General features: G+C 45.4%; 95 protein-coding genes, 6 pseudogenes and 1 riboswitch (1 of these 102 only partly in view). Of the genes and pseudogenes, 28 read left to right on the top strand and 73 right to left on the bottom strand.

Annotated elements, in window-relative coordinates:
* From alr to EYS13_RS15950, 6 genes are all read right to left on the bottom strand, one after another.
* Window positions 1-345: the 5' portion of an alanine racemase gene (gene alr / locus EYS13_RS15975; RefSeq protein WP_227764676.1), read on the bottom strand. It extends 771 nt beyond the left edge of the window; the window shows 345 of its 1116 coding nt (coding positions 1-345); its start codon is at window positions 343-345; its stop codon lies beyond the left edge, outside the window.
* A gap of 320 nt (window positions 346-665) precedes the next feature.
* Window positions 666-2270 (bottom strand): NAD(P)H-hydrate dehydratase, encoded by a 1605-nt coding sequence (locus EYS13_RS15970; protein WP_227764674.1) that lies wholly within the window; start codon window positions 2268-2270, stop codon window positions 666-668.
* Between the two features lie 12 nt (window positions 2271-2282).
* A complete protein-coding gene (locus tag EYS13_RS15965; RefSeq protein WP_227764673.1) occupies window positions 2283-2651 on the bottom strand; it encodes a holo-ACP synthase in 369 nt (122 codons plus the stop codon).
* Window positions 2652-2822: 171 nt separating this feature from the next.
* Window positions 2823-3701, bottom strand: coding sequence for a phosphate ABC transporter substrate-binding protein (locus EYS13_RS15960; RefSeq protein ID WP_227764671.1), 879 nt, complete (start codon window positions 3699-3701; stop codon window positions 2823-2825).
* Window positions 3702-4307: 606 nt separating this feature from the next.
* Entirely contained in the window at window positions 4308-5039 is a 732-nt protein-coding gene (locus EYS13_RS15955; protein WP_227764669.1) for a response regulator transcription factor, read from the bottom strand.
* A gap of 256 nt (window positions 5040-5295) precedes the next feature.
* On the bottom strand, window positions 5296-6288 hold the full coding sequence (locus EYS13_RS15950; RefSeq protein ID WP_227764667.1) for an NADH:flavin oxidoreductase: 993 nt from the start codon (window positions 6286-6288) through the stop codon (window positions 5296-5298).
* Window positions 6289-6658: 370 nt separating this feature from the next.
* Here EYS13_RS15950 and EYS13_RS15945 point away from each other — a divergent pair, with 370 nt between their 5' ends.
* Entirely contained in the window at window positions 6659-8374 is a 1716-nt protein-coding gene (locus EYS13_RS15945; protein ID WP_227764665.1) for a methyl-accepting chemotaxis protein, read from the top strand.
* A 29-nt stretch (window positions 8375-8403) separates the two neighbouring features.
* On the opposite strand, the gene EYS13_RS15940 is transcribed toward EYS13_RS15945, so the two are convergent.
* A complete protein-coding gene (locus EYS13_RS15940) occupies window positions 8404-8730 on the bottom strand; it encodes a nitrous oxide-stimulated promoter family protein (protein WP_227764663.1) in 327 nt (108 codons plus the stop codon).
* Between the two features lie 113 nt (window positions 8731-8843).
* Between EYS13_RS15940 and EYS13_RS15935 the strand changes: the two genes are divergently transcribed.
* Window positions 8844-9395 carry a GerMN domain-containing protein gene (locus tag EYS13_RS15935; protein WP_227764661.1) on the top strand — a complete coding sequence of 184 codons (552 nt, stop codon included), beginning with the start codon at window positions 8844-8846 and terminating at the stop codon, window positions 9393-9395.
* A gap of 428 nt (window positions 9396-9823) precedes the next feature.
* Here EYS13_RS15935 and EYS13_RS15930 read toward each other — a convergent pair whose 3' ends face one another.
* A complete protein-coding gene (locus EYS13_RS15930) occupies window positions 9824-10978 on the bottom strand; it encodes an MFS transporter (protein WP_227764659.1) in 1155 nt (384 codons plus the stop codon).
* A 482-nt stretch (window positions 10979-11460) separates the two neighbouring features.
* A riboswitch (Fluoride riboswitch) is annotated at window positions 11461-11523 on the top strand.
* A gap of 37 nt (window positions 11524-11560) precedes the next feature.
* Here EYS13_RS15930 and crcB point away from each other — a divergent pair.
* Both crcB and EYS13_RS15920 read left to right on the top strand, forming a co-directional pair.
* Complete coding sequence (gene crcB, locus EYS13_RS15925; RefSeq protein WP_227764658.1) at window positions 11561-11980, top strand: fluoride efflux transporter CrcB; 420 nt, start codon at window positions 11561-11563, stop codon at window positions 11978-11980.
* Window positions 11967-12314: a DUF190 domain-containing protein gene (locus tag EYS13_RS15920; RefSeq protein ID WP_227764657.1), complete on the top strand. Its 348-nt coding sequence runs from the start codon at window positions 11967-11969 to the stop codon at window positions 12312-12314. The genes crcB and EYS13_RS15920 overlap by 14 nt, the downstream gene beginning before the upstream one ends.
* Window positions 12315-12405: 91 nt before the next feature.
* Here the strand turns inward: EYS13_RS15920 and EYS13_RS15915 are convergent, their stop codons facing one another.
* Complete coding sequence (locus EYS13_RS15915; RefSeq protein WP_423055287.1) at window positions 12406-15159, bottom strand: calcium-translocating P-type ATPase, SERCA-type; 2754 nt, start codon at window positions 15157-15159, stop codon at window positions 12406-12408.
* Between the two features lie 659 nt (window positions 15160-15818).
* On the opposite strand from EYS13_RS15915, the gene EYS13_RS15910 reads away from it, so the two are divergent.
* Complete coding sequence (locus tag EYS13_RS15910) at window positions 15819-16616, top strand: TerC family protein (protein ID WP_227764653.1); 798 nt, start codon at window positions 15819-15821, stop codon at window positions 16614-16616.
* A gap of 21 nt (window positions 16617-16637) precedes the next feature.
* Window positions 16638-17219, top strand: coding sequence for a beta-class carbonic anhydrase (locus tag EYS13_RS15905; protein ID WP_227764651.1), 582 nt, complete (start codon window positions 16638-16640; stop codon window positions 17217-17219).
* A 125-nt stretch (window positions 17220-17344) separates the two neighbouring features.
* On the opposite strand, the gene EYS13_RS15900 is transcribed toward EYS13_RS15905, so the two are convergent.
* Entirely contained in the window at window positions 17345-18523 is a 1179-nt protein-coding gene (locus EYS13_RS15900) for an MFS transporter (protein WP_227764649.1), read from the bottom strand.
* A gap of 271 nt (window positions 18524-18794) precedes the next feature.
* Between EYS13_RS15900 and EYS13_RS15895 the strand changes: the two genes are divergently transcribed.
* The 8 genes from EYS13_RS15895 to htpG all read left to right on the top strand — a co-directional run bounded on the left by EYS13_RS15895 (window position 18795) and on the right by htpG (window position 27198).
* Window positions 18795-20252, top strand: coding sequence for an FAD-binding oxidoreductase (locus EYS13_RS15895; protein WP_227764647.1), 1458 nt, complete (start codon window positions 18795-18797; stop codon window positions 20250-20252).
* A complete protein-coding gene (locus EYS13_RS15890; protein WP_227764645.1) occupies window positions 20215-21489 on the top strand; it encodes a (Fe-S)-binding protein in 1275 nt (424 codons plus the stop codon). Before EYS13_RS15895 ends, EYS13_RS15890 begins: the two co-directional genes overlap by 38 nt.
* A 408-nt stretch (window positions 21490-21897) precedes the next feature.
* Window positions 21898-22965: a 3-methyl-2-oxobutanoate dehydrogenase subunit VorB gene (locus EYS13_RS15885; RefSeq protein WP_227764643.1), complete on the top strand. Its 1068-nt coding sequence runs from the start codon at window positions 21898-21900 to the stop codon at window positions 22963-22965.
* Window positions 22949-23710 (top strand): thiamine pyrophosphate-dependent enzyme, encoded by a 762-nt coding sequence (locus tag EYS13_RS15880; RefSeq protein ID WP_227764641.1) that lies wholly within the window; start codon window positions 22949-22951, stop codon window positions 23708-23710. Before EYS13_RS15885 ends, EYS13_RS15880 begins: the two co-directional genes overlap by 17 nt.
* Window positions 23689-24225, top strand: coding sequence for a 2-oxoacid:ferredoxin oxidoreductase subunit gamma family protein (locus tag EYS13_RS15875; protein ID WP_227764640.1), 537 nt, complete (start codon window positions 23689-23691; stop codon window positions 24223-24225). The genes EYS13_RS15880 and EYS13_RS15875 overlap by 22 nt, the downstream gene beginning before the upstream one ends.
* Window positions 24226-24359: 134 nt before the next feature.
* Window positions 24360-24638, top strand: coding sequence for an autorepressor SdpR family transcription factor (locus EYS13_RS15870; RefSeq protein WP_227764637.1), 279 nt, complete (start codon window positions 24360-24362; stop codon window positions 24636-24638).
* A complete protein-coding gene (locus EYS13_RS15865; protein ID WP_227764635.1) occupies window positions 24631-25272 on the top strand; it encodes an SdpI family protein in 642 nt (213 codons plus the stop codon). The genes EYS13_RS15870 and EYS13_RS15865 overlap by 8 nt, the downstream gene beginning before the upstream one ends.
* A gap of 69 nt (window positions 25273-25341) precedes the next feature.
* Window positions 25342-27198, top strand: coding sequence for a molecular chaperone HtpG (gene htpG, locus EYS13_RS15860; RefSeq protein ID WP_227764633.1), 1857 nt, complete (start codon window positions 25342-25344; stop codon window positions 27196-27198).
* Between the two features lie 71 nt (window positions 27199-27269).
* Here the strand turns inward: htpG and EYS13_RS15855 are convergent, their stop codons facing one another.
* From EYS13_RS15855 to EYS13_RS15845, 3 genes are all read right to left on the bottom strand, one after another.
* Complete coding sequence (locus EYS13_RS15855; protein ID WP_227764632.1) at window positions 27270-27722, bottom strand: PaaI family thioesterase; 453 nt, start codon at window positions 27720-27722, stop codon at window positions 27270-27272.
* 121 nt (window positions 27723-27843) lie between these two features.
* Window positions 27844-28482 (bottom strand): lactate utilization protein, encoded by a 639-nt coding sequence (locus tag EYS13_RS15850; protein WP_227764630.1) that lies wholly within the window; start codon window positions 28480-28482, stop codon window positions 27844-27846.
* A gap of 118 nt (window positions 28483-28600) precedes the next feature.
* Window positions 28601-28750 (bottom strand): hypothetical protein, encoded by a 150-nt coding sequence (locus EYS13_RS15845; RefSeq protein ID WP_227764628.1) that lies wholly within the window; start codon window positions 28748-28750, stop codon window positions 28601-28603.
* 274 nt (window positions 28751-29024) lie between these two features.
* Here EYS13_RS15845 and EYS13_RS15840 point away from each other — a divergent pair, with 274 nt between their 5' ends.
* Window positions 29025-30152 carry a glycosyltransferase gene (locus EYS13_RS15840; RefSeq protein ID WP_227764625.1) on the top strand — a complete coding sequence of 376 codons (1128 nt, stop codon included), beginning with the start codon at window positions 29025-29027 and terminating at the stop codon, window positions 30150-30152.
* An 87-nt stretch (window positions 30153-30239) separates the two neighbouring features.
* Here the strand turns inward: EYS13_RS15840 and EYS13_RS15835 are convergent, their stop codons facing one another.
* Complete coding sequence (locus EYS13_RS15835; protein WP_227764623.1) at window positions 30240-30581, bottom strand: cupin domain-containing protein; 342 nt, start codon at window positions 30579-30581, stop codon at window positions 30240-30242.
* Between the two features lie 253 nt (window positions 30582-30834).
* A complete protein-coding gene (locus tag EYS13_RS15830) occupies window positions 30835-31542 on the bottom strand; it encodes an arginase (RefSeq protein ID WP_227764619.1) in 708 nt (235 codons plus the stop codon).
* Window positions 31543-31821: 279 nt separating this feature from the next.
* On the opposite strand from EYS13_RS15830, the gene ligD reads away from it, so the two are divergent.
* The gene (gene ligD / locus EYS13_RS15825) at window positions 31822-32748 is read left to right on the top strand and encodes a non-homologous end-joining DNA ligase (protein WP_227764617.1); all 927 of its coding nucleotides are present in this window, start codon (window positions 31822-31824) and stop codon (window positions 32746-32748) included.
* A gap of 58 nt (window positions 32749-32806) precedes the next feature.
* Here the strand turns inward: ligD and EYS13_RS15820 are convergent, their stop codons facing one another.
* The 11 genes from EYS13_RS15820 to EYS13_RS15770 all read right to left on the bottom strand — a co-directional run bounded on the left by EYS13_RS15820 (window position 32807) and on the right by EYS13_RS15770 (window position 46240).
* Window positions 32807-33892 (bottom strand): HAD family hydrolase, encoded by a 1086-nt coding sequence (locus EYS13_RS15820; RefSeq protein ID WP_227764615.1) that lies wholly within the window; start codon window positions 33890-33892, stop codon window positions 32807-32809.
* Between the two features lie 543 nt (window positions 33893-34435).
* Window positions 34436-35896: a tryptophanase gene (locus EYS13_RS15815; protein ID WP_227764613.1), complete on the bottom strand. Its 1461-nt coding sequence runs from the start codon at window positions 35894-35896 to the stop codon at window positions 34436-34438.
* A gap of 276 nt (window positions 35897-36172) precedes the next feature.
* Window positions 36173-37255 carry a glycerol dehydrogenase gene (locus tag EYS13_RS15810; RefSeq protein WP_423055364.1) on the bottom strand — a complete coding sequence of 361 codons (1083 nt, stop codon included), beginning with the start codon at window positions 37253-37255 and terminating at the stop codon, window positions 36173-36175.
* Window positions 37256-37486: 231 nt separating this feature from the next.
* The gene (locus EYS13_RS15805) at window positions 37487-39004 is read right to left on the bottom strand and encodes an ABC transporter ATP-binding protein (protein ID WP_227764610.1); all 1518 of its coding nucleotides are present in this window, start codon (window positions 39002-39004) and stop codon (window positions 37487-37489) included.
* Between the two features lie 21 nt (window positions 39005-39025).
* Window positions 39026-39946 carry an ABC transporter permease gene (locus tag EYS13_RS15800; RefSeq protein WP_227764607.1) on the bottom strand — a complete coding sequence of 307 codons (921 nt, stop codon included), beginning with the start codon at window positions 39944-39946 and terminating at the stop codon, window positions 39026-39028.
* A complete protein-coding gene (locus EYS13_RS15795; RefSeq protein WP_227764605.1) occupies window positions 39940-41034 on the bottom strand; it encodes an ABC transporter permease in 1095 nt (364 codons plus the stop codon). The genes EYS13_RS15800 and EYS13_RS15795 overlap by 7 nt, the downstream gene beginning before the upstream one ends.
* A gap of 122 nt (window positions 41035-41156) precedes the next feature.
* Window positions 41157-42188, bottom strand: coding sequence for a BMP family protein (locus tag EYS13_RS15790; protein WP_227764603.1), 1032 nt, complete (start codon window positions 42186-42188; stop codon window positions 41157-41159).
* Between the two features lie 420 nt (window positions 42189-42608).
* The gene (locus tag EYS13_RS15785; RefSeq protein ID WP_227764602.1) at window positions 42609-43370 is read right to left on the bottom strand and encodes a GntR family transcriptional regulator; all 762 of its coding nucleotides are present in this window, start codon (window positions 43368-43370) and stop codon (window positions 42609-42611) included.
* Between the two features lie 88 nt (window positions 43371-43458).
* A complete protein-coding gene (locus tag EYS13_RS15780; RefSeq protein WP_227764599.1) occupies window positions 43459-45207 on the bottom strand; it encodes an ATP-binding protein in 1749 nt (582 codons plus the stop codon).
* Entirely contained in the window at window positions 45191-45877 is a 687-nt protein-coding gene (locus EYS13_RS15775) for a response regulator transcription factor (RefSeq protein WP_227764597.1), read from the bottom strand. The genes EYS13_RS15780 and EYS13_RS15775 overlap by 17 nt, the downstream gene beginning before the upstream one ends.
* A gap of 117 nt (window positions 45878-45994) precedes the next feature.
* Complete coding sequence (locus EYS13_RS15770) at window positions 45995-46240, bottom strand: SHOCT domain-containing protein (RefSeq protein WP_227764595.1); 246 nt, start codon at window positions 46238-46240, stop codon at window positions 45995-45997.
* A 175-nt stretch (window positions 46241-46415) separates the two neighbouring features.
* Here EYS13_RS15770 and EYS13_RS16680 point away from each other — a divergent pair.
* Window positions 46416-47848, top strand: a pseudogene (locus EYS13_RS16680) (IS6 family transposase).
* Window positions 47849-48375: 527 nt separating this feature from the next.
* Here EYS13_RS16680 and EYS13_RS15755 read toward each other — a convergent pair.
* The gene (locus EYS13_RS15755; RefSeq protein WP_227764589.1) at window positions 48376-48711 is read right to left on the bottom strand and encodes a DUF2680 domain-containing protein; all 336 of its coding nucleotides are present in this window, start codon (window positions 48709-48711) and stop codon (window positions 48376-48378) included.
* Between the two features lie 729 nt (window positions 48712-49440).
* Here EYS13_RS15755 and EYS13_RS15750 point away from each other — a divergent pair.
* Window positions 49441-50022, top strand: a complete 582-nt coding sequence (locus EYS13_RS15750) for an HD domain-containing protein (protein ID WP_227764587.1) — start codon at window positions 49441-49443, stop codon at window positions 50020-50022.
* 72 nt (window positions 50023-50094) lie between these two features.
* Here EYS13_RS15750 and EYS13_RS15745 read toward each other — a convergent pair whose 3' ends face one another.
* The 3 genes and pseudogenes from EYS13_RS15745 to EYS13_RS16675 form a co-directional block, all read right to left on the bottom strand.
* On the bottom strand, window positions 50095-50586 hold the full coding sequence (locus EYS13_RS15745) for a CD3072 family TudS-related putative desulfidase (RefSeq protein ID WP_340641274.1): 492 nt from the start codon (window positions 50584-50586) through the stop codon (window positions 50095-50097).
* 77 nt (window positions 50587-50663) lie between these two features.
* Window positions 50664-51308, bottom strand: a complete 645-nt coding sequence (locus EYS13_RS15740) for a LysE family transporter (protein WP_227764582.1) — start codon at window positions 51306-51308, stop codon at window positions 50664-50666.
* 89 nt (window positions 51309-51397) lie between these two features.
* Window positions 51398-51517: pseudogene (locus EYS13_RS16675) on the bottom strand (IS1096 element passenger TnpR family protein); the annotation flags it as partial.
* Between the two features lie 533 nt (window positions 51518-52050).
* Between EYS13_RS16675 and EYS13_RS16670 the strand changes: the two are divergent.
* Both EYS13_RS16670 and EYS13_RS15725 read left to right on the top strand, forming a co-directional pair.
* Window positions 52051-52218 (top strand): type II toxin-antitoxin system HicA family toxin, encoded by a 168-nt coding sequence (locus EYS13_RS16670; protein ID WP_423055363.1) that lies wholly within the window; start codon window positions 52051-52053, stop codon window positions 52216-52218.
* A gap of 50 nt (window positions 52219-52268) precedes the next feature.
* The gene (locus EYS13_RS15725; RefSeq protein ID WP_227764580.1) at window positions 52269-52700 is read left to right on the top strand and encodes a type II toxin-antitoxin system HicB family antitoxin; all 432 of its coding nucleotides are present in this window, start codon (window positions 52269-52271) and stop codon (window positions 52698-52700) included.
* 230 nt (window positions 52701-52930) lie between these two features.
* Here EYS13_RS15725 and EYS13_RS15720 read toward each other — a convergent pair whose 3' ends face one another.
* From EYS13_RS15720 to EYS13_RS15680, 9 genes and pseudogenes are all read right to left on the bottom strand, one after another.
* Window positions 52931-55357 (bottom strand): restriction endonuclease-like protein, encoded by a 2427-nt coding sequence (locus tag EYS13_RS15720; protein ID WP_227764579.1) that lies wholly within the window; start codon window positions 55355-55357, stop codon window positions 52931-52933.
* Window positions 55329-57602: an MrcB family domain-containing protein gene (locus tag EYS13_RS15715; protein ID WP_227764577.1), complete on the bottom strand. Its 2274-nt coding sequence runs from the start codon at window positions 57600-57602 to the stop codon at window positions 55329-55331. The genes EYS13_RS15720 and EYS13_RS15715 overlap by 29 nt, the downstream gene beginning before the upstream one ends.
* A gap of 518 nt (window positions 57603-58120) precedes the next feature.
* Window positions 58121-59110 (bottom strand): annotated as a pseudogene (locus EYS13_RS15710) (transposase); the annotation flags it as partial.
* Window positions 59101-59631: a DUF6431 domain-containing protein gene (locus EYS13_RS15705; RefSeq protein WP_423055362.1), complete on the bottom strand. Its 531-nt coding sequence runs from the start codon at window positions 59629-59631 to the stop codon at window positions 59101-59103. The pseudogene EYS13_RS15710 and the gene EYS13_RS15705, both read right to left, overlap by 10 nt.
* Before the next feature lie 489 nt (window positions 59632-60120).
* Window positions 60121-60708 (bottom strand): annotated as a pseudogene (gene tnpC / locus EYS13_RS15700) (IS66 family transposase); the annotation flags it as partial.
* 253 nt (window positions 60709-60961) lie between these two features.
* The gene (locus tag EYS13_RS16665) at window positions 60962-61189 is read right to left on the bottom strand and encodes a DUF5348 domain-containing protein (protein ID WP_227761721.1); all 228 of its coding nucleotides are present in this window, start codon (window positions 61187-61189) and stop codon (window positions 60962-60964) included.
* A 153-nt stretch (window positions 61190-61342) separates the two neighbouring features.
* Window positions 61343-62143 carry an ExeA family protein gene (locus EYS13_RS15690; protein ID WP_227764570.1) on the bottom strand — a complete coding sequence of 267 codons (801 nt, stop codon included), beginning with the start codon at window positions 62141-62143 and terminating at the stop codon, window positions 61343-61345.
* Entirely contained in the window at window positions 62143-63426 is a 1284-nt protein-coding gene (locus tag EYS13_RS15685; protein ID WP_227764567.1) for a Mu transposase C-terminal domain-containing protein, read from the bottom strand. Before EYS13_RS15685 ends, EYS13_RS15690 begins: the two co-directional genes overlap by 1 nt.
* A gap of 230 nt (window positions 63427-63656) precedes the next feature.
* A complete protein-coding gene (locus EYS13_RS15680; RefSeq protein ID WP_227764565.1) occupies window positions 63657-64118 on the bottom strand; it encodes a DUF6431 domain-containing protein in 462 nt (153 codons plus the stop codon).
* Between the two features lie 259 nt (window positions 64119-64377).
* Between EYS13_RS15680 and EYS13_RS15675 the strand changes: the two genes are divergently transcribed.
* From EYS13_RS15675 to EYS13_RS15665, 3 genes are read left to right on the top strand one after another with little or no spacing between them, the layout of a single operon-like run.
* Window positions 64378-65610: a site-specific integrase gene (locus EYS13_RS15675; RefSeq protein WP_227764564.1), complete on the top strand. Its 1233-nt coding sequence runs from the start codon at window positions 64378-64380 to the stop codon at window positions 65608-65610.
* Complete coding sequence (locus EYS13_RS15670) at window positions 65607-66587, top strand: tyrosine-type recombinase/integrase (protein WP_227764561.1); 981 nt, start codon at window positions 65607-65609, stop codon at window positions 66585-66587. The genes EYS13_RS15675 and EYS13_RS15670 overlap by 4 nt, the downstream gene beginning before the upstream one ends.
* Entirely contained in the window at window positions 66577-67602 is a 1026-nt protein-coding gene (locus EYS13_RS15665) for a tyrosine-type recombinase/integrase (RefSeq protein ID WP_227764558.1), read from the top strand. The genes EYS13_RS15670 and EYS13_RS15665 overlap by 11 nt, the downstream gene beginning before the upstream one ends.
* Before the next feature lie 18 nt (window positions 67603-67620).
* On the opposite strand, the pseudogene tnpC (EYS13_RS15660) reads toward EYS13_RS15665, so the two are convergent.
* From tnpC (EYS13_RS15660) to EYS13_RS15630, 7 genes and pseudogenes are all read right to left on the bottom strand, one after another.
* A pseudogene (gene tnpC, locus EYS13_RS15660) lies at window positions 67621-68670 on the bottom strand (IS66 family transposase); the annotation flags it as partial.
* A 67-nt stretch (window positions 68671-68737) separates the two neighbouring features.
* Window positions 68738-69097 (bottom strand): IS66 family insertion sequence element accessory protein TnpB, encoded by a 360-nt coding sequence (gene tnpB, locus EYS13_RS15655; RefSeq protein WP_227764556.1) that lies wholly within the window; start codon window positions 69095-69097, stop codon window positions 68738-68740.
* Window positions 69094-69396, bottom strand: coding sequence for an IS66 family insertion sequence element accessory protein TnpA (tnpA, locus tag EYS13_RS15650; protein ID WP_227764554.1), 303 nt, complete (start codon window positions 69394-69396; stop codon window positions 69094-69096). Before tnpA ends, tnpB begins: the two co-directional genes overlap by 4 nt.
* Before the next feature lie 84 nt (window positions 69397-69480).
* Entirely contained in the window at window positions 69481-69831 is a 351-nt protein-coding gene (locus EYS13_RS15645; protein WP_227764552.1) for a HEPN domain-containing protein, read from the bottom strand.
* Complete coding sequence (locus EYS13_RS15640) at window positions 69824-70132, bottom strand: nucleotidyltransferase domain-containing protein (RefSeq protein WP_227764549.1); 309 nt, start codon at window positions 70130-70132, stop codon at window positions 69824-69826. The genes EYS13_RS15645 and EYS13_RS15640 overlap by 8 nt, the downstream gene beginning before the upstream one ends.
* A 325-nt stretch (window positions 70133-70457) precedes the next feature.
* A complete protein-coding gene (locus EYS13_RS15635) occupies window positions 70458-70733 on the bottom strand; it encodes a transposase (RefSeq protein WP_227764547.1) in 276 nt (91 codons plus the stop codon).
* A gap of 65 nt (window positions 70734-70798) precedes the next feature.
* Window positions 70799-71239, bottom strand: a pseudogene (locus EYS13_RS15630) (transposase); the annotation flags it as partial.
* 44 nt (window positions 71240-71283) lie between these two features.
* Here EYS13_RS15630 and EYS13_RS16660 point away from each other — a divergent pair.
* Window positions 71284-71487, top strand: a complete 204-nt coding sequence (locus EYS13_RS16660) for a DUF5348 domain-containing protein (protein WP_423055286.1) — start codon at window positions 71284-71286, stop codon at window positions 71485-71487.
* A gap of 139 nt (window positions 71488-71626) precedes the next feature.
* On the opposite strand, the gene EYS13_RS15620 is transcribed toward EYS13_RS16660, so the two are convergent.
* The 12 genes from EYS13_RS15620 to cdaA form a co-directional block, all read right to left on the bottom strand.
* Entirely contained in the window at window positions 71627-72352 is a 726-nt protein-coding gene (locus EYS13_RS15620; protein ID WP_227764544.1) for a hypothetical protein, read from the bottom strand.
* 11 nt (window positions 72353-72363) lie between these two features.
* Complete coding sequence (locus EYS13_RS15615; RefSeq protein ID WP_227764542.1) at window positions 72364-73296, bottom strand: ComEC/Rec2 family competence protein; 933 nt, start codon at window positions 73294-73296, stop codon at window positions 72364-72366.
* Between the two features lie 32 nt (window positions 73297-73328).
* Complete coding sequence (locus EYS13_RS15610; protein WP_227764540.1) at window positions 73329-76040, bottom strand: phospholipase D-like domain-containing anti-phage protein; 2712 nt, start codon at window positions 76038-76040, stop codon at window positions 73329-73331.
* Between the two features lie 14 nt (window positions 76041-76054).
* Window positions 76055-78997, bottom strand: a complete 2943-nt coding sequence (locus tag EYS13_RS15605) for an anti-phage-associated DUF1156 domain-containing protein (RefSeq protein ID WP_227764539.1) — start codon at window positions 78995-78997, stop codon at window positions 76055-76057.
* Window positions 78990-79559 (bottom strand): DUF3780 domain-containing protein, encoded by a 570-nt coding sequence (locus EYS13_RS15600; RefSeq protein WP_227764537.1) that lies wholly within the window; start codon window positions 79557-79559, stop codon window positions 78990-78992. The genes EYS13_RS15605 and EYS13_RS15600 overlap by 8 nt, the downstream gene beginning before the upstream one ends.
* A complete protein-coding gene (locus EYS13_RS15595; protein ID WP_227764536.1) occupies window positions 79560-82670 on the bottom strand; it encodes a DUF499 family protein in 3111 nt (1036 codons plus the stop codon). It lies immediately after the preceding gene.
* Between the two features lie 571 nt (window positions 82671-83241).
* Window positions 83242-85065, bottom strand: a complete 1824-nt coding sequence (gene glmS / locus EYS13_RS15590; protein WP_227764534.1) for a glutamine--fructose-6-phosphate transaminase (isomerizing) — start codon at window positions 85063-85065, stop codon at window positions 83242-83244.
* 50 nt (window positions 85066-85115) lie between these two features.
* Window positions 85116-85265 (bottom strand): hypothetical protein, encoded by a 150-nt coding sequence (locus EYS13_RS15585; protein WP_227764532.1) that lies wholly within the window; start codon window positions 85263-85265, stop codon window positions 85116-85118.
* Window positions 85266-85555: 290 nt separating this feature from the next.
* Window positions 85556-86887: a phosphoglucosamine mutase gene (gene glmM / locus EYS13_RS15580; protein ID WP_227764530.1), complete on the bottom strand. Its 1332-nt coding sequence runs from the start codon at window positions 86885-86887 to the stop codon at window positions 85556-85558.
* Window positions 86888-87143: 256 nt separating this feature from the next.
* Window positions 87144-88784, bottom strand: coding sequence for an NAD(P)/FAD-dependent oxidoreductase (locus EYS13_RS15575; RefSeq protein WP_227764528.1), 1641 nt, complete (start codon window positions 88782-88784; stop codon window positions 87144-87146).
* Between the two features lie 244 nt (window positions 88785-89028).
* Window positions 89029-89952, bottom strand: coding sequence for a CdaR family protein (locus tag EYS13_RS15570; protein ID WP_227764525.1), 924 nt, complete (start codon window positions 89950-89952; stop codon window positions 89029-89031).
* Window positions 89952-90782, bottom strand: coding sequence for a diadenylate cyclase CdaA (gene cdaA, locus EYS13_RS15565; protein ID WP_227764523.1), 831 nt, complete (start codon window positions 90780-90782; stop codon window positions 89952-89954). Before cdaA ends, EYS13_RS15570 begins: the two co-directional genes overlap by 1 nt.
* Window positions 90783-91038: 256 nt before the next feature.
* Here cdaA and EYS13_RS15560 point away from each other — a divergent pair, with 256 nt between their 5' ends.
* Together EYS13_RS15560 and EYS13_RS15555 are read left to right on the top strand one after the other, a co-directional pair.
* Entirely contained in the window at window positions 91039-91788 is a 750-nt protein-coding gene (locus EYS13_RS15560; RefSeq protein WP_227764521.1) for a DUF881 domain-containing protein, read from the top strand.
* Window positions 91781-92485 (top strand): DUF881 domain-containing protein, encoded by a 705-nt coding sequence (locus EYS13_RS15555; protein WP_227764519.1) that lies wholly within the window; start codon window positions 91781-91783, stop codon window positions 92483-92485. The genes EYS13_RS15560 and EYS13_RS15555 overlap by 8 nt, the downstream gene beginning before the upstream one ends.
* Window positions 92486-92518: 33 nt before the next feature.
* Here the strand turns inward: EYS13_RS15555 and EYS13_RS15550 are convergent, their stop codons facing one another.
* A complete protein-coding gene (locus EYS13_RS15550) occupies window positions 92519-94465 on the bottom strand; it encodes a hypothetical protein (RefSeq protein WP_227764516.1) in 1947 nt (648 codons plus the stop codon).
* Between the two features lie 216 nt (window positions 94466-94681).
* Here EYS13_RS15550 and EYS13_RS15545 point away from each other — a divergent pair, with 216 nt between their 5' ends.
* A complete protein-coding gene (locus EYS13_RS15545) occupies window positions 94682-96856 on the top strand; it encodes a YcdB/YcdC domain-containing protein (RefSeq protein ID WP_227764513.1) in 2175 nt (724 codons plus the stop codon).
* 74 nt (window positions 96857-96930) lie between these two features.
* On the opposite strand, the gene EYS13_RS15540 is transcribed toward EYS13_RS15545, so the two are convergent.
* From EYS13_RS15540 to EYS13_RS15475, 14 genes are all read right to left on the bottom strand, one after another.
* Entirely contained in the window at window positions 96931-97926 is a 996-nt protein-coding gene (locus EYS13_RS15540; RefSeq protein ID WP_227764510.1) for an arsenic resistance protein, read from the bottom strand.
* Window positions 97927-98081: 155 nt separating this feature from the next.
* Entirely contained in the window at window positions 98082-99260 is a 1179-nt protein-coding gene (locus tag EYS13_RS15535; protein WP_227764507.1) for a pyridoxal phosphate-dependent aminotransferase, read from the bottom strand.
* Between the two features lie 787 nt (window positions 99261-100047).
* Window positions 100048-101655, bottom strand: coding sequence for a citramalate synthase (gene cimA, locus EYS13_RS15530; protein ID WP_227764505.1), 1608 nt, complete (start codon window positions 101653-101655; stop codon window positions 100048-100050).
* A gap of 1 nt (window position 101656) precedes the next feature.
* Window positions 101657-102730, bottom strand: a complete 1074-nt coding sequence (gene leuB / locus EYS13_RS15525) for a 3-isopropylmalate dehydrogenase (protein ID WP_227764502.1) — start codon at window positions 102728-102730, stop codon at window positions 101657-101659.
* Window positions 102723-103223 (bottom strand): 3-isopropylmalate dehydratase small subunit, encoded by a 501-nt coding sequence (gene leuD / locus EYS13_RS15520; protein ID WP_227764500.1) that lies wholly within the window; start codon window positions 103221-103223, stop codon window positions 102723-102725. Before leuD ends, leuB begins: the two co-directional genes overlap by 8 nt.
* Window positions 103224-104486 (bottom strand): 3-isopropylmalate dehydratase large subunit, encoded by a 1263-nt coding sequence (gene leuC / locus EYS13_RS15515; protein ID WP_227764497.1) that lies wholly within the window; start codon window positions 104484-104486, stop codon window positions 103224-103226.
* A gap of 110 nt (window positions 104487-104596) precedes the next feature.
* Window positions 104597-106123 carry a 2-isopropylmalate synthase gene (locus EYS13_RS15510; RefSeq protein ID WP_227764495.1) on the bottom strand — a complete coding sequence of 509 codons (1527 nt, stop codon included), beginning with the start codon at window positions 106121-106123 and terminating at the stop codon, window positions 104597-104599.
* On the bottom strand, window positions 106116-107813 hold the full coding sequence (gene ilvB / locus EYS13_RS15505) for a biosynthetic-type acetolactate synthase large subunit (RefSeq protein WP_227764494.1): 1698 nt from the start codon (window positions 107811-107813) through the stop codon (window positions 106116-106118). Before ilvB (EYS13_RS15505) ends, EYS13_RS15510 begins: the two co-directional genes overlap by 8 nt.
* A gap of 29 nt (window positions 107814-107842) precedes the next feature.
* Window positions 107843-108352 carry an acetolactate synthase small subunit gene (gene ilvN / locus EYS13_RS15500; RefSeq protein WP_227764492.1) on the bottom strand — a complete coding sequence of 170 codons (510 nt, stop codon included), beginning with the start codon at window positions 108350-108352 and terminating at the stop codon, window positions 107843-107845.
* Window positions 108353-108358: 6 nt separating this feature from the next.
* The gene (ilvB, locus tag EYS13_RS15495) at window positions 108359-110110 is read right to left on the bottom strand and encodes a biosynthetic-type acetolactate synthase large subunit (protein ID WP_227764490.1); all 1752 of its coding nucleotides are present in this window, start codon (window positions 110108-110110) and stop codon (window positions 108359-108361) included.
* Window positions 110103-111764, bottom strand: a complete 1662-nt coding sequence (ilvD, locus tag EYS13_RS15490) for a dihydroxy-acid dehydratase (protein WP_227764486.1) — start codon at window positions 111762-111764, stop codon at window positions 110103-110105. The genes ilvB (EYS13_RS15495) and ilvD overlap by 8 nt, the downstream gene beginning before the upstream one ends.
* A gap of 14 nt (window positions 111765-111778) precedes the next feature.
* On the bottom strand, window positions 111779-112657 hold the full coding sequence (gene ilvE / locus EYS13_RS15485) for a branched-chain-amino-acid transaminase (protein WP_227764484.1): 879 nt from the start codon (window positions 112655-112657) through the stop codon (window positions 111779-111781).
* A 1032-nt stretch (window positions 112658-113689) separates the two neighbouring features.
* Entirely contained in the window at window positions 113690-114736 is a 1047-nt protein-coding gene (locus tag EYS13_RS15480) for an IS30 family transposase (RefSeq protein WP_227764481.1), read from the bottom strand.
* Between the two features lie 145 nt (window positions 114737-114881).
* Window positions 114882-115067, bottom strand: coding sequence for a sporulation peptidase YabG (locus EYS13_RS15475; protein WP_227764479.1), 186 nt, complete (start codon window positions 115065-115067; stop codon window positions 114882-114884).
* 131 nt (window positions 115068-115198) lie between these two features.
* On the opposite strand from EYS13_RS15475, the gene EYS13_RS16335 reads away from it, so the two are divergent.
* Window positions 115199-115327, top strand: coding sequence for a hypothetical protein (locus EYS13_RS16335; protein ID WP_265332392.1), 129 nt, complete (start codon window positions 115199-115201; stop codon window positions 115325-115327).
* Window positions 115328-115343: the final 16 nt, after the last annotated feature.

The following is a 115343-nucleotide window of genomic DNA, read 5'->3' as shown; positions in this document are numbered from 1 at the left end:
TTGCGCCGCCTCACTCAACCTTTGGGCCTGCCTGTACGTGAAAACAGTCTGGGTAATGGCGTGTTTAATAACTTCAGGGTAATCTTCTTCCGAGGTATAACCTAAAATCATGATCGGAGAGGCAATGCCGTGCTCTCTTAACTGCACTGCTTCAGCCAGCAGTGCCACTCCCAGATAATCTGCGCCGGTTTCCAGCGCTCTTTGCGCCACCTGGAAAGCACCATGACCATAGGCGTTGGCTTTAACTATAGCCATGATTTTGGTGGTTTTGGGAATAATTCTGCGTACTTCTCTAAGATTATGGGCAATGGCATTCAGGTCTACTTCTGCCCAGACCGGTCTCATTGTATTACCCCCAGTGACATGCATAAAATATGATTGTTGGCTATAAGCTAGCAGCTATCAGCCTTCAGTTTTGAACTACAGCTAACGGCCATCAGCTTTCAGCCTTCAGCTAAAAAATGATTAATGCATTAACATAATTCGTAAGATATTATTAGTTTAACATGTGTAAATTTTAGCTAATTTTACTGAACATATAAACAGGGCCTGGCCTAAATGCAAGTTTAAAGTAGCCGTATAGTCAACCATAAATTCTTTAAGCTAATAGCTAATAGCTATTAGCTAACGGCGAATGGCTGAAAGCTGAGGGCTGACAGCTGACCCTAGAATATCCTGATTAGCCTGCGGCGGGTTACAGGCCTCTTGATTTCCTTAAAATCTTCCAGCTCTTTCAGCACTTGGGGTAGATAGCCAAGCAGGTCTCCTGCGGTTAAAGCCATTTTACCGATGCTTTCCGCGCCCCGGTCTCCCGCCAACCCGTGGCAATAGACTGCACAGGCACTGGCCTCCAAGGGAGTAAGACCCTGAGCCAGTAAACTACCCACCATCCCAGCCAGAACATCTCCGCTGCCTGCAGTACCCATACCTGAGTTGCCGGTTACGTTTAAATAAATAGTCCCATCAGGGGCGGCTACTACCGTCTTAGCGCCTTTGAGCACAACTACCGCTTTCCACTTTTCTGCACACGACCTGGCCAGGTTTAACCGGTCAGCCTGTACTTCCTTAACACTTACCCCCAACAGCCTGGCCATTTCACCGGGGTGGGGGGTCAGAACCACAGGCGCTTGCAGAGCAGAAATAAACCCCGGTTCCTCGGCCAAAGCACTCAAACCGTCGGCATCAACTACCACCGGTTTGGTTAGTTTACTTAAAAAATTTTTCACCAGGCTGAAAGTATTAGGATTCCTGGAAATACCCGGCCCGATTACGACAGCATCCATTTTCTTGGCTAAACTTAGCAACCCTGGCAGCGCTTCCGGCGAAATGGTGTGGTCATCGGTCTCAGGCAAGGGTTTAGTCATAACCTCAGTGGTTTTTATTTCCATAATCTGATTAAGAGATCTGGGAACAGCGGCGGTAACCACACCTGCACCGGCACGCAGCGCTGCCTGGCTGGCTAAAGTTACGGCGCCGGTCATTCCTTCTGAACCACCGACTACCAGCACATGTCCAAAGGTCCCCTTATGACCGCCGGGGTCCCTGGCGGGCAACCAGTCAGCTGCCTGTTCGTGGTTAATGAGAAATTTGTTTACAGCTGCCTCATCGTACAGTTTACGGGGAAAGGAGATATCCCCCAGCCAGAGCTGACCCGTGTACTGGGCGCCAGGTTCCACGCATAAACCCACTTTTAGAAAACCAAAGGTGACGGTACAGGTTGCCCTAACGCAGGGTCCGTTGACCTGTCCCGTATCCGCTTCCAACCCGGAAGGGATGTCCACTGCCAGGATGGGCTTGCCGCTGGAGTTGAGCAGGTTGACTAAATCAGCGATAACCCCGCTAAGTGCACCTTTAAACCCTGTACCAAAAAGGGCGTCAACTACGAGGTCGCCATAAGTAAGGGCTATATCAACCCGTTGCAAATCTTTAGTAGTAAAAATAGTATGTATCTTTACCTGCATTTGTAACAATATTTCATAATTTATTTGAGCGTCACCCTGCAGTTCTTCAGGGCGACAGGTCATAAAAACCTTTACATCTGCGCCTGCGTTAACCAGATGCCTGGCTATCACGAACCCGTCTCCCCCGTTATTGCCTTTACCGGCAAAAATAAAAATCCGCTTGCCGGCCAATTCTCCCTGGAATAAATCAGCTATTGCTTCTACTGCCCGCATCCCTGCATTTTCCATTAAAACAATGCCTGGAATGCCATAGGATTCTATAGCTTGTCGGTCTAAAAGCTTCATTTCTTGCCCGGTAACAAGCTTCATAACTTCCCCTCCCTATTGTGCTAATACATATGCCACCGCATTTAATTTAGCATGAGAAAGACTAAGCATAAATTTAGAAATTCCAAGCGAAGCTGCCAATGCGGCTGCCCGCCCCGTCAGTTTCACCTCAGGGGCTCCGCTGGAATTTACTTCTATAATAATATCATGCCAGGTACAGCTGCCCAGCCCTACGCCCATAGCCTTCAATACCGCTTCCTTGGCAGCAAAACGGGCCGCCAAGGAGGGGTAGGGATTGGCTTTTTGCCGGCAATACTTTATTTCAGCCGGGGTAAATAACCGCTGCTCCAAAGCCGGCCTGCGTTCCAAAGCATTCCTGACCCTTTCAATTTCAATTATATCAACGCCAATGCCTAGAACCACTTTCCACCTCTGTTTATTAAAAACCTTTTTTCTATAGCATAACCTTACTTTTGGCAAAAGTACATATTTTTGACTTTTTGAGCGGGATTTTTTGTAAGCGACGAAAAAATAAGAGACTCTCTGCAATTAATTAGCAAAAAGTCTCTCTGGGAGAAACAGCGTAATTATATACTATTTTACAGAAATATATTCTTCAGCAACGATTTTCTGGCCTTCTTCACTTAATACCCAGTCAAGATATGCCTTCACAAGGCCTTGCGGGTCACTTTTGGTCAGATAGAGGAAAGGACGACTGATTTTAAAGCTTCCGCTCTTCACATTTTCGGCTGTCGCTTCTACCCCGTCAACTTTTACCGTTTTTACATCAGTGGCTCCAAGGACTGAACCTAAAGAAGCATAACCGATGGCATTGGGATCGCTGGCTACAGCGCTTTTAACCGCACCGGTAGAGTTCTGGATAGTTGCATTGGCAACTAATTTGGCCTCGACCAACACTATCTCCTCAAATGCCCCCCTGGTGCCGGATCCGTCTTCCCTGCTGATGACGTTAATAGGAGCATCTTTACCGCCAACATCTTTCCAGTTTGTAATCTCGCCTGCAAAAATCTTCTTAATATCTTCCATTTTCAGGTCAACAACTTCGTTGGCAGGGTTTACGATTACAGCAATTCCGTCTTTAGCGATAATGAATTCTTTCACGGTTCCTTTTTCGCTCTCCTTTAATTCCCTGGAAGAAGCTCCGATATCAGCAGTACCTTCCTGGGCAGCTTTTACTCCGGCGCTGGACCCACCGCCGGCCACGTTGATTTTCACGTCAGGGTTTGCTTCCATGAACGCTTGGCCTAATTCTTCAGAAAGTGGTTGTACAGAAGTGGAACCTGCGATATTAATGGAACCGCTTAAATTTTCAGTCTCTGCAGCTTGATTCTGATTCTCCCCTTCTTCTGGAACATTGTCGGCACTGTTGGCACAACCTGCCACTAAAGCCACCGCCAAGAGAACCAGTGCCAGCATAGCCAGCAGTTTCGATTTTTTACTTGTCTTGCACATTCTTTTATACTGCCTCCTTGCAAATGTTTTATTGTTTACAAGTCTGATTATATAAGCTTAATTTTAAGAACTGGTTGATATTTCATTACAGTGATGTTAAAAAAGCCATTGAAGCTAGAGCTTTTTGGCAAGTTGAGGAAAATTCTACCGGATTAAATCGATTGCTTCCTGGGGCACAAAGGTTAGCTCCGGGAATCATTAATAATAAATAATATAAACACAGCAACCGGTAAAAAAAACAAGCCCTGAAGGGCTAGTTAGAGGAGGTTCTAAGCAGCGGGTTCTCTCATTTTCTATGGTTTAGCAAGGTATGCTGATAGATGCTAACCCTTTTAGGTGGAGGCTGATATCAGTCTACCCGCATTGGCCCAAAACTTCCGGAACAGACCGCACAATAAACTTTACGATGATATAATCGTTATGAAAGGCAGTCGCTATTTAGGGACCATCCCGGCACAAAAATTATTGGATACCCTCACGGAAATCAAAGTGGAACTGGCTCGAATAACTATTCATGGTACTCCTAAGGATTTTATCGGTCATGTAGGTGAGACGATTTCGTGCTAGTTACTCACCCTAATGTAGTAGACCAACTTTGCCAGGAAATTATCTCTTATAAAAGGTCGCTGAAACTTGTTTAATAATTCTATTATTGAAACGATACCCCAAACCCCTGACAGTTTCAATATATTCCGGGTTGCCTGGGTCTGTTTCTATCTTCTGCCGCAGCCGGCAGATATGCACATCTACTGTTCTGGGATCAGCATAGCCATCATAACCCCAGATCTTGTTCAGCAAATAGCTGCGTTTTAAAACTTTGCCTTTGTTATTCACTAATACCTTGAACAGTTCAAATTCTTTAGGGTTTAAATCTAATACCACTCCATCTTTTAATACCTCATAATTAAGCGGCTTGATAATAAATGGGCCTATATGTATTTCTTCCTGTTCCAACATAGCTTTCTCCGCAGCAAGTCTCCGCAGGTTGGCCTTGATTCTGGCTACTAACTCCCGCGGACTGAAAGGCTTTGTAACATAATCATCTGCACCCAACTCTAAGCCAATTACCTTATCAAACTCTTCTGCTTTTGCACTTAAAAAAATAATGGGTATTTCCTGTAAATTGGGAACAGCCCTGATCCTGCGGCACACCTCAAAACCGTCAATCCCCGGCAACATGATATCTAAAACTATTAAATCCGGCTTTTCCTCCAATGCTTTATCAATCGCCGCAAAGCCATCAGTTGCAGCCATAGCTTCATAACCCGCCTGCTGAATGTTGAAGATCAGCAATTCCAAAATAGCCTGCTCATCATCCACTACCAGTATTTTGGCCATAGGTCTTCCTCCTTACTCATCATTACCCATTGCCAGTTTCCACATCCCTTTAACAGGACTTAATCACACCAACTAATAAAGTACAAACCCAGGTCTTGGTTCCTGGGTTTGTGATATATGTGGAGAGGAGGTCTTTATGTCCACATCTTTATCTTAAATGTTTAATGTTAAGAACTTGTAAAGCTTAAATTAAAAATAGCTTAAGTTTTCCAAATACAATTCAAAAGAGCGGCGGAGCTATCGCAACGCCGGCAATTTACCTTAAGCATTCCACGGCTTTTTTAGCCCATAAAGAGTCCTGCAGCAGCGCCCGTCCAACCCCAACCAGGTCTGCTTTGCCTTCGGCAATGATCTGGTTAGCTTTGGCGGCTGTCTTTATTCCTCCGGTGACAATCACGGGAATATCAACCACCTTTTTGACGGCTTCGCTTAGCGGCGTAAAGTAACCTTCCTCTGTGTTTCCAGGAACGTTATAGCCTAATACACCTCCGCTTACATCAATCACATCCACTCCGGCCCTGGCAAACTCCCGGGCCGCACTTTTGCTGTCTTCCAAGGTTGTTCCTCCTTCCAAATAATCGCAGCAGCCAAGGCGGAGAAATAACGGGAAATCTCTTCCTACCGCTTCTCTCACGGCAGCAATGACTTCCAGGTGAAGCTTAATTCGGTTGTCCAAAGAACCACCATAGGCATCCTCACGTTTGTTGGTAATAGGGGAAAAAAACTGGTTCAATAGGTAACTGTGGGCTGAATGAATTTCTACACCGTCAAAACCTGCCTCCTTAACCCGGGCTGCTGCCTTTTGGAAATCAGCGACTATCTTTTTGATTTCCGCTGCGTCTAACTCCCTTGGAATTGTCCCCTTTCTGGGGTTGGCAACAGGAGAAGGCCCAAGGGGCGTTGTTTTAATTACTTCCGCTGTGGTGCCGCTACCGGCATGGTTTATTTGCACGATTGCTTTACTGCCATTTTTCTGAATTGTTTTGGCCAGGGTACGAAGTCCGGGAATATCTTCATCTCTGGAAACGCTCAGCTGCCTTTCACTAGCCTTACCCTCAGGACTGATAAAAGAATGCTCAATGATGACCAGTCCGAGATAACCTCCGCGGCACTTTTCGTCATAGTAATGCAGCAGTTCCTGGCTCACCTCCCCGTTTTCCCCAGCTTTAGTCGTAGCCATGGGCGGCATTACCAGCCTGTTGGACAATTTCATACCTTTAATCTGTAATGGGCTTAATAAACCAGCCATAGTATCTCTCCTTGCTTATGTTTTTAATTTTTAACTCAACCTTTCGACACCAACTGTGATGTTAATCCTGTTTTCTCACTTTCCACCTCTTATTTTATCCTTACCTGTGGCAAAAGCAAATTTTCTGACTTTCTAAGCAGGATTTTTTGTGGTTCCTTTTTCGCTTTCCTTTAATTCCCTGGAAGAAGCTCCGATATCAGCGACCTTCCTGGGCAGCTTTTACTCCTGCGCTGGACCCACCGCCAAGAAACCTAGTACCGAATAATCAGAGGTTCTGTAAAAATTTTACCTAAAAATGGTAGGTAAAAAGGTTTTTGCTAAATTTTGTCAAACATATATATACAGAATTTTTCAAAAAGGAGGCTTTAAAATGTTCAAAAAACTTAAAGTATCAGCCAAACTCAACTTGTTAATCGGGCTGTCAATTCTTGGGCTAATTATTCTATGGTTTTCCTCCTACCATACAGCTATAACCATGAATGCGGAAACCAAAGAGATGATGGACATCAACTTCAACCAAGTTGAACTGCTGTTACAAGCCGATCGTGATTTGTACCAGGCCCGTGTTGCAGAAAAAACATTGCTTCTTAGTACCAGTATACAAGAACGCAAAAAGCAATTGGAACAAATCGAAGAAAATTTACAGCAATCCAAAGAGAGGATCAATAAATATGCCGGTCTGAAAACAGCTGCTGAGGAGCAAAAACTGGTTGGAGAACATTTTGCGCTGAGAGCAGACTGGGAAAAAAATTTACACGAGGTCTTGGTATTGGTTGAAAAAGGCACACCTGAAGATTTACAGACGGCCATACTACTTTCAAAACAAAGCGAGACAGCTTTTTCCCAGGCGAGAGAAAAAATTGACGCTTTGACAGAGATAGCAGAGAATAACACCGCCCAGGCTGTGCAAGAAAACTATCGTCATTACCAGCAAGGGCAAATCAGAAATGCCGTAGCCGGGCTAATTATCTCATTGCTGCTCCTCTTTATCAGCAGCCAGATTACAAGTACTCTCAAAAAACAGGTTAGGCAGCTGGTTGAGCACGTAACTACAGCCAGCAAAGGAAATTTAAATTTACAAATAGCTACGTGGTCGCAAGACGAATTAAGTCTCCTTGCTGAAAATTTCAACAGCATGCTGGGGAATCTAAGGGAAGCCTTCAGTCGTGTAATTAAAGGGGCTCAAGAGGTTACGATGGTAAGCCAAGACCTGCGAGTTATCACAAAAGAAGTGGGCGCCGGCGCGGAACAAGTGGCAACTGCTATCGAAGAAATGGCCAAAAACGGCATGAAGCAACGAGACTTAACTGTCGAAACAAGCGCTGCTGTGGAAGCTATGGCCAGGAACATTTCAGAAATATCCAAAGATATAACTGAATTAAATACTACAGCAGTATCCGTGAATCAGAGCACTCAGGAAGGAAAACAAGCTCTTGATGAAGTCCTGAAACAAATGCAATCCATCGTACAGTCTGCGCAACTGGCCGGAACCTCTATAACCCGCCTGGAAGAGAGTTCCAAAGGCATCAGTTCCATGATCGAATTAATAACCAGCATTGCCGAACAAACAAATCTTTTGGCATTAAATGCAGCTATAGAAGCGGCCAGGGCCGGAGACCAGGGCAAGGGTTTTGCCGTAGTAGCCGATGAAGTGAGAAAGCTGGCGGAGCAGTCGAGGGCCGCTGCCAGTGAAATTGCCGGACTGGTACATAAAGTGCAGGCTGAAACAAAAGAAGCAGTTAACTCCATTTTATCCGGTGAGCAAGAAACGGCAGCGGGGGCTAAACTGCTCCGGCATGCCGCCGGCAGTTTTAACCTAATCGAAGAAAGCATTAAACATTTAACAGCCAAGTTTGCTGGAATAGCCACTGCTATTAAACAGGTTGATGTCCTAGCAGAGCAGGCTGCAATAGCTACCGGGAATATTGCCTCGATCATAGAACAAGCTGCTGCCGGTTCCGAGGAAATCACCGCTTCCGCAGAGGAGCAAAGTGCGGCGGTGCAAACAATAATGTCTGCCACCGAAAAGCTTGAGCAAGCAGCCCAAAGCTTGCAAAAAGCTACTTCGTTTTTTAAGATTGCCTAGTACTGTACAAAAGCCGGTTTAGCCGGCTTTTATTTTCCCACTTTCCTGAAACCGTCAAGCAAATGCAGTACAGCTAAAACAGGATGTTTGAAAAGCATCCTGGGTCCAGAAAACCTCATAACAGCTTTAATCTCTTCCCTCATACCAGGCTTGTAACAATGAACAGGGCATTTTGCACAGGTAGGCTTCTTTTCCTGGTAGAGGCATTTTCCCAAGCGGAAACTAGCATACTTCAGCAGTCCGGTACAATGGGGGCATAGCCCGTTATTAGTTCCATGGTGTGCACTACAGTAGATTTGCATCATATATTCTATAGTTTTATTTTCTCTCAGCATTCTTGAGTGTTTTACCCGCATTGTGCAATCTTCCTTTTTCTTTATAAGATTTTGCTCTTATGCTAGAATATTAACAAACCGATTAAAGAAGGTCTGGGTTTACATCTAAAAATTTCAAAATGAGGAGAAGCAAAATGAGTAAAAGGCTTATAGTTATTGGGCTTATCTGTATTACGCTATTAATACTGGCAGGCTGCGCTAGCCTTAATTCCCCAAAAAAAGAATCCCAAGAGCCCCATGCTATTGATTCAAAACCCGGTGGGGAAACGATTTCCTTCACAGTTTTTTTCGGGGACGAGCAGGCAACATATTTAAAAGGCGAAGAACGAACAGTCCCTAAAAACGGTAAACCCGTAGCCGAGCTAATGATTACCGAGTTAATTCAAGGCCCCGAATCTCCCGGATTGACGGCCACTATCCCAAAAGAAACCAAGCTCTTGTCCCTGGAAATAGCCAACGGCATTGCTTACGTGGACTTCAGCCGGGAGATTAAAACCAAACATCCGGGCGGCAGCGCCGGTGAGACCATGACCATCTACTCCGTCGTCAATACCTTGACCCAGCTGCCGGAAATTGAAGCAGTACAGTTTCTGATCGAAGGCCAAAAACAAGAAGAAATCTGGGGTCATTTTTATACCCTGGAGCCGATCAAAGCCGACGAAACACTGATAGCCCCAAAACAGTAAAATAAGTTAGGTACAACGCAAGCTAAAGAAAACTGGCGCTTACGCCAAGCTTATAAGGGCGCCAGAATTTCTTGCATTGTGTTGCACAATGCGTAGAAATTCCAGTCCTTTAGGGCGCCAGAATTTCTTGCATTGTGTTGCACAATGCGTAGAAATTCCAGTCCTTTAGGGCGCCAGAATTTCTTGCATTGTGTTGCACAATGCGTAGAAATTCCAGTCCTTTAGGGCGCCAGAATTTCTTGCATTGTGTTGCACAATGCGTAGAAATTCCAGTCCTTTAGGGCGCCAGAATTTCTTGCATTGTGTTTGCACAATGCGTAGAAATTCCAGTCCTTTAGGAGACCGGCGGAAGCCCTAGTTGCACTTATGCAAATCCGAAAGTGATAAACTTTCTGAATTTCCAAGGATAACTCGGCTTGCGCTGTGCCTTACCGCGACCTGGCTTCTGGGTAAATGGGTGAAATCAGTAAGGCCAGGGCCGCGCAAAAACCTGTAAAGGAGCCAAAATAAAAAGGCGCAGAGCTTCCCCATCCAGACCACAGCCAACCGGCCAAGAAGGAGGCCGGCAGAAGGCCTAGTCCTACTAAAGCCGCATGAAGCCCAATTGCCGTCCCCCTAAGCTCCAGAGAAGCTATATCTCCAATTAAAGCTTTTTCTACTCCTTCCGTCAGCCCTGTATATAGTCCGTAAATTCCAAAGAGCAGCCAAACTGCGCTGCTGCTTTTTACCATGGCAAATCCCAGGTACACCAAACCATAGAAAATATATCCGCCCACTAAAAAAGATTTTCGGCCGATTTTATCTGAAAGTTTTCCCGCTGGAAAGGAAGTTAAGGCATACACCAGGTTATAAACAAGATATAATAAGATAACTTTGTCGGCGGTGAAACCCACTCCTTGGGCTTTTAAGAGCAAAAACTGGTTGGAGGAGTTTCCCAAAGCGAAAATAAATGTGATAAGCAGAAATATTTTTAGACGCTTATCCAGCGCTGACCACTTTAACGACAAATGATTGGACCTGAACCGTGCTTCTTTCTTTTCCCGTACAAAAAACAGGCACACAACTCCTAAAAAAGCAGGAATTAAGGATATAATGAATACCTTAAGGTAATCTCCATTGTAGCCGGTCAATAAAAAATAAGCTAAAGTGATTCCTATTACTGCACCTAAAGTATCTAACGCGCGGTGTAAACCAAAAGCAGTCCCACGACCTTTTTCCCCTGCGTTTTCTAAAATTAAAACATCCCGGGGCGCCGTTCTGATCCCTTTTCCAAAGCGGTCGATTATCCTGGCCCCCAGCACCCACAACCAAGATGTAGATAGGTACAGCACTATTCTGCTGAGCGAGGAAGAAGCGTAGCCAAAAATCGTAAACATTTTGGGTTTTTTTGTCTTGTCAGTGATATAACCTGCCCCTACCTTTAATAAGCTGGCCAAACTCTCGGCTATTCCTTCAATTACCCCCAGTACGGCAGGTCCGGCACCTAAGCGGTTGGTAAGGTATAAAGGCAGCAAAGGATAAACCATCTCGCTGCTAATGTCGGTAAACAGACTAACCAACCCCAGTAAAATAATGTTGAACACTTTTAACACTCCCCCATTTTCCCATTTAGTTCCTAGCAAAATTATACACCTTTGCATGACGGCAAGGCTGACAATTTTACACTATCTTAGGCTATCCCTGAAAATGTTAACCCTTGTATCCGCTGCTTTATAGACTATCGCCAAGAGCGCTATACTATTCAGAGTTTGACTTCCAGCGGCACGCGCTCACGCGGCGTCCGTGCCGCTCCAGCGCTTCGTGAGTCCATGCTGCTCGACGGACAGAGGTCTGGGGACACACCCCTATGCAAGATTAATATTTGTTCGGGGAATGTCCCCAATTAATACTCTTCACAGAGCGCTCTATAGCCCGTCAAAAGGAGCAGCTACGACACAATGGGTTACAATTTTCATTTTTCTGATAGTGCTGACGATAAGCATGAGGGCCTCTTGATAACACCTGATTCCAAGTGCTTGAAAAGCTAATTAAAAGTTGGGTATAATGTTATGTAGTAAAATCGATAAAAAGTAATGGCGATGGGGCTCGCCATAAACTGCTTTATGAAGCTGATGGCTCCTACCGGTTGGTAGGAGTATTCATATTTTTAGGGGTGGTGTTGTTAATTGAATTATGTAAACTTTATTTATATTGCTTTCGGAGGTGCTTTGGGAGCAATAAGCAGGTATATTTTGTCAACCTGGATTTATAATAAAAGCCAGCAAATTTTCCCTTATGGGACCCTTGCAGTCAATATCATTGGGTGTTTTTTTCTTGGCGTGTTTTACACACTGACACTTGAAAAATCAGTTATAGCCCCCCAAATCCGGATTATGGTTACTGTTGGCTTTTTGGGGGCTTTTACTACATTTTCAACATTTAGCCTGGAAACGCTTAATCTTGTAAAAGAAAACAATATCAGTATGGCACTCCTTTATATCGTAACAAGCGTTATATTGGGACTATTGGCAGTATGGCTCGGGACTGTTTCGGCCAATTTTTTTAATAAACTAGGAGAAAGGGGTGAGAATATTGCCCAAGATTAGTGGCCAAGCCCGAAGGTTAAGGATCTATATAGGTGAAAGCGATAAATACAAAGGTACTCCTTTATACCATGCCATAGTATTAAAAGCAAAAGAATTAGGTCTGGCCGGAGCAACAGTTTTCAGGGGTGTAGAGGGGTTTGGTGCAAATAGCAGAATACACAGCGCCAGAATACTCGATATTTCTTCCGATTTACCAATACTCATAGACATTGTTGATAGCATTGAATATATTAACTTGCTTTTGCCGTTTTTAGACGAAGTAGTAAAAGAGGGGCTTATTACTATAGAAGATGTGGAAATAATCAAATATACCAATAACAAAAACAAAAAATAACAATAAATTAAAATTTAACGAGGTTAGAAAAGTCAGAGAGCGCGGTCTAATCCACCTGCGCTCTCTCTTTGCCCAAGGGAAAACAGCTACCCTAAATATTCTTTTTTTGGTAATCGCTTGCGAACTGTCCAACAACCGGTTGAGCTTTTTTAAACAATTTGCTGATTTCCACAAAGATAAGCGGAATAATGCTTAAACTCAAGACAACTGCCCAGTCGCTCGGACGCAGCAGCGCTGTCTCGAACACTTTTCTTAAGAAAGGAACAAAAATCACAGCCAACTGCAGCGAAACCGACAGCAGAAATGCATAAACCAGACTGCGGTTGGTACCCATACCCAGGGTGAAGAGCGACTTATCCAAGCTCCTGGCGTTAAAGGAATGAACTAGCTGGGACAGGGCCAAAGTTAAGAACGCCATGGTATGAGCTTCTTCCAAGGTCCTTCCCCAGATAAGGGCCAGCCAGTAAGACGCCAGGGAAAGAAGCCCCAGCAAAGTACCCTGGATCAAGATAGCAATGCCCATCCCCCCGGCAAAAACTCCTTCTTTAGGACTTCGAGGAGGCCTCTTCATCACATCTTTTTCGGGCGGTTCCAAGCCAAGTGCCAGAGCCGGTGGTCCGTCAGTCACCAGGTTCAGCCACAAGATCTGGATAGGCGTCAAAGGACTGCCCAGCCCAAAGAGAATGGCTGAAAAGATGGCCACAATCTCACCTGTGTTGCAAGAAAGCAGATACTGAATTGATTTACGGATATTGCTGTAAATAGTTCTTCCTTCTTCAACAGCATTTACTATGGTAGCAAAATTATCATCGAGCAATACCATATCAGATGCTTCTTTAGCCACCTCTGTCCCGGTAATGCCCATCGCAGCCCCAATGTCTGCCCGTTTTAAAGCAGGAGCATCGTTCACCCCGTCACCGGTCATAGCCACTACATGATTGTTTGCCTTTAAGGCTGCCACGATCCGCAGTTTATGCTCCGGCGACACCCTGGCATAAACAGTTGTTTTGTTGACATGTTTTTTTAGTTCTTCGTCACTCATTTGCTCTAACTGGGCACCTGTAAGAATCCCATCCCCTGAACGCCAAATATCCAATTCTTTGGCAATGGCCACAGCTGTATCCTGATGGTCACCGGTAATCATCACTGTCCTGATGCCTGCCTGGCGGCTAACGGCTACAGCTTCCTTAGCTTCCTGACGCGGCGGGTCCTGAATGGCAAAGAATCCGACAAAAGCAAGGCTCTGCTCCACTGTTTCCGAGGTAGGATTAGCCGGTACATCTGCCCATTTGCGGATAGCCAGGGCTAATACCCGCTGGCCTTGGGAAGCAAGGGTGGAATTAACCTGTAAAATTTGCAAGCGGATCTTGTCGGTTAGAGCAACTATTCCTGTTGGGGTCACCAATTCGTTGCAGTGAGCCAGCAGCACGTCGGGAGCTCCCTTGGTAAAGGAATAGACAGTCCCCTTCATATTATGGAATGTGGTCATCATCTTCCGGGTTGAATCGAAGGGAATTTCCCCTAGTCGCGGGTATTTTTCCTCTGCTTCTTCTTTCTTAAGACCAGCTTTGGCAGCTGCAACCACTAAAGCCCCTTCTGTAGGGTCGCCAATTATCTGATAGCCCTTCTCAGTCTTTTCTATCCGGGCATCACTGCAAAGTGCCCCTCCCAGGAGCATCAATTCCATATTCTTATCTTTTAGGGGCTCTATCTGTTCCCCACTTTGGGCTAAAAACTCCCCTTGGGGGTGGTAACCTGTACCGGTAACCTGCACCAGATCGCCATTTACATAAACTTGAGTGACAGTCATTTCATTTTTAGTAAGAGTACCTGTTTTATCTGAACAAATGTAAGTTGCCACTCCAAGGGTTTCCACTGCAGGAAGCTTTCTGATAATTGCTTTTCTGCGGCTCATTCTGGTCACACCCAGGGCCAACACAATGGTCACTACCGAGGGTAAGCCTTCAGGAATTGCCGCTACTGCCAGCGCAATTGCTGTCATGAACATCTCAATTAAATTTTCTCCCCGGAACATCCCGGTTAAGAACACTACAGCCACAATTACACCTGCGGCAATGCCAAGGGTTTTACCAAGGGAAGCCAACTGCCGTTGCAGCGGGGTCGGATCAGGAGGGGTTTCTTGCAGCATTTGAGCAATGCGCCCCAATTCAGTATTCATACCTGTCTCGGTGACTATGGCCTTACCCCTGCCGCCGGTGATGGCTGTACCCATGAACACCATGTTCTTCCGGTCACCGATGGGAACTTCTTCCGCATCGATAGTATTCAGTTCCTTCTCTACAGGTACTGACTCACCTGTCAGGGCAGCCTCATTAACCCGTAAAGATGCCGCTTCAAAAAGCCTGGCGTCAGCAGGAACCGAATCTCCTGCCTCCAGAAGCACCACATCTCCGGGGACCAGGCTGTCTACTTCTACCTGGGTAACTTTTCCTTCCCTCAGCACCTTGACAAAGGTTTTGGTCATTGCCTTTAGAGCTTTCAACGCCTGTTCAGCTTTGTTTTCCTGAAAAACTCCCAAAGCGGCATTTAAAACAACTATGATCATGATAACAACAGTATCTTCCCATTCTCCCAGCGCTCCTGAGACAATTGCGGCTCCAATCAGGATCAGGACCAAAACTTCCTTCAACTGGCTTATAAACATGGAAACCAGACTGCGCGGCGGGGGCTCTTTTAAAGCATTGGGGCCATACTTACTTAAACGGCTCTTGACTTCTTCCTGCCCAAGCCCCTGCTCCAGGTCAGAACCCAGGTCCCTGGCAACTTGCCCAGCCTCTAAAGAGTGCCACTTTTTTTCTTGCAGCAATTCAATACCTCCTTGCATGAACATTTTTAGCCTAGGTTAAAGATGGTTTAAAACAAATTGACCTGCCACATCCCTCCCTTCCAGTTTGTGGCAAAATAAAAAGACCTACACCCATCTACTCCAATAGATGAAATGTAGGTCTCACTTTAAATGACTTTAACGCAAAACCGGGCAACTTTCGTTACCGAAGTGACGACTTTGCGACCTTAGCAGGCGGCTACTCCCCTACAAGCAATATTCAGCTGTCCTTAAGTTTAATACAAAATAAAAAGTTGAGCAAGTGGAATTATGGAGTTTTTTATGATAATTTACTGACCTCTTTTGCTTGACTGGGTGGCACTTCTGCTTTATAATTACTGCCAACAGAATAATATTCCTAAAGGGGAGTAGCAGATACAACAGAGTCGTCATTTCGGGATTTTATCCCCGGCTTTGTTGGCAACTTAAGTTGTTTGCAAGACCTTTGCCATACGGTAAAGGTCTTTTTATATATTTTTTGGCCTTTACCAGTCCCTTGGTAAAGGCCGATTTTGTTTTAAAAAATAATTTGCCATACCAAGGGAAGTATAATCAGAGAAAGGAGCTGAAAAACAAATTGATTTTGAATAGCTAAATATAACGGTCGGTCTTAATACCATCATCTATTTAGCGCCATCTTTCTAAAGGAGGTTTTTATAATGGATTTCGCAATGTTACTTGAATATGCCTGGGTTTTACTGGTTCTTGTAGGGTTAGAAGGAATTCTAGCAGCCGATAACGCCCTGGTTATGGCCATTATGGTTAAGCATCTCCCGGAAGAAAGAAGAAAAAAAGCCCTGTTTTATGGATTAGCGGGAGCTTTTGCATTTAGATTTGCTTCTTTGTTTATCATTTCTTTTCTGGTTGATGTCTGGCAGGTTCAGGCCATCGGAGCAGTATACCTGATCTTTTTAAGCGTAAATCATATAGTTAAAAAATACTTCAGACATAAAGAAAAGCAGGAAATTTTGGAGAACAACCAAGGTTCTGGTTTTTGGATGACTGTGTTAAAAGTAGAATTAGCGGATATTGCTTTTGCTGTGGATTCCATACTGGCCGCCGTAGCCTTGGCTATGACTTTGCCCGATACTCCTTTACCTGCTATAGGCGGCTTGGATGGCGGAAAGTTTCTGGTTATACTCGCCGGAGGATTTCTGGGACTGGTGATTATGCGTTTTGCAGCCACGTATTTTGTTAATTTGCTCCACCGTAAGCCAGGTTTAGAGACTGCTGCCTTCCTGATAGTGGGATGGGTTGGAATCAAGCTGGCAGTTTATACCCTTTCCCACCCTGAAGTAGCGATTTTAGCCACTAAATTTGCTAAATCTGCAGCTTGGAAAGTCACCTTCTGGATGGTATTATTACTAATAGCTGTTGGTGGATGGTTTTTATCGAAAGAAGAAAAGATTAAACCTGAAGCAGCAAGAAAACCAGCTAGCCCAAGAAAAAATAAATAACAAATGAATAGGAGAGTAACGATGAATATACTGGAAAAAATATTAGAAGCTAACAGGCATTTTGTAGAAAATCTGCCCAAAGAATTTGCCGGCTCTTCCCATGAGGCAATCAGCAAAATCCCCAGCCGCCAGTTAGCCATTTTTACCTGTATGGACACCCGGCTGGTGGAATTTTTGGAGCCTGCCATGGGCATTAAACGGGGGGAAGCCAAAGTAATCAAAAATGCAGGTAACTCTGTAACCGGCCCCTTTGAAGCCACTATCCGCAGCTTAGTAGTTGGCATTTTTGAACTGGGTGTAAAAGAAGTGATGGTTGTAGGCCATAAGGACTGCGGAATTGCCAACGCAACTGCCGAGGGACTGATAGAAAAAATGTTGCAACGGGGGATCTCGCCGGACGCAATCAAAATGATCGAGGACGAGCTGACAGCCTGGCTTGATCAATTTCACCATCCGGAGGACAATGTGCAAAAAGTAGTTGCCAAAATTAGAAGTAACCCCCTAATCCCCGACGACGTACCGATTCATGGTCTTATTTTTGATCCCCATTCAGGCAAACTGGAAGTTCTGGTCAACGGGTATCAAGAAACAAAACAACCGTAATTTGCAAAAAAACCTGCAATCAATTGACTGCAGGTTTTTTACTGATTTTTAGTTGAGGCACAGTTTTTAAGAAAGCTTTACTGCCTTTTGGATCTACTAAAACTCTTAATGTATAGAAGATATATTTAGTTGAGGTTATTTATTTTAAGCCGGTATTTGTTGGCCTCTGTAAGATAAAACAGCAGAAAAGGGATAATCACAATAAAGCTGCAGGAAAGGTACATATAAAATAATCCCACTTTTTTAGCTAAAACGCCCAGCAAAAAGGACCCCACAGCAATCCCAAGGTCAAAGGCGCTTAAGATGGTGCCGTTGGCTGCACCCCTGCGTAAAGGGGCAACGCTGTTAATTGCCATCGCCATAGCGGTAGGCTGCACGATGCCAAACCCTATCCCCATGGCTATGGCCGACAGGGCAAAAAGCAGAATTCCTCGGGCCAGGAAAAGCAGCACAAAGGATAGGGCAATAGCCGCAAAACCAAGGGGCATGATCTTTAATGGTCCCTTTTTATCAAAGGCATTGCCGGCATAGGGCCTGATAAATAAAAGCACCAGCGCATAGATGAGAAAATAAGAGCCGCTGTTCGCTATACCTATTTCTTTCCCCAGCAAGGTAATAAAGGAAATTATGCCCCCGTACACGACGGCAATAAAAAACATAATACCTGAAACAGAAAAAACTTTTGGTTCTACAAAACTTTCCAGGTTGATCCCTCTTCTTTCCCGTCCAGCGGTCGGTACCTGGTAAGAGATGCCAAGCATGCTGACCCAAGCCAAAACAGCAATGAGAAAGCTGCCGATAAACAAGGAGCTGAAACCGGCATGGTTTAGGATATAAAAACCCAGGCTGGGCCCCACGGCCATAGCCAATGTATTCGACAAGCCATAGTATCCAAGTCCCTCTCCCCTTCTGGCCGGGGGAACAACATCAGCGGCTATAGTCCCCGCACCTGTGGAAGCAAAACCCCAGGCGATGCCGTGGAGCACCCGGAGCAGAAACAGTAATACCAGGCTGTTTACAAAGTTATACGCTCCCATAGCCAGCGCAAAACTAATCAGGGCAAAAAACAGCACTTGTTTTCTGCCTACCGCATCCAGTAAAAAACCGGCCAGAGGACGGACCAAAACAGCCGTTAGGGATAATGCGCCGATAATCAGACCTATTTTGCTTTCATCCCCTTTCAAAACCTCAGCAATAAACACCGGTAAAGTGGGAAGCAAAAAGTAAAAACTGCCAAAAAGCAACAGGTTGGTAAGGCAGATTAGCATAAAGTTTTTTGTCCACAGTGGTTCTTTTCCGTTCATATATTTCCTCCCTGAATAAAGTGTATTTTTTACTTGTTACAAAAAAAATATTAACTTATATTAAGTTCGAGCTGTTTAAGCTAAAAACCTTTTAATCAGGACAACATGACAAAAAAATCGACTGGTATGCAGTATACACATGGTAAATTCTTTCCGCTCGCAGCGATCAGCGTTATAATTAAAATAATGCGTTAAACGTGAATTTATTCCTTCCGTTACTTGCATAGGGTCTCACCGAAAAACGTGACAAAAACTTAGCAAGGAGGATTCTATGGGAAATACACAGTTAGGCAAAGACCTGATTGCCATGCTCGGCAAAGATAAAGTGCTTACAGACGACCTGGATTTGATGTATTACTCCTATGACAGTTCGTTCCTGGCCCGTAACCGAAAATTCATGCCTGACGCCGTAGTGACGCCCCGTTCTACGGAAGAGGTTGCTCAAATCATGCGCTTCGCCTTTACAAATAACATTCCTGTCACTCCCCGGGGTGCAGGTACCGGGGAAACCTGCGGCGCTGTTCCGGCCAAGGGAGGAATCGTTTTAGACCTTTCCACCTGGAATACCATCGAAGAAATTGACATTGCTAATATGCAAGCAATAGTCCGCCCCGGAGTAATTCACGATGAACTAAACCAGGAGCTGGCTAAACACGGTCTCTTTTTCCCGCCTGATCCGGGAAGCACCCGCATGTGTACTCTGGGGGGCATGGTAGCCAACAACTCCAGCGGGCTAAGGGCAGTAAAATACGGCACCACCGAGCAGTACGTGCTGGGGCTGGAAGTTGTTTTGCCTGATGGACGGGTTATCACCACCGGAGGTATGAAAGCCAAAGCCATCAAAAATGTTTCCGGCATGAATCTCACCAAGCTTTTTGTGGGCAGCGAAGGTACCCTGGGAGTAATAACCAAGATCCGCTTGCGGGTCTGGCCCAAACCCAAAGCCAGGGGAATTCTGATGGCTGTTTTCTCCGATTTGGAACAAGCCCCTGCGGCAGTATTGGATGTTTACCAGGATGGAATTCTCCCCTCGGGTATTGAAATCCTGGATGAATCGGCCATTAAGGCCGTAAACATGTACAAGCCTGAAATCGCCTTGCCGGACGCTCAGGCTATACTTCTTTTTGAATTGGACGGCAATCCCGCCAGCGTGGAATATGAGGGCAACCGTTTAGTGGAAATCGTGGGGAAAAGGGCCTCCCATGTTGAATGGTCCACAGAACCTAAAAGAATGGCCCAGCTTTGGCAAGGCCGTAGCGTGGTTGCCACTGCCGCTGCCCGTGTGCGGGAAGACGGGAGCCGGATTTTTGCCGGAGAAGATATCAGCGTCCCCTTGTCCAGAGTTACTGAAGCCCTGAAAAAAATCAGGGCTGTGGCACAAAAGTACGGCATCGGAGTGGTCAATTACGGTCATATCGGTGACGGCAATGTCCATACCGCCCCTGTCATCGACCCGGAAAACCCGGCAGAAATTGCCCAGGCCAATAAACTGGTTGACGAAATTCACCGTCTGGCAGTGGACTTGGAAGGTTCAACCACCGGTGAACACGGGGTTGGCCTGGTCAGGGCGCCTTACGCCCGCTTGGAACACGGGGAAGCAGTGAATATAATGGCAGCTATCAAACGGGCACTGGACCCCAAAGGCATTATGAATCCCGGCAAACTTTTCCTGACAGAGGAGGAAGCAGACAATGTTTCACCAACTTCCGGTAGTTCGCGATCAGCTTAAAAAATGCGTGCGCTGCGGCCAGTGCCGCGCTGTCTGCCCTATCTTCAAGGAAATCGGTACCGAAACGGCAGCCCCCCGCGGCCATGTCTTTTTGGTGCAAAAGCTTAGGGATAAGGAACTGATACCTTCCTCCAAAGTGGCCGACAGGGCTAACCGCTGTCTCCTATGCGAATCCTGCAGCAGCGAGTGCCCCTCGGGCATCAAAGTCCATGAAATGGTGGCCGCGGCTCGGGATTACCTGGCTGACTACCAGTCCAAACCCCTTAAACGTTTTTTGCTGCGCTCCATCTGGGCCCATCCTGAACGCTTAAATTTGTTCCTGCGACTGGCCTACGGGTATCAGAAGTTCGGGTTGCAGTCCTTGGCCCAAAAAACGGGCCTGGTTAAACTGCTGGCAGGCGAATTGGCTCAGTCTGAAGCGCTTTTAGGCAACCTGCCGCCAAAAAGCGCTTTAAGTTTTCTTGGTCATCATATCCCCGCCCAGGGCACAAAAAAATTAAAGGTGGGCTATTTTTTAGGCTGCGCCACCAACCATTTCAGCCCAGAGGTTGCCCTAGCTGCTGTAAAAGTTTTGACCCGAAACGGCTGTGAGGTTATTATTCCTGAAGGGTTGAAATGCTGCGGCCTTCCGAATTATGCAAACGGCGATATGGATCTGGCTAAAACTCTGGCCCGAGAAAATATCGAAGCCTTTAGTCAGGCTCAAGTTGACTTCATCATCACAGATTGTGCCTCTTGCAGTTCGGTATTAAAAGGCCCTCTGTACAAAGAATGGCAGGACGCTGACATGATAGAAAAAGCGCAGGCTTTCCAGGCAAAGGTGCTGGATTTAAATATCTTTTTATTGGAAAAAATTACTCTTAATGGCAGCTTTGCCGTGCTTGCCCCTACAATCATAACCTATCACGATCCTTGTCACCTGGCTAAAGCTCAGAAGGTCTACGCTCAGCCACGGCAGCTTCTGAGCATGATCCCCGGCGTGGAAATACGTGAAATGAATAACCCCGACCAGTGCTGCGGGGGAGCAGGAACCTTCAGCTTTTTTAATTACGATTTATCTATGAAGATCCTGGACCGGAAAATGAAGTCCATTAAAGAAACTGGAGCCCAAATCATAGCCACCTCCTGCCCGGCCTGTACTATGCAGCTAAGACATGGGCTGAAAAGGCATCAGCTAAAGGGCAAAGTTATGCACCCGGTAGAACTCCTGGCCCAGGCTTACGAAAACCGTAGCTAATACCGAATTGGACCTTTTATCCTTTTATATGGATAAAAGGTCTTTTTTGTTTGGTATTAATTTGAAAGCCTGATATTATTGCATAAAAAAACTATGTAACTTAACTTGCAATATTTAACAGTTGTGCTATTATAATTATAACCTGGTTTTATTACCTAATTATATTACCAGATAATAATTATAAGCGGTGGTACACATGTTTTCAGTGAAAGTCGATAGTACGCGTTGCAAAGGTTGTCAGCTTTGTCTCCATTTTTGCAAACCCAAAGTATTTAGCCTCTCCAAAGAACCAAACCCTCTGGGGCATTACCCTGTCATTGCCGAAAGACAGGAAGCATGCAGCGGATGTAAGGCCTGTTACCTCATATGCCCTGACTGTGCTGTGACCGTTGCCCGGGAGGTGGGATAATGCAAAAAAAACTTTTACAGGGAAATGTTGCTCTGGCAGAAGCTGCTGTAAGGGCCGGCTGCAATTGCTATTTTGGCTACCCCATTACACCTCAGACTGAAATTATGGAGTACCTGGCCGGGCGGCTGCCGGAGGTTGGGGGCGTGTTTTTGCAGGCAGAAAGTGAAATTGCTGCAATCAATATGGTCTATGGAGCTGCCGGAGCAGGGGCCAGAGTGATGACCTCCTCTTCCGGGCCCGGAATCAGCCTTAAGGCGGAAGGCATTTCTTATCTCGCGGCAACGGAGCTGCCCTGCGTAATTGTTAATGTGATGCGGGCCGGTCCTGGTCTGGGAGGTATTCAGCCTTCGCAAGCAGACTATCTCCAGGCTACAAGAAGTGCCGGCCACGGCGGTTACCGCTGTCCGGTATTGGCTCCTTCCGGTGCCCAGGAGATGGCTGATCTTACATACCTGGCCTTCCAATTAGCAGATCAATACCGGACTCCTGTCTTCATCCTGGCTGACGCTTTGGTAGGCCAAACCAAAGAACTTGTAGAACTTCCGGAATTCATTAAGACTTTGCCGGCAAAACCGTGGGCTACTACCGGAAAAACCGGGAGAAAAAGAAATGTAATCAACTCCCTGTATTTAGACGATAACGAATTGGAAAATCATAATCTCCAATTGCTCCAAAAATATGAGCAGATCGCATTAAGCGAAACACGTTGGGAAGAACAATGGTGTACAGATGCCCAAATAATTGTAGTTGCTTTCGGTTTTTTAGCCAGAATTGCCAAGGAAGCCGTACTTCTGGCCAGGGAAATGGGCATAAAAGCCGGCCTGTTCAGGCCGGTCACCCTCTGGCCCTTTCCTGCTGCAGCCCTCCGCCAGGCAGTTACTTCTGATAGAAAAGTACTTGTAGTGGAAATGAACGGTGGGCAGATGCTGGAAGATGTTCAACTGGCTGTAAACAAACAAGTTCCGGTAGGATTCCTGGGCAAAGTCGGCGGTTTGCCACCGGAAGCCAGGGAAATTTTAGGCCGGATAGCCAAGATGGCAGGTGAAAAAATTGCACAGATTAGCTGAGAGACCAACGCTATTAGTTGACCGTGCCTTCCACTACTGTCCCGGTTGTACCCATGGCATCATTCACAGGCTGGTGGCAGAAGTGCTGGAAGAACTTCAACTGGCCGATAGAACCATTGGCATCGCTTCTGTGGGCTGTTCAGTTTTAGCTTATGAATACTTTGACTTGGATATGCAGCAAGCCGCCCATGGTCGGGCCCCGGCTGTGGCCACCGGGATTAAAAGATTTTTACCTGATTCGGTCGTTTTTACTTACCAAGGAGACGGCGACCTGGCTTCCATCGGCATGGCGGAAATTATTCATGCCGCCGCCAGGGGTGAAGCCATAACTGTGATTTTTGTCAACAACACTTTATACGGAATGACGGGAGGGCAGCTTGCCCCCACAACCTTGTTGGAACAAAAGTCTACTACCTCCCCCCAGGGGAGAAAGGCTGAACGGGAAGGTCATCCCATCAAGGTAATTGAACTGCTGTCCACTTTAGCAGGTCCGGGGTTTCTTGCCAGGACAGCAGTCCATACCCCTGCACAGGTGCTTAAGACCAGAAAAGCCATTAAAGAAGCATTCCTGGCCCAACTGGACAAATGTTTTGCCCTGGTAGAAATTCTTTCCACCTGTCCTACCAATTGGAAGCTCAGTCCCGTGGAATCCGTGGAATGGGTGGAAAAACAAATGCTGCCTGTTTATCCTTTAGTAAAACTGGAGCGGAGTGATGACGGAACATGGCTAAAAACTCAACTCTAATTTCAGGATTTGGGGGCCAAGGAGTTCTGCTCTTTGGTTCAATTTTGGCGGAAGCAGGAGCAGCTTTGGGAAAATGGGTCTCTTTCCTCCCGGCATACGGGCCGGAAGCCAGGGGAGGAACGGCATTTTGTACTACTATAATCAGCGACACACAAATTATCTCGCCTCTTATTGACAATACTGATAATCTGGTGGCATTAAATAATCCTGCTGCTGAACGGTTTCTACCAAAGTTAAAAGCAGGAGGCACGCTCCTGCTCAATTCATCCTTGGTTCCCAATCTACCACATACAGATGGGTACCATGTTTATAAATTGCCGGCCAGCCAGTTAGCCGAAGGCATTGGCAGCCCTCGTTGTCTTAATATGCTCTGCCTGGGGGCACTGCTAAAGGTAAAAAATTTGGCGCCCCTGTCGCTGGTTAAAAATGTTATACGGGATATGCTGGGTGAAGAAAGGAAAGATTTAATCGAGCTGAATTTTAAGGCTTTGGAATTAGGATACAACTACTTTTAGAAGCAAGTACAAGGACCTCTGCCTGCAATGCAGAGGTTTCTTGTTTAAAATGTATATTGCTTTCATAAGCTGTAGATGCTAAAATCAACTTAGATATTTAGAAATTTATTTAATTATCTAAAAGGAGGGAGTAGATGTCTTTACAGGATACTTTTAAAGCCCTGTCGGATAACACCCGCCGGGAAATTTTAAAGCTCTTGAGGGAAAAGGATATGACTGCAGGGGAAATTGCAGGGAAATTTAACATCACAAAGCCCAGCATTTCCCACCATCTCAACCTGCTCAAACAGGCGGGGCTGGTTATAGATGTACGCCAGGGGCAAAATATTTACTACTCGCTCAATACCAGCGTGGTTGAGGAAGTGTTGGGCTGGTTTTTACAGTTGACCAAGAGGAGGTTAGATAATGAATAACCTGAAAAAAGACTGGCTGTTATGGTTAGTGCTCGTAAGTTTGTTTGTGATTGGGTTCATCTTCTACCCGCAGCTCCCCGACCGAGTGCCTATGCACTGGAACGCTTCCGGGGAAGTGGACGGTTACGGTTCCAGGTTCGCGGGGGCCTTTGGCATGCCTTTACTAACCTTGGGTATTTATCTGCTCTTCGTGATCCTCCCCCAAGTTGATCCGCGAAGACAGAATTATGACAAGTTCGCAGCAGTCTATGAGCTCTTGAAATGGGCAATTATCCTTTTTCTTGCAGTCATGTACTTTGTGACCCTGACCGCCGGGCTTGGCTTTGCACCAAATGTGGGGCTAATCACAAAATTAGGCGTTGGCATACTGCTGGTGATTTTAGGCAACTACTTTGGGAAATTGCGTCATAACTATTTCGTGGGAATTAAAACCCCTTGGACATTGGCCAACGAGGAAGTATGGGTTAAAACTCATCGCTTTGCAGGTCCGTTATGGATGTTGGCCGGTTTAGTTTTCATTATTACAGCCTTTTTCGACCACCCTGCCACTTTTTGGGTTGCTATGGGAGGAATCTTTTTAGCCTCTATATTAAGTGTAGTTTATTCCTTTTGGTTGTTTCGCAGGTTGTCTTGAAAGCTTGTAAACCCAGGTGCTTTTATGATAAAAAAAATAGTGAAAATAAAAAAAGAGGGGAGTACGAACATGAACAGTAACAATCTGCAAGAAGAAACAAGGGAATTTCAAGCTGAAGTCAAACAAATGCTGGACATCGTGATCAACTCCCTTTATACTAACCGGGAAATATTTCTCAGGGAGTTGATTTCCAACGCCTCCGATGCCTTGGAAAAGCTCCGCTATTTAAAAATCACCAACAAAGAAATCTTAGACAGGGACTTACCGCTGGAAATATCCATTAATACTGACGATATTGCCCATACTCTGACCATCCAGGATACGGGCATCGGCATGACCAGGGAGGAATTGGTGGAGAATTTGGGCACAATTGCCCATTCAGGATCGAAGGCTTTCATTAAACAACTGACTGAAAACGATCGCAAAGACGTAGAACTCATCGGCCAATTTGGCGTAGGTTTTTATTCCGCGTTTATGGTGGCTGACAAGGTTACAGTTTACACCCGTTCTTGCCTGCCGGAAGCCCAAGGGTATATCTGGAGTTCGGAAGGGACCGGCAGTTACACCATCAAGGAGGCTCTGGATTTAAAACGGGGCACAAAAATCGTCCTGCACCTGAAAAATGATGCGCAAGAATTCGCCAAGCCGGAAACCATTAAAAGGATCATCAAGCAGTACTCGGGTTTTGTGCAGTTCCCCATTCTGGTCAACGGAGAAAAGGCAAATACAGTGCAACCCCTTTGGACCAAAAACAAAAATGAGGTTAGCGATGAAGAATACAACGAATTTTATAAATACATCGCCAACGTCTACGATGAGCCTTTATTCCGACTGCATTTCTCTGCAGATGCCCCCCTGTCCATCAATGCGCTCCTGTTTGTACCAAAGGAAAATCTAGAGCGCTTCGGTTTCGGCCAGCTCGACCCGGGGGTCAATCTTTACTGCAGAAAAGTGCTTATCCAGCAGCAGGCTGAAGGGATACTGCCCAAATGGCTACGGTTTGTGAAAGGCGTGGTGGATAGCGAGGAACTTCCGCTGAACATTTCCCGGGAAACCATGCAGGACAATATGCTGGTCAGCAAGCTCCGCCGGGTGCTTACCAGCCGCTTCCTGAAATTTTTAAATGAACAGAGCAGAACAGAGACGGAAAAGTACAATGACTTCTGGAAAAAATTCGGCATCTTTATCAAGGAAGGATTAGCCACCGACTTTGAGCATAAAGAAGAACTGCTAAAACTTCTGCGGTTTGAATCTTCCAAAACTGAGCCGGGGAAGTTGATCTCCCTCAAAGAGTATCTGGACAGAAAGACAACAGGCCAAAAGGCTATCTATTTCCTGAACGGTCCTAACAGGGAGGTAATTGAAGCGAGCCCTTACCTGGAAATTTTCCGGAAAAAAGATCTGGAAGTACTCTATACCTTTGATGCGGTGGATGATTACGTGCTTAACCAGCTGGGCGAATATGAAGGGAATAAATTTGTTTCCGCGGACCAGGAAAACCTGGAACTGCCGGATGATGGGGGGCACACTCCTGCCGCAGACGGTTTGGCGGAAGCAGATGTCAATGCTTTGGCAGACTGGTTGAAGCAGCAGTTGGGTGAAAAAGTAACAGATGTAAAAGCATCCAAACGGCTGACCGACAGCCCTGCTATTGTGCTGAATCCCGGATATATGACTAACAGCATGCAGCGCATGATGCAGTTAATCAACAAAGAACTGGACTACCCGGTGCCTAAGGTGCTGGAAATCAACACCACGCACCCCATAATCAAACGCCTTGACATTTTGCGTAAGAATAACGACCCCTTTGCCAAAGTGGCCGCTGAGCAAATCTATGACAACGCTTTAATTGCCGCCGGCTTAAATTTTGACCCCAAAGGCATGGTCAACAGGCTGAATCAGATCCTGGAGCGAGCTTTACAATAGTTTTGCCAATGCCAACCCCCCAGTGCAGGAAAACTGCCGGGGGGTTTTAACTTTGCACTACCCAGGAAATACTACGTAGTCTTCCGGTATACCGTGCCTTGAGCCAGGGCGACTAACTCACCTTTATCGTCTAAGACTTCCATCCGATAAAGGCCTGTTTTCTTAGTAAGGTTCTCTTCGCAAGCAGTGGCAGTTAAGATAGTTCCTACTGTAGTGGCTTTTAAAAAATTGATGTTTACATTCAGAGCCAACGCCAACGGGCCATGGGCATTGCTGGCGGCCGCAAAGGCAAAATCCGCCAAACTGAAGAGCGCTCCACCATGGGTTATGCCGGCACCGTTCAGCAACTCCGGTTTTACCTCCATAACCGCCCGGGCATAACCCGGTTTCATTTCCAGCAGTCTAATACCAAGATGCTTGGCCAGCGCATCCTTTTCCATTCGAGCTTTCACCTTATCCGCTTCGCCGTAGCTTTCACATTGACACTCTGCAACATTTCCAGCCTCCGCTTTAAACTCCTTCATCCTGGTACACCTCTTTACCGTTATCCCATTAATTTACTTCTTTATATAATGTATATCAAACCTTCTCGGCTTTTTAATTAATTGCCCTGGCTGGAACGGGAACCGCGGGGACAATAGTTTCTTAATAGCCTAAAATTTCCCCAACTACTACCACCGTTACATCGGTAAAGCTGGGCTTTCTTTTCATTACCGAGAATACGTTGCAGATCCTGGTTTTGCCCTGACAGTCGGCGCAAAGGCCGGTTACAGCGCAGGGATTTGGTAGATCCAACCGCTTGTTGTTTTTCGGAGAAGCTATTTCCCTAATGCGCTCATAAGCGGCATGCACATCTTTACAGATTTTATTGATACCGGCAATAATGATTACTTTTTTTGGTCCAAAAGTCATTGCCGCAACCCTGTTGCCTGTCCCGTCCATATTGACCAGAAAACCATCCAGTGTCAAAGCATTAGTGCTGCTCAAAAAAACATCGCTTAAAAGCTGCTGCCGGCGAATCTCCAATCTTTCTTCCGCTGACAGTCCCGGCGCATTATGGTTTAACAGCTTCGCACCTTTGCTCTCGATCTTTTGAGGCAACTCAAGTTCAGCCACGGTCATTGAACCACCAATTCCCACTTTGGCTCCTTCAGGAATCATATTCAGCACATGTTCTACGGCATCTTGGCGGTTAGAAAAATATACCGCATCAAAGTTATTTTTTTGCAGCGCCTCGACCACTTTTTGTCCGACAACATCGTTATGCCACTTATGTATACTCATTTATCTTCCTTCCCTTTTTGGATTTTTTATATGGACAAATTTCCCCTGATTAAATTATAACATGCTCACTATACAGCGAACAGGGAAAATAAAAAAGCGCCACACTGGCAAAACAAGCTCATCTGCCTCTTTTTTCCTGCACCGCTTCACAAAGTTCAATAAGATGGTGTACAACAATCTCCAATGCTGCTTTGAGATCGATCGTCTCTGTTTCCAGGCTTTGTTTTACGAGCTCTAGCCTTTTTATTGCCAACTCCAAATCCTGCATGGTTACCTCCAAAAAACAAATATAACTTTTAAAGCCATCATATCTTAAACAAGTTTATACTGTCAAAGTAAACCGTCAGCAATTAAAGCCAGCAACTCCAGCCGGTTCTATAGCAATTTTCATCCAATTAGCAGTGGCTTACTGCCAAAGCTGCCAATATAAAAAGCTGCCCTGTCTTGTTTAACTTTTTCCATAAACAAGGATTTTGCGCTGAAAGGCAGAATTACTAAAATAATTAACTGTTGCTACATTTACGTATTCCGGAGGATAACTCATGTCTCTTGTCTTAATTATGACAACGGCTTTTGCCCTGTTGATCTTTTTTCATTTCTTTGCTGCAGCCCGCGGACTTAAAAAAAGCAGGGAAATCAAAGCAACTCACGTACCCTGGGGAATTTCGGTAATCAAGCCCGTGAAAGGCATTGATGCTGACGCCTATCAAAACTTTAAATCCTTTTGTGAACAAAAACTGGCCGTACCCTACCAACTCATTTTCAGTTTGCAGGATGCTGATGACCCTGCGCTACCTCTACTCAATAAATTAAAAGCCGAATTCCCCCGGCTGGATATACAAATCACAGTTAATCCGGTAAAAAACAGTCTAACGGCCAAGAGCAGCAACCTCTTTTACGGCTTAAAGCTGGCCAAATATGATTGTCTTATCCTGAGCGACGCCGACATGTACGCAGGACCAGATTTCATTGCCAGGATAGCTTCCCAGCTATACAACAAGCAAAAAATAGGAGTTGTCTCAGCGCTACCAGTACATGTCAAGCCCCAAGGATTTTGGGCCTGGATTTATCAACTGCAGCTCAATGCCACTATCCTGGCCCAATGGCTGCCCTATGCTTCGATTTTTAGGCTGGGAGTAGCAGGTGGCACTATTGCCATCAAAAGAGAGGTCCTGGAAAGAATAGGTGGAGTTGAAGCTTTTGGCGGTTATGTGGCGGAGGATGTGCGAATCGGGCAGCTGGTGAAAGAAGCGGGTTACCAGGTAGCAGTAGGGCCGGTAATCTATTCGCCGGTAGGAGCTAAAACTCTAGGGGATTTAGCAAGTTTACTGGCCCGGGGGTCTATCATTTACAGGCGCATGCTTCATACAGCCTTAGAAGTTCCTTATCTGGTCGTAGCATATTGCTACTTACTGTTAACTATCCTGGGAATCTTTGCTGCCAATACAACATTCTTCACGGCTGCAGCCATCCACCTGACAAGCAAAATAATTACGGCTGCCTTAATAACGAGAACAGCCGGAACCTCCGGAAAAGAAGCTTTTTTAGTACCTATCTTAGACGTGATTTTTATTTATCTTTACTTCCATACTTTACAGAAGGGGGTCTTGACTTGGCGGGGCATAGCCTACAAAGTTGATGAACAAGGGCGCATGCTCCCGGTTAATTAGGTTTGTACATAAATTTCGCTTGAACAATTGGCAGCCTGTAAAAGGCAGCCGCTCGTTCAAGCGATTGACGAAATCCAAATCCCCTGCTTACGGTTTGTCAGGATTGGGTGCTTTCACAACCAGGATCTCAAAATCTTCTTCTATTGCATGTACTCCATGAGGGATGTATTTTGGACTGAAGACTATGTCATTTTCTTTTACCATATAGGACTCTTGCCCGATTTCGATACATCCGCTGCCTTTAATCACATAGTAGAAAATGTCTACCGGCGTTACATGAGCAGGAATTTTATCCCCCGGCTTGAGCAAAAGATTTAGAACTCTGGCAGAATCCTCTTCAAAAATATTGCGGGCTAAAATGCCCCTGTGGTTCTTCCGTGCCGGTATCTCAGAAAGGCTGATTTTAAAGTTACGAGTCAATGTTTCCATGCTGATCATCTCCTTTAGTATTGTTTACGTGGAATTTTGAAATTTTAGTACTATTAAACTATTAAACAGGTGTAATAAATATTATAAATTTACTGAAAAATTTTGTCAACCAAAAATATGATAAATATCTTTATTGCCAATGGCTGAATTAGTAGAATTTTTTAATTCTTCTATTATTAATATGGCAACTTCACTGAAATATTGCCAGTTATACAAAAAAATTGTACTATCTCACCTACACAAACCTGGCAATTCACGAAACATGCAATAGATAATCAATCTTCTCTGACAGAGTCAGCTTACCGGGGGCCCAATTTCGCTCGGGGCATTCCAGGATCCGGTAAGGCATGTTCAGTCCTTGCACGAAATTATAGAATTTAGCATCGAGCCAGGGCGGAGTCCAAGCCCCCGACCGGCAGATATGAATTGCCGCCACCTCTATCTGGCCTTTCAGATCTTCCAGCGTGCAGTACCGAATATTAAATACCCGATTGATTTCTTCAAAATCTTCCTGCTTTTCATAGGTGTACGGGCTATAAAAAATGGTTGCTTTGGCAATAACGTTGTCTTGCAACAATTTACCAAGCCAGTTGGCACAGTTAAGTTCAAAAGCCAGTGAGCTAATCCCCCCGTAACCAAGATCGGCGTGGGCGTCAAATAAATAAACGTGATTGCAGCCATGGTCGCGGCAAATCTCATAGGAGAACTTATGGGAATCGGAAACATAAACTTTAGTTGTTTTTCTAATGTTAAACCGGGTTATAATCTTGGGCCAGAACTCTTCCAATTCCGGGCCGGTATCTACTGTCCGCCGGATATCCTCCCCTCTCATCCTCTCTCTTAGATATCTTTGATACCACAGCCCGCTCAAGTTCTGAGCATTTTCCAGATAAGACCCACACCATTCTTTGTTTACCGGTACAAAATAATCCCAATCAATACTTAAAAGATTTTTTTCCACAAAAACCACCTCAGTTAACTTAATTTAGTTAATGAGACATTTTTGAGTAAAAAATCTATAAGTATGAACGACATTATTGTTATAGATAATTTTACAACTAATGGAAAAAGAATTCAACCTATTATGACCTAATCCCAGTGACGGCTAACTACGGATAAGTCTATTTTGAATTATTTAGTTGCAAAATATTGTATCGAACAGCAATCCATAGCATGTTTACATACTTTCCATCAGCTGAACCAAAATATTAGAAAGGAATGCGTCGAGAGGGATGTATATATGGATGAGTCATTGACAATTACCGTCGAAGGGAAAGAGATCAGAATTTCGAACCCGCAAAAAATTTTATGGCCGGAAACAGGGTTTACTAAACTATATTATGTAAACTTCCTGCTCAGTGTAGCTGATTATCTTTTGCCCTACAGCAAAAACAGACTGCTGATGATGTGGTGTTATCCTGACGGCGTGAATGCAAAACGCATTGTACGCAAAGCAATGCCTTCTTTTGCTCCGGCATGGATTCAACGCACATTTTATATCGATAAGCATTGGATTTTATTAAACGACAGGCCAACCCTTGCTTGGTTGGCCAACTTGGCAGCTCTGGAACTACACGTTCCATTTGACACTTACGACCGCATTGGTTACCCTACAGAATTAGTTTTTGACCTGGATCCGATGGATACGGACAACTTTGAATTGGTGTTAGAAACGGCACTACAATTAAAAGACTTACTAGACTCCCTCGGTCTTAAAAGTTTTGCCAAAACCTCCGGTTCAACAGGATTACAAGTATATGTTCCTATAGAGCCAAAATACGAATACCGGGAGACCCGCATGGTAAATGAATTTATAGCAAAGTATATGGTGCAGAAGAACCCTGATAAAATAACCATTGACAGAGTGGTCAAAAGGAGGGGAAAAAAACTATATTTTGATTATCTCCAGCTCTGGAAGATGCGAACTTTACCTGCCCCCTATTCGTCCCGGGCAACAGCTACAGGTACAGTATCAACGCCGGTAACCTGGGAAGAAGTAAGAAAAGGTTTTAGCCCTACTGATTTTACCATGGTTAACATAATACAGAGAATTCAGGAAAGAGGGGATCTATTCAGTCCTGTTACCACCGAAAAAAATAAATATATGCAAAGCCTAGATAAAATCCTTGCTTTTTTAAAAACGCATAAAAGCGTAGTTATGATTTAGTTCTGGTACAAATAAACTCCCTTCCACCGGCAAGAGGGATATAAGTAATCAAGGTATACTATGAAACTTTTAATTGTCCGGGACGTCCTTCCCCGTTTCGCTGCACAGCAAAGGGTATACTATGCTCGTGCCGCAATCTTCTTACAAGCTCAACGCTCTTTTGGTGACTGCGCAACATCACCAGAGCTAATTCCAGTCCGGGGAAACCGGTCATCATATAATAATCACCTGTTGAGTCCCCGGCAACAAGCATGGGCTCAGTGCCCAATTTGCTCACCAAAAATTGTTCAATGGCCTGCATCTTGCCTGTTTTAAATGTGATGGGATAAGCCTCATCAATTCTAGGTTGAAGAACATTGCAGCTGTCCCTGTCCAACCGGACAGCCAGGAGATGGTCTTGAGGCAAAGCATAACCATATTGTTGATAAGTGACCAGTGGAATTAACACTTCTTTAGCTGAAGCGGAACAAACATAAACGCCAATGCCCTTTGCCTTTAGTTCCTGAAAAAGATGAACCACCAAGGGGTTAATTCGAAGTCCTCCGGTATAATGCGCTGATAAGACCCCTGTCTTTTTGGACAAGGCAGGACTGCTGCTTAACAAATGGCATTTGCGCTCCGCATGCAAATTAAAATCTATCGATTCCTTTGACAAATTTTCTAGTTCTATGGCCGTCATATTGCTGTACAAATACATCATCCATAAAAAACTGTCTTTGGTAAAAGCATGATCATTGATTAGCAGATAGAAATAAAACATTTTAGCTTTAAAATCGTTAAACTCTTCCGTCTCCCGGATTTTTTCCAAGCTCATTTTTTGGTTCACAATATAATGTTCGTATAGAAAAGTATAATCTTCCAGCAGATCGCTGCTGATTTGCTCCGCATGTTTTTCTACAGGACTTTCCCCAGAAAAGTTGTCTTTGAGTGCAATCGATAAAATTCCGGAAAATTCCCAAGGGGTAAGTTTATAGCGCAGGTTATCTATTTGATAAATAAACAAGGTTTCAGTTACATCGCCGTAAATGCAGGTATTATCCCAGTCAAACACTGCATATGGGTTTGACTTGTTTTGTGCTTTCTCGAGTAAATTTTGTAACGCGGCTTTTACCTCCGGTTGCCAGCCGGATAAATTGCTGTGCATTTATACCACCTTCGTCATTATTTTCTCCACCACCATCATATACCATTTTTCACAAAAGTATCATTAAATTTGTGTTAAGATTTTAAAGTCTGATTTTAACAAATTTCTTCTTTTCAATATGTCATTTTTCCTGCCCTACGTATACCTTATGAACACAAAGAGCAGAGGGGACGTTATTCCGCCGGTCGAAAAATAAAAGTCTGAAATAAAGAAAACTTGGCTTGCGCCAAGCCTTAGGGCGCCAGAATTTCTAGCGTTGTGTTTACACAATGCGTAGAAATTCCAGTCCTTTAGGGCGCCAGAATTTCTAGCGTTGTGTTTACACAATGCGTAGAAATTCCAGTCCTTTAGGGCGCCAGAATTTCTAGCGTTGTGTTTACACAATGCGTAGAAATTCCAGTCCTTTAGGACTGGCGGACGCCTAGTTGCCCTTATGCGCCGTGAAATTTATACTTCCTGAATAGCCAAGAAACCTCTATGCAGACCTTTCATAGTCCGCATAGAGGCTTTATGTGCAGCGTACTACCCCAAATTGGGCAGCAATTACATATCAAGCGAAAAATCTCGGATAAAAGCCTGTGCCAGCTTTTCATCCCAGTTCGATGCAGCTTTACCGGCTGCCACGGGTTTTAGCCGGCCCAAGAAAAAGCGCAGCATTTCCGGCTCATATTCGAAGGTCAAGCCCCCAATCATTTCCCGGTGATTATAGAGCCACGCCACCCGGTCCACTACATATTCGATGTGGGACAAGGTGAAAACCCGGCGCGGTACGGCCAAACGCACCAACTCCAGTTCGGAGATAAGCTCGGTGCCGTCTATATCGCGGTCCATGGATACAGTTCCGCGCTCCATGCCGCGCACTCCGGAGCAAATGAAGATAGCCGCCGCCAAGGCACCAGCCGGATACTGCGGGTGATCCAGATGCGGGAGGAAACGCATGGCATCAATGTGTGCTCCGACACCACCGGCCGGCGTCACTACGGGTACGCCTTTTTCGGATAGCCTGGCAACAAAGTATTCAATCAGGTCCGCCGCACACCCGGCTGTATACTCATCAGTCATTTCCCGAAGCCCAACGGCCATAGACTCGATCTCACGAGTTGAAATACCACCGTAAGTTAAAAAGCCTTCATAAACAGGCACCAACGGTGCTATTAAATCATAAATTTCTTTTTTGCGGGTTGCGATGAGGCCACCGCGGGATGTACAGCTTTTGCGGGCCGACATGTAGATAAGATCGGCCATGGAAATTATCTCATGGATAATCTCACCGATTGTACGATTTTCATATCCGGCTTCCCGGCGTTTGATCATATAGGCATTATCACCGATAAGGCTGGTATCGACGATAATAGGAATTTTGTATTGATCGGCGATGGCCCGTACTTCTTTTAAGTTAGCCATGGAGAAGGGCTGGCCTCCCAGGAGGTTGGCCGTCGATTCCATTCGGATGAACGGAATCTTATCCGCCCCGTGTTTGAAAATCAAACTTTTCAGTTTTTCTATATCCAGGTTGCCCTTAAAACTATAACTGCTGTCAGTATTAAACGCTTCATCGATGCAAATTTCTTCTACTGTTCCGCCGGCCATTACAAAATGCGCCTTGGTGGTGGTAAAATGCTGGTTCATGGGTATTACATGGCCCGGCTTGACAAAGCACTTGGCAATCAAGTGTTCCGCCGCCCTACCCTGGTGTACCGGTAGTGTATACTCACAGCCAAAAACTTCGCGCACCGCCTCGGCCAGCTTGTAAAAGCTTTCCGAACCGGCATAGGCGTCGTCCGCTTCCATGGAAGCAGCCAGTTGGGCATCACTCTGGGCGTTGGTGCCTGAGTCGGTTAGCATGTCGAGAAACATATCCCTTGTGCGCAGCAAAAAGGTATTAAACCCCGCTTCCCGGATCGCCGCCAGCCGTTGCTCCACCGTTGGAAAAGGCAAACGCTGAATAATCTTGACTTTGTGCATGTCCAGTGGCAAATTCCTGCCGTCTGATAATTTAATCATTTTTTCCCTCCGTCCTACCTTACTGCATTTCAATGGACTTCTGTAGCGTCCCAGTACATAATTATCCGATCGCGGTTCAAGCGGTGATAGCATCAGCTTGAATACGCTTGTGCAAAACCTCCCCTGAACAGTAAACCGGATAGATAACAATTCTATAACAACCGGCTAAATCCTTTTTTTCATTTCAATTTTGTACGGGATTATGTTAACCGGGAGCTGATTCGGAAGGAAAAAGATCACACAAAACCGGGACCAAAAGGGCCCCGGTCAGACTTTTTAGTCGAGCATACCTAAAGCATCAGCCGCTAAAATGGCATCATAAACCATTTGCGCATCTACAGGAAAAGGCATATTATGAATTGTTTCATTTTCGGCAGTTGCAGCTTCTGCTACTTTGCGCAGCTTTTGCTCATCGATACCCTCTAGTCCTAGCTCGTTCAGAGTAGTTGGCAAACCAACAGACCGACAAAAATCCACTACTTCAAAAATGACATCGGTAGGCCTGTTTTCCATTACCAACTGAACAATGGTGGAGAAAGCAACCTTTTCTCCGTGAAAATAGCGGTGAGTTTCCTCCAAAACAGTGAGGCCGTTATGAATTGCATGAGCTGCGGCAAGCCCTCCGCTTTCAAAGCCAAGTCCGCTTAGCAGAGTATTAGCTTCCACAATCCTTTCCACTGCCGGAGTTACAACCTGCCGTTGTACTGCTGTTTTGGCTGTCAACCCGTATTCGATGAGCGTATCGTAGCAGAGATTGGCCAAGGCCAGGGCGCTGGCAGTAGCTATTCCTCCCGACATAGCGGGAAGATGCCGCGTACTGCTTGCTTCCGCTTCAAATTTCGTTGCCAGGGCATCCCCCATGCCGGCCACAAGAAATCTTGCAGGGGCATTAGCTATGATGCGAGTATCAACTAATACTATCTCCGGGTTTTTGGGTAAAAGCAAATACTCCTCAAATTCCCCCGTTTCTTTATAAACCACAGCCAAAGCGCTGCAAGGAGCATCGGTGGAAGCAATAGTAGGTAAGATCGCTACAGGGAGCATTGCGTAGTAAGCTACTGCTTTGGCTGTATCCAAGGTCTTGCCTCCACCAAAGCCGATAATCAGGTCGACACCTTCGTTGACAGCAATTGTTTTTAAACGTTCAATTTCAGGTTTAGAACACTCTCCACCAAATCGTTCAATCCGATATTTAATTTTGCCCAGACCTTTGGCCAGTAAAGTCTGCGCCGTATTTAGCACAAAGGGGTCAGCAATAATGAGTGCTTCGGAACCAAAATTTCCTATGTACTTTTCGGCCACTTGCAAGGCGCCTACGCCCTGGACATATTTACTAGGGGCATTGAGTGCTTGGATCATGCTCATATTCATCACTCCTAATTGGTCTTTACATTTAAATTAAGCAGAACTAGCTAAACTTATACAAAAGAAAACATGAAAGGCATCTGAATTTCTAATACTTTTGTTGCCAAATTATGGCCATTCCTAAAAGGTTATTTTATCACTTTGCCGAATATTTTGCTTAAAATTATCAAGGGAGCGGTCACTGGGGAGATTAAAACAGCCCCAAATTTTTTGGGGCTGTTTTAATTAGCTGGCAACTTTTTTTGATCCGGCCATCATCAATCCCAATTCTTCAATGCTGGCTTCTTTGGCATCTATAACACCCATGATTTCCCCTTCATAAATAACAGCAATTCTGTCACTAAGGGAGAAGATTTCTTCCAGCTCGGTGGATACCAATAGCACGCCGCAGCCGCGGTCCCTTTCTTGAATAATCCTCTTATGCACGTATTCTGTTGCCCCGATATCCAGGCCCCTGGTGGGGTGCATGGCAATTAAGAGGTTGGGTTCCCTGGAAATTTCCCGTCCCAAAATAACTTTCTGTTGATTACCCCCGGACAAATTTCTGGCCTTTACTTCAATATTCGGTGTTTTGACGTTATACTGCTCTACAAGCTCCTCCGAGTGGTTTTCGATGAATTTCCAGTCCAAAAAGAGCCCGTGGGCAAAAGGTTGCTTGTAATAGCTCATGAGCATCATGTTTTCCTTGATGGACATATCCATGACCAGTCCGCGCTTATGACGATCTTCAGGAATGTGGGCCACTTTTTCCTCCAAGATCTCCCTGGGATGCTTATTAGTAACATCTTTGCCGTTAACTCTGACTGTACCGGCGGTCACTTTACGCAGACCGGCGATGGCCTCTACCAGCTCAGACTGGCCGTTGCCATCAACGCCCGCAATACCCAGCACTTCTCCAGCCCTGACGGTTAGCGACAGCCCTTTAAGGGCTTTTAACCCTTTGTTATTCAAACTTTCTATATTTTGCATTTCCAGTACCGGTTGACCCGGGTTGCATGGCTTTTTATCGAATCGTAGAAATACATCCCTTCCCACCATGAGGCGGGCTAATTCTTCCTTACTGGTATCCTTGGTGTTAACTGTGGCCACCGACTTGCCCGCTCTTAAAACCGTTACTCGGTTGCTTATGGTCATCACTTCGTTTAGCTTGTGGCTGATGAAAATAACGGTATGACCTTCCTGAGTTAACTGCCGCATCATCACAAACAATTCTTCTACTTCCTGCGGCGTCAAGACGGCAGTCGGTTCATCGAGAATTAGCAGATCAGCCCCACGGTAAAGTGCTTTGATAATCTCCAGGCGCTGCTGCTGACCTACCGACAGCTGCCACACTTTGGCCCAAGGATCTATATCCATGTTATATTGTTTGGATAAAGCGGCTATTTTTTGGGCAGCGCCTTCTAAGTCCAAGACAGCCCCTTTGCCCGATTTCATTCCCAGAACAACATTTTCCACCACAGTTAAGGCAGGTATTAACATAAAATGCTGGTGGACCATCCCGATTCCCAGTTCAATGGCTACTTTTGGGGAAACAATATCAACTTTTCTGCCTTTTAGATAAATCTCGCCTGAGGTAGGTTGATATAAACCATAAAGGATGCTCATCAAGGTACTTTTTCCAGCGCCATTTTCGCCCAGCAGCGTATGGACTTCCCCCGCTGTAACCTCGAAGTTGACGTTATCATTAGCCCTCACACCGGGGAATTGTTTCACAATGTTCCTCATCTCTAAAAATGCCGGCATAAGATGATCCCCTCCACTCTTTTACTCCTTACTATAAGGCACTCCGCTGGCAGCCGGGCCTTGAGATTTACCTACGAAACCTGCTAATGCCAATATTGTCAAGATGTACGGAACCATAAGCAGGAACTGGAAAGGAATATCTGTCCCGGATGCTTGCAAACGAAACTGCAATGCATCACCGGCGCCGAATAAGAGGGCCGCTCCCAGCGCTCCCAACGGGCTCCATTTTCCGAAAATAACAGCTGCCAGAGCTATAAACCCCCGACCTGCCACCATATTCTCCGTAAAGAAGCTTAATAAGCCGAGGGAGACATAAGCCCCTGCCAAGCCGGACAGCAAACCGCTCACCAACACGCTGGCGTAACGGACCTTGTAAACATCAATACCCACAGTATCGCAAGCTTTTGGGTGTTCGCCCACTGCCCGCACTTTCAAACCAATATCTGTTTTAAAGAGGATAAAATGAGCAACAGGCACAAGCAGCAGTGCAATATAAACCAGGGCATTTTGTTGAAACAACACCGGCCCGATCACGGGTATTTTTGCTAATACAGGGATTGCCACAGGTGTAAAAGAATCGATTTGCGGAGGTGCAGTATTGACCCCGAACATAACCCTGGCAAATGAGGTGGTTAAGCCCAAACCTAAAATATTAATAGCCGCGCCTACCACAACCTGATCTGCTTTAACTGTGATGGTCAGGTAGGCAAAGATGAGGGAAATGAGAGCTCCGCAGAACATCCCGGCTAAAGCGCCAAACCAGGCATTTCCCAAGAAATAGGAACCGGCAACGCCCGCTAAAGCCCCTGTCAGCATCATTCCTTCGGCCCCGATGTTCACGATTCCGGACCTTTCCCCGTAGACCAAGCCCAGGGCCGCCAGTAGAATGGGGGTCGCTGTACGCAGATCAGCTGCTAAAAAGTTGGTGATTACATCTAGCATGAAACGCCCTCCCCTTTTGCAGCAGCTGCCAAACCTTTGCGCTTCTGAACAAAGTTAAAAATACTGCTGCCTACTACAAACATGATTACCAGCGCTTGAATAATATAGATAACGGCAATTGGCACTTTGGCAGCCATCTGCATCATATTGGCACCGCTGCGTAAGATGCCAAACAATATCCCTGATAAGAGAATACCAATGGGAGTGTTTTGCCCAAGCAAAGCCACGGCAATACCGTCAAAACCGTAGCCCGGGGAAAATGCCTGGAACAACCGGTGCTGTATTCCTAAAATTTCGTTCATGCCAGCCATTCCCGCAAATCCCCCTGCAATAAACATTGACAAAAAAGCATTGCGTTCAGGGTTTATTCCGGCATACCTGGCGGCTTCAGAGTTCAGACCCACAACCCTGGTTTCATAACCGACTGTTGTTTTCCAGAGAAACACATAGAACAAAACAATAGTTAGTAAAGCAACTAGCAAACCCAAATGCAGCCTTGTTCCGGGAAGTATCCTGGGCAGCTGGGCCGATAGTTCCACTGCCGGTGTTTGGGGGAAATTCCCCGGGGGCTCTTTCATAGGACCGGTAACCAGATAGCTTACCCAGTGAATGGCTACATAGTTTAACATAATAGTAGTAATCAATTCACTGGCCCCGAATTTTACTTTCAACCATGCGGCCAAAATTCCCCACAAGCCACCACCTATAAAACCTGCCAAGATTGCCAATGGCAAATGAATAAAGAGCGGCAATCCTTTAAGATAGATACCTACAACAGTAGCCAAGAAACCACCCATATAGAGCTGTCCTTCTGCGCCAAGGTTAATTAAGCCGCAGCGTTTAGCCAAGGCAAAACTTAATCCTGTAAAAATCAAAGGTGTGGTCTTAACAAGCGTTTCGCCAATGGCGTTGGTATTTCCCAATGATCCTTTCAGCAAATTCTCATAAGCTTTGAGAGGGTCCAGTCCCATAAATAAAATAACCACTGCGCCCAAGCCCAAGGCAAAGAATATGGCCACCAGTGGAGAGGCCATATTCTTAAAACTTTCCGTTACCCAACTTTTCCTGCTATCAATTTTTGTCGTCATTCCTTGCCTCCCTTTCTTTCCGTCTTCTGACTGCCTTTTTATAAAAAATTAGCCAAGCCTCAGCATATTATGATGGGGCTTGGCTTAGAAAATGAATGAGTCACCCTGGCTGTTAGTTTTCTTTACTGCTGGGGCAAAGCTTCAATGTCAATTTTACCTGCTTTAAGATCGGCGATAATCTGGTCGATCTTTGCTTTGGCTTCAGGGGAAACTTTACCTTCCAGCTGTGGGTTCCAGATTAAGCCCACAACATCTTGCTTAACACCAAGCGGATAGAATTGCGCCTTGAAATTACCTTCTTTTATTTGTTTTACTATATAAAGAATCCCTTCGGGAATATTGCGGAAGGCACTGACCAACACCGTGTCGGGAGCCAAACCGCTTTGATCTTTAATTACACCAATGGCAGGTATTTTGGCTTCCTTAGCTGCTTCTATCACCCCTAGACCGGCCTGGTCCGCTTGGTGCATGACGATGTCAGCTCCTTGCTGAATGAACACCTTCGCCATTTCTTTCGCTTTGGCAACATCTTCAAAACTGCCTGTGATTGTAGTAAGAGCTTCTACTTGAGGATTAACATATTTTGCGCCGAGTTTGAAACCTTCAACCATATTTGTAACAGGCGGAATAGACAGACCCCCAACAATAGCAACCTTGCCTGATTTAGTATAGGAAGCTGCTACAACGCCTCCCAGGAAACCGGCTTCTTTAGCAAGAACGCTGTAAGAACCAACGTTAGGCTCTTGGAATTCCTTGCTGTCAGACATCAGGAAAATAGTATCCGGAAATTCTTGAGCAACCTTTTTAGCCGCATCGGCAAACTGGAATCCATGTCCAATAATCACATTATAACCTTGAGCAGCATAACCCCTAAAAGACTCTTCGATATCCGATTGAGGCACACTTTCTTTATAAGCGATTTCCGCACCCAGCTCTTGCTCAACTAATTTTAAACCTTCGTAGGCGGAAGCATTCCAGCCGTTATCATTAATGGGTCCGGGAAGCAAAACTGCAACTTTAAATGCTTCTTGCTTTTCCTCGCTTTGAGCCTCGCCCGACTGTTTATCCTGCGCAGTGCCACAGCCAACTAACAGACTACCTGCAAAAACAAATACCATTAACAATGCCAGTATCCTTTTACTTTTGCTCACCATTAAATCCTCCCATATTTTATAGATTAATTAGCAGGAATTATAATTAATTTCTTATGGACCACCCCTTTCGTTGTAAAACAACCTCCCTGGGTTGTACAGAAAATTATCAAGCCCCAACCTTGATAGGCTGGGGCTTGGCTACGGTCATGCTGCATTTACCCGATGTATTTTATTTGTGTATTTTATTTGTAAGTCCTTTTAATATCGTTAACTACCAGACAAATAATGGGTAATAGGTTATAGGTAATACCTTTATTTATATTATAACCTTTTGCTAAAAAAAAAACAATATTTTTATCGAAAATTTAAAAAAATTTATACCACCTTTTAGCAGCACCCACAAATAGTTTTACTTTTTTTAAAAAAAACAGGCGTACTTTTTCGCATCTGCAAAATTTTCTCCGCCCTTACCTTTTAAATCTATTTGTCCTTAAAACTGAACTTTTTTTGCCTGATCATATTAAAACGGATATAGTTGGTGTCAATATATTCATTTGTATATAAAACCGGGTTATCTTCCTGATCATAATTAATAACATCGCAGTTTAAAAAAGATTTACCATCGGTGCATTTGAAGTGGGGACTTAAGGCACGAAGCTCCTCACTGGTTATTGTCGAGAGTTCAACCTTATCCCAAATAATTATTTTACCCAGGGTCAGCCTCAAAAATTCATAGATTGATGTGGTCATATCATCAAAGGAAACTGTGCCTTCAAGGGATTCTGCAGGAATTCTATCTATGCAGTATACTGCCGGATAATCGTCAGCATAAAAAATCTTTTCAATTACAAAGATTTTACTTTCGTGTTTTACTTGTAACTTATTCGCCTCATCAATAGTTGAGGCCCTTGCTTTTATGTTTACTGTTTCCACTTTAGCATTGTAGCCACTGTTTAAAATGACAAAGCGCAGATCATCTATGGGGTTAAAAGTGACTTTAATTTGCAAAGCCTCTTTATTGACAAAGGTACCTTTGCCTTGCTTTCTAAATATTATCCCCTCTGAGGCCAGTTCATTAAGGGCGCTTCTTACCGTAATCCTGCTTACGCCTATTTTTTCGGCCAACACTTCCTCTCTGGGAAGTTTATTGCTTACATTAAGGTCCATTGATTTAATATACTTGTAGATAGATTTTTTGGCCAATTGACTTAAACCTTTCTCTTCTATCCGGCTTATATCCATTCACGTGGCTCCTCCGTTACATAAAGTAACTTTCTAGTCCTACTTTTCAAATATAACATGTTCCGGACTAAAACAAGGTGGTTGTTTTTTAGTCTTTATACGGAAGCTTAATAATAAATTTTGTCCCTTTGTTCAATTCGCTTTCCACAGAAATTTCTCCCTTATGTCCTTCAATAATCTGCTTAACGATAGCCAGGCCCAAGCCGGTTCCACCCTGCCTGGTACGGGCTTTGTCCACTTTGTAGAACCTTTCCCAAATAAGGGGGATTTCCTCCTTAGGAATGCCCACCCCCGTGTCAGCTACCTTAATTACCGCCCACTCAGGCTCATAATTCAGTATTATTCTAATGGTGCCTCCGGCAGGAGTATGCCTAAAGGCATTGTCCAAAAGATTGATGAGCACTTGTTGTATGCGCATGGCATCAGCAGATACATACTGGCTGACCCCTTTTTCCGTAAATGTAAGGGCCACGTTGCTACTAGCCGAGGTTGACTGGTATTTGCGCACCACTTGTTTGATTAAATCGCTTAAGTCGATTTCCGATTTATTCAGTTGCAGCTGGCCTAATTCCAGTTGGTTTAAGTCAACCAAATCGTCAACCAGACTTCTTAACCTGATGGACTCTTCTTTAATAATCCCCAAATATTCTTTTTCTTCTTCTTCCGACTGGGGTATATCATCAAGCAGCGCTTCACTGTAACCTTGGATAAAGCTGAGGGGGGTGCGCAGCTCGTGGGAAACGCTGGCCACAAATTCTTTGCGGATTTGCTCCGTTCTTTTCTTCTGCGTTATATCCTGCACAATGATGATGACTCCGCTGGTATGCTCGTCTTGGCCTTTCCAAGGGGAAAGGTTAGCTGACAATGTTTTGCCGTCCAGCCTAAACTCCACATCCCTCAGCGTTTGTCCTGCCAGTACCTGCTGCCAAACCCGTGGGTCCAGAGTGGTGAAAATCTCTCCGAATTTTTTGTCCGGGGCCAACTGCTGCCCTAGCAGCTTATCTGCCGGCGGATTATATAGCGTGACCTTTTGGGAGTTATCAAAGACAACCACCGCATCGCTCATACTGGTTAAGATGGTGGATAACCTCTCTTTTTGCTGCGACAGCTCCCTGGTATGGTTATCCAGGTTCTCAGCCATGTAGTTGATGGACTGGGCCAAACTCCCGATCTCATCCTCCGATTCGATAGGTACCCGCACTTGAAAGTTCCCCGTAGACATTTGCAACGCGGCTTTTTGCATAGCGATGAGCGGTCTGGAAAGTTTATTGGAAAAGAAAAAGGCCAGGAGCATAGTCAGGGCGGTTGCCCCCAGGGCAGTATATAATATTAAATGCTTGATCGAAGTAATGGTGGCATAAAAGTCCTTATAAGGAGAGTACAAGAGTACTGCCCCAATCACCTCGTTTCCCGTTTCTACAGGAATGGCCACAGTCAATACCGGCTCCTTGAAATGCTCGTGAAAACCCTTCCTTATAACCGGCTGGCCTGCTAAAACTTGCCTCACTTCAGCCGTTTGCAGGTGCATTCCCTCATTCATGCCCATCCTGTTGCCGCATGCCATAACCAAGCCTGTTTTGTCAACCACCATCACATCGGCATTGACAAATTTGCCAATGGTCTCCACCTGACCGGCTATTTGAGACCGGTGGTCGCTGGTGAGCAGCGCCGCTATTTCCTTCCCATGGGTCAATAAATTATTGGCTTTTTCGTTCAGGTAAAATGTTTCCAACAGTTTGAAAAGGGAAATACCAAGGGCTAAAAGGACTATGAGCATCAAACTGGTAGTGGCCAGTAACAGCTTTGCGCTTACCCGCGTTTTAAGCCATGACAGCATCGAATTTATACCCCACTCCCCAAACTGTATGAATGAATTTGTGGGTTGATGAAACCTGGTTTATTTTTTCCCTGATATTTTTTACATGAGTATCAACAGTACGCAGGTCCCCGAAAAAGTCGTATCCCCATACCTTTTCCAACAGCTGTTCCCGGGAGAAGACCCGGCTGGGCTGCTTTGCCATAAAGAACAGCAAGTCGAATTCTTTGGGAGTTAAAGCAATTTCTTTTCCTGCCAAAGTGACTTTTCGCGAATAGCTGTTGATCTCTAAATCCCCAAAAACGAGGCTTTCATCTTCACTTTTATCCACTTCAGTAGCACGGCGCAGCACTGCTTTAACCCTGGCCACCAGCTCTTTTGGACTAAATGGCTTAGTCACGTAATCATCAGCTCCCAGGTCGAACCCCATTAGCCTGTCCATTTCCTCACCCCGGGCAGTAAGCATAATAATAGGTATATTGCTGTTTTTTCTAATTTCTTTACACACCAGCCAGCCGTCGCCCTCTGGCATCATCACATCCAAAATGGCTACTTTTGCCTGGGTGTATTTAGCCAAAGCTTCTTTGCCGGTACTGGCCTCCAGCACCTCAAAGCCTTCTTTTTCCAGATATGCTTTCACCAATTGCCTCAGCTTGGCTTCATCGTCTGCCACCAGAATTTTGGTATGCATCCTGTGCGCCTCCTCGCCTTTCCGGACAAATTTCCTAAAATAAAACCCGCCTCATAACGGCGGATTTAGTGGTAAAACAGTACTCGGACTAACTATATTATACCATAGGCGACCGGTTTAGTCTTTAATTTCAGCTTTCATCCTTTCAAATTCTTCCTTGCTGATTTCGCCGGTAGCATATCTCCGCTTTAAGATATCCATTGGGGCTTCCACCCTGGGTTTAGCGGCCGGCTGCTGCAGCAGTCGGACTACTAAAGCCACAATACCAGCTAAAATACCAATCCAGATTAGGGCGTTAATGAGCATCCAGATCCATCCCCAGACGCCCATGCCCCCCCATCCGTATGGTCCCCACATCATCATAATTTTCACCTCTGTTTTTTTAAGCGTAGTGTTAATTAATTTACACCAAAATAGATTCTAAAGTCTTATATATCGGGGGTTTCAAGTTTTTTTACAATAAAAAACAATAACACCCCCGTTTTTGGTATAATTGAGTCGTTCAAAACAACAATCCACCAAAAGGAGAGTGTTATTGTTGAACTCAATTATACCATTTTTGATACTATACAATCAATTTTTACTTAAACAAATTCGCCAGTTACTTTTGTTTATCGTTAAAAATATTCCCTTAAAAACTCCTAAACAGGATATCACCAGCCCGAAGTATCGTAAGCTTACTGTGGACAGGCTCCCCATTATTAAACAGCCTGAAAAACTTGACTACAAGCAGCTGCTTAACGATTACAAGTCTAAGCATGGTAAAGAGCTTAAACCTGTTAAGTCCCGTGGGAAAAACCCTGTTTCTCCCGATGTTGTTTGCCACCGTTGCGGCGCCCCTCATACATACCTCTACGACAATACAGGAGGCCGTGGTCAGCTTTTATGCAAAGTCTGCGGGCTAAGGTTCAACAAAGATAAGAAGGACTTTAAAATCGGTGCACTTACTTGCCCTTATTGTGGCAGAATCCTTGAGAAAAAGAAGGAGCGCAAGCAATTTAATATCCACAAGTGTACGAACAAGAAATGTCCTTTTTATCTTCAGTCCCTTAAAAACCTTTCTCCGGAAGACCTGGAAGAATACAAGAAAGATAAGCATAAATTTAAGCTACACTACATCTACCGCGAGTTCACTGTCGACTTTTTAAGGTCGATTTAAACAGTATGCCTAAAGGATCAGTCAATTTTACTTTTCGTCACTTTTCTCCTCACATTCTTGGTCTTTGCCTGACCTATCTTGTAAACCTTGGGCTGTCCACACGGGCTACTTCCAGGGCCCTTTGGGAGATCCACGGCGTTAAAATCTCTCATGTTATGGTCAGTAAATATGCCAAAACTGCTGCCGCTTTGGTTAAACCTTACGTTGATAATTTTGATTACAAACCCACAAACTACCTGGCTGCTGATGAAACCTACGTTAAGGTCAGAGGCATCAAGCATTATGTCTGGTTTATTATGGATGCACTCAAAAAATCTATCTTGGGCTATTGTGTATCTGATACAAGGGATGTAGGTCCTTGTATCCTGGCTATGCGTATGGCTTTTGCTAAGTTTAAAGATTTCCCCGCTCAAGCCCTAAAGTTTGTTGCTGATGGCTACTCTGCCTACAAGCTTGCACAGCAGCAGTTCATGCTTAAAGACATGGATTTTAACCTTACGCAGGTATTCGGACTCACCAATGATGATCCTGTTTCGGAAGAATATCGCTGGCTTAAGCAAATTATTGAACGCCTTAACAGGACCTTTAAATTCTCCTATCAGGTGACAAACGGCTATGGTAGTGGGGAAGGCTCAAATACCCATGTGTCACTTTTTGTAGCCTATTACAACTTCCTGCGCCCACACTCCTATACTTACTGGCAGCCACTAAACTCTATTCCGGAACTTGAGTCTATCCCAAACATGCCTGCTAAATGGCAGAAGCTTATTGAATTATCACAGCAGCTTATCCTGTCACAGCAAACACCATAGAACAGGCGGTAGCACCCTTAATCCTTCAACCTCTTATCTGCCCTTAAACATGCGGTTCAAAGACTGTCAAATGCCTTTCTTCGAAGGCAATGACCTCTTGACAGGCTTTGAATCCGCATTGTTATGCTCTTCATAGAGGTTGGAGGTGTTTTGTTTTACTGTTCTTCTGGGCTATCTCGTTTTTCAGGTGACATTTTGGGTTTAGTCTGTCCCATATACTCCTTAAACTGCATTTTTCATAAGTTAGTTAACACTATCTTTTTAAGTTAGTATTTGCAAATTATCTGAATTAATTCTTAAGCATGACTCAATGAAGCTATCCCTAAGTAACTGCTAAATTTATTTCTAGTATGCCAGAAAGGTTTGCAAAATTTGTGGTCTAAATTTGAAGTTTCTGTGAAATAACATCCTATCGTATCTTCATCCTACACCGCCTCGCCGCAGGTGGACAGGATCAAAAAAACCCACCAGGAGAATGCGTTGCCCAGTGGGTTGAAGAGACTTATAATGCAGACCCTTATGAAATTTTAGTAGAGCTGTCCGTAGCCGCCCATCATGCCAGAGCCGCCCATCATGCCGTAACCAGCGCCGCCGCAGCCGCCAGGTCCCATCATGCCATAGCCATACTCACTTTGGTATTTTTGCATGTAGTCAAGGTTCTTCTTGTAATATTCGCCTTGCTCTTTAGTTATCTCTCCGCCTTCAACGTATTTGTCAATAATTTGCCTCTTCAAATCAAACATCTGCTGGTAAAGCTTATTAATTTCTTCCTTTTGCTGATTATTGACGGCGGCAAATGCTGTTGGAGCAAGCATTACCACTAACATTGCGGCGGCAACTACTAAAATAATTTTTTTCTTCATAAAACTACACCCCTTTTAAAATTTGAATTTTTGCTTACTCCTAATATGCCATAACCATTTGGTGTTTGTTTGAATAAAATGTGAAGTTTTTTCGAAAGTTAGCAATCTAAAGAAAGACCTTCCCGCGGGAAGGTCTCAGAAAAGTTGATTATTCTTCTACGAAAGTTTTTAACTTCTTATCGATTGTTGGCCCCCCAAGAGGCTGCTTAATTGTCATAGTTTCTTTAAAAACACAGAAAGCCAAAATTACTGTAATCAGAGGTTCTAGGGTGCTTATGCTCCGATTTTGTTTTGATACCCCTATTCATAAGTGAACCTGCCCTTAGGCAGGTTCATTTACTTTCCAAGCATTTTTATTAACTTTGGCAAACCTTTTGTCTTTGGCTAAATCTCTAAAAAATTTTTGAGCAAAAATCCTTTTCTTTTGTAAAATTATACCATGTTTGAGTGGGTCGTGCACTACCCCTTCCTAACCTGGACCTCCCGGAGCTCCTCTACTCAAGGTAATCTTTCTTTATGTTCCTAAATCGGATTTTTTTAACCAGGAACGAAGCGAGCCAAGATTAATTTAAGATAATATCTATAGCGATACAGGATTTCTATACCTGGCATGGCAAATATAAAACTTGACAATCTTTCTTGTGGTGTCTAAAATCTAAAAACATAAGATAATTTACCAAATAAATATCGCTATAAATATTACCAATTGAACGAAAGAAGGGTTTTGAGATGGAGAAAGTAGCTCCAAATAGGGCAGAGGCTTATGAACTTCTAAAAGAGTTTAATAAGAATGAAAGTCTTATACGGCATGCACTGGCTGTTGAATCTGTTATATTGCACTTTGCAGAATTATTTGGAGAAGAAGATAAGGAAAAATGGGGAATTATTGGGTTAGTACATGACCTTGATTATGAAATGTATCCTGACCAGCATTGTAAAAAAGTAAGAGAAATACTGCAAGAGAGGAACTGGCCTGAAGATTATATTCGGGCAATAGAAAGTCACGGTTGGAAAATTTGTTCCGAAGTTGAGCCGGTGGAAAGAATGGAAAAAGTATTATATACAATCGACGAATTAACAGGGTTGATTGCGGCCACTGCGCTTATGAGGCCAAGCAAAAGCATACTGGATATGGAAGTAAAATCTGTAAAAAAGAAATGGAAACAAAAAGGGTTTGCAGCAGGAGTTAATAGAGAAATTATTGAAGAAGGGGCAAAAATGTTGGGAATGGAATTGGATATTATAATTGAAGAGACTATTAAAGGTATGCAGAAAGTAGCAGAGAATATCGGCCTGAAAGGAAACGCATAAGTAAAACTAACCAAAGATAATAAAATTCCTGGTCAATAAAGATCAGGAATTTTGGAGCAAGGTAATCTTTCTTTATGTGCCTAAATTGGATGTTGTTAACCAGGAACGTAGGGAGTAAAGAAATTTCTTACCGTTCTCCTCCCCTTCTATGTAGTCAGCCGGGATGTCTATTACAGGAAGCGAAATATTTTTGGCGGCAAATAAGGGCAAGAATTCTTCCATAAAGATACCATTCTTTGAAGAAGTATCACAAGTAGGGCTTTTTGCAATACCTATTAGACCTTTAATTTCATAACCTGCTGCTAAGTAAATTTCAAGGATTTTAAACTGTTCTAAGGCAATTCTTCGGCAGTGACTACGGTAATCTTTGGTATCATACTCTTCCTTAGTTTTTGGCAAACGGGTTAACCCCGAATACAGAAGCTCCGGGCACGGTAACTGAATGACGCTTAAATTACCGGCAAGTAAAATGTCAGTCACTTGCTTAAAAGCTCCTCCGGCTCGTGCCAGGGGTACTACTACACAATTTTGATTAAGAACACACTGAGTAGTAAGAATAAGCAAATAGTATCTTTAGAGATAAAAGATTTCTATACCTATTAGGATAAAAAATGAGTCAAGGAACCGTCCCTTGACTCACATCAGGTTTGAAGCATTTTCCAGCCGCTGCCGAAAAAATAGATTGAAAATACTAGAATAAATATGCCTAACAATAAAATAATCCAGCGATATACAGTATCACTAATCAGTTTTTGCCCTTTGGAAAATGCTATGGAAATTGCCGAATACCATATAAAATCCGATAAAATATGTCCTATAAAAAAGAATAAAACACCAATTAACCCTAAAGTATAAGACTGGCGTATTGATTCCATACCTGTTGATGCCCACCAGAGAATAAAGTAAGGGTTCGTAGCGCTTACGAGTGCTCCCGCTAATACAAGATTTCTCATACCTACCCTATTCCCTGCTCCTTGATTCTCCAATGAAACCAACTTATTTATACTGGACTTTATCATTCCATATCCCATCCATGCAAGAAAAGCACCGCCAAATAATCCGATAAGTCCCGCAACTGTCGGATTAGAAAAGAAATCTTTAAGTCCGAATGTCATAATGATAATTAATATAAGTTCAAGGATTCCATGTCCTAATACTACCAAAGGACCTGCTATGTAACCTTTTTTAAGACTGCCATCAATCGTAACCCCTAACACAGGCCCAGGCATCATTGCTCCTGAAAAACCTATTAAAAAAGCACTAATAAAAATTCCCCACAAAACCATATTAATAAACCTTTCTTAAATAACTTTTTCACAGTGAGGGATGTACTTTTTTATAAATATTTTCATTACCCTCACCATCCCCCACACTTTTACTTTATCATCTTCAACATATTATTAACTTCATCCACGCTAAATTCTTCAGGGTCAAAAGAACCTCCCACCAATTCAAGCATGGATTCATGCTCTTGATGCTGCGGGTCTTGGATTGCCTCAAGGAAGTTCTTTCAACGTTGCCGGGCTCGGCCCATTCTTTGAAGTAGCTCGAATTGGGGTGACTATGCTAGGACCCAATATACTTTGAAGTGGATAGGATATGCTTAGCACTGTAAACAGCTTGGTCTATCTTTGGGTTATTTTTAACTCCATGAAATCACCCTGCGCAAGGCCAAAAAGCAATCCATGTGATTCTGCTCAAAATGACCTCTCCTTTAGCTAATCTTTGACATGTATTGTCTAATACTGAATATTATTCAACTTAATCCATTCATCTCCTTTTTATAAAAACAATTACCTAAAAAAAAACCGTGGTTTTTCCCAGATTTCCTTGGTCATTCCCACATCAACACTACTACAATTTATGCATCAGCCGATATTTCTTTCTCCTGGTATAATCCATGTCACAATCCAAAGTCTCAGTTGCAAACAATACGTGTAATTTATACTTATTTTCTATTGACACGTATCATTCATACGTGTATAATTATAAATGTTAAGGAGGGAGCACCAAATGAAACCCAAATAAATAATAAAACTACTTAAAGAAAATGGTTGGGAAATTAAAGAGCAAATAGGCTCCCACATCCAAATGGTACATAAGGCTAATAAAGGCAAAGTCACAATTCCCAATCATAACAAAGACTTAAAGCCAGGAACACTCAACAGCATATTTAAGCAGGCCGGACTCAAGTAAGCCAGCCTGCGCACAAAATACTAATATAAATTTAAGAGGTGAACACAAACATGGATAAATATATTTTCCCGGCTATTTTTGAGCCAAGCGAAGATGGCGGATATTGTATTACATTTCCCGATTTACCTGGTTGTATTACTGAAGCAGATACACTTGAAGATGCAATAACAATGGCCAAAGAAGCATTGGAACTTCATTTATGGGGGATGGAAGATGATAACGATGAAATCCCAACTCCTACAGCTCCAGAAAAAATCACTGTTAGTAAAGGCTCTTTTGTCGTCCCGATTGAAGCGTATATGCTTCCTATACGAGAAGAGATGGCCAATAAGGCAATAAAGAAAACCTTAACCATTCCCAAGTGGCTTAATGATCTTGCCGAGAGCAAAAAAATCAACTTTTCCCAAACTCTTCAATCAGCATTAAAGCAGCAGCTTGGGATAGAGCCATATCCAAAACGCAACGTTAAGAAGCAGCCGTAGCTAGCTGCTTTTACCTTATCTTTATTACCGAGTTTCCTATGGCCTTTTCGTAGCATGTTACTACAAGCTATGCTTGATGCCCGAATTCAGTCCATATTATTTATTTTACACTATGCCAAAAATCCATTTATAAATAGCATAAAATTAATTTATGATAGTATCTTTAGAGATAAAGGATTTCTATACCTATTAGCATAAAAAATGAATCAAGGAACCGTCCCCTGACTCATTCACACACCGGGCCCTGGTCCGTCGACCTCTACCTTAAGCACCTCTCTTGCCCGGTCCACGTACTCATCATCAAGCTCAACCTGAACTTTCCCGATCCGGCGTTTTTCCCGCCACTCTTTCAGTTGCTCCTCCGTCTCCAGTTTCAGCTCCGCAATCTCCTCGGCACGCTCCAGCATATACAGGGAAGTGAACAAGTGGGTGTAAATACCGTACCCACCAGGTTTGATAGGAACGGGCCGTTTCTGCCAGGCTTCAATCTGAAAAAGGACATAAAGCTCGTTTTCTGTGCCGGGAAGCGGGCGCCGATATTTTATTTCATAACGGCGGACGACCTGCCAGGACTTGATTTTCCCTATCCAATGAATTCCGCTCTCTTTGGGTCCAAAGGTGTGCCGGGATTGATAGAGCCCAATGTATTGCAACTCTGAAAGAAACGACTGTTGTTGGGTTAAACGCTTCAGGGGAATCCAATAGACCTGATGCTCCAGGCAAAGGGGCAATTGCTTTTTATCCCGCATGGAACCAATGAGTACATTTTTACCCTGTAATTTGTTGGCGAAATACTCATCAGTGCCCCGCGGACGAGTGGAACGTTCATAAGCTTTCTCCGGGCTATCCAAAATCAACTCATCGAGAAACTCTTCCATAAGCTTAGTAGCATGCGGCAAAAACGGCAAAGCCCCTACGTTGACTTTCTTGATGCTTTTGTAAAAGCGGTGTTCCCTGAATTTCTCTTCATCCGGATAAGGAAAAAGCACATAGGCCCCGAACATACTCCGCTCGAACTCACCGGAGGAGTTTTCATAAACTATCGCATCCCGGTAGCGGTGCATTGTATTGATATCCTCTTCTTCCGGACCGGGAGATCCGTATTTCAAGGCATAAGATGACCCTTCATAGGCAGGGTTCAAACGATACTTGGCATCAAAAATGTATTTATACTCCACAGTGGAGTTTTCTTTTTTCAGAGCTAAGACATTATCCGGTCGTTGGGGTAAGGTTGGTATATGGGCACTGTCTTCAGTGGGTAAAGCATTATAAAAAAGGGTGAAAAGCTCCCCATTGTGGGGATTGCGGTAGGTAACACTCGCTTTCTGCGAGCGATCCAGAGTCACAAAGAGGCCGTTACGCTGAACACGGATAATATCCTGGCGGATAAGTTCGTATTTCTGCTTCAATAGACTATGTATTTTTAAGAAACACCAATACTCATAAAGCTGGGCCAAATCCTTCAGAGAGAGCCGGAACAGATCTCCTTGAATTGACAATCCTTTCATTAGTATGAGGTAAAAACGGTAAACATCCCGGTAACCTGGCGCCATTTGCAAAACGAGAGTGAGAGAAATCTGCTTCATCTCCCCAACCCCTCTCAGGAAATCCAGGTTAGCTAGGCGGGTTAGTTGAGTAAGCATTCCGTCAATACGCCGCAGCAATAGAGGATCTGATACACGCTCCCGACTTAAAACCCGGCGCCGTAAATCCTTGAGCTTAGAAATTATCCTTAAGATCATCCAGTTTAAGAAACGGTTTTCCACCGTATCAAAGTCAATCCGACGCCCGGTTTCAATTAAGCGGATGGGCCGGTAGGTTTGACCCTGGATTGATAGAACACCATATTTCTCATCCTGTACTAAGAGATGGGAGTGTTTGGCTAAGTAGGTCAGATTCGCTTTACCCGCCCGTTTGACCTGTTCAACCCGGCGAAATTCCTGGACCGGGATCAACCGATGGTGCGGCACGGCCTGGATTCGCTCGACAGCCCCGATAAGTTGCCGAAAGATAGACGTAAGGATCGTGAAAAATTCGGTCAGGCTCGGATGTTGGGTCTCTCTCAAGCCCGTTAGCTGATAGGTTTTGCGCAGAAAATCAAAGGCAAGGTTATAGACTTGCTCATGCACTTCCTGCAAGATCATCCGGTAATCCTTTTGATAGTCCATTTTCGAAGGAAAGATCTCCAGGCGAAGGTTAAGAACAGGTTGACCCATAAGACGGATTTCCAGATCTGTATATCCCACTTCATTTTGGAAATTTAGTACCCCGACCAGAAGGTTTGGCCCCAGGGGTTTTACAGTCTGACGCAGATTTATGTTCTCGTGATAGAAAGTAAGCAGTTTGTCGGTCTTCTTTTGTATGACAAACTCATAGTTCTGATTTTCATAAAAACAAGGTTTTATCGGCTCTTCCCCCAGATCAACCATCTCCCCTCTAGCCGGAGAAAAGATTTTAATAGCTGTCACGGACAAACTTGGCACAGGGATCACTTCCAGGGTGGCCTCAACCCATTCCTCCTCAGGCCTACGGTGCAGGTGGAGAGCCTCGACTGTAGGGTGAAAAGGTTTCCCCTTGATATAAAGGTCAAAGAGGTCCGTCTCGACTCTTAAAAGCTCCACACTCTCCTTAAGAGAGCCAGAACGAGGTAAAGCCATCTTCCTCCAACCTCCGCAGCATGTAGGCAATCTTACGGGCACTTCGGGAAAAACGGGCTGCAGGTGCTTCGCCGGTGTTTTTCCAGGCCAGATAAAGGGATGAAACATCTTCCATGAGTTCTTCCGTATTTAGTGTTTCTCCGATGGCGAAAGCCATAAGTTCAATTAATGCTCTTTTTAAGGATGAATGGCTTCCCTGCAGACGTGGCAGGATTTTTTGCAACAGCTGCAGGTCAAAAGCCTCCTCTTCAGGAAGAAGTTCAAAACGCCGGTTATACACCATAAAAAAGCAAATATTGTCCCGCACCCGAAACCCAATTTGGGAGTGCACATCCCCAAGGATCTGGTTGATTTCCACCAGGCGAGCGGTTGTGCGCTGAATCAGCTCCTCATTTCCCGCATAGGCATCCTTTAAAATAAGGTAATCACTGCGCAGAAAATAATTAGGCAGAGTTAAAACGGAACTGCTTTGGGCAACCAGGCCATCAATTTCCGGGAAATGATTGAGAGCAATCTCGTTAAACTCAATAGTTTGAGCCCGATCAAGAACTTTTTTACTAAATGGATAGGTAGTTTCGTCCATGTTCACAGTGCCAATCAGATAAACATTTTCTGGAATGCCGAGAGTTGAGATTATTTCTTCACCTTCGTTCAGGCCAGTTTCTTCAGCCAGGTCCTTTACGTCTTCATGGGCAACAATTTCATCGGTAATGATGTTCCCCTCATGCCAGCGCCGGGTCTCAATGACACTGAGCAAATCACTAAAGTAATGCTCGACCCGGGCCAGGTTCATTTCATCGAGGCAAACGAAATAAGGCTTGTCCAGATTATATGGTTTGGAGGCCTCCCAAAAGACCCGGGTGAGCTTTCCTGGTTTAAATTTCCCGGACAAGTCACGGTAACCCAGCAAATCCGATGGATCGCTCCAATCCGGGCGCACAGGAATCAAGGTAAACCGCCCATTGCGTTCCGTCGCTCCCAGAGCCTCGGCAAACAGCTGTACCAGCTTTGTCTTGCCGGTTCCGGAGATCCCGGCCAGAATGACGAAGGGTTTTGTTTTCAAAGAAAGGTAAAAGTTCTCGATCAGACCCGAGGGAAAATGAAAACCGCGCTCAGCAATAAAACCCCGAATGTGAGCGAGTGCTTCGGCCGGCGAGTCATAGTCGAGTTCAGAGTTCTCTTCTTCCTGAATAATATTGGATACGTTCATGGAGCGTATCTCCAATCCAGTTACTTCCTCCTTTTCTTTGGCCAGTTTGTACTCTACATATAAGGCGTAATTCTCCATCATATTGCTCAAGTCGGAAATGAGTACTTCATTATCCGGCAAGTTATCCCGCTCATAGCGGACGTAAGCAATGGTGGAGATCTGGTAGTCTTTACCGAGGCCGCTTGAGGTTAAAGTAATGTTCTCATCTTTTTGCACAGATTCAAGCGGGAGTAATTCTCTCAATTCTTGAACCTTATTCTTAAGGTATTCGTATCCTCCTCGTCTGCCCTGTTGTAGAGGAACCGTAACACCTTGATTTAATGTTAAATAGACCGACTGCATGTCTTCTGAAAATAGGTATACCACGTATTCACCCTGCTGCGTAGATTCTGTTATTCGTTTATCCATAATGGCAATCCAAGGTACAGTGGCCCAGTTGCCCATACCTACAGATCCTTGTACTTTGTATCGTTCATCTAGGAAAGGAAGTTTTTGCAGTTCTTGAGGAATTGTACGCCGGACTAAGGTTCCTAAAGGATGCCCACTAAAGGGCTCTGTCTTCGCATGAAGGTAATTGTTCATAAATTGGGACAGATAATTCTTAAGGAATACATTAGGAATGGTTTTCCGATTACGGTAATAATCATCCATTTCCCGAATGGCATAACTGCGCAACTCTTTGATGACTGCGGGACTGAGTTGCTTGAGAATTTCCGGCCGAAAACTAATCCGGTCTTTTATAAAGTCTACCGAGAGAATTTTAGAAAGCGCCTCAATCGGTGCGTCAATAACGCTTCGCGTCTGTTGAAAAGTTACGTTCTGCCAGCTCTGGCCCAATGAGGCCGGAGGTTCATCAACTGGCATATTATTACGCTCCCGGTCGATTAGAAAGCGCCGAAAGCGCTCCACAACTTTAGAAAAGGGCACTTCACGGGGAGTATCCCCCATCTCATCAAGGAGAGTTAAGATGAGAACCATCTTATAGGATTTTTGCTTGTTACGGAAAATGCCGGATAGTGCTGCAGGAAGAACCATACTTCCGAATCCTCCAAAACAGGAAATTTGTACCTTAAGATTTAGTATAACATAAGCATGGTCATAAAAGTGTTAATTTAACTTGAATAGGTAGTTAAATATGAGGAAACGGAGCATACCAGGTAATGAAAAGTTTCTTAAATAATACACAGAAGATGTTAAATATACTTATGAAATAACACTATCAGGGTTGGATTGGTAATTTATTGATAGTGTGCCAAAGACAATTGGAAAAGATGCTGAAGTGCAAATATATTAAACGTGGTAAAAAGTTTCAGCACACTGTATAACAGATGGATATTGTTACCGCTCACGAATTTTGACAGTAGGATTCTCACCGCCAATGGCGTAAGACTTTAGCCGCCAACACGCCACTTAAGTGAGAATTCAGCCGCCATTCATTTACAGTTTAGGAGGGCCGGTCACCCGGCCACTCCCCGCTGCCGTTCAAAATCGGCCAGCACTCTGGCAATATGGGATTCTTCGATTACTTCGTCATGGATATTACCTCCCCTGGGGGCAAAAGTCAGAGGCTCTCCGGCAAGTGATTCTTTACGTTTATGTTCTGCTGCCTGAAAGAAGGAAATTCCTTCTGTGTCCGGTGCCACCTTTTGTGGCTCTTCTGGTTTTACCCGGCGGTCATGGAAACGGACCAGGTTTAAGGGGATAGCATCAGCATATCGCTTTTTACCACACCAGACCTGAATAGAAGAGAGGTCGAAGGGGTCATAGCGTAAAAGTACCTTCTGGCCCACCAACTCCAGGGCCACTTCGTAGAGGTTACCATCAACCTTAATACAGCCGGTCTTGTCAACTTTTCGTTCTTCTTCCCAGAGGAAGATATCCATGAGTTCTGTAACGGAGATGCGGCGGGGCTGTCGCTGGCTGGCAGCCAACCGGACTTTGGGGGGTTCACCTGTGCCGCCGTGTACCCGCAGGTGGTAGTAGCCGTCCAGCCAGTCGGCCAGAGCGCAGTTCAATTCTTCTATCGTGGTAATCTTCCCATTCTCGATTTGTTCATAGGCCTCGGGCTTGAAGCTGGTGTCCACGAAACGAAAGAAACGTTCAATTTTGCCTCGGCCAGCTGGCCGGTAAGGGCGGCTGTGGCACAGGCGAATGCCCAGTTTGCCGCAGATGCGGGCCAGGTGAACCGAAGAGAAGACAGCGCTGTTATCGCAGTAGAACTGCTCACAGATGCCAAACCGGAGAATAGCTTTTTTGAGGCTGTCCTCCAGGCGGGGGAGCTTTTCGTCCCAGTAGAACTGGGCATGGACCACATAACGGGAATAATCGTCCAGGATGGCAAAAAGGAACACCTTTTTACTCCGCTTGGGATCCCTGGGATCGGGCAGGTAGAGGGTATGCTGGGCATCCGACTGCCAAATCACGTGGACGTCTTCGGCCTCAAAGCGCCGGTGACCACTGGATGTAGACTTGTTGAGAAGTTCCTTGCGACTAGCGCCGGCCTGGCGGAGCTGCCGGGCCAGGGTGCGGACGCTTACCCGACCCCGGGTACTGCAACGCCAACTTGAGAGGTCAGTTGATGGCGAATTTGCTCCCAAATTAAAAAGGTCCACCCCCAGCCAGTGCCTGGTTTTTCAGCCCCCTGGGGAATCCGCAGGTGGGGGAAATGCGTTAGTACCCTTGTCCAGAAGGAGGGATCCAGGGAGGCTCGCAAACGGTCCCAATCCTTCTTCCAGCGCCAGAGGCCCTTCTCTGAGTAAGATTCCGTGGGAAGATCGAGGTTTTCCGCCACGGTCTGCAGTGACTGGCATTTGTCCATTTCCCTCACTACCTGCTCCTGGACGTCCAGGGCTGCTCCCCGGTGAGGGATTAGGAAAGGTGGAAAAAGCCCAAAAGTTCTACCACAAGAGATACACTTAAATCTGAAGATAACAATCTCCAAGATCTCATCCAAAGTGTACAATTTGCGGGTAAAGTGGCCATGGTGGTGGAATTTACCCTGGGCTTGGCAGTGGCGGCACTTTGTGGGCCTCCATTCTTTAGGGTAGCCTCCCAAAGTTAACATGCGATAGGTCTTTACACAGGTTTCCATCTTTCTTTTTCCGCCCCTCCTTGGTGGTTGTCGGCTGACTTGGATAAGCCATCCACCAATCAGTATGCAATCAATCCGCCAAGATGGGCAAGAAAAAAATCGCCTACTTTCCGTCATAGTAGGTGAGCGGCGACAATTAAAACCGTTGACCAGAGTCTTGGAATAGTTCAAAATATTTTTTACCATCAATGGTCCACATTATCTGGCGGCCACTTGATATAAACTGCTCAAAAGGCTTGTTATTCCTGTGTGCTTTTTCCGAAGCTCAATGTATTTATCCGAAATACCGGAGGAATTACAGCCAACGGGAATGGCTTTCGAGTGAATGAGAAGCAAAATACATAAAGATAAAGAAATAGTTGCAGGTTCAAGATAAAAGGGCTAAGGGGCAGGCTCGCTCATTCTACTTATGTAAGCGTAAAATAAAACCCACCTTGAAGCAGGGCGGGCTTTGTGTAAATCTTATTTTTGAATGCGGCAGCCTGACGGCAAGGTGCTCGACCAGGGAAGCAACTCATCTAATGCGTTTTGATCTTGGATATCTACATTAGGCAGTTTCTCAAATAGGTACTGGAGATAGTTAAATGGATTAAGGCCATTTTCCTTGGCTGTTTCAACGATGCTGTATATCGTTGCACTGGCTTTGGCCCCTTTGGGGGTGTTGGCAAACAGCCAGTTTTTACGTCCTATTACAAAGGGTTTAATCGAACGCTCACTGCGGTTATTGTCCAGTTCTAACCTTCCGTCTTGCAAGAAGGCCGTCAGTTTATCCCATTGGCTGAGGCAATAGCTAATAGCCTGACCAAAAGCACTTTTCGGCAATACTCTTGGCTTTTGGAATTTTAGCCATGCCAAAAAAGCCTCCAGTATTGGACGGCTGCGTTCTAACCGGATTTTGTACCGTTCTTCCGGTGTAGCATCGTGCATTTCACGTTCGATGGCAAAGAGTTGGTTGCAGAACTCCAATCCCTCTTTAGTGGCTACCGCTGCGTTGCGCTTTTCCACCGGCAACGCTTTAAGCGCTTCATCAAATTTACGCCTGGCATGGGCCTTATTCGAGTTCTCGAATAAGGCCCATTATCCGAGTGTGAATTTGCAAATTAAAAGGGATGACATTTTGCAAAATAAAATGGATTAAAATTAGCTTGAATTTATCGGTTTTTGCGAAATAAATTAGCCAAATGGGCAAAATTTTTTCACATAGTCACAGTATTTTAGTTAAGATTTTTGCCAAAAAAAAAATGCAGCTAGGATGCCCCTAACCGCATTCTGACATATATTCCTCTGCCAAGAATCACTCTTTCTAAACCCCTCTTACACTGTACCTTGATGCCGGATGCAGATAAAACATAGAGTTAGCAAAGTACAATACCCAATCCCTATCTATTTCAATACGACAAGGCAAGAATGTTTCCCCAACCTTAATCTCAAAGCATTCCCCACAGTGTAGAGAGAAAGGTTCGTCGTCTATTCCATGGATCTCCCAACGGTCCTTTTGGCTAGAGTATAATAGTTTACCTTGTTTTAGCATTTTAATTTAAGCCTCCCTCCTCGGGCAGATGCCTAACAGTGAAGGATATGTGGCTTTGTCATATCATAAGCCTCACATACCATTTTCTTTAGCAGCAGGGCGAATTAATCTATCAATCTGCCCAGTTTTTTTAAGCAGCCGTAGTTCTTAAGTTTAAAGACCTGCTTCCTGAGCAGATTTAATTACCGCCTCTTCATCAATACATTCAAGTCTTTTCTGGCACCCATAAAGCAGGCAGTTAGTAGCTAAATTGTTGATGAGTCTTGGCCATCCCCTAGAACGGGTGGCAATAGCCTCCACTGCTTGTGGAGAAAATATTTCAAATTTAGCACCTGCTAACTCCAGGTGATGTAAGATATAGTTTTTCACCTCTTCTTTATCTAAGGGTGTGACCTTGTAACGCATGATAATACGCTGATTTAACGACTGATTATGGGATAAAGCTAAACGATCCAGTAGATAAGGCAATCCCGCCAATACCAAAATAAACGGATTATCCGAATCCATTGTAAAATTAAACAGGATGCTTAAGTCATTTAGAAACTTGTTGTTAGATAACTGCATTTCATCTAGAATAAATACAGGAGTTATCTTTTTTTCATAAAATAGGCTGGTTACTCCCTCTTGAATTTGCTTAAATAGATCAACTTTTCTAAAGGTAGGTTCTTCACCTAGCCCATAGCACAGTCCCCGGTAAAAATCCATCACCGTACCTGTAGACAAAGGAAAATAAATAACTTTGTAAAGTGAGGGATTTAAGCTTAAAGCAAAGTTTCTGAGGACAGAAGTTTTACCGGCACCAGGCTCACCCACTACCACCCCAATGCCCCTTGAATCTTTAAGGTAATTAAGCCGTGCCATTAATTCAGTAAAGCTTTTAGAGGGAAAAAGGTGCTTTGTCTCAATTTCTTTGGTAAATGGTTTTCTGCTTAGAGAGTAAAATGCTCTATACATTATGTTCCCTCCCTGGAATCATACATTTCCTGAAAGGATAGCGCGGCTTCTTCTTTTTCCTTTTGCCTTTTTTCCCTTTTAATTCTGGCGTTATCACTGTAAATTACAGGCAAAGCTTTGGCCACTTCTTTCCCCTCTACATAGATAAACACCTGTTCTAGTTTTTCAGGATCAAAACGAACCTCGATTTGTTGCCCAATAAACTGGGGAGGCACTTCAAAAAGCAAGGAATTAATTGAGATAGTGCCATCATGCTTAACCTTACGCTTTTCTCTTTTTAAGAAAAGGGCGTCCAAAGCTTTGGGGTTATCTATCATTTTTACCCGGCTAAACTGAGACATAAACATGTCTAGTGGGCTCATCTCAAGAGCGGAATGAACCTTTCGATGATAATCTTCCTCCAGCCAACGCCAAAAGGCTTGGTTTAAGGTCTCGATTGAAGTAAGAGCATCTTTAGTTAAAGTAGGCAAGAACCTCTGGCGTACGGTACCGAAAAAACGTTCGATTTTCCCTTTACTTGCCGCATCATAGGGTTTGGTATGAATTAAGGTGATACCTAACGAAGCACATGCTATGCTAAACTGGTCCGATTTGTATACTTTACCGTTATCCACATAGATCATCTTAGGAATGCCTCTACGTATTAATGCTTCTTTAAACACATGCTTTAGGGAATCAAATTTCTCGGATAAAACGAACTCAGCATAGGGAACAAGCCTTGAACAATCATCAATAAAAGCAAATAGATTTGTCCTAACCTTTTTACCGGAAACAATAATATAGGGGCCTACTGCCATATCGCCTTGCCAAAGTATGTTCACTTCTTCATAACTGAATCTTTTTCTGTCGGGAGATTTAGTTTCTACTTTCCCTACCAGCCCTTCATTTTTTAGAAACCTATATAGGGTCGAGTATGAGATATTTTGAGGCAAAAAGAGTGCATCTTTAACCAGTTTTTCATAAAACAACGTTACATTCAGTTCCCGATGTTCGCTACGCAAAGCCAAAATTTTTTCTTTCAATTCTTCGGGGATGTTTCTTACAGAACCTTTATCAGACCGACCCTTAGGCTTTAATCCCTCAAAACCACATCTACGATATGCTTTAACCCAAAATTCTATCGTTTTAGGGGCAAATTCTTTTACGCCGTAGTGGGGCACATCATGGGGGTGACTAGCAATTTGAGCTAGATAGTCTTTTTGACTGGTAACCTGTCCATTTAAAATGGGCGCAATTAGGCCGTAACGAAATAGGGCAACTGCTTCTCTTTCTTTTTCATCCATTTTTTCTTACTCCTCATAATGTTTTTTTGTAGCTAGCCGGCTAGAAACTCTCAAAAAACATTTTAGAGGAAGAAAGACCGTGGCTCCACGCAAAAGTTATGTGGTTCAAGATTTAACTTAATTTTTAACGCTTTTTGTAGTAAAATTAATTTGCATTTGGTTGGGCCATGAACGCTCTTAGGAAGTGATTATGAAACCTTTGGCTGAAGGTTTCCACTGTGGCTGCAGTGTTAATCAAATCCATGAGCTTCATGGCTTTTTCTTTTTTTATCCTGCATAATATATGCGCCGTAACCCTTATCCCTAAAAAAGGCCTCTATCCAGTTTAAGTTATTCATAAATCTTTTTTTAATGAACTGTAGATGCTGGCGTTTCAGGTTTAGAAGAACCTGTTTACCTGATGCAGCGCATTGGATTAATTTCATAATCACTCTTAGAGGTAGCTGATAGTAGGGTAATAGGAAGATCGGCAACAGGGAAATAGTTTTACAGCAGGAGGGGCAGAAATACCTGCAAACCGGTACTTTTACTGCCTTCTTTATGAGGTGTATATATCTCCAGTAAAAGCCATGCCTTTTTAGTTTTACTTTAGCTTTGCAGCTAGGGCATACTTCAAATGCCGGGAAATGATTCTCTATGCCTAGTTTAATGTATTTGGTCATACTGATTTTAAAGTCGTAAAGTATTTGCAAGATGCTCACCCTAATTCACTTTGACAAAATTATATCAAATAAAATTAGGGATGCTTAGCCTTAAAGGTAAATAGAAAATGAAAAATCTACTCCGGTTTTGGAGTAGATAAATTAAAAGTTTACATCCGAGATGTATGATTATCCGAGGAGATTCTGCGCGGCTGTATAACTGCTGAATTTTCACCGTTCTTCTCAAATAATCCTGCCCCTATTACAATAGAAATGTACCTCAATATTTCTGTTGTGAAAGGAGGCAGTTATGAGTACAAGACAATACGGATGCCAGTCGTTTGATTCATTGAAGAAGGGTCTACTAAAACTACTTCAGGACAAGGCCTACAGAAATGATACTATCAATAATTATCGCCGGAAGTTGAATCAGCTTGAGCGATATATGATTGAGAATGACATCGTTACTTATGACCCGTCTGTCGGCCAGAGATTTATTGATAATTATTTTTCAACGCATGTACTCAGCAAAGGAAACCGGCAATACATTAATACAGTCATTCATCGATTAGATGATTACTGTGTTGGTGAGTATCAAATCCAGCGAAAACAGGAACTCACCCCGTTGCCCGAAAGATACACCACATTGATGGATGCATATCTGCAGAAATGCAGGGATGATGGAAACAGGGAATCAACAATCATTGGAAAGAGATATTTCCTTCGGGAATTCTATTGCCATCTCGAATCCCTTGGATGCCATGACCTAAGGGATGCGGACGCTGCCATCATCGGCAGGGCATGCCTCATGCAGAACAACAAAGACGGATGGGCTGTCATTAGGATGTTTCTGCGGTATCTAAATTGTGCCGGTCTGATAAATCATGATTTCTCAACTATCATCCCTCATTTTAAGAGAGCGTTCCGCCTTCCGAGTACCTATACAGAGGATGAAATCAACCGTTTTGAGGAAACGATAGATACTAACTCCAAAATCGGGAAACGCGATTATGCGATGCTGCTTCTCGCAACTCGGCTTGGTATGAGATCCGGCGATATAGTAAACCTCACTTTTTCGTCGCTTGACTTCGGTAACGACACTATCAGTATTACACAGGAAAAGACGGGTGAGCCTCTTGTCCTTCCCATGATCCCAGCTGTAAAAACTGCATTAGCTGATTATCTTAAGAACGGAAGGCCGGAATCGGGTCAGCCTTATGTATTCCTGAGGGCAAATGCCCCGTTCGAGAAGATAACTGCTTCTGTAGTCCGCTTCGAGACTAATAAATATTTCGGTAAAGCTGGCATAGATATCACTGATAAGAAGCATGGTCCCCATGTGTTCCGTTCTTCTCTGGCCAGTTCAATGATAAATCATTTGGTGTCATACGATGTAGTACGGAAAATCCTTGGACATACAGACCCTGATGCCGTCAAGCACTATGCAAGGGTTGATATCGAGAGGCTTCGCGAGTATGCTATTGAGCCTCCTGCACCTTCCGGTTGTTTCAAAGAGTTTCTGGAAGGGAGGCGGCGGTTATGACAACATTCAATAGCCCCTTCCGGAAAGAACTTGAAGATTTCTTGTCCTTGCGACAGGTATCACTCAGTAAGAGCGCATATGCCCATGACTGTCATTATCTTGCAGATTTTGATGCGTTTGCAGCTAGATATACAAATGAAAAGTCCGTATCAGAAGCCTTGATTAATAACTGGATTCATACCCTGAACGGAAAAAGCAGTTCCATAGCAAATAAGGTTATAGTCATACGTATTTTTCTTAAGTACCTTAACAGTATCGGGATTACCGCTTACATTCCTCCGATACCCAAGGTCGCTGATGATTATGTCCCACATATCTTCTCGGATGAGGAACTGGAACGGATATATCAACAGGCAGACAATCTTGATGCCTCAAACACAAAGAAGAATCCGCTGATTCAGTTCGAGTTTCCCATGGTCATCAGGCTCATGTATGGCTGCGGGCTCCGGATAGGAGAGACGCTTGCCTTAAAGATGAGGGATGTCGACCTGATTGGTGGGTTCTTGATTATGAGGCATACAAAAGGTAACAAGCAGCGTCTGGTGCCGATGAATCCTTTGTTGACTGAGATTCTGGAACGTTACTGTCTGGCAATGGGCATCGTTGGGGTTCCAGATGCCTGGCTGTTTCCCGTTTATGGAAAAGATGAGTCAATGACGCCGAGGGATGCCCAGCACTGGTTTGAGAAGATACTCCGTCTTGCGGAGATATCTTTTCCTGGACGGAAAAAGCATGAACGCGGTCCCTGCCTGCATTGCATGCGTCATGCTTTCGTCTTCAAGTCCTTTATCGCTGCAGAAAAAGCCGGGAGAAGGATTGATGATTCAGTACCTTATCTCTCCATATATCTCGGGCATGACAGCCTGCAGGAAACCGAAAAATACATGAAGTTCAGCAGTGAACTGTTCCCCGAGGCAATGGAGCTGTTCTCTGATTATTCAGCAGATGTATTTCCGGAGGTGGCGTATGAAACATAAAGCCTCCTCATTTCTTAAACTGCTGAACAGTTTTTTAACAGAATACCTTCCGGGTGCTGTAGGTGCCAGCCCGAATACGATAAAATCGTACAAAGCAGCTTTCAGACTGCTTCTGAAATATATGTATCAGGAGAAAGGTATCTCAGCTGACCAGATATCTTTTGAGACTCTCGATTACCAGACAATGATCGACTTCTTGTTGTGGCTTGAAAAGTCCCGAGGATGTAGTGCAACCACCAAGAACCAGCGCCTGTCAGCACTCGCGTCATTCTCCTCTTATGCACAAAACAGGGATTTCGCAGCTGCGTCGACATTCAGAAGCAGTGTCACAAAGATTCCGATGAAGAAGGCCACACATAAGAATCGGGCGATCTTCACAAGAGAAGAGGTCACAATCCTGCTGAGGCTTCCGGACGATCACTATGAGATCGGTCTTAGGGATAAAGTACTTCTGAGTCTCATGTATGCTAGTGGCGCAAGGGCTCAGGAAATATGTGACCTTACTGTGAAGGACATTCAATTCTCAGAAAAAGGCGCTTCTCTTAACATCACTGGAAAGGGACATAAAAAGAGAAGAATTGGGATTTCTTATGCATGCGTGTCTCTTTTGAAGGGCTACATTGATCATAGGAAGATAGCATCGCTTCCGGAAAGGCATATATTCTCCAGCCAGACACACGAAAAGATGACCGTATCCTGCATCGAAGAAATTTTCAAAAAATATGTCTGGATAGCAAAGCAGAAGAATCCCGGCTTATTTATTGATAACAGTTATACGCCCCATTCAATGAGGCACTCGACAGCAAGCCATATGTTAGAAGCAGGTGTCCCGCTTGCTGTGATTAAGAATTTTCTGGGGCACTCGTCATTACAGTCGACTCAGATTTATGCTGAGATATCTCAGAATACTGTGGATAAGCATCTGAAGGAGTGGAATGAGCGGTGGTTCTCAATACCGGCTAACGCAGATCATAACACTGTCCGTGACAATGAGTTGCCTGATTTTCTACGATGATTGTTTCATTATGATTATCTGAGAAGGTTTTAAAGCTTTACCTATCTCTTCAGCTTTAAGCATACTTTCTCGGATAATCATACATCTGGGATAATGGGCCCAACATCCAACTAAAGTGATATCCGGCAGCCCGTTATAGCCTGCATAACCGTCGACGTGCAAATATCCCTTAAAACCTGATAAAAACCGGCAGGGATGCTTGCTCGCCCGGGTCGTCTGGTAATCATAGAGGACTATTGCCGGGCCTTCCCGTCCGGTACGGTAGAGCCATAGGTAAGACGTGCTTTCTGCCGGGCGGCCTGGTTCACGCAACACTTGCAAGGTAGTTTCGTCAGAATGCAAGATATCTCGTTTTAGCAGATGCTGGTGCATCCTCTCGTATAGGGGATATAGCCATCGTTCTGCACCCTGGACCATCCAGTTGGCCAAAGTTTGCCTGGACAGTTCTATACCCAGACGGGACAACTGCTGCTCCTGACGATAAAGCGGCAGGCCTTCCACATATTTTTGTGTCATGATGTAAGCCATGGCTGAGGGGGAAACTAAACTTCCCGGCAACACAGGTGCAGGCATGGGTGCGGTTACGATGGGCGTTTGAATATTCTCCCGGTCACAGTGCCGGCAAGCGTAAACGTAACGCACATGTTTGACTACATAAGCCTGGGCAGGGATGATCTTAAGCTCCTGCCTTACCTCTGTACTCATTTCATGTAACGCTCCGCCACAACAGGGACACACCTGTTCTTCGGGAGGCAGGCGGTATTCGATGGTCTCTACCGGCAGGTTTTCCAACTGCGCCTCACGGTGCCCTTGTTTCTTGCGACGACGATAGGTAATTTCCTCAATTGTGGGTTCTTTTGAGGATGGTTGAGCCTCCGCTTCCGCCTCGTTAAAAAGCTGCAGTTGATCTGGGTTAGTCTTCTCGCTGGAAGTGCCAAATTGTCGATGTTGGCTTAGGTGGAACTGTTCCATAAACCAGTTTAGCTTGGCGGTAAGTTCTGCGTTTTGCTGCTCCAGTAAAGCGCATCTATTTTGAAGTTCTTCGATGGTTTTGGCGGTATTATTCATAAAGTTTTAATTCGACATAGGCCCTTTAAAAACCTTTAAAATCGAGACTTAAAGCCAAATAAAAAGGTTACAGCACTGTCCGTGCAGTAACCTTAGGGTGAGCCTGACGTTGCTGAAGGGGTAGGCCGTCTAGTAACCAGCGTAACTCCCGGCGAGTAATCGTTGTGACAGTGGCTGTACTGTTTTTCTCCGGCCACTGGAATTTTCCTTTCTCCAGCCGCCGGTAATGAAGCCAAAAACCATTATGCTCCCACTGGAGGATTTTAAGTTTATCACGTTTCCGGTTACAGAATACAAAAAGGGCGGGAGAAAAAGGATCTAGTTCAAATCCTTCTTTGACCAAAACTGCTAAGCCATCAATGGACTTACGAAGGTCCGTGCTTCCGCAGGCCAGGTAAACCCGTTCCAAGTTTGATTCACCTATCATTGTGCACTCAGCACTTTCACCACGTCTGCTAATAATTTTGGATCAAACCCTGACTTGACTTCTACTGCGACCTGGCCTACCCTTACCAACAAAGAAGTTTGAAGGCATGTGTCGCTAAGATTGAGTGGCAGCCAAGATAATGTAGTCACAGTGGATGTCTGTTTCTCTTTTCTAAGCCAGTACCTTAATTGATGGAGCTTTACGTTGTTGGCCACACACCATGCAGGTGCACTCTGGCCGCTCTCTTTAAATTCCTTTACCCTGGCTGCCCAAAAGTCTCGTAGTTCTTCTTTAGTCATGAAAAAATCCTCCTTTATCGACTCTATTTTGCTAAGAGTATCTCATAAAGAAGGATGGTGGGCTAGGTGGGGGCTATTTGACGCTTACGCTATTTTAATACATTCTTCTGCATCTTCTTTGCTTACCAAAAGAGGATCCTCTGCAGGGTATCTGGTCTCAATATAATATGTGTTTACAAAAGCCATATCCTTTATGAATTCACCCAAAGCCTTATCATAAGACATAGCCTTCTTACAGAGCTTAACCAAATTATGCCCTTCTTGCAGTTCTCCTGTAGCATTTATAAGAAAGCCTTTTAGATATTTCTCTATAGCTTGTTGGCAATGAAAACATACTATCCCATTATCGGCATCATGCTCATGTAAAATTTCAGCACTTCTCATATCCTTTTTTGCCATCTCAAACCATTCTTTATGCTTTATCGAATCAACCAATCAAACTCACCCCTGTTCTTTTAATGATGTTTGCAAAGCTTGCCTTGTCATCTTTATATCTCGACCACTCTGATGGTGTATATATGACTATGTCCAAATCCACATCATATTCTATATCAACAAGCATCTCTCTTAATGTTTGCCTTTTATTTTGTGTCTCAAGGATTACGCAAATATCTATGTCGCTGCCACGCTTAACCAAGCCCTTCGCACATGAGCCAAAAAGGATAATATCCTTTGGAGTGTATTTATTTATAATCTGATTCTTTATTTTTTCAATCTCATTATCATAAGGACACATATTATCACCCTATGCTTCTTTGTTTTTTCTAATTTTTATTATAGCATCAACAACACCTAATATTTCAGCCCTTTGCAATATCTTCGTAGAACATTAATTTAATGTGGTACTTTGATTGTTACCACCCAAGCACATTCGGATTGACCCCCGAATTTTGGACAAAGTTTCTTAATTTCTCATGATTTCACACGATTGCATCTTTGTTTAACCTGTTGACTATTTCCTTATGGTTTAAGAAGCGCGTCAAGGTTTCGCTTCGCCGCGTTGCGACCTTGACCCTTTCTTAAACCATAAGACTTTATTCTTACAGGTTAAACGAATAATTCTAAACCGTAATTTTCAAGACTTTTTCGCCATTTCTAAGGTAGAGGAGCTTTTTAAGTTTATCGTTCTCGGTTTCAAGTTCGTTATAGTAACTATTATTAACAGTTTTCCCCTTATTATTTTTTTGCACAGGAGGGTTTTTATATTGTTTTACCCATTTGGCAACCATTGATTTAGCAATTTCATGCTGCCGGGCTACTAAGGACATATTGCCCGTCTCAATTGCTTCTTTGACTATTTGTTGTTTAAATTCATCGCTGTATTTTTTCCTGGTCATAAAAATTCCCCCTACACTAAGTTTATCATTGCTTAAGAAACGATGTCCAATCCAGTTAGGGGGCTTAAGAGCCCTTGGTCTATGTAACTATACAAAGTTTTGGTGCAGACAATGGTAGCATCTTGCCATTTAGGATCTCGTTTGCATAAACCGGCAACTGCATCTGGCGACCATTTTTCGTGCAGTATCTTATCTTCTGCAAATTTTAGAAAATCTTCAACTTGAGCCAGCTTGCATTTTGCTCCACAATTCATGCGATTTTTTTCATACACCGCCTGTCCAGTTTCGGGGAAATAATCTTCATAAGTTGATAAATCCGAACGCCTTTGAATTGTGGTTCCTCTTTTAATTTCGCGACTAATTGTACTTGGTGAGCGACCTAGCTTGTTAGCAATATAACGTTGAGTTTTACCTTCTTTTAAGAGAGCGGCAATCTGACCTCGTTCAAAAACACTTAGGTGTTTAAAAGAACGTACAGTTGTGGTAGACTTGGATTGAACAGCCATAGTAGAGACCTCCTGTATGTTTGGAGTAGACACCTAAATCATACATGATTTCTCACTATGGTTGTTTATTTTTTTACTGTATTTTACCTGTTGCATTTAATTTTACAATGAACCGAGATGTTTTTGATTTATTAATCGGTTCAAACAGTATTCCTTGCCGCATAGAGTACGATTATCAGTGGTATGTGATTATGCCGGGAGCCCGCTTCAATTTGCGGATTGGGAATTCGTACAAGGTGGAAATCTAACATCATCCGGGAAGGTGGCGACAAAGCAGTCTCACCTTCTCGGTCACTGGCCAGTATGTCCGTCATACTCTGGACACCATATACTGGCAGTTACAGGTCATTATGATGCGTCAGTAACACTATAAAACCTTTCTCCTTACTAAAAAGCGAGATGTTTTTCAATTATTTTATCTAAATATTGTTCTAATTCTTCTTTGCTTAATTTATCAATATCTTCCTCAAAAATTTCTTCATTAGGATAATGTCTTTTATGTATTTCAATTGCAATTAACAAAAAATTCTTCAATATTAATTTATATTGAGCATGATTTTCTTCTTGCCATATTTCTACCACATTTTGGTTTAGGGTTTTTTCAGCTTTTCTTATTAGTTTATCCCGATATAAATCTAAAACAAAATCAAAAATAAACATAGCTATAACAAAAAATATCGGAACTAAATAAACGAAAATAAGTATATCTTGAACATTATTAATTCTTGGCTTTGTTATTATACCACTGGAACTTAACGAGATAAAAAGGGATATTAATTTACCGTTCACTCCATTAAAAGGGGAGTACTTCTCCATTTTATTAGCTCTATTTATAATGCTATTTTTAACCGCACATAACGTATTCCATTTTGTCTGAAAGATGTCCCGTTGAACAGAAAAAGCCCTAACAGCAGAAGCGACTGCTGTGAAAAGATGAGTTAAATAAATATATGCATTTTCATCTTCTTTATAATCACTTCTCAATTTTATAAAATATTCTTCAATCAACATGTGCCCAAACTTGGCGTGGTTTTGATTGCCTGACCTATGGGCGGGTAAAGCCAACACTAAATCTAATGCTTGTTCTATTCTCAAAGGTATTTTCCCACTCATATTTATCACCTTCAATCGTCCTTATGATACTGCCAATCAATACTGCCATTTCCATTATCATCAACGCTTACTACAATATTTCCCCTATACCTCGTGGATAGAACTTTCTTTCTTGTGTACTTTTTATATTTGTTATGAGCATCTGTATCGGGCTTTTTCCCTACAGAAACAATTGTGTATTCAGGGTTAATTAACTTCACAGCATCTTCATGAAAACCAGATTCCCTACCATGGTGTGCGGCCTTTAATATGTTAATATTAGATATTTTATCAGAATAATTCTCAACAATATAATCCCAGCATTCTTTTTCTGCATCGCCCGCTAAAATAAATTTATAGCCTTTATGTGTTATCAATAGGACATAACTTAACAGATTCCAATTATTTTTCTCCTTAGCTAATTTTTTTAAATCTGGAGTGGGACAAAGTAACTCTATTCCATCATCTGTCCAATATTGACCAGTGTCACCAGCATTATTAACAATATTTTTTGGATTATTACTTGAGTTTTTTAATTCAATGTAAGTATCCCAGTCTTCTTCTTTATATTCTGTTTCTTCAAAATCTGGTTTTTCTACATCAACGCCACTGTGCCAAAAATTTGTTATTGAAATCTGTCCCTTTTTAACAAGATCATACAAACCAGACATGTGATCCATATGAGGATGAGTCAGCACAAATCGAAAAATTGAATTAATGCCCTGATTTTTCAGATATTCAATAGGATTACATAGCGGAATATTATATCCTTTTTCGAAAAGCACTTGACTAAAAGATTTAAATAAAAGTTCATATTTGCTAATACCATATTGTTCCATAAGCTCCTGTTTAGTTTCTTCGTCCAATGCTTGTCCATTATTTATATCTACTAGTATCGTCCTTTCAGGAAATTGTATTAAAGCACAATCGCCGTGACCTACATTTAAAAAATGGATTTTAAACATTTAGAATATCGCCCCCTAATTACCAATAATAATTATTTCCACCCTGCCATCAGATGCTTCCGCTTTTCCCTGCCGTCCAGCACCTTAGCACAGCTTTCCCAGTCAACTTTGCCCACATGAACATGGTATCTTAATTCAAAAGGGTGCTGTTTGGGAATGACATCAATCCTTCGCTTTGCTTCCTCAATATCATTTAGTGCAACATTAATCCAGACATCTTCTAAAACGTCAGGAATCTGCCCGAACATGCCGTAGATATTGGCAAACCGCTCGGAAAGGAGAGAATGCACCCTGTCCTCCACCGACCCTTTATACCTCATGTTGTAAATAAAAACTTTGTCATAAACCTGCCCGATACGCTGAATCCTGCCTTTTCTCTGTTCTAGCCGTGTAGGGTTCCAGGGCAGGTCAAGGTTTATCAGTGAACCCAAAGTCTGTAGATTTAACCCTTCGCTGGCAGCGTCTGTACCTACCAAAACCCGCAGTTCCCGCCTTCTTACCATCTGCTTGATTTCTTCCTTGCTCCGTTTTTCATAAATGTCGCCGATAAATATTCCTGATTTATCTCCGCCTGCATAAATACCGATTTTTTCATTAGGCAGGTCGTTGGATAAATTCTCGGCCACCCAGTAGGCAGAATCATAATATTGTGAAAAGATAATGCAGCCCCGTCCGATCCAATTATCTTCGAGCAGAAGTTTGAGCAGCAGCTTGTATTTTGGGTCTTTTTCCTTATTGGCATTAAGGGTTTCAATAAATTTCACCAGGCAGGTTCTTTCTTCATCCGTTATGTTTTTGATTTCGCTCTGCAGGGCCTTTTCTTCTGCAATATCCTCTTCTTCATAGTCTTCCTCATCAATAACCTGGCCCCAGTTAGCAAGCATTTTTTCTGCAGTGTTTTTGCCTGCAACGATGGTGCTGCCGACCCTTTTTAAGAGCAAAGTCTTTAAAAATCCGCCGCCCTTTACCCTCTTCTGCAAGAGTTCGCAAAATTCTTCCGCATACCCGTAGGCTTCTTTCAAATACGGCGGCAAGACAATGGCTTCCTCATCGCTCTCCCCCAGCAATTCTACCTCGACTTTTTTCAGATACGGCTCGCCTGTTTCGGGATTGATGGTGTTTTCCAGGAAATCCCGTGTCCTGCGCACTATATGTCTGATAAAAGGGTTATGTTCCGTAATAAAATTATCATCAATTATTCTCCCGATCCTTCTTTGGTCAGGTCGGCTTAACTGTTCTCTCGCTTCGGGCTTGATGACAAATTCATCATCAGCCATGCCGAGCTGCCGCCTGATGCGTCCAAAGGTCATCTCACCCTCGGCAGCAGGCGGGAAAGGATTCCTGATCCATTCCCAGTTTTCCTTATCAAAGCGGTCGAGGCTTTCTTTGCCCATGATCAGGTTAATGGCTCTGACAGGATATCTTCTCCACATACTGAACGGACTGCCCAGCACACTGTCGCTGCCCTGGGCCAGGACGTTTAAAAGATCCCAGGCTTCAATGGGATACAGCTGCACAGGGGTAGCAGTAGCCAACAACATGCTTTTGGTGCGTTTGGAGATTTCAAGGAGGAATTTCAGCAAATTATTGGGGTTTGGTTTTTCATCCTCTTTGCCAGGGCCTAAATTCTTTCTTCTTGCCCTGTGGGCTTCATCGACGATGACGCATTCGTATTCCATATTCAAAAGGTGCTGTATCTGTTCCGAATTGGCAGTGATCAACCCCTGGGAAATAATGCCCACCCGCCTGGGGCACCTTTTGATAGCTCCGTCGTCGCTGGCAGGGTACTTGACGCCGTTTTCGTCCACCCATTCCCTGCCGTCCCAGACTGCCGAGGGCATATCCAAGAGAGTGTTAACCTCATCCTGCCACTGCCATAAAAGGGTCTTGGGGACGATAGCCAGGATGGGTTTGTCACCGTAAAAGGCCATGAGCTGGGCCGATAAGGCAAGCTGGACCGTCTTGCCCAGCCCGACCATATCAGCCAGCACATACCTTGCCCCGTACTTTTTGTGGTCGTTAAAGGCCAGATTTACGAAATATTTTTGGTGTTCCCACAGTCCCAACTCCTGACGGTAGACGGGAGCCTCAACAACAGCAGAAGCAGGCTCTGGGTCTGCCTTCCACTCATCTACTGAATAGATGACCTTCCGTTCAGAGATCCTTTTGATATCTTCAACGATAAAGTCCGCCAGTGGGACAGCATAGGGGCTGTTCCAGAAATAATCGAATTCCTCCTGGACCCATTTTACCCCCTCCTCGGAATCGTCTTCCCAGAGGATTTCGTAATTTAACTTCCAGCCTGTATAAGTTTCGTTTACGCTGCCGATAAAAGATGTTTTTCTCCCATCTTTTAGGGTAATGACTCCTGCCTTTCCGTGGATAAGGCCGAAGACATCGTTGGGAACCACTTTGATCTGGAGTTTTCCGCTATTAATCAGGTCATAAAGCTTTTTCAATCTTCTAGGGGCACTGCTGTATATTTCCTCGGGCTTTTTGCTGCACCACTCCCGCCGCATGGCATTGACCGCAGCGCTGGCCGTAACAGCATCTTCCTTTTGCATTTCTGCGTTGCAGACAACCCTGACACATCCCTTGATTTCTTCAAGGGCTTCACCCGCTATCTCCAAGATGGAAGAACTGAAATAACCCGCAATCCTGTCGTAGCTCAGCGCTCCTTTTAACTTTTCATTTAAGAATGCTTCATCCAACTTTTTTCGTCTGGAAGAATACCGATAAATCATTCCCCTTCACCTGCTTATACACTATCATTCTTTACAAGTTCGGCCAGGAGCCTGGCATACCTTGCCTCTTCCTTCCAGTGGGGCATATTTTCTATATTTTCGAAAGCGGATATAAATTCAAGGATCTCTACGATTGTGTTTCGCTGGCTCCAGTAGTTGGGCAGTTCGTTTTTCAGCCAATTTCTGCCCTGTATGGTGTCTTCGGCTTTGATCGCCTGATGTAGAGCCGCCAGCACATTGCGGAGCAGGGATTTGCTGAAGCTGTCGGCACCGCCCAAGCCGCGCATGCCGAATTCCATGGCAGTCTTAAGCCTCGCCTGATTGGCACGGATGGAAGCAAGGAGGTCTTTGTATTCTCTTACCCCAAACCCCCTGGCTAATTCCTGATAAGCCCCGATTTGGTAGATGCCGTCTTTTTCCAGGTCAAGCCCTTTGATGTAGAACCTTTCTTCGGACGTCAGCATTTTCCAGAGATATGAATCAAAGCCGCTGGGCGTCAGATAGTCGTAAGCTATTTTTACCGCCTCGTTGATGATTTTCTCTACAGGGGATTCATCTCCAGAAACTCTGGTCTTGGAAAGCTCGTAGTTGACATCAATGTCTTCAATCTGCCTATATGAAGTCAGTACCTTCAGGGAAGCCGCATAGGCCGCCAGCAGGTAATCCGTATCGCTGAAATTGGGATCTTCCTTATCATCCAGCTCCCGCATGCTGTCAATCTGTCTTTTTATTTCCAGCTCGATCTCGGGATAGAGCTCGTCGAGATAGGCTGTTTCTTCGGAAGTCTGCTTGCGCAGCACAAGGAGCACAGTGCCTTTAACATAGTTGCCCTGCTTAAGGCCGCTGGCATCGGTTTCCGTGGCAATATTCCAGGCTGCCGTAACCCTTAATCCTGCTGCCCAGAGAATCAGGGTCAAGTCTGCCCACACGCCTACATTCTGGTGGGTAAACATGACAATCTGCATACCGTCCTTGGGCATTTGTTCCGCCAGATTCCGATAGATCTCCACCATGCTCTGGTTAAAACTCTCGCCCGTCCCCTTTACCGCCAGAGCCCTTTTGCTGTCGGCATACCACTCGGGGAAGATATCGAGGAGCATCTTTTTGTCCCAGGCGAGGAAGAATTCTGATAGTTCATGGTAGTTTATTGCATCAGCATAAGGGGGGTCGGTAAGCCAGATCTCTGCTATATTTTTAATTTGACGAGCGTCAGATGTTGTTAAAACATTGATATTATATCTAATGGTAAAGTTGTTCATAGAAAATAACCAACTATTTTTTAAATTTGTTAACCCACGGGTCCCATAATTGAAAAGAGTATTTAAAGCCTGATTGAGAAATGTATTTTGTGAATTCTCTACTCCTGCTCCTGAATGCCATACTCCTAATTTTGAATTCCAGTCACAGCACTTATTCACCCCCAGCAGCCCCACAACCTTCTCCTTCTTCGTCTTCGCATACTGATCAATCAGTTCCATCAGCAGCCCGTGCACCAAGAGCTGCCTGGGATTGAACAGCTGGTGCCAGTAAGTCCAGCCTCTTTCCCTCATTAGCCTCGAGGTTTCGTCCCCTTCTTCAATCCTGCTGTTTGGAATATACCCCTTCTCCTGCCACTCCGCAAACCTTTCCTCAAGGAGCCGCACCACCTTTTTTTCTCTTTCCAGAGCCCCATCGGTGGGTGCGGTGTAATATCTTTCGGTCTTTACGTTTCCCTTTTCATCCACATACTCCCTTTTATACCTGATACAGTAGAGCCGCTCCTGAAAGACATCGTCGGGGCGGGGGATAAATTCATGGGCTTCCCAGCGGCGCAGGCCGTATTCCACCGTTCTATCATCGTGCTTTCTGTCCCTGCGGATAGCAGTTATAGGGGTGGTATTTTTACAGTGGGGGCAGTAAAGACTGCTGTCTTGGATGGTCGCCATCTTCTCCGCCTGCCCCATTTCCGCCTTGGTGGCATCGGATTTTATTTCAATATCAAACCCTTTTTTATCTGCGTTTTCTTTTAAAATAGCTACCGTATTTGTCCCCTTGCCAATCACCCAAGAAGGAGCTAAAGGCACTCGCCAGCCGCATTCGGGGCAGACCGTTTCATTGCAGTAAAGATATGAGTTTGCCCTGTGTCCCTCTTCATTGTGCTCGATCCCCCACGCGGTAATTTGCTTGTCGGCCAGTTCAAAGATCTTCTCCTGAAATGCCCGCAAGCTTGTGATCTCCTCCTCGGAACTACCGTTGATATTAAGAGCTGCCCAGGTCAAAAGCATGGCGATGGGGTTTAAATCAGAGGCATAAACATCACAGCCCATCCTTGCCGCTTCAAAGGGGACGCTCCCCCCGCCACAGAAGCAGTCACCCACCACAGGGATTTTGCCGAACCTTCTCCTGCCAAGTTCCTGCACTAGTTCCTGAAGGGTTGAGGCGTTTGTGCCAAGATATTCGTTGATCTTTTTCCATTCTGTTTCGGGGAGGTTGTCCACTTCTTCAGGCCTTACACAGTAAGTTAATTTCTGGTCATAAGACAGCCTGTTGAAGACCAGCCGCTGCAGGTTTTCCTTTTCTTCCCTGGTTATATCTTTGCGGTAAGATATCTTACCATTACTTTCTTCTTTAAAGTACCTTTTTCTCTCCCCTGGGGTGAGGTTGTCATAGATCTCTTGCATTGGGATGGATTTATTTTTCCTCAGCCACAGTCCTGCTTCGTCCATGGTCAGGATTTTTAAAAATATCTCCCGATCCTTTTTGGGGTTATCGTTGGCAGGCATTAACAACCCCAGCAAAGCTGCCCTAATAAGGATGAGGGGCTTTCTGCCCCACCATTTGCCAAGTCCCGTCAAGGTCTGTCCTAAATTTGCCTTTCTTTCCTTATAGCTTTCCTTGGATACCTTTGATACTGGGAATTGCACCTCTATAAATGATTGCTCAGAATAAGCCATCCTCACACCGCCTCTTTTAGTCATCTATTTTCCTGCCGATCAGCAGGTCGAAAAGCTCCATCTGCCGATTGGACTCTTCCACGGGGTTTTCGGTAAGGGCATATCTTACCGCCTTGCGCCAGCCACGTTTGTCATTCAGCCCACCCGAGGCGGCATTGGTCATGGTAAAAAGCCACCAGCGCTCCTCGGGGCTTAAACCCAGCCAGTTTTTTATCGCCGTCGGGATGACCGACGGGTCGCAGTCCTCAATGGCCCAGGCCAAAAGCACCATTTCCTTGCCAAAAAGACGCTGGACAGGTACCTGCCCGATATGCCATTTGCCAACGGGCAGCTTTTCCTTTTTCAGCCTGCTGTTGAATTCGTCCTTCAGGGCATCTTCGATGAGCTTCCATTTGTATTTGCCCAGCTCCACTTTCGGCCTGTCAATGGTATAATCAATAGTATGGACCTCTGCGTCCTCCTGCCACTTGAAGCGTTCGTAGATAATCACCTTCCCGTCATTACTGCGGGGAATAACCACTAAAAAATGGTGCTGCGACTCAAAAGGATCAAAACCAAAACCGATTGTCCTTCTTCTTTCCGCCATTTATTGTACAATCTCCTGTTCCTTAAAATCTTGCAATGATTTTTTCTTCGTGGCCACCCAGTCCATAAAGTTCTGCCCCGTGGCAAACCGTGCCGTGCCGTATTCCAGGCTGATGTTCACTTTACCATCAGCTATGAAATTATTTCTTACGGCATCAATGCTGTTTTCCAAACGCTCTATCTCCACTTTCAGGGAAGAATCAATGGTCAGCTCAATCCAGCCTTTTTCACCGCCGCCATCATCAACCCTGTACAAGGTTACAATCACATCGGAGAGTTCTGCGCCATGTTTCTTTAAGAGGCCGAGCTCGTGGTAGGTTTCCGCCGTATCGCTGGTTTTGCACCTTTTATACAGTTTAAGAGGCTTATCTTTATAAATGGTAATGCTAGTTCCTTTTGTCCTATCTATCTTTATTTGGATGGTTTCCGAATAAATGCCCTGGGCTTCCGCTACTGCCAAAACAAAGGCAGAGTCTTTGGGAACGATAATCTCACCGTCGCAAATACCGCCGTATTCTTTGGGATTTGAGCCGTCCGTGGTATATTTGATTGTGGTGGCGGGCGCTGACAGAAGTTCCACGACCTTATCATCACCTCTGTCAAAAACCCTGTATTTGAGGGTGATTTTATTCTGCCACTCCACGGGGTCACCAGTTTCATGTCCTCCTGTGCTGTCTACGCACAAAAACGACAGTTTAAGTTCTCGTGTCCTAAATTCGTTTAAATTCTCCACCAGGTTGGAAGCCGTCGTGGCAGGCGCCCCGACTTCGTAGTAAACCTTGTCCCCATACTGGGGGATAAGTTTCAGGGTCACCTCTCCCGTTGAGTCATCCCTGCGAAGTTCCTGAATCAAAACCTTTGTTTTTTCTTTCGGGAACGGTGGTTTTTCAATATAGCCGCCGTGCTCCCGCCAGATACCTTTTTTCAGCATGTCGTCTTTTAAATCATCAAGAGCCCGCGGTAGGTGCCACTGCCAGGCAGGGTTGGTGGCCGCCCGATCTTTAATATCGCTCCAGCGCATTTCCTTCTGGGTAAATAAACGGTCTTCGCATTTTTTTCTGAAGTTATCGTCCGTCACATCAACGGTAAATTTCTGCCTCTGCAAAAGGACATCCCTGATTTGTTTTTCCCCGTTATAATCATTGCCTGTAAATTCCATAAAGAAGTCAGCCTTTAACAGCCCAGTTTTGGCAGGGTAGTAGAGCTGCACAAAGGTTTCCCTGGCTGCCTGCAAAAGCTCCAGCTTGATCCTGTCCCGTTTTTCCAGAGCCTTCTGGTACTGGGGATTGTTCTCGGGCACTTTTTCTTCTTCCATCCTGGCAATAATCTGGTTGATCGCCCTGTGCTCCTTGGCAGCGTGATAGAGTTTATCCATGGTGCTTCTTGTGCCTGATAAAAACATCACCCTGTTTTTATAGCGTTCGTTTTCGTAGAATTTCTGTAAGTCTGGATGTAGGCCCGAGCCTCCCGTATAGGGTTCGAAAAGCACAAGGAGTACCTTATCTTCGGAAAGGCTGATTTCATCCACGGCTGGGAAGACCTGCACCTTTTGATAACAATCCCCTACGGTCGGTTTAAATTTTTCCTCCAGAAAAGCCCTTAATTCTTTTTTGGCGCTTTCGTTATCGTAAGAATCCACCAGCGAGTTTAATTCGGCAATGAGGTTTTTGGTGTTTTTGAAAAAGATCCTGCCGTCCCTGTCAGTAAAGAGATACCATGCCCGCATGACAAATTCATCCAGGGCCCTTTTGACCCGCGTAATGTCCTTCCCTGGCTCGCACAAATACCCTATTGTTTCCTGCAAGGAAAGCCCCAGAAGAGCATTTGGAATGTCGGCAAGGGATGCAACCAAAACCAACTTAGCTAAATCCTGCATGCAGGTTTCGTTCATTGTAGCATCAACAATTTCGGCGACAGCTTTACCATTGGAGGCAATATCATGGGCAATGGCGTTAGCAAGGGAAGGTTTAATCTGGGTCACGGCTGTAAGCATTTCTGGATCGTTGAGGTCAAAAACATAGACATTAACCAGATACTTCTCCTGGGCCTTTGGCTTGTCTCCTCTGTATAACTGGGAAATGATAATCCTCATGAGGCGGATGAGGCCTCTAGTCTGCTGGAAGCCTGGATTTTCTTTAAAGCGGGCGTACAAGTCCCTGATGGAAGGGTGGAATGGGTAAGAATCTTTAATCCCCACAAAAACCTGTTCTGGGGATAGATTGGTATACCCCATTTGTTTCGCTTCCAGGACGGCTTGTTTGTAGGCGTTAGCAATTTCATTTATTTCACTTTCCCCAGGCAGCTCCTTAAAAAGCCTTCTCCTTAAGATGTGATAGATTTCATCTGATGTGCTGCTTACTGGCTCAATGTTTAAAGCAGAACGGTTGACCTCGTTTTCCAGTTCCTTAAAAGATGACTGCAATAACTCGCTTCCGCTCTCATATGTGGCTTTTAAGTCGGAAATAACAAGGCAAACGTTGGAAAGCTCCTCTTTGCCCAAAGCATTGAACAGATTGGCCAAGGCTGTAGTTGTCACTGTGGCCAAATTCGAATCGCCGATCATTTTCGCTTTAGCGTTTTCCAGGTAAGGAGGCAACTCGTCCAGCAAAATAAGGAGCGGCTCTCCCTTTAAAAGGTTAATCCAGGCTGTCTGCCCAGGCGCCTGCAGAGGGGTATAATAATCCTTAAAGACTTCTTTCTTACCCAACTGCTCGGCAATGGCTCCCCAGATGCCGTATGGTGCATCGCTTTCCCTGCCTGTGAAGGCCACAACCTTGATTTTTCCCAGATGGCTGTCTCTGAATCTATCCCCCATTACTTTCTGCCTTAACTCGGGATGCTTGGCCAAAAGTCCTAGGGCAATCATGTTGTGGGTTTTACCGCCGCCCATGGATTGGGTCAGTTTTATCAGGCCCGTCGATCCCTGCCTGTGGAAACGCTTGAAAGCAGTTTCCAATAAGACTTTCATCCCTTGAGTTAGGAAGTTCTCCTCAAAAAAGCGCTGGGGATCGATGCGGTTTTCAATTAAATCAGTTAGATCTAAGACATCATCCCTTTGCGTTTCATCAAAGACGCTCTCTCTCGGCCTACAGAGTTCAAACAAGGTTTTCACTTTTTCAGCCCCTCTCTTATTCCACTTCATATTTTAAAAACTTATACAACTTAATCCATTATTCCAGGCTTGTCCTGCCTGCCGCATCGAATAATCCGCCGTTCTTTGTCCTTATCAAGAGTGAAAAAATAGGTATAAACCATGTTGCGCAGCAGATGACTAATTGTCAAATAATACTTTCGGCCAGGCTTTCAAAATAACAAAGCTCAGTATAGGAGACATTAATAATTATAAGAAAGCCATTTCCAAATGCCTCCAGTTGTTAATTTCAAAAAACCTTTCCGTTTCCTCCCCTCCAACCCGCTTAAAATAAGCATGGGATTTTATGGGAGGAAATAAAGTTTTTCAGTTAATCAGTACTGATTTCCATATTCTTTTTCAAATTCCTCTCTATTTTGTCTGTAAAAAGTTGTTCGAAATGGGCAGGATCAAGGATAAAAGGAAAAAAGGGATAAGTGGCGTAAACCTTGCTTTTCAAGGCTTTGCACTTATCCCTTTGTTATTTCATTATGACTTGAACCTTAACCCTTTCCCCTTATCACTCCCTAAACGGAACCCCTTTTTTCGCGCCCTACTCCACCGTAACACTCTTGGCCAAATTCCGTGGCTTATCCACGTCGCTGCCTCTGGCGACGGCGGCGTAGTAGGCCAGGAGTTGCAAAGGTATTACAGTGAGGACCGGGGCCAGGATGGGCAGAGTTTTGGGCAGGTAAATTACCTGATCCACCGATGCTTGAATTTCTTCGTTCCCTGCGAAAGCTACGGCGGTGACGTTGGCTCCCCGGGCTTTTACTTCTTTAATGTTGCTGACCATTTTATCAAAAAGTGCTTCCTGGGTTGCCAGGGCAATTACCGGGATATTGTCTACAATGAGGGCTAATGTGCCATGTTTAAGTTCGCCTGCAGCGTAAGCTTCAGCATGAATGTAGGAGATCTCTTTTAGTTTTAAGGCTCCTTCCAAGCCGACAGCGAAATCTATACCACGGCCAATGAAAAACGCATCTTCCCATTTGGCAATGCTCTTAGCCCACAATTCAATATTTGCAGCCTGTCCCAGTACTTCATCAGCTAACTCAGGTAATTTTTTTATAGCTAAAGCGAGCTCTTCCGCCTCATGCTGTGAAATCATCCCTTTAGCCTGGGCGAGGTGCATACTCAAAAGATAGATAGCCACCAGCTGCGTAATATATGCTTTAGTGGAAGCTACGGCAATTTCCGGCCCGGCCCAGGTGTAAATCACTTCATCAGCTTCCCTGGAAACGGAGCTACCTACCACGTTGGTAATTGCCACAACTTTAGCTTTCCTTGCTTTGGCCTCCCGGAGAGCAGCTAAAGTATCTGCTGTTTCCCCGGACTGGCTGATTACCAGCACCAGTGTCTTTTCGTCGACCAGCGGGTCCCGGTAGCGGAACTCTGAAGCAATATCCACTTCAACCGGTATGCGCAACATCTTTTCCATCACGTATTTGCCTACCATACCGGCATAGGAGGCAGTCCCGCAGGCTACCACCGCAATTTTTTCGAACTTCGCAATCTCTGTCGGGGTCATTTGCAAACCTAAGTCCACAATTCCTGCATCGTTAATGCGCCCGGAAGTCGTATCCTTTATTGCACGGGGCTGCTCAAAGATCTCTTTCAGCATGAAGTGGGGGTAACCGCCCCGCTCGGCTGCCTGGATATCCCACTGTACATGGAAAATTTCTTTAACAATTTTCTCTCCCAGGGAATTATATACGGTAACGCCATCTGCAGTTAAGACAGCCATTTCGCCATCTTCCAGGATGTAAGTCTCCCTGGTATGGTTGAGAATTGCCGGGATGTCGGATGCCAGGAAATACTCTTCCTGTCCAAGGCCCACAACCAGCGGGCTGTCCTTGCGCACTGCCACTATTTTGTCCGGCTCTTTGGTGCTCATTATGGCCAAGGCATAGGAACCCTCCAATAAACGGACCATGTCTTGTACTGCAGCTGCCAAATCACCTTTGTAGTGATGCTCAATTAAGTGGGGCAGCACCTCGGTATCTGTCTCGGACTTAAAAGTATGTCCTTTATTAATCAACCATTCTTTCAGCTTTTGGTAGTTTTCAATGATGCCGTTATGCACTACCACAAAAGCATCGCTGCATCCTGTATGAGGATGGGCATTTGTATCGGAAGGCTTACCGTGGGTAGCCCAGCGGGTGTGGCCTATTCCCATGTAGCCTGCGGGTAAATTATCCACTAATTTATCTTTTAATACTTGCAATTTGCCAACTGTTTTCGCAATTTCCAAGCTACTGTCCGCTAAGACAGCTATTCCCGCGGAATCATAGCCCCTGTACTCTAATTTCTCCAACCCTCCCAACAAAATGGGAGCTGCCTGCTTTTTGCCTAAATATCCTACAATACCACACATTTTCCACTCACTCCTTACGTTGATTTGAAAAAAGCGTAAGGAAACGGAACTTAGCTACCCGGCAGTATTTGTGCTAAAGATTGCTCTTTAGGTTTGTACCGCCTTTGCGGTCGTAGCCGACCGGGAGGACACCCGCCGAAATTTCGATCATCCTCCTCCTCGTCAACCATGCCGCCGGTGGCGGCAGTCGTTAGACTCATGTCGGTGCACCCAACATGTGGTTCTGGCGCTTTCTGTTTTTTTATGTTCCATTTCTTACGCTAAAGGGAAATAGCTCCAGTTTCACCTCCATTCCAGAGTATCTATCACCGCCCATTGGCTTGGGTCCCCGGTTGCACGCTGCAAACCGGGACCGGCGACCGGTGACTTATATGCAACAAAAATAATCATAACATTATTTCAGACGTTTTGAAACAAGATTTAGTTCCTTCCGAACCCTGGAAAGATTTGGCTAAGGCTCTCAGTTGAAGGCTGACGGCTGCATTGGCCATCAGCCCCTGATTATACTTGCCAGCCGCTCTGCTATTTCTTCCAATTGGCCTTGTTCAGGCCCTTCAGCCATAATCCGGATGAGGGGTTCCGTGCCGGAGGGACGGACCAGGATGCGGCCTTCTTCCCCTAAGGTAGCTTCAGCTTCCTCGATGGCTTTAAGAAAAGCCGGGTTTTCCATCGCCTGTTTTTTATCCTGCACCCGTACGTTCACCAAGACTTGGGGAAAACGTTTCATCCGGGCCGCCAAAGCGCTGAGCGGCTGCCCGCTTTCAACTGCTGCCAAAAGGAGCTGGAGTGCCGTCATCAGTCCGTCGCCGGTGGTATTATGGTCCAGGAAAATGATATGTCCCGACTGCTCGCCTCCCAGACTTGCCCCGCTCCTGACCATTTCTTCCAAAACATAACGGTCTCCCACCTTGACCTGTTTCACTGCTATTCCGGCTTTCTTCAATGCCTGGTGCAGTCCCAAGTTGCTCATAACGGTAACTACAACGGTGTTATTTTTCAGCAGCCCTTTTTCTTTCAGCCTCAAGCCGCAAATGACCATAATCTGGTCCCCGTCCACCAGGTTGCCCTTTTCATCCACAGCCAGTACCCGGTCGGCATCACCGTCGTGGGCCAGGCCCAGGTGGGCCTTATGCATAACTACTGCCTCCATCAGGCTTTCCGGGTGGGTTGAGCCGGAGTTTAGATTGATATTAGTACCATCCGGATTATTATGTAAACAAATTACTTCCGCGCCCAAAGCCCGTAAGACCATTGGTGTAACTCTATAGGAGGCGCCGTTGGCGCAGTCAACCACGATTTTTAACCCTGCCAGGCTCCCCTGGAAAGTGCTTTTAGCAAAGTCAGCATATATCTCTACTGCATTGTCCACTTCAATTATTCTGCCAACCTCTGTTCCTGTGGGCCTGGGAGCGGTATCCTCTTCTGCTAATACCATGCCCTCAATTTGCTCTTCCACTTCATCGGGGAGCTTATAGCCCCTTGAGTCAAAAAACTTAATGCCGTTATCAGCCACCGGGTTATGAGAAGCAGAAATGACAGCGCCAGCGGTAGCTCCCAGTTTTTTGGTCAAATAGGCAATACCGGGTGTTGGCAGTACACCCAGCCGGTAAACATTGACTCCGGCAGAGAGAATACCCGCCGTTAAAGCAGCTTCCAGCATGTCTCCTGAAATCCTGGTATCCTTGCCAATCGCAATGGTGGCCTCTTTGCTGTCCTTGGCCAGCTGGTTGGCTGCAGCCCTCCCAAGCTTAAAAGCCAGTTCAGGGGTCAGTTCTTTGTTAGCTACGCCCCGTACTCCATCCGTACCAAATAAAACTCCCATAACATTAACTCCTCTCGTCTACATGCAGGAAATATGCATGTTAGCTATCAGCTGTCAGCTACATCAGCCATCAGCTGGCAGCTTAAATCGTAGTTATGTTAACTATATTCTTGCCATCTCAAAAATGTGCCTTTGTGTCCGCTGATCGTCAGCTTACAATCAAACTCTTCACATAGAGCTCTACGGCTTATCAAAAAGTGCAGCAACGATACAATTGGTTACGGTTTTTCAGCCTCTGACGGTGCTGCGGTGGATTTTAAAAATCAAACATCACATCATATTCCTCACTAGGTAAAGCATAAGTGGTAATGATTGCTTCCGCAACCCGCAGCCCGTCAACGGCGGCGCTGACAATACCTCCAGCGTAACCCGGGCCTTCCCCGGCGGGATAAAGGCCTTTCAAGCCTATTACCTGGTAATCGTCGCCGCGCCGGATGCGAATGGGGCTGGAAGTCCTTGTTTCCACCCCTGTCAAAAGGGCATCTTTACCTGCATATCCCTTAATCTTCCGGTCGAAGTCCAACAACGCCTCGTGCAATACTTCACCAACTTCTTTGGGCAAACAGTCCCGCAGGTTAGCCGGGGTTACACCGGGTTTATAAGTGGGGGCGACAGCACCTTGCAAGTCTGTGCTGGACCGGTCCGCCAGGAAATCCTCCACCTTTTGCGCAGGAGCGTGATAATTTTTCCCTCCCAGCTCGAATGCTTTTTTCTCCCAAATCCTCTGAAAGGCAATTCCCGCTAGGGGGTCATTGCCAGGATAATCCTTGGTGCCCACTGTCACCACTAAGCCGCTGTTGGCCACCCCGGAATCACGCCTGTACTCGCTCATGCCGTTGGTAACAACAGTGTTTTCCTCCGATGAACCGGCTACCACGTAACCCCCCGGACACATACAAAAGGAATAAGCCCCTCTGTTGTACTTTTCGCTTTGATAGGTCAGCTTGTAGTCTGCCGCCCCCAAGCCGGGGTGACCGGCGTAGCTGCCGTATTGGGCCCGGTCAATAAAGCTTTGCGGGTGCTCGATCCTTACTCCTATGGCAAAAGGCTTGGGTTCAACGGGCAAATCCCTTGCGGCCAACATGGCGAAAGTGTCCCTGGCGCTGTGGCCGGTAGCCAAAACGGCCACTTCCGCAGGCAATTCATATTTATGATTAACTTGTAAAGCTTTTAAAAGGCCCTTTTCAAAAAATAAATCAGTCACTGTAGCTTGAAAAAACACTTTAGCTCCTAAAGCCAGCAGTTTTTGCCGCAAATTGCAGACAATTTTCCGCAGCCGGTCAGTGCCTAAATGGGGCTTATGGAAGTAGGTTATTTCTGCCGGAGCTCCTGCTTCCACCAGAGTATGCAGCACCTCCGCCACCCTGGGGTCTTTGCTCCTGGTGGTCAGCTTGCCGTCGGAAAAAGTGCCGGCCCCTCCTTCACCGAACTGCACATTGGATTCCGGATTTAGCTGTCCGGTTTCCCAGAACAGAGAAATGTCACGGTGCCTTTCCTCCACTTTTTTGCCCCGTTCCAGAACTACGGGTTTATACCCCAGTTGGGCCAGTTTCAGGGCGGCAAATAATCCTGCCGGCCCGGCTCCAATGACTACAGGGGGCAATTTCAGCCGCTCCGCTCCCCGCTCCAGGGGCTTGAGTGAAGGTTGTTCCGCCGGCGCTACACCCGGCATCTTCTTACGCAAGAGCTGCCTCGCCAGCTCCTTGTCAGCCAATTCCAGATCCAAAGAATACACAAATGCTAATTTTTCTTTTTTTCTGGCATCCAGGGATTGTTTTTTTATAGCCAGGCTTTTGATACTCTTTTCCGGCACTCTGAGCTTCTTGGCAGCTATTTTCAGCAGTTCCTCCCGGGGAGTATCAATGCCGGTTTTGACGTTTTCCAAGCGTATATTCATTATATACCTACTCCTGCATAAATGTGAAAGCAATCTACAGCCAAGTATAGCATTTGTCATGCTCATTGTTAATATCCCAGCATGTGCACCCTTGTAAACGAGTTAGCCCACATGTATTATGGAGCGGGACTGGTTTCCACAGCCGTCGGCAGCGGTGCTGCAGGTCAAAGGCGTAGGAGCTTGTCCAGAGCGAAATAATACATGTGGGCTTTGTCTACAAGCTGAGGCCGCGCTTGCGGCCCTTTTACTCTCTTTCCACTTCCACAACCACTTTCACCGTTTTGGGTTGGGTGGTAATCCCCTCATCAGGAGTAATCACCGGTACTTCCTGGATTAAGTCAGACGCAAGATCACTCACCAGCACTGATTCCGTAGTCAGGTAATCCAGCGTTGCCAGGCTCTGGTATGGCCCATAAGCTTCTACAATGTCAGGCTCCACGGCCACCCTTTTGATCCTGTATCCCGCTGCAGGCTTACCGATTATGGCCGGCTTAACTAAAAGCTTTTGGCTGGGTGTCTCCTTTAAAACCGGAATATAGACCTCCACAAATTCCGGCTTTGTTCTCAGCATGTCATGAATGAGCCTGCCCCTGTTATCCTTTATTTTAAGCGGCAGCTGTTCCTTGAGGCTTTCGGGACTTTCATCTAATGTAACCTCTACAAAAACCTGGTCAATTGCGTCAAGGAGGCTTTTCGGGCCCTGGACTATGACCTCCGTAGGTGTAACTGAAGGCTCCAAACTGGTATAACCCGGCGCTGTCTGCCCTTGCACCAGCACAGCAACCGGCAGTTGGGCCTCAGAAATCTGGTCAATAGCCACACTTACCTGGGAAGGGTTTACGTTGACCAGCTGCAGCCCCACAGGCAGAGCCACTTCTACAGGTTTGATGTTGGGACCGGTAGTAGCCCCTTGGAGATTGACAAAGGCCCTGATGTCCCTGGAATTTACATTATCGATTAGATTCTTGCGCCCTTCAATCCTAATTTTGACGCTGTCAGGTTTATCGGCCACCATCAAGTCATGGGCCAGGTTTCTGGTTTCCAAAGGAACTTGTAATACTTTTTCCTGAGTAGGATTTTTCTCGGTAGTGACCCACATCCATAAAATAACCGCCAGCAATATGGAAATAATCCGGTAGGCCAGATTAGTCTTAAAAAACCTGTGCATTATTTACCCCTCCAATGCCAAAAACTGCCTGATGTCTGCACATTACGGGGCATGAGCAGGTTCTCCAGCAGCTCCCGCAAGTTCTTTTCATCCAAATACCTGGTGAGCTTACCTTCTTCTGCAACTGACACGGTGCCGGTTTCCTCCGAAACAATTACGGCCACTGCATCTGAAACTTCAGTTATTCCGAGCGCAGCCCGGTGCCTGGTACCTAATTGCTTGCTGAGGTAAGGGCTGTCGGTGAGAGGTAAAAAGCAGCCCGCGGCAATCACCCTGTCCCCGCGGACAATAGCTGCTCCATCATGTAAGGGTGTTTTCGGTACAAAAATATTGACCAAAAACTCAGCTGAAACTACGGCATCCAGTTTAATACCCGTTTCAATAAAATCATTAATCCCGGTTTCCCGCTCAATGACAATTAAAGCTCCGTCCTTATTCTTTACAAGGATCTGTACTGCCCTGACCAACTCGTTGATCAAGCGGGACATATCCTCTTCCCCCAGAAAAGTGATGGGCCTGGCAAAAAACTTGCCCCGGCCTAACTGTTCCAGGGCCCTGCGGAGTTCAGGCTGGAAAACAATAGGAAGCGCAACCACAATGGCCAGGCGCACCTGCTCCAGGATCCACTGGATAGTCTGCAGTCCCAGCATCTTACTTAAAAAAGAAGCAACGACCAGTACGGCCAACCCTTTAAGCAATTGAACGGCCCTGGTCCCTTTAATCAACATCATAAAACGGTAAATGACAAAAGCCACGATTACGATATCGATTAAAGCCAAGATTAAATCGAATATATTGTCGATTGGCAAAATAGAGAGCCTGGTTAACATCTTTCCACTCCGAGTTTGATGGTAGATTTTTCTATGAATAATGTAATAAAAATTTGCCTTTGTTTAACTCAGTTAGTATATTATTATTATGTTATCACGGCTTACTAAATTAAGGTAGGTTTATTTGCAGTTTCGACAAAAGCCTAAAAAATACCTTTTAAAAATTACTGAAAATATAGAGCAAAATTGGAACCGGCATACAGGTTGCCCCTGGCATCTACTTACTTTAAAATAGTGATAAAGGAGTTGAACCGGAATGGTTAAAAAATGGCATTTATATTTAACAGTCATCTGCTTGATTTCCGGCGTTCTATTGATTACGCTGTTTAAAACCCAACAAGCCGTCCGGGCCGAAGCCGCAAGCAAAAAAGCCAACAATCTTATCTCCGTAATTGATGGGTTGGAAAAAGAAACAGACGCCCTGGAAGAGAAGATTGCTGCCTTGCGGGAACAGATCGATGCCATCCAGAAAGAGCAAATCAGCGGTGAAGACCGGATGGCAAGTCTAAAGCAAGAGCTGGAAACCCTGAAAATGCAGGCCGGCCTCACCGAAGTAGAAGGCCCCGGCGTAATTGTAGTCCTGGATGATAATGCCAAAGGAGCCGAGGCTGCCAAAACATCGGACCTGTCCACATATAACCCGGAAAAATTTATTATCCACGACAAAAACGTATTATATGTAGTAAATGATTTAAAGAATGCCGGCGCTGAAGCAATCAGCGTCAACAACCAGCGCATCGTGACCACCAGCAACATCCGCTGTGTGGGAACCGTCATCCTGGTCAACTCCACCCGCATGGCACCCCCTTACGAAATAAAGGCCATCGGCGATCCGGAGAAACTTGAGCAAGGAGTTGTCAATGGAATAGATTATTCCTATCTAAAGAAGAATGATTTTCCGGTCAAAATTATCAAAGAGGATAACATTGTGATTCCTGCCTACAAAGGCAGCTATTCCCCCGTCCATGCCCAGCCACAGGAACAGGAGGAAAGCAACAATGAATAAACTGAAAAACTGGCAGATTGCGGTAACATTGGTGCTCTTTGTGCTGGGCATCTTCCTCTCGGTACAGTTCAGGACCCAGCAAACACTGCTTGACTCCCTGGAATCCATGAAAGAAGAGGACCTGGTAGCCATGTGGAAAAACCTGAACGACAAACGCGCTAAGCTGGAACAAGAGATCCAGCTTTTAAACGGACAGTACAGAGAACTTATGGAGCAGTCTAACCTGGGCAAGAGTACCTTCGCCAACGTACAAAAAGATCTGGATAAACTGCGGTTGATTAACGGCTTACTGCCGGCCAAGGGCCCAGGCATTACGTTAACTATCTCCGGGGAATCAGCTGTTTTGGCCGTGGACTTGGTTGACTTAGTCAATGAATTATGGGCTTCCGGCGCCGAAGCAATCGCGATCAATGGCCACCGGATCATAGCCACTACTTCCATTGCCCAGGTGGAAGATGCTTATTCCTTTTACAACACTGTTGACGGGGAAAGACTTTATTACCCCATTGTGATTGAAGCCATCGGCGATGCCAACACTTTGGAAAAAGGACTGACCTTCACCGGAGGCATTATCGATAACCTAAATTCCTTTTCGATTTACCCCCAGATAGAACAAAAACAGGAAGTGGTCATTCCTGCAGTGAAGTACCCCCAGAGATGGCAGGTTGCCAAAATCAAAGAGAACAAGGAGAATTAGCCAAAAGCGGTGTCCAGCCAAAGACACCGCTTTTTAACCAGCGCTTTTCCGGCTGCCCAGGGCAAAGAGAGATATGACCAGTCGCACCGGCCAGAAAGAGAGCTTGCGCTTCATATCCCTTCTTTCCTCATGCAAGCGGGCTAAGTTGCGCTGCAGCTCTTGATTGGCATACTGCATGCTGTCCAGTTGACTTACTTTTTCCTGCAGCTGCTTTTTCAAGCGAACTATTTCGGCCTCGGCCTCCTCAATGGTACGGTTTAAACTGCTCTGTAACTGCAACATTTTGTTTTCCAGCTGTTCATTTTTCACTTTTAACTTGTTTTTCTCCTGGCGTAAATTCACTAACTGCTGGCTTTGTGCCTCCATCTCCTGGATGAGCTGTTCTTCACGCTGCTGCATCTTGCCTAATTCAGCCTTCAGCCTGGCGTTTTCCAGATGCCAATGCTCGTTTTGCATCGCCAGTTCGCTCAGTTTTTGCTGGTAAAGAGCCTGCTCTTCCCGGTAATGGTTTTGCAAGTAAACCAGCTCATCCTGCAGGCTTTCCTTCTCCTGCTGCAAGATACGGGCCTCCGCCAGGCTGCCGGCAGCCTCCTGCCTGGCTTTCTCCAGCTCCTGCTGGGCTTTTTTGATCTGTTCCAAAAACTGAAAGTACCTGTCTTTCATGGCAGGATTGCAGCGCCACACTTCGCCCTCCAACTCTTCAAAGAAGGGATAAGCTCTGAGCACCGGCTCCAAGTTGGTGGAACTGATTCCCATGGCTTTTAGGGCTGCTTCCAAATCTGTCACGCGTAAGCCTTGGGGATAAAGCTCCATCACTAAAATTAGCGCCCTTTCCAGGTCAAGCTGCTCTTTCCCGGCTGTTTGACAAATTCGGGCTAATTTTTGCACCCTCACGCCCTCGCTGTAGACTTCTGCTTCCCTTTCACCGGTAAAATCCAGGGTAAAGGTTGGCAACAGATCACCTACTGTCCAACTGAGTTCCAGAATATGTCCCGGTTCTAAGCCGTTTGCTTTGAACCAGCCTGCAAAGCCTACCAGGACATGCAATTCCCGGAGGTACCAGATACCAGTATTTTTGCCACTTAGCTGGAAATTTAGATAGCATTCCGCAGGAAAATCGCGAAAAATTTTTTCCAGCCGCCTGGTTAAAGTGAGCTTACCCTTTTCCAGGTCATCGGAAGATAAGATATACTGCCGCTTGTTGGGCTGGTTATCTTTGATAATAAGCATCAGTTCCGCTTCCTGCAGCACATTGATTTCTGCCTGCCTGAAGACTTCCAGGGGATCCGCAGTTGTTAAACCTGCAATCATTTTGTTGTAGAGCTCGGCACTGTAAACCATTCCCGGACAGACCTCTATCAGTCGCCCGTCCTCCTTAACCGCCTGCTGCAGCAGTTCAGCACTTACCTGGCCGCCCAGCTCCTTTTGCAGCATCAATAGGCTGAGGGGCTGCCCGTTTTTAGTGATGCATTCCAAAATGGCACTAATCAGGCTGCTGCTTACCTTGGTCAAGACCCGCCAGGTGCTTAGAGCCCACTTGCCGTTCTTTAACCTGATAAAGCGGCTGTCCCAAACCAGATCCTTTTCCTGTCCAAGCTGAAATGAATTTTCCGCCGCAATTTTTTTCAACTCATGGAAGTTCAAAGGGTGGGCCACGGTGCTGAGCCACTGGTAAACCGGGTCATTTGTTTCCTGTCCCCTTTTATCCACCGTCCATTTTCCATCTTTTTCTACAAAACAGGGGTTATGCAAGAGTACCCGCGCCAGATTCTTGGCAAGCCTGTCCACAGGATAATCGGTCAGCGTCTTGGCTAACTTCAGATTTAGTTTATCAATCTCCAGCGAGCACGCGGCCAGTAGTTGTTTAAGATGATCAGTTAAGCTGTCCAACTGCCCGTTTATTACAATTTCCAGAGTTCTTTCATTTTTTGTCTTTTTGTTTCTAGTTTTACTTTTGCTTTTTACCCTTGTCTTTTTCACAAAAACACCCCGTTCCCCGTTATCTTCAAAAATCAGGAGAATTATTGGATGTCCTGCGAAAAAAATCCTTCGGGAAAAAAAACTGCTTTTGTCTAATGTCGGAAAAAGAAAGTCGGAAGTTAGACATATGAAGTCGAAATAAAAATTGCTGGTTGATGAAACTTTTGGCACCCTTTTGGAGTCTATATGCTGGAAACCAAAGTAAGGAGGAATGTAGTGGTGAAAAAAAGTTTTGCAGTTTTACTGATTATCAGCTTGCTCATCTCCGTGCTGCCGGCAGCTGCTTTTGCCGGAGAGCAACCGGCAGGCGCAATAACACTGGAAAAAGCCATCGAAATTGCCAAAGGCTTTTTCCAAATTCCCAAAGAATATGACCAGTTTGATTCAAGCTACGAACAAAATGAATTCAGCGACGTCTGGTCCCTGCGGTGGTATCCCGGCAAAAACAACGAGGGTACTTACGGGGAGGTTAATGTCAGGATTGATGCCACTACCGGTGAAGTGGCAGGCTATAGTTACTACAGTTCCAAGGACTACCAGGGGGAAATAAGCAGCCTGCCAAAAATCACAAAAAAAGAAGGGGAAAAAATTGCTCTGGATTTCATCAAGAAAGTGGCTCCTTCCAAAGCTGATGAAATAGTCCTAAAACCTAACCAGCAAATTTATTACGGCGCACCTGTATTCCATTCCTATCAATTTAACCGTGTGATCAATGGAATTGAATACCCCGCCAATAACATCAACATGGAAATCAACGGGCAGACAGGCGAGGTCCGCAATTTCTGGGTAAACTGGGAAAACTTAAGCGCCGCTCCCGCTAAAGCCAAACTTTCCCCCAGTGATGCCCAAAAGATTTTCAATGACAAGTTCGGTATTGAACTAAGGTACTTTAAACCCTATTCCGAGAACAGAATTCCAAAGCAGGTAAAGCTGATCTACGAAATAGTCAACCCCTACCAGGTGAATATTGATGCTCTGACAGGGGAGATAATCAGGGAAGAAATGTTTTATCCCTATTTTAAAGAAATGTATGATATGGGAGGCGCCGGAGGTGCTTATCCCGCCGAATCGAAGCTTGAGCCCTACGAGCAAAAGGCGGTTGATGAGCTGAAGGATGTAATCTCCAAGGAGGAAGCACTGTCCATCGCAGAAAAAGCCATAGATTTGCCGTCTACTTTTAAATTGCGCGGTGCCCAGCTGTTCAGGGACTGGGAATTCCCGGAACTGAAAATATGGAGCTTTAACTGGAACGTGGAGGAAAAGGACCACTATGGCTGGGCCAGCGTGGAAGTGGATGCTAAGACAGGAAAAGTGCTAGCTTTCGATTTCAACGAAGACTATGCTAAGCCGGTGTCCGAAGGGCAAAAAACGGAGCAGAAGCCCCTTGTGATTAAAACCCGGGAAGAAGCGGAAAAAGTAGTGCAAAATTACCTTAAGGAAAACTTCCCGGCAGTAGTTGACAACCTGCGGCCGCAACAGGATTTTGACTATGAACTGCGCCTCAAATTCGGGGACGCCCCGGAAAAGGAACTGCCCAGTTACTATTTCAGGTACGAGCGGGTTGTAGACGGCATTCCTTTTGCTAATAATTATGTAAATGCTACGGTTAACAGCTACACGGGTAAGCTGAGCAATTTCCGTATTCGCTTCCTGGATGTGGAATTTCCGCAAAAGGATAATGTGCTGGATAAAGCTAAATTCACTGAAGATTTCTTTGCTAAAAACCCCATGAACCTGGTGTACATCAAGGACCGGGACAGAAACCTGCGCCTGGTCTATAAACTGGCCCCCATTGAAAGCTTCCGCTTTGACGCAGTTACGGGCCAGAAGCTGGGCTGGAACGGCGAGCCTTTGAAGGAGAAGGCAAACCCCGAAATAACCGATATTCAAGGTCACTGGGCTGCAAAGGATATCGAAACCCTAAACGAACTGGGGATGTTGACAGTAAATGACGGGCTGTTCAAACCCGAAGCCGAAATCAGCCAAGCCGAATTAATGAAAATGCTGGTTAAAATCAATAACGGCTACCTTTCAGACGCCACCGAAGGCAACTGGTATGACCCTTATTACCGCCGGGCCAAAGAAATGGGCTTAATTTTGGAAAAAGAAGTTAACCCCACAGCTGCCGTAACCAGGGAAGAAATGGCCAAATTCTTAACCCGAATGCTTATCTGGGATAAAGTTGCCACTCTCGATATTTACAAGTTAAACAACTACAAGGATGTAGATAAGATCTCCAAAGGCTACCTGGGCTACGTAGCAATTGCCAGCGAGCTGGAGCTCATGACCGGCGACGGCTCCAACTGGAACCCACAGACTAAAGTGAAAAAAGGCGAAGCCAGCGTAATTACCGTGAGATTTATGAAGCTGGAGAAGAACCGGGTATATTAATAATTCAAGTTTTCCAAGCTAAAAGGGAGATTAAGCTCATGCCCAATCTCCCTTTTAGCTTGCCGTACAAACAGTCAGGCTTCCTGTACGGGGGCTGCCATTTTAACCCCTTTTTCAGGGAAGAAGGAATACTTTTGCGCCAGTTTGCCGTACCAGGCTGCCCCCTGCACCTGGATAATGAAAGCCAGGGTAACAATTAAGGCAGCTTTGGCACCAAATGCAGTCACCGCAATCCCCAGCGAAATTGAAAGGTTCCGCATCACCGTACCGTAGACCAGGGCAAAACTGTCCGCCCTGTCCATGGTCCAACGGCCTACCAGCGTACTTACCAGGAAATTAGCCAGATAAAAGACGACTAAGGCGACCAGGGAAATAAGGAGCAACTCGGGCTGGCTGAGGATCATTTTGGCTTTCATGCTGATACTGGAAAAAATGACAAAAAGCATAGCCCAAACGCTGGCAGCTGGAAAAAGCGGTTTAAGCTCTTTTTGAAATCGTTCTGGGGAATATTTTTTTATTAATAGCCTATGGGTTATATTGCCCAGAATTAAAGGCGAAACCACTACAATAACAATAGTCTTAAAAATCTCGACTATGTTGATTGGCACATACTTGCCAACCATAGCCAGCAGGTACCAGGGAGCCAGCAAGGAGCCTAGCACCAAGCTTATTACCGTAAGTTTGATGGCGGCAGGCACATTGCCTTTGCTTAGCATAGTCCAGGATATAGTCATTCCGCTGGTGGGAAGCAGGGAAGCAATAGCCAGCCCGGCAAATAACTGAGGCTCAGCGGTAAAGAAACCCAGTCCGAGCAAATAAGCAAGCAGAGGTATCAGCACAAAATTAATTACCAAGGACCAACCAAGCACTCTCCAATGAGTTAGGCTGACTGTCTCGCTCAGCTTAAAACCGATCATGGTTGGGTAAATCATCAAAAAAGTGGCCCAGAGAATATATTTTTTCAAAAAGGATAAGTCAAAAAAATAGCCCAGCAGAAAACCTGTCACAAGTACCACGGGGATTGCTACTACCAGATTTTTTGAGGGGTAAAAATAGATTTTTTTGAACATCTGCTTTTCCTCCTCCCAATTTTATACCCCCTAGAGGTACTTTTTATTATACTTTATTGTTTTTACGCTGTCAATTAATATTAGTGTAACAAGTTATTTAGATGCGCTCAAACTATACTTATTGCGTAAAAGAGAGAGCCACCAAGGCTCTCTCACTATACACCTTCCACAAATTTTTTTATGCGTTCCGCTCCTTTTATTAACTTCTCCATAGAGGTAGCGTAAGAGATGCGAATATAATCAGGAGCGCCAAATCCGGTGCCAGGCACCACGGCCACATGCTGCTGTTCCAGGAGGGCTTGGGACCAGGCATCCACATCCCTGTAGCCTCCTTTGGCCATAGCCCGGCTCACGTTGATAAAAACATAAAAAGCTCCTTTAGGTAGCAAACAATGAATGCCTTCCACACTGTTCAGCATTTCTACGACCGCCTTGCGCCTCTTGTCGAACTCCGCTTTCATCATCTGCAATGCTTCCTGCGGGCCCTGCAAAGCAGCCAAAGCCCCATACTGGGCAAAACTGGTAGGATTAGAAGTGCTGTGGCTGGAGAGATTGGTCATTGCTCTAATCAACTCTGCATTTCCTGCTGCGTAGCCAATCCGCCAGCCTGTCATGGAATATGGTTTGGACACGCCGTTAATGACTACAGTATGGTCATAGGCTTCCTTGCTTAAGGCGGCGGCACTTACATGTTCCTCTCCGTCATAAATCAGCTTCTCATAAATTTCATCGGACACTATGAGGATATTTTTTGCTATGCATATTTCGGCTATTTTCTCCAATTCTTCCCGGCTGTAGATACTTCCTGTGGGGTTATTGGGTGAATTGATGATGAGTGCCTGAGTCTTTTCGGTAATGGCTTGTTCCAACTGCCGCGGTGTGATTTTAAATTGGTTTTCCTCCTCACCTGCCAGATAAACAGGGATACCTCCCGCCAATGTTACCATCTCAGGGTAGCTAACCCAGTAGGGAGACGGGATCAGCACTTCGTCTCCCGGGTCCAAAAGGGCCTGAAACAGATTATATAAGGCGTGTTTGGCTCCGTTGCAGACGATAATCTGCGCCGGCTTGTAGCTCAGCCCGTTTTCCTTCTCCAGTTTTTCACAAATTGCCTTTTTAAGTTCCGGAATCCCGGCGGCCGGGGTATATTTGGTATGGCCGGCTTCCATAGCATTGATCGCCGCGTCAATAATGTGCTGCGGCGTATTGAAATCAGGTTCACCGGCCCCCAGTCCCACCACATCATAGCCTTGCTCTTTTAGTTCCTTGGCCTTAGCAGTAATGGCCAGTGTTTTAGATGGCGTTATACCCGCAACCCGCTGTGCAATTTTCAAACTAACCACCCCAACTATTCTTTAATCATACTTATATTGTACTTGATCCCAGTCAAGTATTTCAAAAAATTTTCATATAGAAAATCCCGTACTGCAGGTACGGGTGAATATACTCTCTCCTCCACGTTTACATTCGGCTTTATCTTAACATTATTCTATGGCTTTTTCCCTTCTCTATACAAAGAAATCCCTCCGGCGGGAGGGATTTCAGATTACCCTGAAAATGTTAACCATTGTGTCCGCTGCTCCAAAGACTATCGCCAAGAGCGCTTGCTGCTTAAGCGTTTAACTTCCAGCGGCACGCGGTGACGCGACGTCCTATCGCTCCACCGCTCTCGCGGCGTCCGTGCCGCTCGTCCGCTTCCAGTCAAACTCTTCGCAGAGCGCTCTAGGGCTTGTCATAATGTCGCAGCTACACACAATGGGTTACAATTTTTGCATTTGTCTACCAGCTGAAAGTCCCTCGGTGGAGGGATTTCTTTATGTCAGCCCCATGTTGTCCGAAGAAACTTTCAAATAATTGTGGCCAGCGAATTGCCAAATATGGCCAAAAGCAGCAGAATAGTCATGATGCCAACAAACAAACCTTTGGCAGTTGACCTTTGCATCCGGAACCCTCCAATCAATAATCTGAAAAAACGCTCAGCCCATGAAGATTGTATTACTTTGTTTAATAAGACGAATAAAAAGCGAAAATAGTTCCGAAATTTTAAAAAAAAAGAAAACCCCTTACTCCTAAACATATTCATAGGATTGGGGGTTTACTTTTTATTTGATAAGGACACTCCTAACCTTGTGAAGCCTTTAAAACAACTTCTTCGTCGGCTTCATTGGCCATTTGCCGCATCATGGCATAATCCATACTGTCCACCAGGGCCTGCCAGCTGGCTTCGATAATATTATGGGAAACACCCATAGTGCTCCAGGACCCTGAAGTATCCCTGGATTCGATGAGCACCCGCACCTTTGCTTTGGTAGCATCTTTTTCATCCAGCACCCGCACCTTGTAGTCGCTTAAATGCATTTCCTTGAGGAAGGGATAGCATTCTTCCAAGGCTTTGCGCAGCGCGTTATCGAGGGCGTTAACCGGACCGTTGCCTTCCGCTGCCGTATGCACCACCCGCTCGCCAACCCGTAGCTTTATCATAGCTTCCGTGAGCATCTCCTGGCCGCCCCGCTTTTCCACCAGCACCTTGATTGATTCCAAGGAAAAGCTGGACTGGTATTCCCCCGTGGCTCGCTTCAGGAACAGTTCCAATGAAGCTTCAGCTCCCTCAAACTGGTAGCCTTCATACTCGAGCCGCTTGATCTCCTGGATGATTTTCCTGTTCTGTTCTTTGTTGTTCAAAAGCTTCATTCCCAGTTCCTGAGCTTTATACTGCAGGTTGCTGGCGCCGGCCAGTTCCGAGACCAGCACCCGCCGCTTGTTGCCGATTAGTTCCGGGTTCATATGCTCGTAGGTCTTTGGATTTTTCAGCACTGCGCTGACATGAATTCCGCCTTTATGGGCAAAGGCGCTTTGCCCTACAAAGGGCTGGTTGTTGGCTTTAGTCACGTTGGCTATCTCGCTGACATAATGGGACACTTCGGTCAAATGCCTTAAATGCTCAGCATCCAGGCAGTTGTAACCCATTTTCAACTGCAGGTTAGGGATTACCGAACACAAGTTGGCATTGCCACAGCGTTCCCCTAAGCCGTTAATGGTACCTTGTACCTGAGTAACGCCGGCCTGAACTGCGGCCAGGGTGTTGGCCACTGCGAGATCTCCGTCATTGTGACAGTGAATTCCTATGGGAACATTAACCAGGGATAATACCTTTGTAACTATCCCCGAAATCTCGTGTGGCAAGGAACCCCCATTGGTGTCACACAAAGCGATCCAGTCGGCACCTGCCCGCTCTGCTGTCAATATGGTTTCCAGAGCGTATTCGGGGTTAGCTTTGTAACCGTCAAAGAAATGTTCAGCATCATAGATTACCTCGATGCCTTTGCTCTTTAGGAAACTGACGCTGTCATAAATCATGGCCAAATTTTCTTGCAATGGCACATTTAAAGCCTCAGTCACATGCAGGTCCCAGCTTTTCCCAAAAATAGCCACAGCCTGTACTCCCGCTGCGATTATGGCGCTCAAGTTAGCGTCCTCTTCGGGCTTTACTCCCGCTCTCCGGGTGCTGCCAAAGGCGGTAACCTTGGCATGACTAAGCTTTAATTCCCTGACTTGCTGAAAGTACTCCAGGTCTTTGGGGTTAGAGCCCGGCCAGCCCCCCTCAATGTAGTCTACACCGAGTCGGTCCAACCGGGCAGTGATTTTCAGCTTGTCATGAACCGAAAAACTGATTCCCTCTCCCTGGGAACCATCCCGTAAAGTTGTATCATACAGATATACACGCCGCATTTTAAACATCCTCCAAATGCCGGCAAACTAAGTCCCCCATAGTTACAGTGTCAACCAGGGTTTTACCCTCCTCCATGATGTCCGGGGTGCGGTAACCTAAATCCAATACTTTTTCCACAGCTTGCTCAATCTCCCGGGCAGCTTCACTGTAGCCAAAGGAGTATTTCAGCATCATCGCCGCCGATAAAATGGTAGCCAGTGGATTTGCCTTATTTTGCCCCGCAATGTCAGGCGCTGAACCATGGGATGGCTCATACAACGCCACTTTGCCGCCAATGCTGGCTGAGGGCAGCATGCCGATGGAGCCGGTAAGCATGGACGCCTGGTCGGTCAGGATATCGCCGAACATATTCTCCGTCACAATTACATCAAACTGGGTTGGACGGCGCACCAGCTGCATGGCGGCGTTATCCACGTACATGTGTTCCAACTCCACATCAGGAAACTCTTCGTGGACTCTGGTGATGGTTTCCCGCCACAGCCTGGAGCTTTCCAGCACATTGGCCTTATCAACGGAAGTTACCTTTTTCCTTCTGGCGCGGGCCACTTCAAAGGCCAACCTGGTGATGCGCTCTATTTCCTCTGTAGTGTAAACCAGAGTGTCCATGGCAACTTCTCCTGTGGCTGTTTTTTCCCGCTTTTTCTCGCCGAAATATAGGCCGCCGGTCAATTCCCTGATGGTCACCAGGTCTGTCCCTAAAACTACTTCCCTTTTCAGAGTGGAAGCTTCAGCCAAAGCAGGGTACAAATAGGCCGGCCTGATATTAGCGTAGAGCCCCAGGGCTTTGCGGAGCGGAAGCAAGGCTGCCGCTTCGGGGCGCATGGCCACGGGCAGATGGTCCCACTTGGGTCCTCCTACAGCGCCTAAAAGGATAGCCTCGCTCTCCTGGCAGAGCTTAAGGGTCTCCTCCGGCAGAGGCTTGCCCACAGCATCAATTGCAGCGCCGCCGATTAAACCTTCGGTATAGGAAAATTTATAGCCATACTTCCGGCTTATCGTATCCAGAACCTTAACTGCCTGGGGGACGATTTCCGCCCCAATGCCGTCCCCCGGCAATACTGCGATTTTATGCATGACCCTTCACCTTCTTTGCCACATAATTCATCAGACCGCCAGCCGAAATAAGTTCCTGCATAAAAGGCGGGAACGGCTTAGCCTGATAACTTTCCTGTTTAGTCAGGTTGGTGATTTTACCGTTCTCTGCATCTACCAAGATTTCATCACCGGCGGAAACAGCCTCGGCTGCAGCCGGCGACTCAAAAATAGGCAGTCCAATGTTGATGGAGTTGCGGTAAAAAATCCGGGCAAAGGAATGGGCGATAACGCAGGCTACCCCGCTGGCTTTGATTGAAATAGGAGCATGCTCCCGGGAACTGCCGCAGCCGAAGTTTTTCCCGGCAACGATAATATCTCCTCTTTGCACTTTGGAGCTGAACTCGGGGTCCGCATCCTCCATGCAGTGCTTGGCCAGCTCTTCCGGGGAAGAGGTATTGAGGTACCTCGCCGGAATTATAACGTCCGTATCGATGTCATTGCCGAATTTCCAGGCTTTGCCTTGAAACTGCATTTACTCCACCTCCTGAGGGGCAGCAATCCGCCCTAAAATAGCACTGGCTGCGGCCACAGCCGGGCTGGCAAGATAAACTTCACTTTCAGGATGGCCCATGCGGCCTACAAAGTTTCTGTTGGTAGTGGCCAGAGCCCTTTCCCCTTTGGCCAGGATGCCCATGTGTCCGCCCAGGCAAGGCCCGCAGGTAGGAGTGCTGATGGCAGCTCCTGCTTCAAGGAAAATTTCAAACAGCCCTTCCCGCATTGCTTCCCGGTAAATGTGCTGGGTACCGGGGATGATGATCAAGCGGATTTCCTTATGCACTTTCTTCCCCTTCAGGATCTGGGCGGCAACCCGTAGATCCTCCAAGCGACCGTTGGTGCAAGAACCGATTACTACCTGATCGATAGTCACGTTTCCTACCTGGCTGATGGGCCTGGTGTTTTCCGGCAGGTGGGGAAAAGCCACCTGAGGCTCAATCTTGGAGCAATCATACTCGATTACTTGGGCATACTTGGCATCGGGATCGCTCTGGAAGAATTTCCAGGGGCGTTTTGCCCTGCCTTCCACGTATTTTAACGTTATTTCGTCGGGAGCGATAATCCCGTTTTTGCCTCCTGCTTCAATAGCCATGTTGGCCATGGTGAAGCGGTTATCCATGGAGAGGTTTGCGATTACCTCCCCCGTGAACTCCATGGCCATATACCTGGCCCCGTCCACACCGATATCCCCAATGGTATGGAGAATTAAATCCTTGCCTCCCACATAGGGCTGGAGCCTGCCGTAGTAGATAAATTTGATGGATTCAGGCACCTTGAACCAGGCTTCCCCCGTAGCCATGCCGGCAGCCATATCAGTGCTGCCCACGCCGGTGGCAAATGCCCCCAGCGCGCCGTAGGTACAGGTGTGGGAGTCGGCACCTATGATCACATCGCCGGGAACAACGATCCCCGCCTCCGGGAGCAAACAGTGCTCTACGCCCATTCTCCCGATTTCAAAGTAGTTGGTGAGGTTATGCTTTTTGGCAAAATCCCGGAGCATCTTGGCCTGTTCCGCCGATTTAATATCTTTGTTAGGAGTGAAATGGTCAGGGACAAGGCAGATGCGCTCCGCATCAAATACCTTCTCCAGGCCAAGTTTTTCAAATTCTTTGATGGCCACAGGCGCGGTAATATCGTTGCCTAACACAATATCAAGCTTGGCATTGATCAGTTCCCCCGGCTCAACATGGTCTACCCCCGCATGGGCGGCTAAGATCTTTTCCGTAATGGTCATTCCCATGCTATTATCTCCTCTCATAGGCTATTCTTTTTGATGTAGCTAGCAGCCTTCAGCCGCCAGCTTTCAGCTTTTTTCAGTGATTAAGCGTAGGCTGACAGCTGAAAGCTATGTTACTCCTCTGCTTTCTCTCCCGTTTCATAAACAATTTTATTTATAGCATTTACATATGCCCGGGCGCTGGCTTCAATAATATCGGTGCTGATACCCCGTCCGACGTAAGGCTTGCCTTCATACTCCACCTTCACGGTAACTTCGCCCATGGCATCCTTGCCGCCGGTAATGGCACTAAGGTTATAATGCTTCAGGCAAACACCCAACTGGGTGATCTTATCAATCGCCTTAAAGACCGCGTCTACCGGACCGTCACCGCAAGCAGCCTCTTCCGACAAATCCTCATCGCTTCTCAGGCCGATGGTAGCAGTGGGCACAATACGGTTGCCGCTGGAAATATGGATGTACTCCAGGGTATACTTTTCCGGAATAACCCTGATCTCGTCTTCCACAATAGCTTCCAAGTCTTTATCGGTAATTTCCTTCTTGCGGTCAGCCAGATTTTTAAAGCGGATAAATGCTTTGACCAGTTCTTCATCGGAGAGCTTAAAGCCCAACTCCTCCAACCTTTGCCTGAATGCGTGGCGGCCCGAATGCTTGCCTAAAACAATATTGTTCTGAATAATTCCCAGCTTGGCCGGGTTCATAATCTCATAGGTGGTGCGCTCTTTTAAAACACCGTCCTGATGAATGCCTGATTCATGAGCAAAAGCATTCTTGCCTACAATGGCTTTATTGTACTGAATGGGCATGCCGGTCAAAGAGCTGACCAGTTTGCTGGTGCGGTAGATTTCCTCAGTGGTTATGCCGCATTCCATGCCGTAAAAATCCTGCCGGGTCAAAAGGGCCATTACAATTTCCTCCAGCGCGGTATTCCCGGCCCTTTCCCCAATGCCGTTGACAGCACATTCCACCTGCTCTGCCCCGTTTTGGACAGCTGCCAGGGAGTTGGCAACAGCCAGGCCCAGATCGTTATGACAGTGTACGCTCAGGATTGCTTTGTCCATATTGGGCACCCTGTTCTTGATGGCACCGATAAAATTGCCAAACTCATCGGGAGTTGCGTAGCCAACAGTGTCAGGAATATTGATTACTGTGGCTCCGGCAGCAATAGCAGTTTCCACCACTTTCAGCATGAAATCCAGATCGGTGCGGGAACCGTCTTCAGGCGAAAATTCCACATCTTCGGTATACTGCTTGGCATGCCGCACACCCCTGGTAATGGCTTCCAATACCTCTTCCCTGCTCATCTTCAGCTTATATTTCATATGAATATCTGAGGTAGCAATAAAGGTATGAATTCTGGGCTTTTCAGCATATTTAACGGCTTCCCAGGCCCGGTCAATATCTTTTTCAGAAATCCTGGCCAGGGCAGCAATTGTTGGCCCTTTAATTTTCTGGGCAACAGCTTTTACAGCCTCGAAGTCGCCGGGGGAAGCAATAGGAAAGCCTGCTTCAATTACATCTACCCCAAGCCGGGCCAGCTGCTGTGCTATCTCCAACTTCTCCTGAATATTTAAACTCACCCCTGGAGACTGTTCCCCGTCCCGCAGAGTAGTATCAAAAATGTACACTCGCTTATTCATTGGTTCCTCCCTCTTCCACTGGGTAATGTATCATCTCGTCCAAGCTCCTGCCAGGCGGAACAACGGGATAAACTAACTCTTCCTCGCTTACCCGGCATTCGATCACCGTCAGTTTGCCGTTGTTAATAGCTTCTTTTAGCACCGGCTCCACATCCTCCGGCTTTTCGATCCGTAAACCTACTGCTCCGGGATATGAGTTAGCCAACTGTACAAAATCAGGGTTCCCGGTAAATTCCACTCCACAGTATCTCTTACCGCATAAGAAATGCTGCAGCTGTCTCACCAGCGACAGGTAGGAGTTATTGAAGAGCAGTATTTTAATAGGAAGACATTGTTCTGTGGCTGTACCCATTTCCGCCATATTCATCTGAAAACTGCCGTCACCGGTTATAGCTACAACCAACGAATCGGGACTGGCCAGCTGGGCCCCAACCGCCGCAGGGAAGCCATAACCCATGGTACCCAGCCCTCCCGAGGAAATAAAGCTCCGGGGTTTTGTAAACTTATAAAACTGAGCAGCCCACATCTGGTGTTGTCCCACATCGGTGGTAATAATGGCTTTTCCTCTGGTCAGCTCACCCAGCTTTTCAATGACATACTGGGGCCGCAGCTGACTCAGGTTGCCATAAACCATTGGGTGGGATTCTTTCCACGCTTTGACCTGCTGCAGCCAGGAATGGTGTTCCTTTTTGGTAACCTTTTTCAGCAATTCCTCCAGGACTAAACGCACATCACCCACTATAGGCAAATCCACAATAACGTTTTTGCCAATTTCTGCTGGGTCTATATCTATATGGACAATCTTAGCCTGAGGAGCAAATTTGCTGGCAACGCTGATGACCCGGTCATCAAAACGTACGCCCAGACTAATGAGCAGATCACAGTTGGTTACTGCATAGTTGGCATAAGGAGTGCCATGTAAGCCCAACATTCCCAGGGACAGCTGGTGGTCTTCCGGAAATGCTCCCAAACCCATTAAAGTGGTGGTAACCGGAGCATTAATCTTTTCCGCAAGTGCATATAATTCCTCATTGGCGTTGGAACTGATGACACCGCCTCCGGCTAAAATAACCGGCCGCTCCGCTTCCTGAATAAATTTTGCCAGGTTTTTAATCTGAGCAGGATGTCCTTTGTAAGTAGGTTTATAGCCCCTCAAGTCTACCGGGCCCGGAGGCTGATAATCGAAAACCGCGCCGGAAACGTTTTTGGGAATATCGATTAATACCGGGCCGGGCCTGCCAGTGCTGGCAATATGAAAAGCCTCTTTGACAACTTTGGGCAAATCGTTTACGTCTTTAACCAGGTAATTATGCTTAGTAATAGGCATGGTAATCCCGAAAATATCGACTTCCTGGAAGGCATCGGTGCCGATCATATCAGTACCTACCTGTCCCGTAATAGCCACTACGGGAATCGAGTCCATATAGGCAGTGGCCAGCCCCGTAACCAGGTTGGTAGCTCCCGGACCGGAAGTAGCGAGACAAACCCCGGGCCTGCCAGTTACCCGGGCATAACCGCTGGCCGCGTGTACAGCCGCCTGTTCCTGCCGTACCAGAACGTGCTTTATTTTTTTCGACTCCAGGATCGCATCGTACAACGCCAAAACGGCGCCACCCGGGTAGCCAAAGATATATTTGACGTGTTCTTCTTCCAGAAACTTAATCAGTGCTTGAGCGCCTGTAATCCCCAACGTCCTCCACCTCCAATTGTTATAGTCACTTACAGCAGCTCTTGGGATTTGCCGTTTTTGTGTTTAGGTCCCCGGGACATTGCTATCTTACCGGTGCGCACTACCTCCCGAATACCAAAGGGGCGCAGGGCGCTTTCAATAGCGTTGATCTTGCCTTCGTCGCCCGTGGCCTCAATAATCAATGAGTTTCTGCCAATGTCCACAATCCGGGCCCGGAAAATCTCCACAATCTGCATGATCTCACCCCGGATAGCCGGGTCGGCGTTAACTTTAATCAGGATCATTTCCCGGTCCACATATTCGTCATTAGTAATATCGGTTAATTTGATTACATCAATCAATTTGTAAAGTTGCTTGCTAACCTGCTCGATGACCCGGTCATCCCCATCGACCACAATAGTCATCCGGGAAATAAGAGGGTTGTCGGTTCTACCCACAGCCAGACTGTCGATATTGTAGCCCCGGCGGGCAAAGAGACCGGCAATCCGGGTCAACACGCCGGGACGGTTTTCTACCAGTACTGCTAATGTATGTTTCACTAAGCCTTACCTCCCTAGCATTTCATTTAATGAAGCTCCTGCCGGAACCATCGGAAAGACGTTTTCCGATTCATCCACCACAAAATCAAGGATGTATGCCCGGGGGGAAGCTGCCGCCTCTTCCAGGGCCGGCCTAACATCTTCCGGCTTTTCAACCCGCAAGCCCACGGCCCCGTATGCTTCTGCCAGTTTCACAAAATCAGGCTGCCCGGTCATGTCGGTGTGGGAGTACCTCTTCCCGAAAAATAACTCCTGCCACTGCCGGACCATGCCCAGGTAATGGTTATTTAAAATAGCCACGTTTATAGGCAGTTTGTTGTGGACAATAGTGGCAAATTCCTGGGAATTCATCTGGATGCTGCCGTCCCCGGCAATGTTGAACACCACTGCCTCGGGGTGGGCCATTTGTACCCCCATGGCAGCCGGCAGGCCAAAGCCCATCGTGCCCAAGCCACCGGAAGTAAAGAATGTGCGGGGCTTAGAACTTTGGTAGTACTGGGCTGCCCACATCTGGTGCTGCCCAACCTCAGTGACAATATAAGCTTCGCCTTTGGTCACTTCATTGATCTGCTCGATCACATACTGCGGTTTAATCACGTTCCCTGATTTTTCATACCTCAGTGGGTATTCCCGTTTCCAATTGTCAATCTTCTGCCGCCAGGAAGCCAGATCAAGATTACATCCCTTAGCTTTTAACACTTTTAAAAGCTCACTTAACGCTTCCTTCACATCACCGGCAATGGGGACATGGGCAACTACGTTTTTGCCAAGCTCGGCCGGATCAATATCAATATGAATCACCTTGGCCTGGCTGGCAAAAGTTGAAAGTTTACCGGTTACCCGGTCATCAAAACGCACTCCCAGGCCGATGAGGAGGTCACTTTCCCATACAGCGTAATTGGCATAGGCTGTACCATGCATCCCCACCATGCCCAAACACTGGGGGTGGGCATCGGGGAAAGCGCCTTTACCCATTAATGAGTAGGTTACAGGAGCCCCGGTGAGCGTTGCCAGGGCTAAGAGTTCCTTACTGGCCCCGGCATTTATTACCCCGCCGCCGGCGAAAATAACCGGCCTTTTGGCTTCCAAGATTGCTTGAGCCGCTTTGCCGATCTGGGCGGCATTAATCATCGTCCTGGGCTTATACCCCGGCAAATCCAGCTCAGGTGGATACTTAAATTCTGCTTTTTGCACGGTAATATCTTTCGGCAAATCGATTAGTACCGGTCCGGGACGGCCTGTTGTTGCCAGATGAAATGCTTCATGAACAATCCTGGCTAAATCCCGCACATCCTTAACCAAGTAACTGTACTTGGTAATGGGGGTAGTAATACCAGTTATATCGGCTTCTTGAAAAGAGTCCCTGCCCAGGAGCCCTAAAGCAACCTGGCCTGTTATAGCTACTAAGGGTATGGAATCCATATAAGCATTGGCTATGCCTGTCACTAAGTTGGTTGCTCCCGGCCCGGAAGTAGCCAGGCAGACGCCGGGTTTCCCGGTAGCGCGGGCATAACCGTCGGCAGCATGGACAGCTCCCTGCTCGTGGCGGGTCAAAATATGGGTAATGTTTTTGGTGCGATATAACTCATCATAGATCGGTATGTTAGCACCTCCGGGATAGCCAAAAATAACCTCTACCCCTTCCTTTTCCAGCGCTTTTAATAGGATTTGAGCGCCGGTTAAATGTTCTTCCTTAATTGCTTTATTAACATCGTCTCTTGATCTGACTTGTAATTCTTCCAGTACAGCACTAGACATTTAAAATCGCCCCCGTACTTGCTGAAGTAACCTGCTTGGCGTATCTGGCCAGGTACCCCTTAGTTACTTTAGGCTCCGGAGCTGTCCACTCTTTTTTCCTTCTGGCCAGTTCCGCCTCATCTACCAGTAAATCCAGTTTGTTCTCCGGAATATTAATCCTGATTACATCTCCCTCCCGCACCAGAGCTATGGGGCCGCCTTCCGCCGCTTCAGGAGAAACGTGGCCGATGGATGCTCCCCGGGTAGCTCCGGAAAAACGCCCGTCGGTGATTAAGGCTACAGATTCTCCTAAGCCCATACCGCTGACCGCGGAAGTGGGAGTCAGCATTTCCCGCATTCCCGGGCCTCCTTTGGGACCTTCATAGCGAATGACAATCACATCACCCGGCTTGATTTTCAACCCCAGAATGGCGGCAACTGCTTCTTCTTCCGATTCAAAGACCCTGGCCGGGCCCTCATGTACCAGCATTTCCGGCGCTACCGCCCCTTTTTTCACCACTGCTCCGTCAGGAGCAAGACTCCCCCAGAGAATAGCCAATCCCCCGTCTTTGCTATAGGGGTTTTCAACAGACCTGATGATATCAGGCCGCTTAACAGTTACCCCTTGGAGGTTCTCACCTAACGTCTTCCCTGTCACTGTAATTACATCCAGGTTTAGGAGATTCAATTTGTTCAGCTCCGCCATCACAGCAGGAATGCCGCCGGCTTCATCCAAGTCTTCGATAAAGTGGTCCCCGGCCGGAGCCAGCTTACAAAGGTGGGGGGTTACTTTGGAGAGCTCATTGAAATCCTCAAACCCTATTTTTACCCCAGCTTCATGGGCAATTGCCGGAAGGTGCAAAGCCGTATTGGTGGAACAGCCTAAAGACATATCTACAGCTACCGCGTTGCGGAAAGCTGCCGGGGTCATAATGTCCAGAGGCTTGATGTTTTTTTCCAGCAGCTCCATGATCTGCATGCCGGCCTTTTTGGCCAGCCTGATTCTGGCTGAATAGACTGCCGGAATGGTGCCGTTGCCGGGTAAACCCATGCCTAACACTTCCGTCAGACAGTTCATGGAGTTGGCGGTAAACATTCCGGAGCAAGAGCCGCAGCTCGGGCAAGCGCAGTTTTCCAGTTCAGCCAGTTCTTCCTCCTGCATCTTGCCTGCTGCCACAGCGCCAACCGCTTCAAACATGTTGCTGAGGCTAAGCCTTTTATCGCCATATTTACCAGCCAGCATAGGGCCGCCGCTGACAAAAATGGAGGGCAAATTCAACCGGGCAGCAGCCATGAGCATCCCCGGCACTACCTTGTCGCAGTTAGGGATGAACACCAGGGCATCAAAAGCGTGGGCTGTAGCCATGATTTCAATGGAATCGGCAATCAATTCCCGGCTGGCCAGAGAATATTTCATTCCCATATGATTCATGGCTATTCCGTCGCAAACCGCAATGGCTGGAAACTCAATTGGAGTACCTCCTGCCATTCTTACCCCGGCCTTCACTGCCTCCGCAATCTGGTCCAAATGCCGGTGGCCTGGTACAATTTCATTTTGGGCATTGACAATGCCGATAATTGGTCTATGCAGTTCTTCGTCAGTAAGTCCCAATGCTTTAAACAGAGAACGATGAGGCGCCTTTTCCAGGCCTTCCTTCATTAAAAGGCTGCGCATGCTGTCACTCCTAACTATTTAGAAATTACGGGTCCGTCCACTTTGGTCAGTTCTCTGAAGTCTTTGATCAGTTCCAGTGTCATCTTACCCGGTGTGCCGTCGCCTATTTGCCTGCCGTCTACGCTTACTACAGGGATAACCTCAGCGGCAGTCCCCGTTAAGAAACATTCATCGGCAATATAGACATCATGCCGGGTGAACACTCTTTCTTCAACTTTGATCCCTTTGGCCCGGGCCAACTCCATAACCGTATTCCTGGTTATTCCTTCAAGCAGTCCTACAAAAGGCGGCGGAGTAATCAGGACTCCGTTCTTAACAAGGAATACGTTGTCTCCCGTAGCCTCAGCCACATAACCCTCGTTATTCAGCATTAGGGCTTCAGGCACTCCTGCCAGGGTAGCCTCGATCTTGGCCATAATGTTGTTTAAGTAATTAAGGGATTTAACCCTGGGGTTCATGGCCTCGGGAATATTTCTCCTGGTTGCTACTGTTACAATGCTCAAGCCTTTTTCATACAATTCTTTCGGATAAAGCTGAATGCCCGCGGCTATACAGAACACAAAGGATTTTGAACATTTCCGCGGGTCGAGACCCAGATCCCCTTTACCCCGGGAAACCACCAGGCGGATATAGCCGTCTTGCAGGTTGTTTCTGCGCAGAGTTTCCAGGACAACCTCTGTCATTTCCTCTTTAGTCAGCTCTATGTTCAGTTTAATGGTTTGGGCAGATTCATACAGGCGGTCGATGTGTTCTTTTAGTTTGAACACCCGACCGTGGTAAGCCCTTATCCCTTCAAAAACTCCGTCACCGTAAAGCAATCCGTGATCGAAAACAGAAACGACAGCTTCTTCCTCCGGTACGTACTTTCCATTCAAGTAAATAATTAATCCCACAAAAACTCCCCCTTCTTAAATGAATGTAGTATAAATGTTAGCTATCAGCCTTCAGCCGTTAGCTAAGTAGCCACTTTGAAATTATTAAAATAGTGTTAACCGTCAGCTACCTGCTGTCAGCCGACAGCAAAGAGCCTATACAAAAAGACCCACAGATAAGTTCGGAAAGAGTGGAACCTATCCGCTGGGTCTTTTATACCCACGGTGTAACAAACACGCCACAATATACGCATTTGCCTGTACCGCTCGGACCAGCCGACCTTTGGTCGGCGTCGTTAGTCGTTAGTCATTGGTCCTTAGTTTCAAGCTCTTCTTATATGTTAGCTCAAAACTAACGACTGGCGACCAGGGACTAAGGACCGCCGAAGGCCCGGAACCCTAGGTACACTTCCCTCATAAGCTTTGCTATACACCAACGTTTGTAAAAGAGCGGTGCTTATAAAAAATTTATAAAAAAACTCCCGTCTCTGGCAAACTCTGCCAGGGACGAGAGATTTAGTTCCCGCGGTACCACCCTGTTTGTCACAAAGACCACTCGCAGCGTCCAACAACGCCTGTGCTGTAACGGGCACTTCCGGCTTCGCTTACTTCTGACTTCAGCAAAACAGCTTGGGAGGGATACCAAGACTCTGTAAGGTACCGGCTTTCAGCATACCCCGGCTCTCTGTGACCTTACAAGGCAAAAGGAGATGTCCCCAACCAATAAGCCTTGACGTGTCTCCCGTCATCGCTTGTCTGTGGAAAAAATATGTTTATTTAAAAAATAGTATATAACTGAGCCTAATCGTTGTCAAGTTAAAAATCCAAGTTAAATATTCAAGTTAAATATTCTAAATTGCAATATTAAATGCAACACCTCTAGTGAGAATCATCATGATTTTAGGTTTTAAAGAATAATATCCATCTTTAAGCCCTTCTTGGCTACTTTATTGAGCGAATGCAGAGGGTTGTCAAGGGTTGCCGCTAGGCAAGACGAAGTCTTTACCCTTGACTACCATCAAATGAGCTCTATAATCCCCCAAGAAGGAGGGCTTAAGCTATTTTGGATAGCTCCTCACGGAAACATTCTTCTGGCGTTTTATAACCTAATATTTTACGTGGAAGCTTATTTAGCCAGTGCTGTATGCGCTCTATCGTTGCTGCTGAAAATTCCTTAATGGCTTTTCCTTTAGGTACAAAACGGCGTAGAAGCCCATTATGACGTTCATTGGTTCCTCGTTCCCAGGAGGAATAAGGATGAGAAAAGTAAACTTCAATTCCTAATGGTTTCATGGTTTCGGATAGCTCACTAAATTCGGAACCGTTGTCTGCTGTAATAGTACGAAATACGTTGGAAATTTGCTCACCGTAGTAATTCTTAAGCTCTAAAAGTGCATTATTAACAGCATTACTGTCTTTTGTATCCAAGAGAAATAACAGCTCGTGGCGGGTTTTTCGTTCAGTTAGGGTTAAAATAACTGAATCATTTGCTCGTTTACCTACTACAGTATCAATTTCCCAATGACCAAAAGTTTGGCGTTGTTGTACTTCTTCTGGTCTTTGGTCAATACTTATTCCCATGATGCGTTTGTTCTGACGAACCCTTTTACTTTTAGGCTTTAATCTAAGTTTAAGGCTTAAATCAATATTTCGGACTGTTAGCAACCCTTGGTCTATGTAACTATACAAAGTTTTGGTGCAGACAATGGTAGCATCTTGCCATTTAGGATCTCGTTTGCAAGAACCGGCAACTGCATCTGGCGACCATTTTTCGTGCAGTATCTTATCTTCTGCAAATTTCAGAAAATCTTCAACCTGAGCCAGCTTGCACTTTGCCCCACAGTTCATACGGTTTTTCTTATATATTGCCTGTCCAGTTTCGGGAAAATATTCTTCATAAGTTGATAAATCCGAACGCCTTTGAATTGTGGTTCCTCTTTTAATTTCGCGACTAATTGTACTTGGTGAGCGACCTAACTTGTTAGCAATATAACGTTGAGTTTTACCTTCTTTTAAGAGAGCGGCAATCTGACCTCGTTCAAAAACACTTAGGTGTTTAAAAGAACGTACAGTTGTGGTAGACTTGGATTGAACAGCCATAGTAGAGACCTCCTGTATGTTTGGAGTAGACACCTAAATCATACATGATTTCTCACTATGGTTGTTTATTTTTTTACTGTATTTTACCTGTTGCATTTAATTTTACAATGAACCTCAAGTTAAATATTCAGAGATTTGCCAAACTTTAAAGTTTACCTTTCGGCAACACGTTAACTAAGTCTTCAATGGGAGCATCCACAATAAGTGTATTGTTATATAAGGCTTTTAACACAGCTACGCATTGTCCTTCAGCATCTGAGGTGAAATCGATAATACAAAATGTAATATCATTATTGTGGGATTTTCTGGTTACCAAGTCCCCGATTTTCATGTTATAACACCTCCTATATTAGTTTATGAAGGTGCATAGGAGAAAGTGTGAAATATTGTAAATTACATAAAGATTGCCTTTCTCGGAATACTAGCATTAAAGACAATCACTAAAAACGAGGAGTGCATAAAATGAATTTAAAAGACCTGAATCTGGCGCAGCTGTCGCAAGAGGATCTCAGCACCTTAAAGGAAGCAGAAGCAAAAATTGACGCCCAACACAATGGAAAAATAATTCTTTTGGCTTTTACCAAAGAATAGGGAATAAGGCGGGGAA

The organism is Zhaonella formicivorans (assembly GCF_004353525.1).
In the GTDB taxonomy this organism is placed as follows: domain Bacteria; phylum Bacillota; class DUOV01; order DUOV01; family Zhaonellaceae; genus Zhaonella; species Zhaonella formicivorans.
This window is presented reverse-complemented; position numbering and strand designations above follow the sequence as displayed.

What these genes read in the sequence shown, in the direction of transcription:
- EYS13_RS15970 (WP_227764674.1), bottom strand. Translation starts at nt 2,270, where the DNA reads ATGAAGCTTGTTACCGGGCAAGAAATGAAGCTTTTAGACCGACAAGCT.
- EYS13_RS15960 (WP_227764671.1), bottom strand. Translation starts at nt 3,701, where the DNA reads ATGTGCAAGACAAGTAAAAAATCGAAACTGCTGGCTATGCTGGCACTG.
- EYS13_RS15955 (WP_227764669.1), bottom strand. Translation starts at nt 5,039, where the DNA reads ATGGCCAAAATACTGGTAGTGGATGATGAGCAGGCTATTTTGGAATTG.
- EYS13_RS15950 (WP_227764667.1), bottom strand. Translation starts at nt 6,288, where the DNA reads ATGGCTGGTTTATTAAGCCCATTACAGATTAAAGGTATGAAATTGTCC.
- EYS13_RS15945 (WP_227764665.1), top strand. Translation starts at nt 6,659, where the DNA reads ATGTTCAAAAAACTTAAAGTATCAGCCAAACTCAACTTGTTAATCGGG.
- EYS13_RS15940 (WP_227764663.1), bottom strand. Translation starts at nt 8,730, where the DNA reads ATGCGGGTAAAACACTCAAGAATGCTGAGAGAAAATAAAACTATAGAA.
- EYS13_RS15935 (WP_227764661.1), top strand. Translation starts at nt 8,844, where the DNA reads ATGAGTAAAAGGCTTATAGTTATTGGGCTTATCTGTATTACGCTATTA.
- EYS13_RS15915 (WP_423055287.1), bottom strand. Translation starts at nt 15,159, where the DNA reads ATGCAAGGAGGTATTGAATTGCTGCAAGAAAAAAAGTGGCACTCTTTA.
- EYS13_RS15910 (WP_227764653.1), top strand. Translation starts at nt 15,819, where the DNA reads ATGGATTTCGCAATGTTACTTGAATATGCCTGGGTTTTACTGGTTCTT.
- EYS13_RS15905 (WP_227764651.1), top strand. Translation starts at nt 16,638, where the DNA reads ATGAATATACTGGAAAAAATATTAGAAGCTAACAGGCATTTTGTAGAA.
- EYS13_RS15900 (WP_227764649.1), bottom strand. Translation starts at nt 18,523, where the DNA reads ATGAACGGAAAAGAACCACTGTGGACAAAAAACTTTATGCTAATCTGC.
- EYS13_RS15895 (WP_227764647.1), top strand. Translation starts at nt 18,795, where the DNA reads ATGGGAAATACACAGTTAGGCAAAGACCTGATTGCCATGCTCGGCAAA.
- EYS13_RS15890 (WP_227764645.1), top strand. Translation starts at nt 20,215, where the DNA reads ATGTTTCACCAACTTCCGGTAGTTCGCGATCAGCTTAAAAAATGCGTG.
- EYS13_RS15885 (WP_227764643.1), top strand. Translation starts at nt 21,898, where the DNA reads ATGCAAAAAAAACTTTTACAGGGAAATGTTGCTCTGGCAGAAGCTGCT.
- EYS13_RS15875 (WP_227764640.1), top strand. Translation starts at nt 23,689, where the DNA reads ATGGCTAAAAACTCAACTCTAATTTCAGGATTTGGGGGCCAAGGAGTT.
- EYS13_RS15870 (WP_227764637.1), top strand. Translation starts at nt 24,360, where the DNA reads ATGTCTTTACAGGATACTTTTAAAGCCCTGTCGGATAACACCCGCCGG.
- EYS13_RS15865 (WP_227764635.1), top strand. Translation starts at nt 24,631, where the DNA reads ATGAATAACCTGAAAAAAGACTGGCTGTTATGGTTAGTGCTCGTAAGT.
- htpG (WP_227764633.1), top strand. Translation starts at nt 25,342, where the DNA reads ATGAACAGTAACAATCTGCAAGAAGAAACAAGGGAATTTCAAGCTGAA.
- EYS13_RS15855 (WP_227764632.1), bottom strand. Translation starts at nt 27,722, where the DNA reads ATGAAGGAGTTTAAAGCGGAGGCTGGAAATGTTGCAGAGTGTCAATGT.
- EYS13_RS15850 (WP_227764630.1), bottom strand. Translation starts at nt 28,482, where the DNA reads ATGAGTATACATAAGTGGCATAACGATGTTGTCGGACAAAAAGTGGTC.
- EYS13_RS15845 (WP_227764628.1), bottom strand. Translation starts at nt 28,750, where the DNA reads ATGCAGGATTTGGAGTTGGCAATAAAAAGGCTAGAGCTCGTAAAACAA.
- EYS13_RS15840 (WP_227764625.1), top strand. Translation starts at nt 29,025, where the DNA reads ATGTCTCTTGTCTTAATTATGACAACGGCTTTTGCCCTGTTGATCTTT.
- EYS13_RS15835 (WP_227764623.1), bottom strand. Translation starts at nt 30,581, where the DNA reads ATGGAAACATTGACTCGTAACTTTAAAATCAGCCTTTCTGAGATACCG.
- ligD (WP_227764617.1), top strand. Translation starts at nt 31,822, where the DNA reads ATGGATGAGTCATTGACAATTACCGTCGAAGGGAAAGAGATCAGAATT.
- EYS13_RS15820 (WP_227764615.1), bottom strand. Translation starts at nt 33,892, where the DNA reads ATGCACAGCAATTTATCCGGCTGGCAACCGGAGGTAAAAGCCGCGTTA.
- EYS13_RS15815 (WP_227764613.1), bottom strand. Translation starts at nt 35,896, where the DNA reads ATGATTAAATTATCAGACGGCAGGAATTTGCCACTGGACATGCACAAA.
- EYS13_RS15810 (WP_423055364.1), bottom strand. Translation starts at nt 37,255, where the DNA reads ATGATCCAAGCACTCAATGCCCCTAGTAAATATGTCCAGGGCGTAGGC.
- EYS13_RS15805 (WP_227764610.1), bottom strand. Translation starts at nt 39,004, where the DNA reads ATGCCGGCATTTTTAGAGATGAGGAACATTGTGAAACAATTCCCCGGT.
- EYS13_RS15800 (WP_227764607.1), bottom strand. Translation starts at nt 39,946, where the DNA reads ATGCTAGATGTAATCACCAACTTTTTAGCAGCTGATCTGCGTACAGCG.
- EYS13_RS15795 (WP_227764605.1), bottom strand. Translation starts at nt 41,034, where the DNA reads ATGACGACAAAAATTGATAGCAGGAAAAGTTGGGTAACGGAAAGTTTT.
- EYS13_RS15790 (WP_227764603.1), bottom strand. Translation starts at nt 42,188, where the DNA reads ATGGTGAGCAAAAGTAAAAGGATACTGGCATTGTTAATGGTATTTGTT.
- EYS13_RS15785 (WP_227764602.1), bottom strand. Translation starts at nt 43,370, where the DNA reads ATGGATATAAGCCGGATAGAAGAGAAAGGTTTAAGTCAATTGGCCAAA.
- EYS13_RS15780 (WP_227764599.1), bottom strand. Translation starts at nt 45,207, where the DNA reads ATGCTGTCATGGCTTAAAACGCGGGTAAGCGCAAAGCTGTTACTGGCC.
- EYS13_RS15775 (WP_227764597.1), bottom strand. Translation starts at nt 45,877, where the DNA reads ATGCATACCAAAATTCTGGTGGCAGACGATGAAGCCAAGCTGAGGCAA.
- EYS13_RS15770 (WP_227764595.1), bottom strand. Translation starts at nt 46,240, where the DNA reads ATGATGATGTGGGGACCATACGGATGGGGGGGCATGGGCGTCTGGGGA.
- EYS13_RS15755 (WP_227764589.1), bottom strand. Translation starts at nt 48,711, where the DNA reads ATGAAGAAAAAAATTATTTTAGTAGTTGCCGCCGCAATGTTAGTGGTA.
- EYS13_RS15750 (WP_227764587.1), top strand. Translation starts at nt 49,441, where the DNA reads ATGGAGAAAGTAGCTCCAAATAGGGCAGAGGCTTATGAACTTCTAAAA.
- EYS13_RS15740 (WP_227764582.1), bottom strand. Translation starts at nt 51,308, where the DNA reads ATGGTTTTGTGGGGAATTTTTATTAGTGCTTTTTTAATAGGTTTTTCA.
- EYS13_RS15725 (WP_227764580.1), top strand. Translation starts at nt 52,269, where the DNA reads ATGGATAAATATATTTTCCCGGCTATTTTTGAGCCAAGCGAAGATGGC.
- EYS13_RS15720 (WP_227764579.1), bottom strand. Translation starts at nt 55,357, where the DNA reads ATGGCTTTACCTCGTTCTGGCTCTCTTAAGGAGAGTGTGGAGCTTTTA.
- EYS13_RS15715 (WP_227764577.1), bottom strand. Translation starts at nt 57,602, where the DNA reads ATGGTTCTTCCTGCAGCACTATCCGGCATTTTCCGTAACAAGCAAAAA.
- EYS13_RS15705 (WP_423055362.1), bottom strand. Translation starts at nt 59,631, where the DNA reads ATGTTAACTTTGGGAGGCTACCCTAAAGAATGGAGGCCCACAAAGTGC.
- EYS13_RS16665 (WP_227761721.1), bottom strand. Translation starts at nt 61,189, where the DNA reads ATGCTAAAACAAGGTAAACTATTATACTCTAGCCAAAAGGACCGTTGG.
- EYS13_RS15690 (WP_227764570.1), bottom strand. Translation starts at nt 62,143, where the DNA reads ATGTATAGAGCATTTTACTCTCTAAGCAGAAAACCATTTACCAAAGAA.
- EYS13_RS15685 (WP_227764567.1), bottom strand. Translation starts at nt 63,426, where the DNA reads ATGGATGAAAAAGAAAGAGAAGCAGTTGCCCTATTTCGTTACGGCCTA.
- EYS13_RS15675 (WP_227764564.1), top strand. Translation starts at nt 64,378, where the DNA reads ATGAGTACAAGACAATACGGATGCCAGTCGTTTGATTCATTGAAGAAG.
- EYS13_RS15670 (WP_227764561.1), top strand. Translation starts at nt 65,607, where the DNA reads ATGACAACATTCAATAGCCCCTTCCGGAAAGAACTTGAAGATTTCTTG.
- EYS13_RS15665 (WP_227764558.1), top strand. Translation starts at nt 66,577, where the DNA reads ATGAAACATAAAGCCTCCTCATTTCTTAAACTGCTGAACAGTTTTTTA.
- tnpB (WP_227764556.1), bottom strand. Translation starts at nt 69,097, where the DNA reads ATGATAGGTGAATCAAACTTGGAACGGGTTTACCTGGCCTGCGGAAGC.
- tnpA (WP_227764554.1), bottom strand. Translation starts at nt 69,396, where the DNA reads ATGACTAAAGAAGAACTACGAGACTTTTGGGCAGCCAGGGTAAAGGAA.
- EYS13_RS15640 (WP_227764549.1), bottom strand. Translation starts at nt 70,132, where the DNA reads ATGTGTCCTTATGATAATGAGATTGAAAAAATAAAGAATCAGATTATA.
- EYS13_RS15635 (WP_227764547.1), bottom strand. Translation starts at nt 70,733, where the DNA reads ATGACCAGGAAAAAATACAGCGATGAATTTAAACAACAAATAGTCAAA.
- EYS13_RS16660 (WP_423055286.1), top strand. Translation starts at nt 71,284, where the DNA reads ATGATTTCTCACTATGGTTGTTTATTTTTTTACTGTATTTTACCTGTT.
- EYS13_RS15620 (WP_227764544.1), bottom strand. Translation starts at nt 72,352, where the DNA reads ATGAGTGGGAAAATACCTTTGAGAATAGAACAAGCATTAGATTTAGTG.
- EYS13_RS15615 (WP_227764542.1), bottom strand. Translation starts at nt 73,296, where the DNA reads ATGTTTAAAATCCATTTTTTAAATGTAGGTCACGGCGATTGTGCTTTA.
- EYS13_RS15610 (WP_227764540.1), bottom strand. Translation starts at nt 76,040, where the DNA reads ATGATTTATCGGTATTCTTCCAGACGAAAAAAGTTGGATGAAGCATTC.
- EYS13_RS15605 (WP_227764539.1), bottom strand. Translation starts at nt 78,997, where the DNA reads ATGACTAAAAGAGGCGGTGTGAGGATGGCTTATTCTGAGCAATCATTT.
- EYS13_RS15600 (WP_227764537.1), bottom strand. Translation starts at nt 79,559, where the DNA reads ATGGCGGAAAGAAGAAGGACAATCGGTTTTGGTTTTGATCCTTTTGAG.
- glmS (WP_227764534.1), bottom strand. Translation starts at nt 85,065, where the DNA reads ATGTGTGGTATTGTAGGATATTTAGGCAAAAAGCAGGCAGCTCCCATT.
- EYS13_RS15585 (WP_227764532.1), bottom strand. Translation starts at nt 85,265, where the DNA reads ATGAGTCTAACGACTGCCGCCACCGGCGGCATGGTTGACGAGGAGGAG.
- glmM (WP_227764530.1), bottom strand. Translation starts at nt 86,887, where the DNA reads ATGGGAGTTTTATTTGGTACGGATGGAGTACGGGGCGTAGCTAACAAA.
- EYS13_RS15575 (WP_227764528.1), bottom strand. Translation starts at nt 88,784, where the DNA reads ATGAATATACGCTTGGAAAACGTCAAAACCGGCATTGATACTCCCCGG.
- EYS13_RS15570 (WP_227764525.1), bottom strand. Translation starts at nt 89,952, where the DNA reads ATGCACAGGTTTTTTAAGACTAATCTGGCCTACCGGATTATTTCCATA.
- cdaA (WP_227764523.1), bottom strand. Translation starts at nt 90,782, where the DNA reads ATGTTAACCAGGCTCTCTATTTTGCCAATCGACAATATATTCGATTTA.
- EYS13_RS15560 (WP_227764521.1), top strand. Translation starts at nt 91,039, where the DNA reads ATGGTTAAAAAATGGCATTTATATTTAACAGTCATCTGCTTGATTTCC.
- EYS13_RS15555 (WP_227764519.1), top strand. Translation starts at nt 91,781, where the DNA reads ATGAATAAACTGAAAAACTGGCAGATTGCGGTAACATTGGTGCTCTTT.
- EYS13_RS15540 (WP_227764510.1), bottom strand. Translation starts at nt 97,926, where the DNA reads ATGTTCAAAAAAATCTATTTTTACCCCTCAAAAAATCTGGTAGTAGCA.
- cimA (WP_227764505.1), bottom strand. Translation starts at nt 101,655, where the DNA reads ATGCGGCGTGTATATCTGTATGATACAACTTTACGGGATGGTTCCCAG.
- leuB (WP_227764502.1), bottom strand. Translation starts at nt 102,730, where the DNA reads ATGCATAAAATCGCAGTATTGCCGGGGGACGGCATTGGGGCGGAAATC.
- leuD (WP_227764500.1), bottom strand. Translation starts at nt 103,223, where the DNA reads ATGCAGTTTCAAGGCAAAGCCTGGAAATTCGGCAATGACATCGATACG.
- leuC (WP_227764497.1), bottom strand. Translation starts at nt 104,486, where the DNA reads ATGGGAATGACCATTACGGAAAAGATCTTAGCCGCCCATGCGGGGGTA.
- EYS13_RS15510 (WP_227764495.1), bottom strand. Translation starts at nt 106,123, where the DNA reads ATGAATAAGCGAGTGTACATTTTTGATACTACTCTGCGGGACGGGGAA.
- ilvB (WP_227764490.1), bottom strand. Translation starts at nt 110,110, where the DNA reads ATGTCTAGTGCTGTACTGGAAGAATTACAAGTCAGATCAAGAGACGAT.
- ilvD (WP_227764486.1), bottom strand. Translation starts at nt 111,764, where the DNA reads ATGCGCAGCCTTTTAATGAAGGAAGGCCTGGAAAAGGCGCCTCATCGT.
- EYS13_RS15480 (WP_227764481.1), bottom strand. Translation starts at nt 114,736, where the DNA reads ATGGCTGTTCAATCCAAGTCTACCACAACTGTACGTTCTTTTAAACAC.
- EYS13_RS15475 (WP_227764479.1), bottom strand. Translation starts at nt 115,067, where the DNA reads ATGAAAATCGGGGACTTGGTAACCAGAAAATCCCACAATAATGATATT.
- EYS13_RS16335 (WP_265332392.1), top strand. Translation starts at nt 115,199, where the DNA reads ATGAATTTAAAAGACCTGAATCTGGCGCAGCTGTCGCAAGAGGATCTC.